Consider the following 96,067-nt stretch of genomic DNA (forward strand, 5'->3'; position numbering starts at 1 on the left):
AGTTTGGCCTCAGGTTTCGACAAACCATGCTCAATACAGAAATCATAGGCTTCTCCTTCACCAATCACCGAGTGATCGCCGCCGCGCCCTTTACCGATATCATGAAAAATCGCCGCAAGGATCAAGAGCTCTTTCTTTTGAATTCGTGGGTAGATTTCACAGCAAATCGGATGCTTGTCGTGATTTTGCGCAAAGCTAAAGGTGTGAATGTGTTTCAGCAAGCGCATGCTGTGCTCATCGACGGTGTAGACATGGAATAAGTCGAACTGCATCTGACCGACAATTTGACTCCATTGCGGTAAATAGGCGGCTAATACTCCGAGTTTGTGCATCAGTGTAAAGGCGCGAGTGAGGGCGTTCGGGTGTCGGCACAGATCCATAAACTTTTCACGCGCTGCTGGGATAGTGTGAAGAAACTTGTTCAAACGGCGTCGTGCGGTGCGAAGTTGGCGCATAGTGGAGGGCGCGACGCCATCAATGGTGGAGTCGTTGGCGATATGTAAAAACATATCCAGAATGGTTTCAGGACGCGCTTGGAACAATGCAGGTTTACGCGCTTCTATTAGGTGTCCTCTGCGCTGAAAATCCTCACTGAGAATGATAGGCTCGGCCTCAATCCCATTGTCCAGAATCGCTTGGTCGAACAACTTAAGCAGCATTTTGTTGAGTTCAGCCACACGGCGCAGCGTGCGGTAGAACTCTTTCATCATTTTCTCCACACCTCGATTACCCTCACCTTGAAAACCGAGCAGCTCGGCAACTTGGGCTTGGTGGGCAAAGGTGAGGCGGTTGTCGTAGCGCTTTAACTGTAGATGCAGGGCAAAACGCACGCGCCAAAGGAAATCTTGGCATTCGACCAACTCACGATATTCCGCGTCAGTGAGAAAGCCATATTTACTCATCTCTAACAAAGAAGTGGCCCCGAAATGGCGCCTTGCGACCCAGCTTAAGGTGTGAATATCCCGCAGTCCGCCTGGAGTTGACTTAATATCGGGCTCCAGATTGTAGGTGGTGTCGTGATAGCGCGCATGGCGCTCACGTTGCTCTTGTACTTTCGCTTGATAGAAGATTTCGCTTGGCCAGAAGCTCTCTGAATGGATTTCCATCTTCAGCTTGTGGAAGGTCTCTTCACAGCCACACAACAAGCGGGCTTCTTGTAAGTTGGTGGCAACGGTTAGGTCTTCTCGGCCGATTTGCGCGCATTGCTCAACCGTACGCACGGCGTGACCAATCTCCAGGCGCAAATCCCACAGCAGGGTAATAAATTCGCTGACTTTGGCGGCCAACGCTTCCGGTAAGGTATGGCGAGAGACAATCAGGATATCAATATCCGAGAGCGGGTGTAGCTCACCGCGGCCATAACCGCCTACCGCAACTAAGCTGATGTTGGGTAAGTTGGCGAAACCGAAATGTTGCCACAGTCGATTTAATAGCAAATCAATGTAGTCAGAGCGACCTAGGACAAGGTCAGTCACTGGGTGATGGTTGAGAAATTCATTCTTTTGATGTTCAGCAAACTGTTCCAGTTGCTGTTTAAGCTCGGCGACGGAGAGTTGCGACTCGTCGAGCGCTAAAGGGGTTTGAAAGGGCATACAGCGAATCCATGCAGCAAAAAATCCTAATTAGGAATCTAGCAAAGTTAGTCAGATAAAAAAATATCCCCGTAAGCGGGGATATTCCATTCAATCGTTAATCGTTGTTCATCAGGCGTGGGATGGTGTCATCGCTTCTTAGTGTCAGCACTTCACAGCCGTTGCTCGTTACTACTATGGTGTGCTCATACTGAGCGGATTTTTTGCCATCGCCAGTGTAGACCGTCCAGTCATCTTCGGCGTCGACGCTGACACCAAATTTACCGGCGTTAATCATAGGCTCGATGGTAAAGCACATGCCTTCTTTCAACACACGTCGGTCATTGTTCTTGTAGTGAACAATTTGTGGCTCTTCATGGAATTCGTTGCCGATACCATGACCACAGAAGTCTTTGACAATAGAAAACTTATTACGTGGGTTTTTCTTGTTGTTCTCTTTGATGTATTTCTCGATGGCACTGCCAATATCGCCAACCGTAGCACCCGGTTTGACTTTACGCATCCCAACGTACAGGGCTTCTTGTGTCACCATACACAAGCGCTTGTCGGCAGGGGAGACCTCACCCACTAAGAACATCTTCGAAGTATCGCCATGGTAGCCTGCTGGGCGCACGGAAAGATCGGCGTTTTCATCATCGGGAACAATCACTGTGATGTCGATGTTGATGATGTCGCCATCTTTTAACACCGCCGGTTTCATCTGACCGTTGCTACCCATTTCATCTTGGTTGGCAGGAATGCCGTGACACACAATGTGGTTGATCGAAGTACAGATAGATTTCGGGAAACCATGATAATCGAGTGGCGCAGAGTACGCACCTTTGCTGGTGGCGTAGTCGTGACAAATCTGGTTGAGCTCATCGGTCGTTACGCCGACTTGGACGTGCGGCTCGATCATCTCTAGGATTTCAGCGGCCAATGCGCCAGCTATGCGCATGCGTTCAATTTCTTGTGCGGTTTTGATCTTAATTGACATCGGCTTTCTCTATCTAACACTGTCAGCACGCTCTGGTGCGAATGGCCGCATTCTAACAGGAAGAGGGGCGAAAGTGTAATCTCGATAAATCCTTAAGATGACTAGGGTTGCTGTGACGGTCGGTGATTTCGCGGGGTTTGGACGCGGTGAAAGTGGTTTTTTTTCTAGCCAAACAACACAAAAATATGATATAAAGCGCGCCGGAATTGCGGTCTGTTCTCTTCACCTTGATGCGTTGAGGTGGCGAAGCGGGCAACATCCAAACACATTTATCTTTAAATCACACACATTCCGACACATATTCCGGGGTGCTGGGCAGAAGCCTAGTCGGAGTTATGGGGAATGTGGAGGCCTAACCCCATAGAGGATTTTAAAATGGCAACTGTATCAATGCGCGATATGCTGAAAGCTGGTGTTCACTTCGGTCACCAAACTCGTTACTGGAACCCAAAAATGAAGCCATTCATCTTTGGTGCTCGTAACCGCGTTCACATCATCAACCTAGAAAAAACTGTACCAATGTTCAACGAAGCGCTTGCTGAGCTAGCGAAAGTTGGCGAGAAAAAAGGTAAAGTTCTTTTCGTAGGTACTAAGCGCGCTGCATCTGAAGCTGTTAAAGAAGCTGCTATTGCTAGCAACCAGTACTTCGTTAACAACCGCTGGTTGGGCGGTATGCTAACTAACTACAAAACTGTTCGTCAGTCTATCAAGCGTCTAAAAGACCTAGAAGCTCAGTCTCAAGACGGTACTTTTGACAAGCTAACTAAGAAAGAAGCTCTAATGCGTACTCGCGAAATGGAGAAGCTAGAGAAATCTCTTGGTGGTATCAAAGATATGGGCGGCCTACCTGACGCTCTATTCGTTATCGACGCTGATCACGAGCACATCGCAGTTAAAGAAGCAAACAACCTAGGTATCCCAGTTTACGCTGTTGTTGATACTAACTCTAACCCAGACGGCGTTGACTTCGTTATCCCAGGTAACGATGACGCAATCCGTGCAGTACAGCTATACCTAAACGCTGCTGCTCAAGCGGTTACAGAAGGTCGTAACAAAGACGTAGCTGCAGCTGCTGAAAAAGACGGTTTCGTAGAAGCTGAATAATAGCGGCTCCGTGTCACACTTGGTTTATGTGCAATCTTGTTGTCGCATAAACTGAGTTATAGTTATCAATAGGGGCCGAACGTGTGTAGGCCCCTGTTTTTTACCCAATCCAGAATCAACTGAGGAATAGAGAATGGCTGTTACTGCTGCTCTAGTTAAAGAACTGCGCGAACGTACTGGCGCAGGTATGATGGAATGTAAGAAAGCGCTTGTTGAAGCAAACGCTGACATCGAACTAGCAATCGAGAACATGCGTAAATCAGGCGCTGCGAAAGCTGCTAAGAAAGCAGGTAACGTAGCAGCTGAAGGCGCAATCATCATCAAAGAAGAAGGCGGTGTTGCTGTTCTTCTTGAAGTTAACTGCCAAACTGACTTCGTTGCTAAAGATGGCAACTTCACTGCATTCGCAGAGAAAGTAGCAGCAGACGCGCTAGCGTCTAAAGCATCTGCTGAAGAGCTTGTTGCTAAATTCGAAGAAGAGCGTGTTGCTCTAGTTGCTAAGATCGGTGAAAACATTAACATCCGTCGCGTTCAGTACGTTGAAGGTGCTGCAATCGCTTCTTACCGTCACGGTGAGAAAATCGGTGTTGTGGTAGCGGGTGAAGGCGATGCTGAAACTCTTAAGCACGTTGCAATGCACGTTGCTGCGTCTAAGCCAGAGTACGTTAACCCAGAAGACGTACCAGCTGACGTAGTGGCTAAAGAGAAAGAAGTTCAAGTTGAAATCGCTATGAACGAAGGCAAGCCACAAGAGATCGCTGAGAAGATGGTTATCGGCCGCATGAAGAAATTCACTGGCGAAATCTCTCTAACAGGTCAAGCGTTCATCATGGAGCCTAAGAAATCTGTAGGCGAAATGCTGAAAGAGAAAGGCGCTTCTGTTGCTACGTTCGTTCGTCTAGAAGTTGGCGAAGGTATCGAGAAAGGCGCAGAAATGAGCTTTGCTGAAGAAGTAGCAGCAGCTCAAAAAGGTTAATCCTTAGTGTAGCGCTTACTATTTAGACCGTAGCCAAGGCTGCGGTCTTTTTATGACTAGCGGGCAAACGATTAGCCGTGATGAATAGGGGTGATAGTGACTCGGTGCGAGTTCCTAGGTGCCTAGTGCCGAGTTCCTAGAGTCTAGAGTGGATTTCTTCTCTAGGAACTAGGGTCTATGAACTTTATTTTTACCTCTATCCATGACTGTTAATCAACCACACTCTTTATTGGAAGGTAGACTCCATGACGACAAACCCTAAACCAGCATATCAACGTATTCTGTTAAAACTGAGCGGTGAAGCTCTACAAGGCGAAGAAGGTTTTGGTATCGACCCTACGATCCTTGATCGTATGGCTCAAGAGGTAAAAGAGCTCGTTGAACTGGGCGTTCAAGTGGGTGTTGTTATCGGCGGTGGTAACTTGTTCCGTGGTGCCGGTCTTGCTGAAGCAGGTATGAACCGAGTTGTCGGTGACCACATGGGCATGCTAGCAACAGTAATGAATGGTCTTGCGATGCGTGATGCGCTGCACCGAGCGTACGTGAACGCGCGCGTGATGTCCGCTATCCCTCTAAAAGGTGTGTGTGATGATTACAACTGGGCCGATGCTATCAGCCAGCTGCGCCAAGGTCGCGTTGTGATCTTCTCTGCCGGTACAGGTAACCCATTCTTCACAACAGATTCAGCAGCGTGTCTGCGTGGTATTGAGATTGAAGCTGACGTGGTTCTCAAAGCGACAAAAGTGGACGGGGTATTTACTGCAGACCCAGTAGCCAACCCAGACGCGGAGCTGTATGATAAGCTATCTTACGCTGAAGTTCTTGATAAAGAACTGAAAGTAATGGACTTAGCCGCATTTACTCTGGCTCGTGACCACAAAATGCCAATTCGTGTGTTCAACATGAACAAACCTGGCGCACTGCGCCGCGTGGTTATGGGTGAAGCTGAAGGCACACTGATTAGCTCTGCAAACTAATTGAATTCAACCGTAGCGAGCATTGTGTTGGCTACGGTATTGCCTTTCGAAGGTCGTCATCCCATTAGTGGGGAGACTTCGATAAGAATGACACATCAAGGTGATATTGTGATTAACGAAATCAAAAAAGACGCTCAAGAGCGCATGGAAAAAAGCGTTGAAGCGCTAAAAAACAACCTATCTAAAGTACGTACTGGTCGTGCTCACCCAAGCCTTCTTTCTGGTATTTCAGTAGAGTACTACGGCGCACCAACACCGCTAAACCAAGTCGCGAACGTTGTTGCGGAAGATGCGCGTACACTGGCGATCACGGTATTCGACAAAGAGCTGACTCAGAAAGTAGAAAAAGCGATCATGATGTCTGATTTGGGCCTAAACCCAATGTCTGCGGGCACCATCATCCGCGTTCCTCTGCCACCACTAACAGAAGAGCGTCGTAAAGACCTCGTTAAGATCGTTCGCGGTGAAGCAGAAGGTGCTCGCGTGGCGATTCGTAACATTCGTCGCGATGCCAATGGCGACCTTAAAGCGCTATTGAAAGACAAAGAGATCTCTGAAGACGAAGATCGCAAAGCACAAGATGAAATTCAGAAACTGACTGACGCAGCGGTTAAGAAAGTTGACGAAGTGCTAGCAGCAAAAGAAAAAGAGTTGATGGAAGTTTAATAGTCATTAAACTGCCCATGAGTAAAAACGCTGGGCGAACAGCACAGCGTTTTTTTATTGCATCTCTTCGACCCTGCTGGAAACCCAATCCCTCTTATGCAAAACATTCAACTCTCACCTGACGTACTCCCTAAACACATCGCAATCATCATGGACGGCAATGGCCGTTGGGCGAAAGCACAAGGTAAACCGCGTGTCTTTGGCCATAAAAATGGGGTGGCAGCGGTACGTAAGGCGATTTCGACTTCCGCTAAACTCGGCATCAAGGCCATCACCTTGTTTGCTTTCAGTAGCGAGAATTGGCGTAGACCAGAAGAAGAAGTCGGCGTGTTGATGGAGTTGTTTATTTCTGTGCTGTCATCAGAAGTAAAGAAACTGCATAAGAATAACCTCAAGCTTCGGATCATTGGTGACAAGTCCCGTTTTAATGAACGCTTGCAAGAGAAAATTGCCGCTGCAGAAGCCTTAACGGCGAACAATAGCGGAATGGTGATCAATATTGCGGCGAATTACGGCGGCAAATGGGACATTGTGGAAGCGACCAAAGCGATTGCCAGCAAAGTGGCTCGCGGTGAACTTGCACCAGAAGAGATTACTGAATCATTAATGACCGATCATTTGTCGATGAACGACATTCCTGAGGTCGATTTGATGATTCGAACCAGTGGAGAGTGTAGAATTAGCAACTTCATGCTATGGCAGATGGCGTATGCTGAGCTCTACTTTACGCCGATCTACTGGCCAGAATTTGACGAGAATAGTCTTGTCGAAGCAGTGACTTGGTTTGTTAATCGCGAACGACGGTTCGGGTGTACAGGTGAACAAATCAAGGCATTGATGAAAAGCGAATAAAGGATTTAAGTTTGAAGCAAAGAATAATAACGGCACTTATCCTTGCTCCGTTAGTCATTTTAGGCATCTTTCAACTGTCTTTACCTACGTTTATGGCGGCGCTGGCCGTGGTCACTATGATAGGTTTTTGGGAGTGGACTCAATTTGTCGAGGCCAAATCCCGCTACTTAGCACTTGTCCCTGCAGCGATACTGTTTGCGGTCAGTGCGTTCTTTGTCCCATTTGATGCGTACAGCTTAAATGAGATTTCCTTATCCCACCTTACTTTACTAGGCTTAGGTTGTGGTTGGTGGCTTTTTGCCAGCGTGCTAGCGATTACCTATCCCAAATCCGCCACACTGTGGCAGGGTTCTACGCTGCTCAGACACCTTTTCGGAATCTTAACGCTATTGCCCTTTTTCTGGAGCGTGGTGATGCTACGTGCGCAGGACCTCTATAGCGATCCTTTCCACGGCGCGCGTTTGGTTCTGTTTGTCTGTTTGATTGTTTGGGCGGCGGACAGTGGTGCCTACTTTGTCGGTAAAAGCATCGGTAAACATAAAATGGCACCTAAAGTGAGCCCGAATAAAACCATTGAAGGGTTAGTGGGCGGAATGGTGACCGCCAGTTTAGTTGCTTGGGGCTTTTCACATTGGTTTGAGATTCCCTTTACCAACGCATTTGTGATGGTCGGGATTACCTTAGCGACGGTGATTATCTCAGTATTGGGCGATCTGGTAGAGAGCATGTTTAAGCGCGTCTCTGGCATTAAAGACAGCAGTAACATCATTCCTGGTCATGGCGGTGTATTGGATCGCATTGACAGTTTGACGGCTGCCTTTCCCGTGTTTGCGCTGCTCTACTTCATTTTCTAATTCTAAGGCAAGCGGGCGCTTGCCTTTACCTTCTTGGTTGTAACTACTATGCGTAAGTTGACAATACTCGGCGCGACAGGTTCGATTGGTGACAGTACGTTTAAGGTGCTCGAACAGAATCGTGAACACTACTCGGTCGTTGCTTTAGTCGCGGGACACAATGTCGAGAAAATGCGCCAGTTGTGCCTTAAGTGGAAACCCCAGTATGCGGTCATGGCGAGCGATGATGCTGCGCGCGCGCTCAAGTTAGCGTTAGCCGGAGAGTCGCTCACCATTGATGTCTTATCTGGTGTGGATGCGATGTGCCAAATGGCAGCGCTGGAGGATGTAGATACCGTGATGGCGGCTATTGTCGGCGCGGCCGGTTTGTTACCGACCATGGCGGCGGTGAAAGCCGGTAAGCGAGTGCTGCTTGCCAACAAAGAAGCGTTGGTGATGTCTGGGCAACTTTTTATCGACGCGGTTGCCAAGTATGGCGCGGAGTTAATGCCTGTCGACAGTGAGCACAATGCCATCTTCCAATGTTTGCCCGTCGAGGCGCAAACGGAGCTAGGGCGCTGCGATCTTGAAAAGCAGGGTATTAGCCATATTCTCTTGACCGGTTCTGGCGGGCCGTTTCGCTACAGCGACATTGCGAGTCTAGAGCAGGTGACCCCAGAACAAGCGATTGCTCATCCTAACTGGTCCATGGGGCCAAAAATCTCGGTGGATTCGGCCACCATGATGAATAAAGGGCTTGAGTTTATTGAAGCAAAATGGCTGTTCAATGCTCGCCGCGAGCAACTCAAAGTTCTGATCCACCCTCAATCTGTGATCCACTCAATGGTGCAATATCGTGACGGCTCCGTCTTGGCTCAGATGGGCGAGCCGGATATGGCAACGCCGATTGCGCTGACACTCTCATACCCTGAGCGTATTGCTGCTGGTGTGGCACCGTTAGATTTTACTCAAGTGGGCGAACTGACCTTTTTACAGCCGGATTACCAACGTTACCCCTGCTTGAAATTGGCCATCGATGCCTGTTTTGAAGGCCAGCATGCGACCACAGCGCTCAATGCGGCCAACGAAGTTGCAGTGCAGGCTTTTCTTGATCGTAAACTGGCGTTCACTGACATCGCTCGCATCAATGAGCAGGTCACTAATCGGATCTGTGCTAGCCGTGGTCAGGGGCAATGTGATAGTTTGGATAGCATTCTAGAGCTCGATAGTATGGCACGTGCATTCGCCATAGAAACCATGAACGGACGGACACTATGACCGGTATTTTGTGGAACTTTATCTCATTTATCATTGCATTAGGCATTTTGGTCGCCGTGCATGAGTTTGGCCATTTTTGGGTGGCGCGCCGCTGTGGCGTAAAAGTCGAAAAATTCTCTATCGGTTTTGGTAAATCCATATGGAGTAAAGTCGGCAAAGATGGCACCGAGTACTCTATTTCTTTGATCCCTCTCGGTGGCTACGTGAAAATGCTCGATGGCCGAGTGGATGATGTGCCCGCGGATCAGCAAGCGTTCGCCTTTGACCGTAAACCTTTGTGGAAGCGAAGCGCCATTGTCGCGGCAGGCCCAGCATTCAACTTCCTGTTTGCTATTTTTGCCTATTGGCTGGTGTTCATCATTGGTGTCCCTGCGGTGAAACCGGTCGTGGGACAAGTCACACCGTACTCGATTGCGGCGCAAGCCGGTCTTGAACCTGGCATGGAACTTAAAGCGGTTTCCGGCGTCAAAACCGCAGATTGGGAGTCGGTCAATATGGGGCTTATCCGCCATATTGGCGACAGTCAATTGACCCTGACCGTCGCACCGGCGGACGGTGTGGGGGTCGAAGAAACCAAAGTGCTCTATTTAGATGAATGGAACTTTGACCCTGAGACGCAGTCTGCTATGTCAGCGCTTGGATTTATTCCCTTTACGCCAGAGATTTCCGCTCGTTTGACCAATGTCGGCGAGGGAAGTGCCGGTGAACGTGCTGGCCTGCTTGTCGGTGATACGTTAGTGAGTATCGATGGACGGGCTGTCGAGAGTTGGCAGCAGGTCGTCGAGACCATTCAAGCAAGCCCTAATCGCGCGCTTGCACTCAAGGTGGAGCGTGATGGCCAGTCTGTGGACGTGTCTTTAACGCCAGACAGCCGAGCGCTTTCAGACCAGCGAGTGATTGGTTTTGCGGGAATTGCTCCAGAAGTCGCAGAATGGCCGCAAAGCTATCGCTTCGACCTGCAATTTGGTGTATTTGAATCAGTCGGTAAAGCGATTGAAAAATCCGGGCAAGTGATCACCTTGACCATCAGTATGCTGAAAAAACTGATTGTCGGTGATGTTGGATTGAACAACCTAAGTGGACCGATTTCGATCGCGAAAGGGGCAGGAACGACCGCCGATTATGGCTTGGTCTATTTTCTCGGTTTCCTTGCGCTTATCAGCGTGAACTTAGGCATTATAAACCTCGTTCCACTGCCGATGCTCGACGGTGGACATTTATTGTTTTTTGCTATTGAAGCCATAATCAGACGCCCTGTGCCTGAAAAAGTCCAGGAAATGGGTTACCGTATCGGCGGTGCGATTATCTTCTCTCTCATGGCAGTGGCGATTTTCAATGATTTTGCTCGTCTTTAAACGGGGCGAAGGGTGTAGAAAGGAATAACTAAAACAAATATGGCGATGAAAAATATTCTGTTTGCGACGCTTCTCGCGACGAGTGTGAGCGCAAACGGTGCCGAGAGCTTCGTGGTTGAAGACATACAGATCGAAGGGTTGCAGCGTGTGGCTCTCGGTGCGGCGCTTTTGAAAATGCCTGTCCGTGTCGGTGACACTGTCGATGGGCAAGACGTTTCTGAGATCATTCGTGCACTCTACGATTCAGGTAACTTTGAGAACATCAAAGTGCTTCGCGATGGCGATGTGTTGTTGGTGCAAGTCAAAGAGCGCCCAACGATTGCCAGCATCTCTTTCTCTGGGAATAAGGCGATCAAAGAAGAGCAGTTGCAGCAAAACCTTGACGCCTCTGGAATGCGCGTCGGTGAAGCGCTGGATCGCACTACCCTATCCAATATTGAGAAAGGGTTGGAAGATTTCTACTACAGCGTGGGTAAATACAACGCGTCAGTCAAAGCAGTCGTGACGCCGCTGCCGCGTAACCGTAGTGATGTCAAATTCGTCTTCTCTGAAGGTGTCTCTGCGAAAATCCAACAAATCAACTTTATCGGCAATGAAGTCTTCGAAGATGAAGAGCTGCTGAGCCGTTTCAATCTTAATGTGGATGTTGCATGGTGGAACTTCCTCGCCGATGATAAATATCAAAAGCAAGTCTTAGCGGGCGACATTGAAGCTTTAAGATCGTACTACCTGGATCGTGGTTACTTAAAATTCCAAGTGGATTCGACGCAAGTCGCGATTTCACCCGATAAAAAAGGGGTGTACATCACGCTGGGGTTATCAGAAGGCTTGCCGTACACCGTCAAAGATGTCCAATTCCGTGGTGAACTGATCGGTAAAGAGCAAGAGCTGCAAGATTTGGTCACGTTCGAAAACGGCGAAATCTATAATGGCTCTGCCGTGACCTCTCTTGAAGAGAACATCAAGCGCGTACTGGGTGAAGCCGGTTATGCCTATCCACAAGTGACTACCATTCCTGAATTTGATGATGAAAATCAGCAGGTCTCTCTGATTGTCAATGTCGAGGCGGGCAATCGTATCTACGTTCGTGATATTCGCTTTGTCGGCAACAACGCGACCAAAGACGAAGTGCTGCGCCGTGAAATGCGTCAGATGGAAGGCAGTTGGCTTAACTCGCGCGCGATCGAAACAGGTAAAAACCGTTTGAGCCGTTTGGGCTTCTTCGAAACCGTCGATGTCCAGACGGTACGAGTCCCGGGCAGTGATGACCAGGTCGACTTAGTCTACAACGTCAAAGAAGCCAACTCAGGCAGCATTAACTTTGGTGTTGGCTACGGCACTGAGTCGGGGGTCAGTTTCCAGGTCGGTTTGCAACAAGATAACTTTGCGGGCTCTGGAGATCGCGTCGGTATCAGTGCAATGATGAACGACTACCAGAAGAACGTCAGCCTTGAGTATCGTGATCCGTACTGGAACCTCGATGGTGTCAGTATGGGCGGTAAGATTTTCTACAACGAATTTGAAGCCTCAGAAGCGGGGATCATCGACTACACCAACGAAAGTTATGGTACTAGTGTGACTTGGGGGTTCCCGTTTGATGAACTCAACCGTTTCGAATTCGGGGTAGGCTACACCCATAACAACATCGGTAACGTGCCCACCTACGATCAGGCGCAGCAGTTTGCTGCCAGTATTGGTCAAGGTGAAAGCGATAACATCATCACTCAAGATTTTGACGTGAATGTCTCTTGGACGCGTAACAACCTCAACAAGGGCTACTTCCCAACAGCAGGTAACTACCAACGTGCGTTCGCCAAGGCCACCGTGCCTAGCTCAGACGCACAGTACTTTAAGCTGCAGTACGACGTGAGACAGTATGTGCCATTGACTAAAAAGCACGAGTTTACCTTGTTGATGCGTGGTCGCTTGGGTTACGGTAACGGTTACGGTCAAACGGATGGCAACGATAACCTGTTCCCATTCTATGAGAACTACTACGCGGGTGGTTTCACCACATTACGTGGCTTTGGTTCTAACTCAGCAGGTCCAAGGGCGGTTTACAACTCCAGCAACTCGAGCGTCTGTCCTCCAAGCAGTGGAAACGACGGCTGTGTGGTGGCAACGGACGACTCGGTTGGTGGTAATGCTATCGCGCTGGCCAGTATGGAGCTGATTGTACCGACGCCATTTGCGTCTGATGAAGTGCGCAGCCAAATCCGAACCAGTGTGTTCGTCGACGCGGCAAGTGTGTGGGATACCGAGTTTAACTACGATGCGAGTTATGCGGGCACTCAATACTATGAGGATTACTCAGATCCAACCAACTATCGCGCATCATACGGTGCGGCGTTGCAATGGATGTCTCCGATGGGACCATTGGTCTTCTCGGTCGCGAAACCTATTAAGAAATACGAAGGTGATGACGAAGAATTCTTCACTTTCACAATCGGCAGAACCTTCTAAAGGGGAATTTTACAGTGAACAAAACTATCAAAGCGGCGGGCCTTGGCCTTGTTATTATGACGTCTTCTCTTTTTGCTCATGCAGCAGAAGCGGCGCAAAAAATTGGTTACATCAATACCGCCATGGTGTTTCAGGCTCTGCCCCAACGTGAAGTCGCTCTGCAGAAAATGCAGGAAGACTTTAAAGACAAAGCGGACGAGCTAAAAGCGATTGAAGCGAAAGCGCGTACCAAAGTGGAGAAGCTCAAGCGTGATGCTGAGCTGATGAGCCAAGAAGACGTCGAAAAAGCGCGTATTGAAATTGCGCAGCTCGAAAATGAATTCCGCATTAAAGGTCAATCTCTTGAGCAAGCGTCTGCTCGTCGTGAAGCACAAGAGAAGCAGAAACTGTTTAAAGTGATTCAAGACGCGGTGAACAAAATTGCTGAAAAAGAAGGCTACGATCTCGTGATCGATATTACTGCATTGCAATACGGTAAGCCTGAATTCGATATTTCTGAAGATGTGATCAAAGCACTTAAATAATCGTTTATGAAAACTCTGACTCTTGCCGAACTGGCAACGATTACCTCGGGTCAATTGTATGGCGACGCAACGGCGACCGTCACTATGGTTGCCCCGATGGACAAGGCCCAAACGGGCCACGTCACTTTTCTTTCTAACCCAAAGTACGCCAAGCACTTAGAACAGTGCCAAGCCACTGTGGTGATGGTCAAAGAGGCCCAGCGAGAGCAATGCCACGGCAACGTGCTTGTTGTCAACGACCCTTACGTGGCATTCGCCAAAGTGGCGCAAGCGCTAGACACTACGCCTATGCCGGCGGCTGAAATCGCGCCAAGTGCCGTTATCGCCGCGGATGCGACACTGGGCAGCAATGTCTCGATTGGTGCGAATGCGGTGGTCGAGTCAGGCGCAACACTGGGTGATAATGTCTCGATTGGCGCGGGCTGCTTTATTGGCAAAAACGCCTCAATTGGTGCAGGCACCAAGCTATGGCCGAATGTGAGCATTTATCATCAAGTCTCTCTTGGTGAAGACTGTCTAGTGCAAGCCAACACTGTGATTGGCTCAGACGGCTTTGGCTATGCCAATGAGAAAGGTGAGTGGGTTAAAATTCCTCAGCTTGGTAGCGTTCGTATTGGTAACCGAGTTGAAATCGGTTCATGTACCACGATTGACCGTGGCGCGCTTGACGATACGGTGATTGAAGATAACGTCATTCTTGATAACCAACTGCAAATCGCGCACAACGTACACATCGGATATGGTACCGCGATGGCGGGTGGTACGATTGTTGCTGGCAGTACCACCATTGGCAAGTACTGTATCATTGGTGGCGGCAGCGTGATCAATGGTCATATTGAGATTGCCGATGGCGTTACCATTACCGGTATGGGCATGGTGATGCGTGGTATTGAAGAGAAAGGCATGTATTCGTCAGGTATTCCTCTGCAGACCAATCGTGAATGGCGTAAAACCGCCGCTCGTGTTCATCGCATTGATGAGATGAACAAGCGTTTGAAAGCGGTCGAAAAGCAGTTGGAAAACCAACAGCCTGACTAACAGGGTGTGCCACAGGCACTCGCGCGTTGAGCGCTGCTATGTCTATCTGGCGGCTCATGCGTTTTTGTCAGCGAAGGCTCGCGATTTGCGAGCCTTTTTCGTCTATAATGCGCCACAACTTAAAAGAATTTAGCATTCAACATAGGAATATGACTTTGACTACTGAAAATAAAACGATGAACATTACTGAAATTCAGGAATTGTTGCCTCATCGCTACCCATTCTTGCTCATTGACCGTGTGACGGATTTCCAAGAAGCGCAGTACCTCACGGCGATCAAAAATGTTTCAGTCAATGAACCTCAGTTTACGGGTCATTTTCCGCAACTCCCAGTGTTCCCTGGCGTACTGATTTTGGAAGCGATGGCACAAGCGACCGGTCTTCTGGCGTTTAAATCGTTTGGTGCGCCTTCTGAGAACGAGTTGTACTACTTTGCCAGTGTCGACGGAGCCAAGTTCCGTAAACCGGTCACTCCAGGCGATCAACTGGTGATCAAAGTAGAATTTTTGAAAGAGCGCCGCGGCATTGCTGCATTCAATGGTGTAGCAACGGTTGATGGCGAAGTGGTTTGTTCAGCAGAGCTTAAATGTGCTCGTCGAGAGTTCTAATATGATTCATGAGACGGCTCAAATTCACCCTTCTGCGGTCATCGAAGGTGACGTATCCATCGCTGCGAATGTGACCGTTGGGCCTTTCACTTACATCTCCGGCCAAGTGGAGATTGGTGAGGGCACAGAAATCATGTCCCATGTCGTGATCAAAGGTCATACGACGATAGGCAAAGAGAACCGTATCTTCCCGCACGCGGTCATTGGTGAAGAGAACCAAGATAAGAAATACGGCGGCGAAGAGACAACGGTGGTGATTGGCGATCGCAACGTCATTCGTGAAGCGGTGCAGATCCACCGTGGCACGGTGCAAGACAAAGCGACGACGGTCATTGGTAACGACAACCTATTGTGTGTTAACGCACACATCGCACACGACGTGATTGTTGGTGACCATACACACATCGGAAACAACGCGATTTTAGGTGGTCATGTCACCTTGGAAGATTACGCGGGTGTGATGGCACTATCAGCGATTCACCCTTTCTGTACGGTGGGGGCTTACGCGTATATTGGTGGCTGTTCTGCGGTCGTCCAAGATGTGCCTGCCTATGTCTTAGCGCAAGGTAACCACGCCACTCCATTTGGTTTGAATTTGGTTGGCCTTAAGCGCAATGGGTTTGAAAAAGCGGAGATTCGCGCCCTACAAAAAGCGTACAAAGAAATCTACCGCTCAGGCAAAACCATGGAAGAGGTGAAACCTATCTTGGCGGAAATGGCGAAAGAGTTTGCCTCTGTCGGCCGCTTCTCGCACATGCTGGAAAATACAGAACGCGGCATTATTCGTTAATCGCGGCCTGCGCTCGATGTCTAAAAGGCTGTCTAGGAAATCAGACGGCCTTTTTTATTTTGCATTTAATTGGACCGATACATCATGACAATGGAAAAGCCACTGAGAATTGGTATCGTCGCGGGAGAACTCTCTGGTGATACCTTAGGCGAGGGCTTTATCAAAGCGATAAAAGCGCGCTACCCCAATGCGGAATTTGTCGGTATTGGTGGCCCTAAGATGATCGCTCAGGGCTGCGAATCTCTGTTCGATATGGAAGAACTGGCCGTGATGGGGCTGGTCGAAGTTCTGGGTCGATTGCCGAGACTGCTCAAAGTCAAAGCCTCTTTGGTCGATTACTTTACTCACAATCCGCCCGATGTGTTTGTCGGTATCGACGCGCCTGATTTCAACTTACGGCTTGAGCTCAGTTTAAAGCAAGCGGGCATTAAAACCGTCCATTATGTCAGCCCGTCGGTTTGGGCGTGGCGACAAAAACGTATCGTTAAGATTGAAGCGGCGACGAATCTGGTGCTTGCATTTTTGCCGTTTGAAAAAGCCTTCTATGACCGCCACCAAGTGCCGTGTGAGTTTATCGGCCATACCCTTGCTGATGCGATTCCTATGGTCTCGGAAAAAGCGCCCGCGCGTGAGCTGCTCGGTTTGGACCCTAATAAACGCTGGTTAGCAGTGCTGCCAGGCAGTCGCGGCAGTGAGCTTAACATGCTCTCCCAACCTTTCCTTGAAACCTGCCAACGCCTGCATCAAACCCATCCCGATTTAGGCTTTGTGGTGGCGTTGGTTAACCCTAAGCGTCGTGAGCAATTTGAGCAAGCTTGGCAAACTTATGCACCAGAGCTTGAGTTCACCTTAGTGGATGATACCGCGCGTAATGTCATTACGGCGTCCGATGCGGTCCTGCTGGCCTCTGGCACCGTGGCGTTAGAGTGTATGCTCATTAAGCGCCCTATGGTGGTGGGGTATAAAGTGAACGCCATTACTGCGTTTATCGCGCGTCGCTTAGTCAAAACGCCGTTTGTCTCTTTACCCAATATTTTGGCAGACAAAGAGATCGTTAAAGAGTACTTACTCGAAGCGTGCACACCAGAAAATCTCAGTGCGGAGATAGAAAGGCTCTTAGCTGGTGAAGGGGAGGCGATGGTCGAGAAATTCACCGAGATGCATCATTGGATTCGTAAAGGCGCTGATGAACAAGCGGCCAACGCCGTATTATCATTAATAGGTAAAGCATAAATGGCAAAACAAGCTACCCCCTTAGCCCCGTTTGAGTACCCAACGGGCTATCAATGGATTGCCGGTGTCGATGAAGTGGGGCGTGGTCCTTTAGTCGGCGATGTCGTGACCGCAGCGGTGATTCTCGATCCGAACAATCCGATCGAAGGGCTAAATGATTCAAAAAAACTCTCTGAGAAAAAGCGCTTAGCCTTGCTACCGGAAATCAAAGAGAAAGCGTTGGCTTGGTCTATTGGTCGATGCTCTCCTGCTGAAATTGATGAGTGGAATATTCTTCAAGCGACAATGGTTGCGATGCAGCGTGCTATTGCGGGTTTATCGCTAACGCCCGATCTTGCTCTGATTGATGGCAACCGAGTCCCAGAGCTGCCTATGGATGCGATGGCGGTCGTCAAAGGTGATTTGCGTGTCGCGCAAATCAGTGCAGCGTCAATCATCGCAAAAGTGGTGCGCGATCAAGAGATGGAAGCGCTCGATAAGCGTTATCCGCAATTTGGTTTTGCGCAACACAAAGGTTACCCGACCAAAGCGCATTTTGCGGCGATTGAAGCGCACGGCGTGATTGATGAGCATCGCAAAAGCTTTAAGCCGGTGAAACGCGTGCTCGGCATCGAGTAGCCTTGCGAATTGAGCGAGTGGGGGCGATAACGTAGAATAGCCCCCAACTGATGTTACCTATTTGTACCCTAAGTGATTCACAACCTATGAACGACCCTAAGTTTATCCACCTTCGAGTTCACAGTGATTTCTCCATGATTGACGGCCTGTCGAAAGTGCCGCCCTTGGTGAAGAAAGTGGCTGAACTAGGTATGCCTGCCGTTGCGCTCACCGATTTTACCAACCTGTGTGGCTTGGTGAAGTTTTACAGCACTGCGCACAACTGTGGTGTAAAACCCATCATAGGAGCGGATTTTGTCATGCAATCGCCGGAGTTTGGCGATGAGCTGACGAAGCTAACCGTGCTTGCGGCGGACAATACTGGTTACAACAATCTCACCTTATTGATTTCTAAAGCCTACTTGAGAGGCCATGTTCAACACCAGCCTGTGATTGACAAGGCGTGGTTGGCTGAGCTTTCTGAAGGCTTGATTGTGTTGTCCGGTGGTCGAAGCGGTGAAATCGGTCGTGCGCTACTCAAAGGCAACCAAGGGATTGCCGAGCAGTGCGCCGCGTTTTATCAGCAACATTTTGCCGACCGTTTCTACCTCGAACTCACTCGAACCGGGCGTAACGACGAAGAGAGTTACCTACACTTCGCGCTCGAATTTGCCGAGCAGCAGCAACTGCCCGTGGTGGCGACCAATGAGGTGGTGTTTCTCGAGCCCTCGCTGTTTGATGCTCATGAAATTCGCGTCGCGATTCATGATGGCTACACCTTAGAAGACCCGCGCCGCCCCAAAAATTACAGCCCTCAGCAATATTTACGCACCGAAGAAGAGATGTGCGAGCTATTCGCCGACATCCCTGAGGCCCTCGAGAACAGTGTAGAAATTGCTAAGCGTTGTAACGTAACCGTGAGACTGGGTGAGTACTTCCTGCCGGCCTTCCCAACCGATGGCATGTTGGAAACCGAGTTCTTGGTGAAAAAGTCACAAGAAGGTCTCGAAGAGCGACTGGAGTTCCTGTTCCCTGACCCGCAAGTGCGTGCCGAAAGACGGCCAGAATACGATGAGCGCTTGCAAGTCGAGTTGGAAGTGATCAACAACATGGGCTTCCCGGGTTACTTCTTGATCGTAATGGAGTTTATCCAGTGGTCCAAAGACAATGATATTCCTGTAGGCCCTGGCCGAGGTTCGGGTGCCGGCTCCTTAGTGGCGTACGCGCTAAAGATCACCGATCTGGATCCGCTTGAGTACGATTTGCTGTTCGAGCGATTCTTGAACCCAGAACGTGTTTCGATGCCCGATTTTGACGTCGACTTTTGTATGGACAAGCGTGATCAGGTGATCGATCACGTGGCGGAAATGTATGGTCGTGATGCGGTATCGCAGATCATTACCTTCGGTACCATGGCGGCCAAAGCGGTTATCCGAGATGTCGGCCGAGTGCTGGGCCATCCGTTTGGATTTGTTGACCGCATCTCTAAATTGGTGCCACCCGATCCGGGTATGACGCTCGAAAAAGCGTTCAAGGCCGAACCTGCATTACCTGAGCTGTATGAAGCCGACGAAGATGTCAAAGAGCTGATCGACATGTGTCGCATCCTTGAAGGGTGTACACGAAACGCTGGTAAGCATGCGGGGGGCGTGGTTATCTCACCCACGACCATCACCGACTTTGCTCCGATTTATGCCGATGCGGAAGGACACTTCCCTGTCACTCAGTTTGATAAGAACGATGTGGAAACCGCCGGTCTGGTGAAGTTCGACTTCTTGGGTCTGCGTACCCTGACCATTATCGATTGGGCTTTGGGGCTGATTAACCCTCGCCTTGAGCGCGAGGGCAAAGCGCCGGTGAGAATCGAATCGATCCCACTCGATGACGCGCCATCATTCCGCTTACTGCAAAACTCCGAGACCACAGCGGTATTCCAGCTCGAATCGCGCGGAATGAAAGAGCTGATCAAGCGACTTCAGCCAGACTGTTTTGAAGACATCATCGCACTGGTGGCCTTATTTCGACCGGGCCCGCTGCAATCGGGGATGGTGGATAACTTCATCGACCGTAAGCACGGCCGCGAAGCGATTTCCTACCCAGATGAAACCTGGCAACACGAATCGCTCAAAGAGACCCTCGACCCGACCTACGGCATCATTCTCTACCAAGAGCAGGTGATGCAGATTGCCCAGATCCTCGCGGGCTATACGCTCGGTGGCGCGGATATGTTGCGCCGAGCTATGGGTAAGAAAAAACCTGAGGAGATGGCCAAGCAGCGCGCCATCTTCGAAGAGGGGGCGATTAAAAACGGCGTCGACGGCGAGTTGGCGATGAAGATTTTTGACTTGGTGGAAAAATTCGCCGGTTATGGTTTTAACAAATCGCACTCCGCTGCCTATGCCTTGGTGTCGTACCAAACGCTGTGGTTAAAAACACACTATCCTGCGGAGTTCATGGCCGCGGTGATGACCGCCGATATGGATAACACCGAGAAAGTGGTTGGGCTGGTGGACGAATGCTTGCGCATGAAGCTCAAGGTGCTACCACCGGACATCAACTCTGGTTTGTATCGTTTCAATGTCGATGACGATGGCGCCATTGTATACGGTATTGGTGCGATCAAAGGTGTCGGTGAGGGGCCGATTGATGCCATCTTGCAAGCGAGGCAAGAGGGCGGCCACTTTAAAGACCTGTTTGATTTCTGCGCACGAATCGATCTGAAAAAGGTCAATAAACGTGTGATTGAAAAACTGATTTACGCCGGTGCGCTTGATAGATTGGGACCACATCGAGCGGCGATGATGGCGTCACTCAATGATGCAGTCAAAGCGGCCAGCCAGCATCACCAAGCCGAAGCCTTTGGTCAAACGGATCTGTTTGGCGTCTTGACTGAAGCGCCTGAGGAAGTTGAGCACAAATACACCAAGGTGCCACCTTGGCCAGAGAAAGTGTGGCTAGAAGGGGAGCGTGATACCTTAGGTCTCTATTTGACGGGGCATCCGATCAACGCGTACCTTAAAGAGTTAGATAAATACACCAGTTGCCGCTTAGCCGATGCGACGCCGACTCGGCGCGATCAAAGTGTCACGGTGGCGGGGTTGGTGGTCGCAGCACGGGTGATGACCACCAAGCGAGGTTCACGTATTGGCATTATGACCTTGGACGATCGCAGTGGCCGCATGGAAGTGATGTTGTTCTCCGATGCGCTGGATCGCTACGCCGAATTGCTTGAAAAAGATCGAATTCTCGTGGTTTCTGGACAGGTCAGCTTTGATGATTTCAATGGGGGACTTAAAATGTCGGCCCGTGAAGTCATGGATCTTGGATCAGCGCGAGAAAAATACGCGCGTGGTTTGTCGCTCTCCATCGATCACAATCAAATTGATGGGCAGTTTTTTGAGCGCTTTAGTCAAATACTAGAGCCTTATCGGGCAGGGACAGTCCCTGTCCATGTATACTACCAGCGTAGCGATGCACGAGCGCGTTTAACGCTAGGGACCCAGTGGCGAGTAACGCCAAGCGACGAACTGTTAGACAATTTAAAACAACTGCTTGGTGCTAGCCAAGTGGAACTCGAATTTAACTAAGTTTGGTGAACGCCAAACCCACAAGGATCGATAGATGAGCCTGAATTTTTTAGAGTTTGAAAAACCAATCGCAGAGCTAGAAGCAAAAATCGAAGCGCTACGTGATGTGTCTCGTCATGGTGGTGATTCTGGCGTCGATCTCGCGAAAGAGATCGAACAGCTAGAGAAAAAGAGTTTAGAACTGAAAAAGAAGACCTTCAGTGATCTTGGTGCGTGGGAAACCGCTCAACTGGCCCGCCACCCACAACGTCCTTACACGCTGGACTACATCCAGCATATGTTTACCGAGTTTGAAGAGCTGGCCGGTGACCGAGCGTACGCGGATGACAAAGCGATTGTCGGTGGTATGGCACGCCTTGATGGCCGACCTGTGATGATCATTGGTCATCAAAAAGGACGTGAGACGCGTGACAAAGTGAAACGCAACTTCGGCATGCCTAAGCCAGAAGGTTACCGTAAGGCTAAGCGTCTGATGGAAATGGCTGAGCGTTTTAACATGCCGATCATTACCTTCATTGATACTGCCGGTGCTTACCCAGGTGTTGGCGCGGAAGAGCGCGGTCAGTCAGAAGCGATTGCGACCAACTTGAAAGTTATGTCGGGCTTGAAAGTGCCTGTGATTTGTAACGTCGTCGGTGAAGGCGGCTCTGGCGGTGCATTGGCGATCGGTGTTGGTGATTACGTCAACATGCTGCAATACTCGACCTACTCGGTGATTTCACCGGAAGGTTGTGCGTCTATCTTGTGGCGTGATTCAGACAAAGCGCCGCAAGCGGCAGAGGCGATGGGTCTGATTGCCCCTCGTCTTAAAGAGCTTGAGCTGATTGATGAAATCATCGAAGAGCCACTAGGTGGTGCGCATCGTGATCATGTTCAGATGGCGGAAAATATGAAAGCGACGCTACTCAAGCAGCTTGATGACCTAGCCTCGCTCGACAACGATACGCTTCTTGAGCGTCGTTACCAGCGTTTGATGAGCTACGGTTACTGTTAATTGACCGTCTCTATCTTTCAAGGCCGAACTCTGTTTCGGCCTTTTTGCGTTGTGGCGCTCGCTTTTTGCGCTTGAGCAGCATAGCTCCCTCCAAGTGGCAGTGATACACTTTGGCCAATGAGTCTAACCTTGATGCCTTATGACTGATCTCTATTCACACTTTAGCCAAGCCTTGTCGAGGTATCTCGACGCATCCAAACAGAGCCAGCCACGTGTGGTGTTGGCGCTCAGTGGTGGCGTTGATTCGCGTGTTTTACTGCATCTACTTCATCAATATCGTGCCACGCAGCGCTCGGAACTCGATGTCTGCGCGGTTCACGTTCATCATGGTTTAAGTCCAAATGCGGACCATTGGGCTGAGCGGTGTGAGCAATGGGCCGCGTCGGCGCAGATGGAGTGCCATGTAGAGAAAGTGACGCTCGATTGCGGCAGTGAAAGCCTTGAAGCGAAGGCGCGCCAGGCGCGTTATCAAGCCCTCGAACACTATCTCAGCCAAGGTGATGTGCTGTTAACTGGGCATCATAGCGATGACCAAGTCGAGACGTTTCTACTCGCGTTAAAACGCGGCAGCGGGCCGAAAGGGCTCTCTGCGATGGGGAAGCAAAAACCTTTGCGCGAAGGGACGTTGCTGCGCCCTTTACTCGATGTGAGCCGAGAAGCGATCGTCGCTTTCGCGCGAGAACATCAGCTCGATTGGATAGAGGATGAAAGCAACCAAGATGCCCGCTTTGATCGCAACTTTATTCGCCATCATGTCTCCCCCGTGCTGACCGAGCGCTGGCCCCACTTACCCACTGCGATTGCGCGCAGTGCGCAGCTGTGCGCCGAGCAAGAGTTACTACTTGATGAACTGCTTGAGGACAAGTTCGCCGCAGTTCTGCTTGCCGATGCGAGCTTATCGATTGAAGCGTTAAGCACGTGCAGTGAGGTGATGCGTGCAAGATTGATGCGTATGTGGTTTGCCGAGCACCAACTCGCCATGCCAAGCGTCAATCAGCTCGCATTGATATGGCAACAAGTGGCACTGGCGCGCTGTGATGCGAACCCTAGGTTTGTTGTGGATGGTCAGCAAGAGGTTCGTCGTTATCAGCAGCGACTCTACTTGGTGGACGATCACGCCAGTCTTGAAGATTGGCAGCATGAGATTGCTATCGATCAGAGCATCGAACTTCCCGCCAATTTGGGGCACCTCGCGCTGCGCACTTCTTCTCAAGGGAGCCTGTCTTTAGCCGCGCTTGGAGCACAGCCCCTGCGTATTACTTTTGATCCGCAAGGTTTTACCGCTCATCCTTCTGAACGAGGTCATCGCCGGTCGATGAAAAAACTGTTTCAGGAGTACGGCGTACCCAGCTGGTTGAGACGCCGAACGCCGATTTTAATGTGTGGTGACCAAGTTGCAGCAGTGGCGCATCTCTTTGTTGATAAAGCCTTTATTGGTCAAGATTGTGAACTTACCTGGAACAAGTAAACCAGAGTTGTGCCACAATCGTAAAAATAATACCCCTAGCCTTATTAGGGAGTGGCGATACCCATCGTCATCAAACAAAAAAAGACAATGGATAAGGAAGAGCAATGAAGACAATCGCAATCACAGTGATGATGAGCCTAGGATTAGTGAGTGGACATGCATTAGCGGCGGGCGATGCTGCGGCAGGGCAAGCGAAGGCCGCCGTGTGCGCGGCGTGTCATGGCGCTGATGGTATTGCCGTGATCCCTGGCTATCCAAACTTAAAGGGTCAAAATGAGCAGTACTTGATCTCCTCTATCAAGGCGTACAAAAACAAAGAGCGCAATGGCGGCTTGGCAGCAGTAATGCAGGCGCAAGCGTCGATGCTCAGTGATACGGATATCGAAAACTTAGCCGCTTATTACGCGAGCTTAAAATAATTTACGCAAGCTTAAAATAACGCCATTCTTCATCAGTCTCGTCAGCGCTTTGCGACAGTGGGATTGGTCAAAGGACCCGAGTCATAACCATGGTGAGTGATAAACTGGTGGTGAGTGTTGGCTCGGGCTTTTTATTGCATGATGTTCGTGTGATAATCGGGAAAATATGTTGCGCAAGTTTAAGGGATGAACATGAAAAAAATCGAAGCCATCATCAAGCCATTTAAATTAGATGACGTACGTGAAGCGTTGGCAGAAGTCGGCATCACAGGTATGACGGTCTCTGAAGTGAAAGGCTTTGGTCGTCAGAAAGGTCACACAGAGCTCTACCGCGGCGCGGAGTACATGGTCGACTTTCTGCCAAAAGTGAAGCTTGAGATTGTGGTCAACGAAGAGGTGGCTGAGCAGTGTGTCGACACCATCATCGAAACCGCACAAACCGGTAAAATTGGCGACGGTAAAATCTTTATTACTGATGTGGAGCGCGTGGTACGCATCCGTACGGGTGAAGAAGACGAAGAAGCGATTTAACGCCGAATCCGAATGAGAACAAAAGAGCCCAATGGCTCTTTTGTTTTATCTAAGACCGCTTTCCTTACCACACGTTTTACTCTATGTTTTTTTCTAGCTATGCCTTTTCTCACTACCCGCTTTCCAACTCTCCCTTTTCCAAATAGGGTCGCGAAATGAAACAACGCCTTACCATAACGCTGGTCACCATAAGTGCGCTTACGCTAATGGGGCTCACGCTCTTTCATACCATTTTTATCTTGCCTGCCGACCGTCAGGTCTACTCGCTGTCCAATCAAGAGAGTCAGGTATCCCTGCATTGCTACCAGAATCCACAGGCGCCTGCGCTGGATAAAGAGGGGCAACTGAATATCTTGGTGTGGAATATCTACAAGCAAAATCGTCCCTCTTGGCAATCAGCGCTGCGCGAGCTCAGTGACAACAAGCAGTTGGTGCTGCTGCAAGAGGCGAGCATGGGGGAGGCGTTCAAGCAATACATTGAACAAGCGCGTTGGTTTGGCACCCAAGTGGATGCGTTTAAAGTGTTTGATACCAGTGCCGGAGTGCTCAATTTGACACTCGGTGCCCCGCGTCTGGCTTGCGCTTACACTGAATTGGAACCTTGGCTGCGTTTACCCAAATCGGCGCTCTATGCTCGTTATCCGTTGAGTGATGGCCGTGAGCTTGCCGTGGTCAACATTCATGCGGTTAATTTCACTTATGGCACTCAAGAGTACCTGCGCCAAATTGACACCTTGGTGACGGAGCTCAGAAAGCATCAGGGGCCAATGCTGGTGGCGGGGGACTTTAACAGTTGGAGTGAAGAGCGCATGACGGTGATGCGTCAAGCGTTGTCGGGCTTAGCGCTCAACGCGGTAATTTTTACGCCTGATAACCGCACTCAGTTTCTGACGGGCCTGCAGCTGGATCATATCTTCTATCGTGGATTGACGCTGAAAACAGCAGAGGCACCACACAGTGACGCCTCCGATCATAATCCAATGTTAGCCAGTTTTGAGCTTAAAAAATAACAATATAGAGAGCCCAAATCAGGTAGTAAGCGACCCAAGGGAGAGCGGCGATGGCTAACGCTTGGCCTCGCTCAAACTCTGTCCAAGTGCCGACCGCCGCATATCCCAGCGCGATGTACCAAGGCAGCAGCAAAGGAAATGAGCTGGCAAATTGCGACCATGAGTGAGTCAGCGGCAATTTGAGTAAGCCATTCAAACTATTGAGATCGGCAGCGTAGACCATCACTTGACCGTGTTTTAACAGCACACTGATGTAGCTCGCCAAATCGCCAATGATCGCTGGGAAGGTGATCACCGCGCTCGCAGCAAACCAACGCCAAAATCCATGTTGATGCTGACTCGGCTTAGTGGCCAAATTAAACCAAAACGCTAACATCACAATCGTCAGTGTGCGTCCGGCGACATCACTGATGATCTCACTGGCCATTAAGGTATTGGCATCCAGTAGAGCGAGCTGCTCAGGATTGGTGATAGCCAATTGCGCTTCCAGTGTCTCTTGTAGCCAGGCGACATTGACCATGTCAAAGTAGGCGCCCCAGAATAAAAATGGCGACAGAATCAGAAACAAGTAGGGTTGCCATCCCCACATACCGCGCTGGTACAAGGCGAGAAAGCAAGCGCTGGGCGAACGGAAAATATCCACCAGCATGATCAAAGGGTTACTTGACGGGTTCATACACTCACCTTAGTGACATCGACATACAACTTGAGTTTTTGACCGGGCTTGAGGTATTTCTGATTGCTCAGGTCATTCCATTTGACGATGTCGCGGCTTTTCACTTTGAACTTGCTCGCGATACCACTGAGGGTATCTCCGGAGCGGACATCATAAAAGACAGTACGAATGATCGCGCCTTCTTTGTTCTCTTTCCAAATCACCAGTGATTGGCCAACGCGCAAGGTGTCTCTTGGGCTCATGCCATTCCATTTTGCCAAGGATTGGTGCGATACGTTGTTGGCGGAGGCAATGCTCCAGAGACTCTCTCCTGACTTCACCGTATGCGTCAGTTTATAGGTGCCACGCGCTTGAGACTGGGTTTGTGCCAATCGGTTGGATGCGCTCAAGGTGTACGCTTTGTCGTCACGGGTCGAGGTCGGAATCATCAGGTACTGACCCGCGCGAATCGTGTTGCCTTTGAGGTTATTGGCGGTGCGAATCACCTTAGTGGTTGTGTTGTGCTTGTTGGCAATCACACTCAGGCTATCGCCCGATTTCACCTTGTAACGCACCACTTTTAGACCTTGACCACGGTTGGCTTCAACGGCTTGGCGAAATGGTGCGACCGAATTGACGGGCAGCAATAACTGATGGGGGCCATCGGGTGCGGTGGCCCACTGATTGTAAGCTGGGTTTAAGCTTTGCAGCTCTTTTACCGTTAGGCCAGCGTAGTTGGCTGCAATCGCCAGATCTAACTGCTCTTTAGGATCAACCAGCTCAACCACAGGTTGGTTGGCGATGGCAGGAATATCGATACCGTATTTTTCTTGGTTGGCCACCACATCCGCTAGGGCGAGCAGTTTAGGAACATAACCACTGGTCTCTTTAGGGAGGTCAAGCGAGAAAAAATCGGTTGGTTTACCCAGCTTTTTGTTTTTACGAATCGCACTAGAGACACGACCGCCACCGCTGTTGTAGGCTGCGATGGCATGTTGCCAATCGCCATCGAAGCGGCGGTTTAACTGAGTGAGGTAGTCAAGCGCGGCATCGGTCGCGGCATCGACATCTCGACGTCCGTCATACCAGTAGTTCTGTTTTAAGCCAAAGGATTTACCGGTCGCAGGTACAAACTGCCACAAGCCAGCGGCGCTACCGTGCGAGTAGGCAAAGGCATCAAATGAGCTCTCTACGACAGGAAGCAGGGCCAATTCTAGCGGAAGGCCACGCTGCTCGATTTTCTCCGTGATTAGGTAGAGAAATGGCTGTGCGCGCTCGGAGACGGTTTTGAGATGGTTAGGGTGTTTGAGATACCAAGTGCGGTAGTAATCCACGGTTTTGTGCTCCGGGATTGGCATCTCAAGTTGCATCGCAATTCGCTGCCACACATCTTCTTGAGACTCTGGGGTCACAACGGGCGCGGGTTTGGTGGCTTTTGTCTTGGTCGCGGGCTTCGCAGCTACTGATGTTTGCTGCAAAGCCGTGTTAGGAGTATTGGTGTCAGGGCTTTCGCCTTCACCGGTATGGTCAGACTGAGTCAGTTGACACCCTGTCAGCAGGAGAGCCAAAGCCCAGCTATGTTTCAATCGCATTATCCAGCCCTTTTAATCTTTGGCTGCTGATAATACTTTCGTCACTTAGGCAGTGACAAGCACCAAAGTGCTAAAATTCGTTCTTCCACTCACGTAATGCGCTAAATATCGAGAGTGCGTCTGTCTCTTGGGTCCGATTGGCGACCGAGCGCATGACACTGGGTTCACCGGTACGCAGGAAAGGGTTGATGCGTTTTTCTCTCCCAAGCGTGCTTGGGAGGGTGGGTTGATTTTGCGCACGCAGCCGATTCACTTCATCACGATATTGCTGAAGTTGGACGTTATCGGGCTCGACCGCCAATGCAAACGCGACATTGCTCGCGGTATATTCATGAGCGCAATAGACCTCGGTCTCATCAGGCAGAGCCGCCAGTTTGCACAATGAGGTATGCATCTGTTCCATTGTGCCTTCAAACACGCGCCCACAGCCGGCAGAAAACAGCACATCGCCGCAGAACAGTTTGCCATCACCGACGTAGCCGATATGACCTAATGTATGTCCTTCAAGGCCGATGACACGGAACACTTCACCAAACAGCTCAATTTGATCGCCAGTAGAGACAGAGTGGGATAAGGTTGGAATCGGCTCGCTTGCAGGCCCCACCACATTGATGGTCGGGAATTGGCGCACTAGCTCGGCGACGCCGCCAATGTGATCATTGTGATGGTGGGTAATTAAAATCGCTTCCAAACTCAATTCGTGCTGTTTGAGATACGCCAGGACTGGAGCCGCATCACCGGGGTCAACAACCGCACAACGCTTATCTCGATTTTCGATAAGCCAGATGTAATTGTCGTTAAATGCAGGTATGCTTTTGATCTCTAACATGGAAGTCTCTCCAGTGACACTGTCGTCATCGACTCTTGAGTGAAGCAGGTTAAGTATGAAGCCAGCCCGCAGTAAGAAGAAGCTAGAACAACCCCATTCGTGGACGCAATTAAAAAACGGCCAGTGGGTGAGTGAGTCTATCCAAACTCGCGTCGATGAATGGTGTCCGAAGCTGTTTGGTTATCACCTGCTCAAACTAGGTGGCTTGAGCTGTGAGTTAACCAGTTTTAGTTGCAACATTCAACATCAAGTCCAGCTCGACATAAAAAATCCTTTGCATAACGTCATCGCTGACGGTTATCAACTGCCGTTTCTGGAAAAGAGCTTTGACGCCATCGTGATGGCGCACCAACTCGACTATTGTAATGATCCCCACCGCTTATTGCGTGAGGTTGACCGAGTGATGATGGATGATGGCTATCTGATTTTGACCGGTTTTAACCCACTGAGTTTGACCGGCTTGGCAAGCCTGATGCCGTGGCGCAAACACAACTTGCCTTGGAGTGGCCGGATGTTTACCCCCAATCGCATTAAAGATTGGCTGGGCGTACTCAATTATGAAGTGATTGAGTGCGATCGCTACGCTCTGTTTCCGATGCAAAGCTATCGAACGTTTTGGACTTGGATGGAAAATAGCCTAGGGGAGTGGGCGCGGCCGATGGGTAGCCTCTATTTTATCGTGGCAAGAAAGCGGACTTACCCGCTCAAGCCGATAAAACCTCACTGGAAGCTTAAACGAAAATTGACGCCACTGGGCGTCAATTACAAAATTTCCCTCAACCCTAAGCAATACTGAGCAATAGCTGCGGTATTGAAGAATAAGGCACCGTTAGCTCGGCTGATAGCCTGTATCTTCTTCGGTTGGGTTTTCTGCGGCGGCCCTGGCTAGCTCATCGCACATCTCGTTTTCTCTGTGCCCGGCATGGCCTTTCACCCAGTGCCACTCGACGTTGTGACGTGCCGTTTCGGCATCTAACGCTTGCCATAAATCGGCATTTTTGACCGGTTTTTTGTCGGCGGTTTTCCAGCCACGCTTCTTCCAGTTGTGAATCCATTGCGTGATGCCTTGGCGAACGTACTGGCTATCGGTGGTGAGGATGACATGACAAGGCTCTTTGAGCGCCTTGAGAGCGACGATGGTAGCCATCATTTCCATGCGATTATTGGTGGTGAGGGTATAGCCTTTGGCTAAGGTTTTTTCCGTCTGTTTGTAACGCAGGACAACGCCATAACCACCGGGTCCAGGGTTACCAAGGCAAGAACCGTCTGTGAAAATTTCCACCTGTTTCGTCATGTTTTGGTACTATTGGTTTAATCACTTAGAGACATAGTCTGACATAGATATTGTTATGAACACCAGCAGCAATTCGCAATACGGCCGCATCGTTGTACTCGATACCGAAACCACAGGTATGAACCGAGAAGGCGGCGCGCCGCATATTGGTCACCGCATTATTGAAATCGGTGCCGTTGAGATCATTAATCGTAAGCTGACAGGACGACACTTTCACGTCTACATTAAGCCCGATCGCGAGATTCAACCAGACGCGATAGAAGTACACGGTATTACAGATGAGTTTTTGGTTGATAAGCCCGAGTATCACGCTATCCACCAAGAGTTTCTTGAGTTCATCAAAGGGGCCGAATTGGTGGCACACAACGCGCCCTTCGATACCGGCTTTATGGACAATGAGTTTGCCTTATTAGACCCAAATATTGGTAAAACAGAAGACTACTGCAAAGTCACCGATACGCTGGCGATGGCGAAGAAAATCTTCCCTGGTAAGCGCAACAACTTGGACATCTTGTGTGAGCGATACGGCATAGATAACTCACACCGTACCTTGCACGGCGCTTTGCTCGATGCGGAGATTCTCGCCGACGTTTACCTGTTGATGACCGGTGGGCAGACCTCTTTGCAATTTAATCCCGGTAGCGCCAGTGACGGCGATGTGGGAGGTGAGTCAATAAAACGCGTCGCCAGTGGTCGAAAAGCGCTAAAGGTAATTAAAGCAACGGCCGATGAACTAGAAGCACACAATAAAAGATTAGATATCGTCGAGAAGAGCGCAAGCAGCCTCTGGCGTCAGTAGGAGAAGGGATGTTGAGGAGTTGGATTGCCCTAGTGGGCATGGTATTCAGTTGTCTAGGATTTGCAGCGCAAGAGTCCTCAATGTCTCTGCTCGATAACCGTTTTCGAGTCGACCCCACCATCAAGCAAATCACCTTTGTTATCTACCGCGCGCAAAACTCCCAACCTGTGGTGTTAGTGCGCCCTGATGGTAAGAAATATTACGCCTGGCGCAGCCCAGATAATGTGCGTTGGTATCAAGAGTCGGCGATGGACATCATTTCGATTGATAACCCAATGCCCGGTCCTTGGCAGGCGATCGGTAAAGTCACGCCTAAGAACAAAATTACTCTGATTTCTCATCTTGAACTGGCCACTGACGTACTGCCCAACCGCCTCTATCAAGGGGAAGAGCTGAAGTTCACCGCTCGCTTGACGGCGGATAAAAAACCATTAGTTTTGCGTGATTTTTTGGACCGTGTCCAACTGAAAGTGACCTTCACCAAGTATGTTGAGAATGAAGATCAGTTAGTCAAAGAAGCGCGTCCGGTGCCAGAAGAGATCGGTGTGTTTGCTGATGATGGTCAAGGGCTCGACGAAGTGGCGGGCGATGGTGTGTTTACGGTGTCGCTGCCCATCACCAGCGCGCCGGGCAAGTATCGCGTGCGCATTACCTCCGGCAATGGTGTGTTCCTGCGTGCTCAAGAGCAAGAGGTGTTGGTTTATCCCACCCCACTGGAAACGACCTTCATTCAATCACGAGTCGCTGGTGAGCCTCATCGCGTGTTGTTCTCCGGTGAGATGGGGATGATCATGCCAGGCAGTCTCGCTGGGTTTGTCGACCATACTGATCCGAAGGGCAATGTGGTTAGCGTGCAAGGGGCTTCGGAGCCAGAAAGCAGCACCTTTGAGCTTGAAGTGCCGTATGACGGTACGCTAGGCAATTACCAATGGTCTTCAAAGACCTTCGCCACCGAGTTGGGCTCGCAACGTCCTCTGATCTTTGCCAAGAATCAACACACCTACAGTGTGGTCGAAGATATCGATATTGCTGAGACCCGTCGTCTGCAAGAAGAGGAACGTCTCAAGCAGCAGAAAATCATGGAAGAGATGCAGTTGGCTGAGTTCAGAAAAGCCCAGCGAACTAAGAGTATGATCATTATCGGTGTCGGCAACCTAATTGCGATTTTATTGGGGCTGGTGGTGTGGTTTGTGATGCGTAAGCTCAAAGCCAAGAAAGAAGCGATGCCGGAAATGCAGCTTGAGATGCCGAAGAAGTAATCCGTAAGAGCTGTTGCGGCAGCGCTATGCAGGCAAGCATCGATGGAGAGTGTTTAAGAGTGATGCTCTCTATCAATCTAACATCAACCTTAGTGACGATAACTCGTCGGCTTAGCGAAGGTTTCTATTTACCAGTAAGCATAGTTACCAGTAAGGATAGCGAGATAAAGCAAAGGGCAGCGAGGCTGCCCTTTGTCGTTTTTATACGCTTAGTATGCGCGCGTTAGGCGACTTCGACGATTTTGGGCTTACTCTTTCGAACCGGTTTGGTCGCCAGTTCTTTGGGCTCGAAATCATCGACGTTGATCACATAGAGGCGGTGCTCTTCGGCACTGCGTAGCAGTTCAGCCTCTTTTGTGTCGATGATGCCTTTCTCTAGGCCAATATCGGCGATGAGATCTAGGCGCAAGAAAGGCTTACGCTCATTGAGCGCTTTACATACTTTCTTAAACACAGGCTCTGCTTCTAAAATCACCGTCAAGGCTTGCTCAATTTTACCCGCAGGATTGAACTCACTCGCTTCGAAGTATTGATGACGACCTAAGCGAGCACGTGTGGCGCTTGGCGTTTGCAGAATTTGCGCGACTTTGCTGTCGAGTTTGTCATTCGGCGCTCGGCGAACGCGGCCAAAAGGCAGGATCAGAGCGCGCAGGATTTTACCCAACCAAGGATTTGGGAAGTTAGCGAGAAACTCATCAATCGCCAGCTCGGTTTGCTTCAAGCTGTCTTGCAATCCCCAGTGAACCAATGGCAAGTCATCACTAATGCGGCCATCATTCTCAAAGCGTTTCAGCGTGGCTGAACTTAAGTACAATTGACTCAAAATGTCGCCCAAGCGAGCCGACAAGCGCTCTTTACGTTTCAACGAACCACCCAGTACTGCCATCGAAATATCGGCCAAGAAGGCAATGTTAGCACTGTAGCGGTTGAGCTGCTGGTAGTAACGTTTCGTGCTGTCTTGAACCGGTGCACTGGAGAAACGGCCATCGGTAACACCCAGCCAGACACTGCGCACAAGGTTGCTCAGGGTAAAGCTGACGTGACCGGCGAGCGCGCTATCAAACTTATCAAGCGCATCGGAGGCGTCTGAGTAAGCCGCATTCATCTCTTCCAGAACAAACGGATGGCAACGAATCGCCCCTTGGCCAAAGATGATCATGGAGCGGGTGAGGATGTTGGCCCCTTCTACCGTGATGGCAATCGGGGAACCTTGGTAGCCGCGCGCGAGGAAGTTCTTCGGTCCAAGACAAATGCCCTTACCACCGACAATGTCCATCGCATCGATGATGCTTTGCTGACCGCGGTGGGTGCAGTGATACTTCACGATCGCTGAGATGACCGAGGGCTTTTCACCCAAATCAATCCCCGCGACAGTCAGGTTGCTGGCCGCGTCCATCACATACGCGTTACCACCTAGACGTGCTAATGGCTCTTCGACGCCTTCCATCTGGCCAATCGGTTGTTTAAATTGACGGCGAATACGCGCGTACGCACCAGTTGCCAAAGCCGCCGTCTTAATGCCACCGGTTGAGTTCGACGGTAAGGTGATCCCGCGACCTACAGATAAACATTCGACCAGCATACGCCAACCTTGACCGGCCATTGATGGGCCACCAATGATGAAATCTAAAGGTACAAACAGATCATTGGCTCGTGTCGGGCCGTTTTGGAAAGGCACGTTGAGCGGGAAGTGGCGATTGCCTATTTCCACCCCTTTTAGGTGTGTGGGAATCAGCGCACAGGTGATGCCAAGTTCTTCCGTCTCGCCGAGTAAGCCGTCTGGATCGCGCAATTTAAAGGCGAGGCCGAGAACGGTGGCGACTGGGGCGAGCGTGATGTAGCGCTTGTTCCAAGTTAGGCGCATACCGAGGACTTCTTTGCCCTCCCATTCGCCTTTACAGACAATACCGAAGTCTGGAATGGATCCCGCGTCTGAGCCTGCTTCTGGGCTGGTCAGTGCAAAACAAGGGATCTCTTTACCTTCGGCTAAGCGTGGCAAATAGTAGTTTTTCTGTTCGTCGGTGCCGTAGTGTTGTAGCAGTTCCCCCGGGCCCAATGAGTTAGGCACCCCAACGGTAGAAGAGAGTACGCCTGAGACGCCAGTGAGCTTTTGCAATACCAGCGACTGAGCGTAGGCAGAGAACTCAAGTCCGCCGTACTGCTTCTTGATGATCATCGCGAAGAACTTATTGTCTTTTAGGTACTGCCACACTTGCGGTGGTAGATCGGCCAACTCGTGGGTGACCTGATAGTCGTTCACCATCGCACACACTTCATTGACGGGGCCATCGAGGAAAGCTTGCTCCTCGGCACTTAACGTCGGCGCTTTAATGTCGTGCAGCTTGTTCCAGTCTGGTTTGCCTTTGAAAAGCTCAGCTTCCCACCAAACCGTACCAGCATCCAACGCCTCTTTTTCGGTTTGAGACATGGCGGGCAGCACTTTCTTAAAGAGAGAAAGGGCTTTTTTACTGATCAGAGACTGACGAATCGATGGAACAGCCAATACCGCAGTGGCGGCGATGTACAGTATCCAACTCAACGATCCTGCGCTGCCCCAGATGGAGAGCACGACCATCGTCAGTGTTAACGCAAACAGTGAAAGGATTAAGGAGTTGCGGTGGTACAAGCAGGTCGCCAGTACCACCGTAAAGCCTAATATTGAGAGCAAGATGTCCATGTGTATTTCCTTCTTCGACGCCCCAAAATGTAGGGTTAAGGGTTATACGTCGTTTATCTTATAAGAGGTCTAACCAGTTAGAGTGTAAACAACTCATTAATGAAATGTAAAACCCAATCGTGCTTAAAAAGTGATCTAAGTAGAGTGAAAATTCTAAAATTGTCGGTCCGTGCTGAATTTGTGGGCGAAGTAGGGGGAGGAATTGGCATTAGTTGACGCGCAGCTATCGACACTCTGGATGGTTCGAGTAAACTCGTAAACAATGGTATTTAGCTTTGTGGCTAAATTTCCCCATCGAAGATAACAATGAGAGAATTCCCTATGTACCACGATCTGATCAAAAGTGAATTAACTGAAGCGGCGAACGTCTTGAATGCCTTTTTAAGTGATGAGCACAACATTGCTCAAATTGAAGCCGCAGCGAAACTCATTGCCGATTCATTCAAGCAAGGGGGTAAAGTGCTCTCGTGCGGTAACGGCGGCTCACACTGCGATGCGATGCATTTCGCCGAAGAGCTCACTGGGCGCTATCGTGAAAATCGTCCGGGTTACCCTGGGATTGCCATTTCAGATCCAAGTCACCTCTCTTGTGTTAGCAACGATTTTGGCTATGACTTTGTTTTCTCTCGTTATGTTGAAGCGGTTGGTTCGGCTGGGGATGTTCTGTTTGGCCTCTCAACCTCGGGCAACTCAGGGAACATTCTTAAGGCGATAGAAGCGGCAAAAGCGAAAGGCATGAAAACCATCGCTCTGACGGGTAAAGACGGTGGCAAAATGGCCGGGGTAGCGGATATCGAGATTCGTGTTCCTCATTTCGGCTACGCGGATCGCATTCAAGAGATCCACATCAAAATCATCCACATTGTGATCCAATTGATTGAAAAGGAGATGGCGTAATTACGCCATCACGTTGACAGGGAGTGGTTTGAAGCATGTGTGAATTGCTCGGTATGAGTGCCAACGTTCCGACCGATATTTGTTTCAGTTTCACTGGCTTAATGCAGCGTGGGGGCAAAACTGGCCCGCACAGTGATGGCTGGGGGATCACCTTCTATGAGGGGAAAGGTTTTCGTAATTTCAAAGACCCTAACCCTAGCTGTCAGTCGAAAATTGCCGAGTTAGTGCAAAACTATCCGATTAAGAGCCGCGCGGTCATCAGCCATATTCGCCAAGCCAACCGTGGTGGTGTCAATCTGGAAAATACCCATCCGTTTACCCGCGAGCTCTGGGGGCGTTACTGGACTTTTGCCCACAATGGCCAGTTGACGGACTACCAACAGATGGATACAGGTCGGCATCGTCCGGTGGGGCAAACTGACAGTGAGATGGCGTTTTGTTGGCTGCTCAAGCAGATGGAAGATCGTTACCCACAACCACCGCACGATATGGTGGGAGTATTTCGTTTTGTGGCCATGTGTTGTGACATGCTCAAAGAGAAAGGGGTCTTCAATATGTTGCTCTCTGACGGAGAGTATGTGATGACGTATTGCACCAATCATCTGTATTGGATCACTCGCCGTGCGCCTTTTGGGCAAGCGACATTGATTGATGAAGATGTCACCATCAACTTTCAAGAAGAGACGACGCCCAACGATATTGTTTCAGTGATTGCGACTCAACCGCTGACGGACAATGAAACCTGGCATCGGATGAAGCCCGGTGAGTTTGGTATTTTTCACTTTGGTGAGCTGATTGATGGCAATGCGGATGCGCTTGTAGATGTGGCTTATGCCGAGAAGAAGGTCGCCAGTCAAGCACCGACAGAACCTTTAGAGTAGCGTCGCCATTGAGCAAACGTCCAAAATAGAAAAGGTTGACGCTTTCACGTCAACCCTTTTTGTTTGTATCGCTTAAGCGGTATTAGCTAAGTTGTGCCTTGAGGTGCTCAATCACGTCAGCGATAGCGACTGGCGTCTTCTCTCCCGAGCGGCGGTTCTTGTACTCGAAGTTGCCTTCTTTCATTGAACGGTCACCAATCACGATAGTGTGAGGAATACCGATCAGTTCCATATCAGAGAACATAACGCCTGGGCGCTCTTTACGGTCATCGAATAGGACTTCGATACCCATAGCCGTCAGTTCAGCGTACAGCTTCTCAGCTGCTTCTTTCACTTCTTCAGACTTGTGCATGTTCATTGGTACGATCGCTACTTGGAACGGCGCTAGAGCGTCTGGCCAGATGATGCCGTATTTGTCGTGGTTTTGTTCAATCGCTGAAGCCACAACGCGTGACACACCGATACCGTAACAACCCATCTCCAGGATGACGTTCTTACCGTCAGGGCCCAGCACGCCACAGTTCATCGCTTGTGAGTAAACGTTGCCAAGCTGGAAGATGTGACCCACTTCGATACCACGCTTAAGCATTAGGGTACCTTTGCCACATGGGCTTGGATCGCCTTCGACAACATTACGCAGATCTTCAACTTGGCCAAGCTCAACGTCACGACCCCAGTTGATACCGAAGTAGTGCTTGCCGTCAATGTTCGCACCCGCACCGAAGTCGCTCATTACGGCAACGGTACGGTCAACGATGAATGGCAACTCAAGACCAACAGGACCAAGAGAGCCAGGGCCAGCGCCGATCAGTGCGCGAATCTCTTCTTCGGTTGCCATCTCAAGAGGGGCAGCAACTTGAGGCAAGTTCTCCGCTTTCACTTCGTTCAGTTCGTGGTCGCCACGGATGATTAGCGCGATGATGTCTGCGTCTACTTCGTCAGAGGCTTTTACGAAAAGCGTTTTCACTGTCTTCTCGATAGGTAGACCGTGTTGCTCTACAAGCTCTGCGATGGTTTTCGCGTTTGGCGTATCCACCAGCGTCATCTCTTGAGTTGGCTCAGCGCGCTCACCAGCAGGTGCGGCCGCTTCGGCTTTTTCGATGTTCGCTGCGTAATCAGACTCAGTCGAGAAGGCGATGAGGTCTTCACCACTTTCCGCAAGTACGTGGAACTCTTGAGAACCACTACCACCAATAGCGCCAGAGTCAGCCAGTACTGGGCGGTACTCAAGACCCATGCGATCGAAGGCTTTACAGTACGCATCGTGCATTGCTTGGTAAGATTTCTCTAGACCTTCTTTGTCGATGTCAAAGCTGTATGCGTCCATCATGCAGAATTCTCGTGCACGCATTACGCCAAAACGTGGGCGACGCTCATCGCGGAATTTGGTTTGGATTTGGTACAGGTTGAGCGGCAGCTGTTTGTAAGAGCTCACTTCGTTGCGCACTAGGCTAGTGATCACTTCTTCTGCAGTTGGGCTTAGAACAAACGGACGCGTATGACGGTCAGTAAAGCGAAGGAGCTCAGGGCCCATCTTCTCGCTGCGGCCTGTCTCTTCCCATAGTTCAAACGGCTGAACAACGGGCATCAAGGTTTCGACGGCGCCTGCATTGTCGATTTCTTGACGAACGATGTTTTCGACTTTACGCAGCACACGCAGACCAGTAGGCAGCCAGGTGTATAGACCTGAAGCCAGCTTACGGATCATACCTGCGCGGAGCATGAGCTGGTGGCTCACGACCTCTGCGTCGTTTGGAGTCTCCTTAAGAGTAGAAAGAAGATAGTTACTGGTACGCATTCAATTTATCCGTTTAGTAAAGTTAGATACTCAAGCCAACAGGCTGAAGTATGAAGATCCCACAAAGGGAAAACAGTTAGCCGCTTATAATATCAGCCAAAGAGTGTTGTCAAAAGCTTTCAATCGCAGTAACTGTTATGAAGTTGTCGTTGACGGTGAACTTGACGTTCAGATCGAACAAATTTACCGCATATTCCTTGTCGTCGGGCTTATTCTTTTTGTAGGCCGGACGAGGGTCTTGCGCCAGTACTTGTTCGATAACGGTTTTGACATACTCCGCATCTTGGTGCTTGTCGAGCGAGGCTAGCGCAGTCGAGGAGAAGTGGACTTGAGAGGTTTCAGGCTCTGCTTCCGCATAGCCTCCTTTGGCCTCAGCCACTGAATCTGAGTAGGGGATATAGGGCTTGATGTCGATAATCGGGGTGCCGTCGACCAAGTCAACGTTGCCCAGATCCAGATAGATCTGATCGCCTTGCTTGCTCACCCCTTTAACTTCGACTGCCGACATGCCGATACCGTTAGGTCTGAATGTCGAGCGCGAGGCAAACACACCAATGCGCTCATTGCCGCCCAAACGAGGCGGGCGCACAGTGGGCTTCCATCCCGCTTGCAGATTCTGATCAAACAAAAACAGCAACCACACGTGAGAAAACTGCTCTATTCCACGCACGGCTTCTGGGCTATTGGCCGTCCCTTGCAGTTTGACGCGTGATCGCGCAGCAGGGACCAAGCGAGGTTGACGAGGAACGGCGAATTTCTCTTTGTAAGGGCTTTCGATAATGCCAATCGGTTCTATGGAATACATGGCTAAGGTCTTCAGTACGGATTGATACGGCAAAGTATCACAAATTTTGCTTGCTTTTCTTATTGATAATGATTATTAATTGATATGTTATAACATAACAATTGATGGAGAATTAAGAGATGAAAGTCGTGAAATCATTAAAGAGTGCAAAAAGCCGTCATCCTGATTGCCAAATCGTTAAGCGAAGAGGGCGCTTATACGTGATCTGCAAAACCAATCCTCGCTTTAAGGCGGTGCAAAAGTAACAAATGATTGATGGTGTTTATTTTATTTGTGGTTTTTTATGTTGATATTGATCGTTTAATTAGTGATATTTTTCATTATAAGCTAAGTTTTTTGGTTAATTATTCTTCTATTTGATACGTTTTGTAACATTTAGGATTTCTAATTGACCTTCTTGTCGAGTACTCTGCCCAAGCTTTTGTGACAGCCCTGTCACAAAAGCGTAGGAAAAACGACAAGGAGGGAACAGATGAGTTCATCTGCTTCAATGAAACAAAGCTCGCCGAAAAAGCCTATTTTTACCCGCTTTCTTGACTCGGTAGAGTATTTGGGGAACCTATTACCCCACCCAATCACACTATTTGCTATTTTCTGTCTCGCGATTCTCGTGCTATCTGGCGTTGCTGGGTACTTCGAAGTGTCAGTCATCGATCCTCGTCCGGAAGGGGCAAGCGGTCGTGCCGCAGATGGAATGATTCATGTGGTCAGCTTACTGAACGCTGAAGGCCTTCAACTGATCGTGACCAACCTGGTGAAGAACTTCGTTGGTTTTGCGCCGCTCGGGACGGTATTGGTCGCCATGTTAGGTGTTGCGATCGCTGAACACTCGGGTCTACTTTCTGCCGCGATGCGCGGTATGGTGATGGGCGCGTCTAAGCGCATGGTTACTGTGACCGTGGTTTTTGCTGGTATCATTTCTAACACCGCATCTGAGCTAGGCTATGTGGTTCTGATCCCACTGGCAGCGATGCTATTCCACTCTTTGGGGCGTCATCCCTTGGCGGGCTTGGCGGCGGCGTTTGCCGGTGTATCCGGTGGCTACTCGGCGAACTTGCTTATTGGTACGGTGGATCCACTGCTGTCTGGTATTACCGAGACAGCCGCTCAGATGATCGACCCAACTTACACCGTCGGTCCTGAGGTAAACTGGTACTTTATGTTCGTCTCCACCTTCTTTATCGCCATTACCGGTGCCTTCGTGACTGAGAAAATCGTTGAGCCAAAACTGGGTAAATACAATGACGAAGAAGCGGCGGAAGATCTGTCTCAAGACAAAATGGGTAGCCTGACGGCTATCGAAAAGAAAGGCTTGAAGTTGGCAGGTATTGCGATCCTAGTGGTATCGGCGCTGCTGGCTTGGACGATCGTTCCAGAAGATGGCGTATTGCGCTCAAGTACAGGTACTGTCGCGGGTTCTCCGTTCCTTAAGAGCATCGTGGCGTTTATCTTTGTCTTCTTCGCGATTCCTGGCTTTGTTTACGGCCGCGTAGTGGGCACGATGAACAATGACCGTGACGTGATTGATGCGATGTCTAAATCCATGTCATCAATGGGCATGTACATTGTCTTAGTCTTCTTTGCTGCGCAGTTTGTTGCATTTTTCAAATGGACGAACTTTGGTCAAGTGTTTGCCGTAGCCGGTGCCGGTTTCTTGCAAAATATTGGTCTTACTGGCCCAATGCTGTTCTTCGCCTTTATCTTGATGTGCGGCTTCATCAACTTGATGATCGGTTCAGCGTCAGCGCAGTGGGCGGTCACCGCACCGATTTTCGTGCCTATGTTGATGCTGGTTGGCTACGCACCAGAAACGATTCAAGCGGCTTACCGTATTGGTGACTCAACGACCAACATCATCACACCTATGATGAGTTACTTTGGTCTGATCCTCGCTGTGGCAACTCGCTACATGAAGAATCTCGGTATCGGTACTCTCATCGCGACGATGCTGCCGTACTCAATCTGCTTTATCGTTGGCTGGAGTTTACTCTTCTACGTATGGGTCTTCATCCTTGGTCTACCTGTTGGTCCAGGCGCGGCGACCTACTACACGCCGTAGTCGATAGATTCACACTTTCCCTGAGCCGAAGCGTTTGCTTCGGCTTTTTTTTCGCCTGCTCTTTACGTTTTTTGCTCTTTACGTTTTTTTACTTAGAAGTCTCTGGATTGATGGCTAGGGTGACCAGATAATAGACAGCATACTTTTAATAAGAGAGCGTCATCATGAGCAATCCACATTCTAAACCCACCCTCTTTTTTCACTGGTTAACGGGCCTTGGTTTTATTGGCGTGTTAGGCCTTGGCTTGTATCTTGAGCAAATGGAGCGAAGCCCAGCCAAAGGCGAGTTAATGGGGATTCACAAATCCCTTGGCGTGATTATTTTGCTGATCGCTGTGTTGCGCGTGGCGTGGCGACTCAAAGAAGGGCCGATTGAAAGCTCGGCGGTGTTGACCCGAGTACAAGAGATTCTAGCCAAGTCGATTCATGGCATTTTGATGCTGGCGACACTACTGATGCCTATCTCAGGCATCGCCATGAGCGTCGGCGGCGGGCGAGCTCTGGAGGTGTTTGGCGTCGAGATCCTTGCTGCAGGGGAAAAAATAGAGTGGCTGCAATCTCTAGGGGGGGCAGTGCATGGGTTTGCCCCTAAGATCATCATTGCTGCCTTGGTGCTCCACATTGCGGCGGCGCTTAAGCATCAATGGGTCGATAAGGATGGTACTTTGAGTCGTATGTTGGGGCGTAAATAATCCACAATGACAGGCTGATGGGAATGCATTTCGATCAGAGAATACCAAGATAGAAAAAGGGTCGACATGAACGTCGACCCTTTTTGGTATTTACTGTGTTATTGAGCGTTTAGGTCAGATTACCAACCTTTAACGACACCACCTTGGAAGATGTCTGAGGCAGCGTTGTACACTTCGTCAGTTTGGTAAGCTTTTACGAAGTTTTGTACATTCTCTGCTGAGACGTTGTTTTCACGCGCAACGATAAGGTTCACGTATGGTGACTCTTTATCTTCAACAAACACACCGTCTTTCTCTGGCGTCAGGTTGATAGAGCTTGCGTAAGTGGTGTTGATGACAGACAGCGCAACATCATCAAGAGAGCGTGGCAGCTGGGCAGCGTCTAGCTCAAGAATTGAGATGTTTTTTGGATTTTCAACGATGTCGCGTACCGTTGCCAGTAGACCAACGCCTTCACGCAGTGTGATCAGACCTTGCTGCTCTAGTAGAATCAATGAGCGACCTAGGTTAGTTGGATCGTTAGGAACGGCGATACGTGCACCCTCTTCGATCTCTTCCACAGAGGTCACTTGCTTAGAGTAACCCGCGATTGGGTAAACGAAAGTGTTACCTGCGATAGCCAGCTTGTAACTACGGTCAGCAATTTGCTGATCTAGGTATGGTTTGTGCTGGAACGCGTTGATGTCGATTGAACCGTCATCCAAGGCTGCATTAGGAGTAACGTAATCCGTGAATGTCACCAATTCTACATCCAGACCGAACTGCTCTTTCGCCACTTTTGCTGCTACTTCAGCAACTTGTGCTTCTGCACCCGCCATCACGCCGACTTTGATTTTGCTGTTGTCCGCTTCTTTTTCGCCACAACCAGACAGAACCAATGCAGATGCCGCAGCGGCAATCGCCAAAAGACCTTTAAGATTAAATTTCATGACCTTCTCCTTGTGAAATTCTTAATGTTTATCTGTGATCCACGCGGCGTACAATCGCATCGCCGATAGATTGAATAATTTGAACCAGTACGATGAGCATCACCACTGTCACAGCCATGATGACTACATCGTAGCGGTGAAATCCGTAACGTATCGCGACATCACCTAGACCGCCGCCGCCCACTGTACCCGCCATTGCTGAGTAGCTCACCAATGTCACCAAAGTGATGGTGACGGAGTTGACGATGGTCGGCATCGCTTCAGGAAGCAATACTTTACTGATGATTTGCATTGGCGTCGCACCCATAGATTGCGCAGCCTCGACCAAACCGCTTGGCACTTCCAGTAGTGCGCCTTCAATCAGGCGAGCGACGAATGGAATCGCACCAATCGTGAGCGGCACGATGGCGGCGGTGGTACCGATAAAAGTGCCCACCAACAGTTTCGTCACAGGGATGATGGCAACCATCAACACCAAAAACGGCACGGAGCGACCAATATTGACGATTGCGCCCAACACACCATTTAATTTGGTGTTTTCTAGTAGGCCACCTTTTTTGGTCGTGTGTAAGATAACGCCGAGAGGGATACCGACAGCAAAGCCCACGATACCCGCGACGGCGACCATGTAGAGGGTTTCCCACGTCGCGCCAATCAATAGCTTACTGTTAAGCTCGAGCCACTGTGAAATCGTGTTAAAGGACATAGCCAAGCACCTCTACCTTTACATTGTGTTCACGCAGAAATTCGATTGCTGCGTTGTCGTCTTGCTCATTACCAAATAGCTCGGCGACCATCATGCCGAATTTTACGCCACCGGCGTAATCTAAGTCTGAACTCAGAATGCTGACATCGATATTGAATTTACGCGCAATTTGGCTCATCAGCGGTGCATCGACGGTTGCGCCAGTGAATTCAAGGCGTACCAGAGGGTAGCTGCCTTCAACGCGGCTGCTTTGCAAGCGAGCCTCGTAATCTTCTGGGATCGACAAGTCGAGCGTAGAGCGGATAAATTGGTGCGCCAGCTCGGTTTTCGGGTGAGCAAAAATATCACCAACCGTGCCTTTCTCCACCAATTCACCACCACCGATGATCGCCACCTGGTGACAAATGCTTTTGACCACGTCCATCTCGTGAGTGATCAAAAGCATAGTAATGTTCAGCTTGCGGTTGATCTCTTTTAACAGCTCAAGAATCGATTGAGTGGTCGCGGGATCGAGCGCGCTGGTCGCTTCATCACACAGCAGCACTTTAGGATCTGATGCGAGCGCACGAGCGATCGCAACGCGTTGTTTCTGACCACCACTGAGGTTTGACGGGTAGCTTTCATGCTTATCAGCAAGGCCGACCAGTTTCAGTAGTTCGGTTACCTTAGTGGTGATGGCGTTTTTGTCTTTGCCCGCCAGTTCAAGTGGCAGTGCGACATTATCAAACACAGTGCGGGATGAAAGCAGATTAAAGTGCTGGAAAATCATACCGATATTGCGGCGTGCTTGGCTCAGCTGTGATTTAGACAGTGTCGTCAAATCAACACCATCAACCTTGATTGAACCTGAGGTGGGCGCTTCCAACATGTTCACGCAGCGAATCAGTGTACTTTTCCCTGCTCCAGAAGAGCCAATAACACCGAAAATCGTTCCTTGAGGAACCGTAAGGTTAATGTCTTTCAGCGCATGGATTTCCTTGCTGCCCTGATAAAACACCTTGTTGACTTGATTAATTTCAATCATCAGTTAACCCGCTTGCAAATAACTTGGTGAGAAGTCGATTATTTTGAACTACCTCTCATTTGGTAGACGATGCTATGGGTTTGCAGGTTTAGTGTCAATAGATATTTTTACGGCTAGACGTCCAAACGCCTTTTTTAACTCTCTTGTGCGGAGATTGTTTCGTCATGAGATAGATAAGAAAGAAATAACGCGGGCAAATGGCCTTATTCACCGGCGCTAAAGCGATAGTGCTCGCCTTGCTGCAATTCGCTCGTTTTAAGGTATAATTCGAGCCAAACACAGCAGACAGAGACACATATTTTGGCAAAACCAGCAGTCTTTCTAGATAGAGATGGCGTCATCAACGTTGACCACGGTTACGTGCATGATGAGCATGATTTCGAGTTTATCGATGGCGTATTTGAGGCGACGAAGCAACTCAAGCAGATGGGCTACCTATTGGTGCTGGTGACCAATCAGTCGGGTATAGCCCGTGGCAAGTTTAGCGAAGATCGCTTCTTGTCTCTGACGCAATGGATGGATTGGAACTTTGTCGATCACGGTGTCGAGTTTGATGGCTTCTATTACTGTCCGCATCACCCTGATTATGGCGACGATCGGGATTGCGAATGTCGTAAGCCAAAGCCGGGGATGTTCCAGTCAGCGCAGCGCTTTCTCGATATCGATATGGCCAAATCGGTCATGGTCGGTGATAAGGCGCAAGATTTGATGGCGGCAGAGGCTGCTGGGGTAGGGCAGAAGATTTTGGTCCGCTCAGGCAAACCGGTGACCGAACAAGGTGAAGCGCTAGCAAGCGTGGTGCTTGATAGTCTTGCCGATGTGCCGCACTATCTAACAAATACCGTTAACTAGCAAATACCGTTAACCAATAAAACCATTGACGGACAACAAGCAGTCATAGGCACAAACACTCAAGGAGTCGAGTATGAACAAGCATTTAGCCTTCTGGGCAGTCGCGGGATTGATGTTGGGCTGCGCGCAAAGCGAGCAGGCGAGCGCGCCAGTAAAGTTCCATACCTACCAGTGTGATGAGGGCAAGCAGTTTTCAGCCGCTTACCTTTCTGGTGAAGAGGCCGCACTGGTTAAAGTAGAGGGCAAATCGCTGCGTCTAACCCAGCTACCCTCAGGTTCGGGCAGCCGCTACGCGCTAATGGACGATGGTCAAGAAGTGACGCCGGCTGTCAATTTGGCCATCAAAGGCAACGAAGCGCGTTTGAACTATCAAGATCAGCGCTTTACCCAATGTGTCACTGATTAAATCCAAGTTACTGCACCTCAATAGCCAAGGCCTTCGCCTTGGCATGGCTTTTAATGACGTAGGAACATGAGCAAAAAACTCACCATTGTTGATATTGCCAAGCTGTCTGGCGTCGGAAAGTCGACCGTCTCACGTGTGCTGACCAATGACCCGAAAGTCAAACCGGAAACCCGCGCCAAAGTGGAGCGAGTGATTCAGGAGTCGGGTTATGTGCCGTCCAAATCGGCGCAATCGATGCGTGGTGGGCGACAAAAAGTCGTTGGGGTGATCATCTCTCGTCTTGACTCCCCTTCAGAAAACAGGGCAGTGAGCAGTATGCTTGCCGTCTTGTATCAACAAGGCTACGACGTGGTGATCATGGAGAGCCAGTTTGATCGCCAGATGACCAATGAACACTTAGAGGTGTTGAAAAGACGCAATGTGGATGGCGTTATCGTCTTTGGTTTTAGTGATTTGGACGTCGCGCGTCTAGCGCAGTGGCAGGCGCGCTGTGTGGTGATCGCGATGGAGACGGACGCTGTCTCTTCGATCAACTACGACAACCAAGGCGTCATCACGCACGCGCTCAATCACCTCCATCAACGTGCGTGCCGAAATATCGCGTTTATCGGCGTCGATCCCAGTGATAAAACCACAGGTAAACTGCGGTTGGACGCCTACTTGAGCTGGTGTAAGCACAACCAGATCGCCCCTTGCTATCAAACCGGTCAGCTCAGTCATGACAGTGCTTACGCGTTGGTGGATAAGGTGTTGTCTGAGCGCACCGACGCGATTGTGTGTGCCAGTGACACCTTGGCACTTGGCGTCATCAAGCGTTTGCAAGAGCTCGGTCGTGATTCTGTCAACGTGACAGGCGTAGGCGGCAGCGAGCTGCTCTCTTTCCTATTTCCGAATGTCTTTAGTATCGACCCTGGTTACGCTCAAGCGGGTGAAAAAGCGGCTAACGTATTGATCAATAAGATCAATGGTAGTTCTGATCAGGTGCACATCACTCAACAACCCATCCAAATTTAACTATCTGAATCCGTTGGCAATTTCTTATTTAGTGTGATCATTTTCAATTTATGGGACTGTTCCCATTTTAATGTCATGCGCTTTTTGGGATTATAATGTCGAATTTATGGGAATGTTCCCATTAATATAATAACAATCAAACAGAGTCAGTTTGAATGTCTGCAATCGCAGACTAATATCAATAGAATCCAATTAGGGTGGACATGGAAATGAGTAAGATAGCCAAGCAAGACGTCGAACGTCTGATTGAGCGAGTCGGTGGACGTGACAATATCGTCAGTGTAAGTCACTGTTTGACGCGGCTACGCTTTGTGTTAAACGACACCGGTAAAGCCGATGAAAAAGCCCTTGAAGCGTTGCCAATGGTAAAAGGTTGCTTCACCAATGCCGGGCAGTTTCAGGTGGTGATTGGCACGGAAGTCGATGAAGTCTACAAAGTGTTGATTGAGCTATCCGGTCAATCTGCTGCGTCGAAAGAGGAAGCCAAACTCGCGGCAAGACAGAACATGAACCTGCTTGAGCGTGGTATTTCCCATCTTGCGGAAATCTTTGTTCCGCTGTTGCCTGCGATCATCACCGGTGGTCTGATTTTAGGTTTCCGCAATGTGATTGGCGACATCCGGATGTTTGATGGCCAAACATTGACGCAAATCAGCCAGTTTTGGGCCACGGTGCACAGTTTCCTGTGGTTGATTGGCGAAGCGATTTTCTTCTTCCTACCGGTGGGTGTGTGTTGGTCAACGGTGAAAAAACTGGGTGGTACGCCGATTCTGGGCATCACGCTCGGGGTAACCTTAGTCTCACCTCAGCTCATGAACGCGTATTTGATCGGTAAGCAAGTGCCCGAAGCGTGGGATTTTGGCCTGTTTGTGATTGAAAAGGTCGGGTATCAAGCGCAGGTGATCCCCGCGATGTTGGCTGGTGTCGCCTTGGCGTTGATTGAGACCAACTTAAAGCGCATTGTACCCTCTTACCTCTACCTTGTTGTGGTGCCGTTTGTCTCCATTATTCTCTCTGTCGTGTTGGCGCACTCCCTGATTGGTCCATTTGGCCGCGTGTTGGGTAACGGTGTTGCGTTTGCTGCTAAGGCTGCCATGACCGGCGACTTTGCGGTGATTGGCTCGATGATATTCGGCTTCTTGTACGCGCCTTTGGTGATCACCGGTATCCACCACACCACCAATGCGGTTGACCTGCAACTGATGCAAGAATTAGGTGGCACACCGATTTGGCCGCTGATTGCACTATCGAATATCGCTCAAGCATCAGCGGTAGTGGGCATCATCCTGATCAGCAAAAAACACGGAGAGCGTGACATCTCTGTACCTGCTGCCATTTCTGCTTATCTAGGGGTGACTGAGCCAGCAATGTACGGCATCAACTTAAAGTACAAGTTCCCTATGCTAAGCGCGATGATTGGCAGTGCGGTCGCGGCGGCGATTTGTGGCAGTGCTGGCGTCATGGCGAACGGTATTGGGGTCGGCGGCTTGCCGGGTATTCTCTCTATCCAGCCCCAGTATTGGAGTGTTTACGCGATGGCGATGCTGGTGGCCATAGCTCTGCCTGCCATGCTGACACTCTTCTTCTATAAACGTGCGCAGTCTAAAGGCGAACTTGAGCCTGCGAACGCATAACGCTGACGGAGCGGCCTTGGTCGCTCTCTATTCTCAGCGCCCCTTCTTTGTTACTGAAATTTTAGGCGTGATATGACACGAACAACTCAAGAGGCCAATTGGTGGAAAACTGCCACCATTTATCAAATCTATCCAAAAAGTTTTTGTGATAGCGGGGCGAAAGGCACCGGTGATCTCCAAGGGATCATCGCTAAGCTGGATTACCTCAAACACCTTGGGGTTGACGCCATCTGGTTAACACCGGTTTATCAATCACCTATGGTCGACAATGGTTACGATATTTCTGACTACTACGCGATCAATCCCGAGTTTGGCACCATGGCGGACTTTGATGCGCTGCTCGCGCAGGCACATCAGCGTGGGATTCGAATCATCATGGATATTGTTGTGAACCACACGTCAACAGAGCATGCGTGGTTTCAATCTGCCCTTGGCGATAAACACAGCCCATATCGAGACTACTATATCTGGAAAGATCCGGTTGACGGACAAGCGCCTAATAACTGGCAATCCAAATTTGGCGGCAGCGCATGGGAGTTAGATAAGCCAACAGGGCAGTATTACCTGCACCTCTTTGCGAAAGAGCAGGCGGATCTCAACTGGGAAAACCCGCAAGTGCGCGCTGAAGTGAAAGAGATCATCAGCTTTTGGGCCCAAAAAGGGGTCGATGGTTTCCGTTTGGATGTGATTAATTTGATTTCCAAGCAGCAAGACTTCCCCAATGATGAGTGTGGCGATGGCCGCCGCTTTTACACCGATGGTCCGAAAGTACACACCTATTTGCAAGAGATCAGCGACGCCGTCTTTCAGCAATATGGCAGTGTGACGGTGGGGGAGATGTCGTCCACCACACTGGAACATTGTCAGCAGTACTCGTCACTCGATGGCCGTGAGTTGTCGATGGTGTTTAATTTCCATCATCTCAAAGTGGACTACCCCAATGGTGAGAAGTGGAGTCATGCACCGTTTGATTTTCTCGCTCTAAAACAAATATTCAACCACTGGCAAACCGGGCTGAATGGCCAAGGGTGGGGCGCGCTCTTTTGGTGTAATCATGATCAGCCGCGTATCGTGAGCCGCTTGGGCGACGATCGCCGCTATCGAGTCGAGTCGGCAAAGATGTTGGCGGCCTCCATCCATATGATGCAGGGTACCCCTTACATATACCAAGGGGAAGAGATTGGCATGACCAATCCCAACTATGACTCGATCTCTCAGTATCGAGATGTGGAGAGCATCAACATGTACGACATCATGGTCAACCAACAAGGACTGAGCGAGCAAGCCATGTTAGCCATCTTGGCGCAAAAATCGCGTGACAACTCTCGCACGCCAATGCAATGGAATGGTGAGCGTAATGCAGGATTTTCCAAGGGCCAGCCTTGGCTCGATATCGCCAGCAACTACCAAGAAATTAACGCCGAGCAAGCTGTCGCCGACAAAAACTCTGTGTTTTATTTCTATCAGCGCTTGATTCAACTGCGTAAAGCGATCGCGGTGATCACCGACGGGGATTACCTTGACCTCTATCCTACCCACACTTCCGTGTTTGGTTATCAACGCCGTAATGGCAATCAAACGCTGATTTGTCTGAACAACTACTATGGTGAAGAAACGCAGTGCGAGTTACCCGATGCATTTGAGCTCGACAAGGCGCGTTATCTTCTTGGCAATTATGCCGATCATTCAGCCGATTGCTCACAGCCCGTCAATCGTCATCAGGTATTAAGGCCATACGAAACGCGGATTATTCTCAGCGAAGTGTAGAGCGAGAGATAACCCAAACCGAGCGTTACCCCCGCTTTTGGCCCTGCTTGTCAGGGCATTTTTCTATCGGCTAAATGCGAATTGAGAAAAAAGCAGCGGTGTTTGGAAAGGAACGCGACAGTATAGAAACGAAGAAGTATAGGAGCGCAGAAGTATAGATGCAAAAAAGCCAGCTCAATGAGCTGGCTTTCGTCAATATGGTGGAGGGGGACGGATTCGAACCATCGAAGGCAGTGCCGGCAGATTTACAGTCTGCTCCCTTTGGCCACTCGGGAACCCCTCCAGGGTGTTTTTATCCTTAACCGATGATTTCCCAACTCATCAATCAAGCGTGCTCGTTAGAGCGAATATGGTGGAGGGGGACGGATTCGAACCATCGAAGGCAGTGCCGGCAGATTTACAGTCTGCTCCCTTTGGCCACTCGGGAACCCCTCCAGGGTATTTTTATCCTTAACTGATGATTTCCCAACTCATCAATCAAGCGGGCTCGTTAGAGCGAATATGGTGGAGGGGGACGGATTCGAACCATCGAAGGCAGTGCCGGCAGATTTACAGTCTGCTCCCTTTGGCCACTCGGGAACCCCTCCGGGGTATTTTTATCCTTAACCGATGATTTCCCAACTCATCAATCAAGCGTGCTCGTTAGAGCGAATATGGTGGAGGGGGACGGATTCGAACCATCGAAGGCAGTGCCGGCAGATTTACAGTCTGCTCCCTTTGGCCACTCGGGAACCCCTCCAGGAATTTTTATACTTAACGGATGATTTCCCAACCCATCAATCAAGTGCGGAGCGAATCATAGCAAACTCGCCCAAGCTGTAAAGCCTTTTCTTAGCATTTTGAACTGAATGGTGCCTTTTTGGGCAAAGACGGGATTTATTCACCATAAAGGACACAAAAGTCGCGCTTCTCTTACTGTTTATTTCTCACTCTTTACATTACTTGACGTTGTATCTACGTATAAAGCGCTAGAATAAGTTGGGTTTAATTGGACTGAACTATCATCATGAAAAAGAAAATTTTTGTAAGTCTGTTGTCATTATCGATGTTGGCCAACACATCCGTCGCGTTCGCGCGTGGTCCGAGTATCAGTGTGATCACAGAATCTGTGGATATTCATCAAGTATCGCAATCTCTTTCTTTGGTCGGCAAACTGAAAGCGGATCAATCGGTCACTATCGCCTCAGAAGTGGCCGGTAAAGTGGACACCATTGCGGTACTGGCGAATCAAGAAGTTCAGCAAGGGCAACTGCTCGTGAAACTTGATGACGATAAAGCACGCGCTGCGGTGGTGGAAGCGCAGGCTTACCTCAAAGATGAGCAGCGTAAACTCAAAGAATTTGAGCGTTTGGTGTCACGTAACGCCATTACGCAAACCGAAATCGACGCGCAAAAAGCGAGCGTCGATATTGCCAAAGCGCGCCTCGACGCCGCCAATGCCAATCTGAATGACCTCCATATTAGTGCCCCTTTTTCCGGTACGGTTGGCTTTATTGATTTCAGTCGCGGCAAATTGGTCAGCGTTGGCTCAGAACTGCTGACGCTCGACGACCTCACCGTGATGCAGTTAGACCTTCAAGTGCCAGAGCGCTATTTATCGCAGATTTCACGAGGTATGAAGGTCAAAGCGACCAACGCGGCATGGCAAGGTCGCGTGTTTGAAGGCGAGGTGATCGGCATCGATTCACGCATCAATGCGGAAACCTTGAACCTGCGTGTACGTATTCACTTTGATAACCCAGACAACCTGCTCAAACCCGGCATGCTGGTTTCCGCAGAGATGGACTTTCCAGCGATCGAAGCGCCCATTATTCCAGTACAAGCGCTTGAATATTCGGGCACGAAGCGTTTTGTCTACGTCATCGATGAGCAGGGTAAGGCCACCCGAACCGAAGTTTTACTCGGCGCGCGCATCGGCAACCAAGTGGTGATTGAGCAAGGACTCGATATCGGTGAGAAGATCGTAGTGCAGGGCATTGTTAATATGCGTGATGGCGTGACCGTAAGTGAGCTTGGGCCGGATGGTAAGCCGCTCAAAAGCCAGGTTGAGCGTGCAGCACGAGAAGGGGCGAACTGATGCTGTTATCCGATGTATCGGTTAAAAGACCGGTTGCCGCCATCGTACTGAGCTTGCTGCTGTGTGTGTTTGGCATTGTGTCGTTTAGCAAACTGGCGGTGCGTGAAATGCCTGACATCGAAAACCCTGTGGTATCGATCAGCACTCGCTACAGTGGCGCGTCCGCCACCATCATAGAAAGCCAGATTACCTCAGTGTTGGAAGATCAGCTCTCGGGTATCAGCGGTATTGATGAGATCTCCTCGACCACACGCAACGGGATGTCGCGCATTACTATCACGTTCGAGTTGGGGTATGACCTCAACACCGGGGTGAGTGATGTGCGTGATGCGGTGGCGCGCGCCCAGCGCTCTTTGCCGGACGAAGCCGACGATCCTGTGGTGTTTAAGAACAATGGTTCCGGTGAAGCGTCACTTTACATCAACTTAAGCTCGTCCGAGATGGATCGCACCCAGTTGACGGACTACGTTGAGCGGGTATTGCTCGACCGTTTCAGCTTGATCACAGGGGTAAGTTCGGTCGATATTTCTGGCGGCTTGTACAAAGTGATGTACGTTAAGCTCAAGCCAGAGCTTATGGCCGGACGCGGCGTAACGACATCGGACATTACCTCGGCGCTGCGCAGTGAAAACATTGAAAGCCCCGGCGGCGAGGTACGTAACGATCAGATCGTCATGTCAGTGCGTACCGCGCGCAGCTACAATCAGGCCGAGGATTTTGAATACCTGGTGGTCAAACGCGCCAGCGACAATACGCCCATCTATCTAAAAGATGTCGCCGATGTCTTTATTGGTGCCGAGAATGAAAACTCGACCTTTAAAAGCGACGGTGTGGTTAACGTCAGCATGGGCATTGTGCCGCAGTCGGATGCGAACCCCTTGGATGTGGCGACTTTGGTCCACAAAGAGGTCGACAATATTCAGCAGTTTTTACCTGCGGGCACTCGTTTGGCGATTGACTACGACTCAACAGTCTTTATTGAACGTTCAATCTCCGAGGTTTACAACACGCTGTTTATCACGGGCGGTTTGGTGATCTTGGTGTTGTACATCTTTATCGGCCAAGCGAGAGCGACCTTGATCCCGGCCGTCACTGTGCCCGTTTCACTGATTTCTTCGTTTATCGCTGCTTACTATTTTGGTTTTTCCATCAACTTGATCACGCTGATGGCGCTGATTTTGTCAATTGGTCTGGTGGTGGATGATGCCATCGTGGTGGTGGAAAACATCTTCCACCATATCGAGCAAGGTGAGAAGCCACTGCTTGCGGCGTATAAAGGCACGCGTGAGGTCGGCTTTGCGGTCATTGCCACCACCTTGGTATTGGTGATGGTGTTTTTGCCGATCTCCTTTATGGACGGCATGGTAGGGCTGCTGTTTACCGAGTTCTCCGTGTTGCTGGCGATGTCAGTGATCTTCTCGTCACTGGTGGCATTAACACTGACTCCGGTGCTTGGTAGTCATTTATTGAAAGCCAACGTCAAACCGAATCGTTTCAATCTGTTTGTTGATCGCATGTTTGCCCGCCTCGAATCGACGTACCGTGCTCTGCTGCGTGGCGCATTGAAGTGGAAATGGGCCGCACCTCTGGTGATCATGGCTTGTATCGGCGGCAGTTGGGGCTTGATGCAACAAGTGCCCGCACAGCTCACCCCTTCAGAAGACCGCGGAGTTATTTTTGCTTTTGCGCGTGGCGCGGATGCGACCAGTTACAACCGCATGGCGGCGAACATGGACATCATCGAAAAGCGTTTGATTCCTCTGCTTGGCCAAGGTTTCTTGAAGTCGTTCAGTATTCAATCGCCAGCGTTTGGCGGCAATGCCGGCGACCAAACCGGTTTTGTTATCATGATTTTGGAAGATTGGAATGACCGTGACATCACCGCACAAGAGGCGCTGGGTGAGGTGCGTAAAGCCCTATCAGGAATCGCCGATGTGCGCGTATTCCCGTTTATGCCAGGCTTTAGAGGCGGTTCGAGCGAGCCGGTGCAATTTGTACTAGGTGGATCGGATTACTCTGAACTAAAAACGTGGGCGGAAAAACTTGAAGCGATCGCCGAAGCGTCCCCGTATATGGAAGGGGCAGACATTAACTACTCTGAGCGTACACCAGAGTTGGTCGTCTCGGTTGACCGTCAACGCGCAGCAGAGCTTGGGATCAGCGTTCAGGATATCTCAGACACTCTTGAGATTATGCTGGGCGGCAAAAGCGAAACCACCTTTGTGGAACGCGGTGAAGAGTACGACGTCTATTTACGCGGTGATGAAAACAGCTTCAACAATGCCGCGGATTTGAGCCAAATCTACATGCGTACCTCGGGCGGTGAGCTAGTGACGCTCGATGCCTTGACTAAGATTGAAGAGGTGGCGTCATCCACACGCCTGTCTCACTACAACAAGCAAAAAGCAATCACCATCACTGCCAACCTCTCGGACGGCTACACCTTAGGTGAGGCGCTGGACTTTCTTGATCAGCAAGCGGTGGAGCTGCTGCCTGGGGATATTTCGGTCAGCTACTCGGGTGAGTCAAAAGACTACAAAGAGAATCAGTCGAGCATATTGATGGTGTTTGGTTTGGCTTTGCTGGTGGCGTATTTGGTGTTGGCGGCGCAGTTTGAAAGCTTCATCAACCCGTTGGTTGTGATGTTTACCGTACCGATGGGCGTGTTTGGTGGCTTCCTAGGTCTGGTGATTATGGGCGAGGGTATGAACATCTACAGCCAGATTGGCATGATAATGTTGATAGGTATGGTGACCAAAAACGGCATTTTGATCGTCGAGTTTGCGAACCAGCTTCGAGACCGCGGGTTTGAATTTGAGCAAGCGATTGTTGATGCGGCGGCGCGTCGTCTACGTCCGATTATGATGACGGCGTTCACCACGCTAGCGGGCGCTATCCCATTGATACTCTCGACTGGTGCTGGCTATGAAAGTCGCGTTGCGGTCGGTACGGTGATCTTCTTTGGTATGGCGTTTGCCACCTTAGTGACCTTGTTTGTCATTCCGGCGATGTACCGATTGATCTCGGCCAACACGCGATCACCGGGCCATGTTGAAGCGGAGCTCAACAAAGAGCTCAGCCAAGACGTCACGGTGCGTAAAGCGCATTAATGATTCAGCCCGCACGTTCGCGGGCTGTTTTTTAGAGGTATTTTTTTAACGGTATTGAACGGTGTAGCGCGTCGGTTTGTGGTTCATAGCGAGCACGAGGTTGAGCAAAAAAGCGCCCAGAATCGATAAGCCAATGATGTAAGGCGTCACAAAGAAGAACGAAGCGACTAAAATCAGCACATCAATCGCCAACTGAGTTTTACCCACTGAGATGGCGAAGCGATCTTGAATCCATAAACAGAGCACGTTGAAACCGCCAAGGCTTGAGCGGTGACGAAATAGGATCAGCATCCCGAGCCCCATCAGCAAGCCACCTGCCAGCGCACAGTAAATCTCATTAATGGTCTCCAGTTTTATCACTAAATAGAGGTGGTCAGCAAAAATGGAGACCAGAGCACCTGAAATAGCACTATTGACCGCAAACCGAGCGCCAAACCGCTGCCAAGCGAGCGCGTAAAATGGCAGGTTCATGGCAAAGTAGAGTGTACCGAATGACCAAGTGCTGAATTGGCTGACCAACAGAGCGAGACCTGTTGTACCGCCAGTGAGTAGCTGAGCGGATTGGAGAAAGAATACCCCTTGAGCGACAAGAAATGTCCCGGTGAGAATCGCGATCCAATCTTCTTTACGTGAGTGTTTTTCCATCAATTTGAAACTTTCATCGGAAATAATGGCGCGCATACTAGTGAAAAAATTAGGTTTTCGGTAGCTTGAGAAGGAAATTTAAGGTAAACCTATGTAATCACTGTTTTACGGGGTGTAAAGGAGAAAATTGACACTCATGATCGACGTTAACTGGGTTGAGCATCGGTGGCTGAGATCTCTGTTTATTGTGCAAGCAGAGTAGGATTCAGACAAAGTGATTGATTGACGTTATGTCGCGTATGAGAATCTTCGTAAAACATTATGAAAAAACTGCATGAGAAAAAGTGTATTTTTCTCTTTATGACCCAGATCAAATTATGTAGAATGCGCGTCATTAACCCGATGCAAACGTTTGCGTCAGCGTAAAAACGTTATTCTCAGGGTCGTAAGTCGGTTTTTTTGCCAATTTAAGTCTTAATCTGAGTCAGGAGATACAGATGCTAAAGCGTGATATGAACATCGCAGATTACGATGCGGAACTGTTCGCAGCTATCCAAGAAGAAACTCTTCGCCAGGAAGAGCACATTGAACTGATTGCTTCAGAAAACTACACGAGCCCACGTGTAATGGAAGCTCAGGGCTCTCAGCTCACCAACAAATATGCAGAAGGCTACCCAGGCAAGCGTTACTACGGTGGTTGTGAGTACGTCGATAAAGCAGAAGCGCTAGCGATTGATCGTGCTTGTCAGCTATTTGGTTGTGAATACGCGAACGTACAGCCTCACTCAGGTTCACAAGCCAACAGTGCTGTTTACATGGCGCTACTTAACCCAGGCGATACGGTCTTGGGCATGAGCTTGGCACACGGTGGTCACCTAACGCACGGTTCTCCAGTTAACTTCTCTGGTAAGCACTACAACGTCATTCCTTACGGCATTGATGAAGCGGGCCAAATCAACTACGACGAAATGGAAGCGCTAGCACTTGAGCACAAGCCTAAGATGATCATTGGCGGTTTCTCTGCGTACTCTCAAATCGTTGATTGGAAACGCATGCGTGACATCGCAGACAAAGTGGACGCGTACCTATTTGTCGACATGGCGCACGTAGCGGGTCTGATTGCCGCGGGCGAATACCCAACGCCAGTGCCTCACGCGCACGTTGTGACGACCACGACACACAAAACCCTAGCGGGTCCACGCGGTGGCCTTATCCTGTCTAACGCTGGCGAGGAGATGTACAAGAAGCTGAATTCAGCGGTCTTCCCTGGTGGTCAAGGTGGTCCTCTAATGCACGTTATCGCGGGTAAAGCGGTGGCGTTTAAAGAAGCGATGGAGCCTGAATTTAAAGCGTACCAAGGTCGTGTGGTGAAAAATGCCAAAGCGATGGTGGCTCAGTTCCAAGAGCGCGGTTACAAAATCGTGTCTAACGGTACAGAGAACCACCTGTTCTTGGTCGACTTGATTGACAAAGACATCACAGGTAAAGATGCGGATGCGGCACTAGGCGCAGCCAACATCACCGTCAACAAAAACTCAGTTCCGAATGACCCTCGCAGCCCGTTTGTGACCTCGGGTATTCGTGTGGGTACACCAGCGATCACTCGCCGCGGTTTCAGTGAAGAAGATGCGAAAGCGCTCGCTAACTGGATGTGTGACGTGCTGGATAACATCGGTAACGAAGAAGTGATTGACGCGACGAAAGCGAAGGTGCTAGAGATCTGTAAGCGTCTACCTGTTTACGCGTAATCTCACCGTTCGATGTCGAGCCTGTTTTGCAGAGCGACGGCTCAGCGAAACAAAGAAAACGCCCTTTATGTGAATACATAAAGGGCGTTTTTGCGTTTAAGGGTTATTTAGAGATGCTGAGCAGGGTGCCAGATTTACACTTGAAGGAGTAATACTTGCTGCTTTCGCTGAACTTGCCGAGCCCTTCACCGTCGCAGTAATCAATGTTGATGTCGCGCATGGTTTCCAGCGTGTTCTCGCTGTCTAACGCAAATTTAGACCCGTCGGAACAAATAATACGTACACGGCCGTCATCGCTGACTGAATAGAGATCGACTTCGGTATTGCACAGCTCAAAGGAGGCTTCACGAAAGTTATCTTGTTTTGTATTGGAGGCGCAGCCAGAGGTGATTGTGACAACGGCAATCGCGGCCATGCTAAGTGCAGTCAGTTTCATCGTATTCCCTTTGATTCATAATCTTTTCATTAGCTTAGAGAATCTCTCTAAGGCATTCAAGCTTTGGGGTGATTATTTGAGGCAATAAGTTGGACTAATAAAAAGGCTGACCTATCGGCCAGCCTAGATAAATTCGATGGGTTTTACGCTTTGTTAGCTGACTTCAATGCCTTGCGCTTGAAGGTCGGCATGGTAGGAAGAGCGAACAAAAGGACCACACGCTGCGTGAGTAAAGCCAAGCTCTAGAGCGATCTCTTTCAACTCATCAAACTCTGATGGTGGGACGTAACGTTCCACTGGTAAGTGGTGGCGGCTTGGTGCAAGGTACTGACCTAGCGTGAGCATGGTCACGCCGTGCGCACGTAAATCTTTAAGTACTTCGACGATCTCTTCTTTGGTTTCACCCAGTCCCATCATCAAACCTGATTTAGTCGGGACATCTGGATGCTGCTCTTTAAACTTGCGTAGCAGCTCAAGTGACCACTTGTAATTCGCACCCGGGCGCGCTTTACGGTACAGACGTGGCGCGGTTTCAAGGTTATGGTTGAAAACATCGGGTGGATTGTCTTTGAGTAGATCCAGCGCGACATCCATGCGGCCACGGAAATCCGGCACTAAGGTTTCAATACGAATGTGCGGATTGAGTGCGCGAATCTCGCGGTTACAATCGGCAAAGTGCTGAGCACCACCATCACGCAGATCATCGCGATCCACCGAGGTGATTACCACGTATTTGAGTTTCATGTCGGCGATGGTTTTCGCCAATTTTTTCGGTTCTTCGGCTTCTGGCGCAAGAGGGCGGCCGTGGGCCACATCGCAGAATGGACAGCGGCGAGTACAAATCGCGCCAAGAATCATAAAGGTAGCGGTGCCGTGGTTAAAACACTCGGCCAGGTTTGGACACGAGGCTTCTTCACAAACGGAGTGCAGGTTGTTTTTGCGCATCGCTGACTTGATGTCTTGAATTCGTTGACTGTCTGAAGGCAGCTTGATCTTCATCCACTCAGGCTTACGCAGGACTTCCTTCTGCTCAGTCGGCATGTTCTTGACAGGGATCAGGGCCATTTTGTCAGCGTCGCGATACTTAACGCCTTTTTCCATTTGAATCGGTTTACTCATGCTTCTCTTTACTTCTCTTTACTTTTTATGGCGTTACTCGTGTGGTGCTAAATTCAACTTGATCATAACCAAGTAAAGTAACGAGCTCTTTTATCAGCGACTCTTCAACGTCAGGGAGAGAGGCCGCTGTGTTTAGCTGACGAACCTGCACCATTTCCATTCCGGCATAGCCACAGGGGTTAATGCGCAGGAAAGGCGACAAATCCATATCGACATTGAGCGCTAGGCCATGAAACGAGCAGCCTTTGCGGATTCGCAGTCCCAACGAACAGATTTTACGTCCGTCGACATACACGCCAGGTGCATCAGGGCGCGCATTGGATTCAATGTTGTACGCTTTGAGCGTTTGGATAACGAGGTTTTCGATATGTGTGACCAAATCACGCACGCCGAGTTTTTTGCGCCGTAGGTTAATCAGAAAATACGCCACTAACTGACCAGGGCCATGGTAGGTCACTTGCCCGCCACGATCGCTTTGCACCACAGGAATATCACCGGTACTGAGCAAGTGCTCTGCTTTTCCCGCTTGTCCTTGAGTAAACACAGGATTGTGTTCAACCAGCCACACTTCATCTTGGGTGTCGTCATTTCGGCTGTCAGTGAAGTCATGCATTGCGCGCCAAATCGGCTCGTAATCTTGTCTTCCTAGTCGTCTGACCACCAACTGGTTGTGCATAGCTGTGCCCGTTATCCATTAATAAAGTTGAAAGATTATAAACTGCTTCTGCTAAAGGCACTACAACCTAGCCACACATTTTTAACCTATCAGTTTGGTTAGAATAATTATCTATTTGATATCTAAAAAGAAAGCAGCTTACGCTGCTTTCAAAAAAATTTTAATAAATCAAAAATAATTACAGAACCATGCGAACAATGTCGATCTCACCCAGTTCTTTGTACAGGGTTTCGACCTGTTCAATTGAGGTGGCGGTGATGTTGACGGAAACCGAGTGGTAGTTGCCTTTGGCGCTCGGTTTTACACTTGGGCTATAGTCACCAGGAGCATGACGCTGGATGACTTCCAGTACTTTTTCTGGTAGCTCAGGTTTAGCGTGGCCCATGACTTTGTAGGTAAATGAGCAAGGGAACTCGAGTAAATCCTTTAGCTTTGCATCCGAATTAATAGTCAGCATATTGTTACTCCAAACTGGACTGTCGATTTTTGCAGCGGTGCATAGTACTGCGAAAATCATCAAACCTCAACCGAGCCTAATTGGCGGCCACGTTAGGCGGTTGGCGTACCGACCAAGGGCGTATTAGGCTGCAGTGATAAAAATAGAAAAGCCGCCCTTGGCGGCTTTAAGCATGACAGCAGGGTTAGCCTTTATAGGAAGCTTTTAAAAAGCATCACTATGTAGTCCCACATGCGGCTGAACAAACTGCCTTGCTCGACACTTTCCAGTGCCAGAAGTGGGTATTCAGCCACATCTTCGCCTTCAAGTTGATAGTATAGCTTACCAACGACGTCACCCTTGTTAATGGGGGCTTCAAGCTCTTTTTCAAGGACAAAGCTGGCTTTGAGCTCTTTCGCTTGACCACGAGGTAGAGTCACAAAGGTGTCTTGATCGAGACCGAGCTTCACGGTGTCTTTGTCGCCCATCCAAATCTTCTCTTCGACAAAGGTTTCCCCAGCTTGGTGCGGTGCGACGGTTTCAAAGAAGCGGAAACCGTAACTCAACAGCTTTTTGCTTTCCGACTTACGTGCATTGGCGCTCTGTGTGCCCATCACGACAGCGACAAGTCGCATTTTTCCTTCGGTCGCAGAGCTCACGAGGCTGTAGCCTGCGTTGCTGGTATGGCCGGTTTTAATGCCGTCCACGCTCATACTTTTATCCCACAGCAAGCCGTTTCGGTTGTACTGAGTAATGCCGTTGTAGGTGTAGCTCTTCTCTGAGTAGATGCGGTACTCTTCCGGAACATCACGGATTAGGGCTTGGCCCAATAGCGCCATGTCATACGGTGTGGAGTAGAGGTTTGGGTTATCGAGGCCGTGAACGTTAGCGAAATGCGTGTTGTCCATGCCCAGTGAGTTTGCCCAAGCGTTCATCAAGTCTACAAATGCATCCTCAGAACCTGCAATGTGCTCGGCCATCGCGACACAGGCGTCGTTGCCCGATTGAATAATGATGCCACGGTTCAGGTCTTCCACTTTGACTGTGGTGCCGACTTCGATGAACATTTTTGATGACTCAGGGAAGTTCTTCGCCCAGGCGTTTTCGCTGATGGTGACGTCATCATTGAGGTTGATGTTGCCACGTTCAAGTTCTTGACCAATCACATAGCTGGTCATCATCTTGGTCAGGCTTGCCGGTGAAAGCTTGGTATTCATCTCTTTCTCAGCAAGGATTTTGCCTGAATGGTAATCCATCAACACGTAGCCCTTAGCGGCAATTTGCGGCGCGTCAGGCACAACAATCGGGGAGGCAATCGCTGAATTCGCGAGGGTTGCACAAAGTGCAACGGAAGAGACAAAAACAGATTGAGTTAGCGTTGTTTTTTTCATATCAAAGTCAGAATTATTTTTCACTGTCCATATGTTAACAGAAACAATCACTCAAACCAGTGCAAGGACGACCACACACTGGGTTGAGGACTACTGGTTGCGAATAAAGGCGCTGGAGTAACCCAGCTCTTTCACTTGTTCTAATGTTTGCTCTGTGAGCAAGTAGTCTTTAAAAGGACCTAAAAAGACACGGTGAATTTTATGGCCCGAGGTGACGTGGCTTTTCACCGACAGTTTTTGACTCAGATCTTGCGCTAAAGTTCGCACGCGATCTTCATGTTGTGAAGAGGCGACCTGGACAACATAACTGGGCTGACTTTTTTTCTTCAGCTCTGAGTCCGGCTTTTCTGAAGTGATCACTTCGATCTCCACATTGGCCACACCCGTTTTCACCACGTCTAGTTTGACCGCCGCCGCGTAACTGAGGTCGATAATTCGTCCCTGATGGAACGGCCCACGGTCATTGACGCGGACGATGGTGGTTTTGCCATTGTCTAAATTGGTCACTTTGACGTAGCTCGGCAGAGGCAAGGTTTTATGGGCCGCGGTCATCGAGTACATATCGTACACCTCACCATTGGAGGTGAGATGGCCATGAAACTTTTTGCCGTACCAAGAGGCTTGTCCCTTTTGCTTAAAGCCTTCGGGCTCTTTGATGATCGAATAACTTTGGCCGCGCAGGGTATAACTTTTATTGCCGCCTAAGCTGTAGGGCTCATATTGCGGGTGTGCATCCTCAATATGGTCAACAGAAATTGGTTTCGATGGCGCGACGTCATCCTCTATGCTGTAGCGTTTGGAGGATGAACAGCCTGCAAGCACCAGGAGCGATGCCAACATGACGAAAATAGGGTGCGTAATGGCCATGATTAGGTTGCCTTTGAAAATGCTTTTCTATGGGTATGGATCGACATCAATATGCCAAAACCCGCCATGAGCGTCACCATCGAGGTGCCACCATAGCTGATTAACGGTAACGGCACGCCAACCACGGGCAAAATGCCACTCACCATACCAATATTGACAAATACATAGACGAAGAAGCTTAAAACGATACTGCCTGCCATCATACGACCAAAGGCGGTTTGGGCTTTACTCGCTAAAAACAGACCTCGACCAATAATAAACAGATAGAGACTGAGCAGCACTAAGATGCCGATCAATCCCCACTCTTCGGCGATCACCGCAAAAATAAAGTCGGTGTGGCGCTCGGGTAAGAACTCTAGCTGAGATTGAGTACCTTGTAACCATCCTTTACCGTTAATTCCGCCTGAGCCGATGGCTATTTTACTTTGGATGATGTGATAGCCCGCGCCAAGTGGATCGGATTCTGGATTGAATAGGGTGCGCACGCGAACTTTCTGATACTCGCGCATGAGGAAAAACCACAAGATCGGTAAAAAACCACCAACGGCGCACAGCGCGGCGAAAATAATGCGCCAACTGATCCCGGCAAGGAAAATGACGAAAATCCCCGATGCTGCGATGAGAATCGAGGTGCCAAGGTCGGGCTGTTTAGCGATCAAAATCGTCGGGACGAACACCATTACCAGTGACGCAACCAAGGTTTGAAAACTCGGTGGCAGCGCACGTTTACCGATATAGCGCGCCACCATCAGCGGCACCGCCAATTTCAGTAACTCTGAGGGCTGAAAACGCACAAAGCCCAAGTTGAGCCAGCGCTGCGCGCCTTTAGAGGCCTCACCAAAAAACAGTACGCCAAACAACAAGATAACGCCACCGATAAACATGACAGGCGCTAAGGCTTCATAGGTCCTGGGCGGCACTTGGGCGAGCAACAACATCACACCCAGTGACAGCGCCATGCGCATCGCTTGGCGGTCCATCATCGCCAGGCTTTGACCACTGGCGCTGTACATCACCACTAAGCCAAAGCCCATCAGGACGAGTAGACCAAGTAGCAAAGGCAGATCGAGGTGAAAGCGCTCAAAAAGCGCTCGGTTCTGACCGGTGGCTGGATTGAAATCCATTACTGTGCCGCCTCCTGTTTTTTCTCAACGAGAACATGATCAAATACGCTACGGACCACAGGTCCCCCTTGTGATGAGCCGCCGCCGGCATTCTCTAGCACTATGGTGACAATCACTTCAGGATCCTCCAGTGGTGCAAAGCCAGTGAACAAGGCGTGATCTCGTAGGTGCTCGGCCAGCTCTTCTGCGTTGTACTCTTGATCTTCTGCAAGCCCAAACACCTGCGCGGTACCGGATTTACCCCCACTGACGTATTCTGTGTTGGTAAAGGCGCGTCGCGCGGTGCCTTTCTTACCGTGGTTTACCAAACGCATCCCTTCAATCGACATCTCCCAAAACTTGTCTTTCACGCCGGTGATAGGTGGGTAGGTGTCGATGTCGGCCAGTTGATGTTTCGTAAACTCTTCACCGTTGTCAATGGTGGCGCGCAATAGATGCGGGGCGATGACTTTTCCTCGGTTAACCAGCACAGACGTCGCCTTGGCAATTTGCATAGGCGTTGCGGTCCAGTAGCCTTGACCGATACCAACAGGAATCGTATCACCTTGATACCAAGGCACGCGATGCCTTGCCATTTTCCATTCTCTGGTTGGCATGTTCGCTTTGCTCTCTTCGTGAATATCGATGCCGGTATAGTCGCCAAAGCCAAACATCATCATCCATTGAGAGATGCGATCTATACCCATGTCGTAAGCGATTTGGTAGAAGAAGGTATCGACGGATTCTTCAATCGATTGCACGATGTTCACGCGGCCATGCCCCCAACGCAACCAGTCACGAAAAGGCTTCGTCTTCGAATTGGGGATCTTCCAATAGCCTGGATCGTTGCGCGTGGTGTAGGGGGTGACGACACCCTCTTGCAGCGCCGCGACAGCCATAAATGGCTTGATGGTTGATGCTGGTGGGTAGATACCCAGCGTCGCACGGTTAACCAATGGACGATTCTTATCGGTCAATAGCGCGTTGTAATCTTTGCCTGAAATACCATGCACGAAGGCATTAGGATCGTAACTTGGGCTTGAGACCATGGCGAGCACGCCATTGTCGTGTGGGTCAAGTACCACGGCACTGCCGCGTCGGTTGGCGAGTAACTCATGGATGTAGAGCTGCAAGTCGATATCAAGGTTGAGCACGATGTCTTTGCCGGGCTCAGGTGGTACGTATTTCAAAGTACGAATTACGCGCCCACGGCTGTTGACTTCCACCTCTTGGTAGCCCGCAATACCATGCAGTACGTCCTCATAGTAGCGCTCGATGCCGAGTTTACCGATGTCACGAGTGGCTTGGTAATTGGCGTCTTTCTCTTCACGTATCAAACGCTGCATATCACGATCGTTGATTCGAGAGACGTAGCCAATCACGTGAGTGAGGACTTCACCATAAGGGTAGTGACGCTTGAGCGCCGCGTTCACGGCGACACCAGGAAACTTGTGCTGATGCACGGAAAACTTAGCCACTTGCTCTTGAGTGAGCTGAGTAAGAATCGGCACCGATTTGAAGCGGCGAGTTTGACGGCGCTCGCGCTCAAAGCGTTCAATCTGATCGTCTGTGATGGTGACGATGCTTTGTAATCGACTCAGGGTATCTTCCATATCGTCGATTTGCTCTGGGGTGATCTCGAGGCTAAATACTGGGCGGTTTTCTGCTAGCAGCTTGCCGTTTCTGTCATAGATCAAACCACGATTGGGTGCGATCGGCACCACTTTGATGCGGTTGTCGTTAGATCGAGTTTTGTAATCTTGGTATTGATTGATTTGGATGTTGTAGAGGTTACCAACCAGTAGCCCCATCATGACAACAATGCCTAAGAAAGCGACAATAGCACGGCCTTTGAATAGCCGCGCTTCTTCCTGATAATCCCTAATTTGGCTACGCTTTCGCAACATCTATTGGTTATTCTCGATGATATGGGTGGTTGGCGGTAATGCTCCACGCTCGGTACAGGCTTTCTGCCATCACAATGCGTACCAGAGGGTGAGGTAAAGTTAACGCGGACAGTGACCAGCTTTGATCCGCGGCGGCTTTGCACGCAGGGGCTAAGCCTTCTGGGCCACCGATCAAAATCGATACGTCACGGCCATCTAACTTCCAACTCTCCAGTTGTTCTGCAAGTTGGGGGGTGTCCCATTTTTTACCAGGAATATCGAGAGTAACAATTCGGCTGCCTTTTGGCACGGCGGCGAGCATGGCTTCGCCCTCTTTTTGCAAAATCCTTGCAATGTCGGCGTTTTTACCTCGTTTTCCTGCTGGAATTTCCACCAACTCTAAAGGCATATCGTGAGGGAAACGGCGGCGGTACTCTTGAAATCCCTCTTCTACCCATTTGGGCATTTTGGTGCCGACTGCGATGAGTTGAAGTTTCATCGATCAGCTCCAGAGTTTTTCCAGTTGGTAAAGCTCGCGCTGCTCTTCTTGCATGACGTGAACAATGGTTGAACCCATATCCAGCACCACCCATTCACCCAGATCTTGACCATCAATACCGAGTGGCACTAAGCCGGCCAGTTTGGACTCTTTTGCAACGTGATCAGCGATGGACGAGACATGACGCTTCGACGTGCCTGTGCAGACAATCATAAAATCGGTAATGCTTGATTTTCCTTGTACGTCGAGCACAGTGATGTTTTGCGCTTTCATGTCGTCGGCTTTGTCGACAAGAAACTCGTTAAGCTGTTCTAGTAGCAAGTGTTGTTCCTCTCTTGTTTGGATGAGCGTATGGCTAGCGGCGATGACAGGGCTCTGCACGGCCTACTCTGTTGGGGCCGAAGTATACCACGCATTTCAAATGTGCACTTGTGGCAAGCAAATTTCCAGACTCAGTTGATGTATTTGTGGCCAAGGGCTCTGCTCATATTGCGTTTTGGCAGTCAGTTCAATCTGGGCCAGCAGTTGCAGGAGGCGCATAAGGCGCGCAGTATCCAATCTTTGCAAAGCGCTGGAATAGAGCGGACGTTTGGAGGACCAAACTTTGTAGCGTTCCAGCACTTGCGCCAATGGCAGGGTTTGCATCAGCGATTTCATCGCCAGTAGCTGCTCAAGCTCTTTTTGAACCGTGCGGACAAGGATCACAGCCTCGACGTCTTCCGCTTCAAGCTGGCGCAAAATACGATCGGCGCGATTGGCTTTGCCTGCCAGCAGGGCATCAATCCAATGAAATGCGGTGAAGTGATTGTGACGGCTCAACGACTCTTCAAGTCGCACTAAGGTCAGCTTGCCATCCGGGTAGAGCAGAGCAAGTTTCTCTAGGCTTTGCGTCAGAGCGAAGAGGTTTCCCTCGTGCCACTGAGCAAGCATCTTGGTCGCTTCGGCATCCGGCTGTAAGCCTAGGGCGCGGCAGCGAGTTTGGACAAATTGGGGCAATCTGGCCAAATCAGGCGTGACGCAGCTGACCCAGCACCCCCGTTGGTTGAGCGTCTTAAACCACTTGGCGTTCTCTTGGGCTTTGGTCAGTTTGGTGCCAATGATGATCAACAACAGATCGCTGTGAAGAAGATCGGCAATGGCCAGTAGTTCTTTGGCCATTGCGGCATTGACACCCGACTCTGGAAGTTCCAGCTCGATCACTTGCCGGGCGCTGAATAGGCTCATCGCTTGGCACGCATCATAGACGGGCGCCCAGTCAAAGCGGCTGTCGACCGTATAGCGGTGACGCTCTTCAAAACCCGCTTCACGGGCTTTGGCGTGTATGGCTTGGCGAGACTCTTGAATCAGCAGCGGCTCGCTGCCGAATATCAAAAACAGCGGATTAAGTTGGTGGTTTAGGTGCTGAGCTAACCTATCTGCAAAAATTCTCATGCGCGATAACGAACTCGGGATTACTCAGTGACCGGAGCGGGCGCATCATCGCTGTAAAAGGTCTTGACGCGATATTGCTCTTCTTGCGCTTTGAGTTGTACTTGTTCTTCGTTCTCTAGCTCGATTTCGTTGGCTTCGATATCGGCTTTAAGGCGTGCCATTTGGCGAATGATTTGGGTGGCTGCGAGTTTGCGCATCTCATCTTCGATCATGTCGCGTTCAACCGATTTCGCTAGCGCTGACAGCGGGTTATCCAGGTAGCTACGGGTGACGCTCGTAGAGAAGGTTTTGGTGCCAAGATCGGGCACGGTAACGCGATAGGAGGCACGGAAGGTGAGCTCTTTCTCCGCCGCACGCGTGTTTTGGTAAAGCGAGAGGGTGCGCTCGCCAACGCTTTCACTGATCAGGTGCAAATTGGCGATGTTTTCCGCCGGTGGCACGATCTCGATTTCACTCATGCGTAGCTGAGCTTTCATCATGCGGGTAAAGGTGCTGTATTTGTCGTAACTGGTCAATGACATCTTATCGAGCTCCTCTGGAACCGAGTAATCACCACGTAAGTGGAAACCACAACCAGCAAGAAGCGAGGCAACCAACAGTGCGCTGGTTAGCTTAACGGATGAGATTGAAAATAGACGCATGAGTGAACGGCTCTTTGGTTAATAATAATAGTATGAACGAAAGTGTTATAGACCACAGTGGTTGGATAACTTCGGTGAGCGCTCTGTCAAAAATAAAACGCTCATCGAAGTTAAGCAGGGCACTAGGCCCTGCTTAAGACTCGAACTAATGGGATTAGTTCGCCACGATGTTGAGAAGTTTGCCCGGGACGTAAATCACTTTACGAATCGTCAAGCCTTCTGTGAACTTGGTGACGTTCTCATCACCCAAACCGAGTGCTTCCACTTCTTCTTTGCTGGCATCGGCCGCCACAGTGAGTTTGGCACGTAGTTTACCGTTGACCTGAACGACGATCAGTTTCTCGTCTTCAACCAGTGCTTTCTCGTCATGTTGTGGCCAAGCCGTGTTGTCGATGTCTGTGATGTTGAGCGCATTGCCCATTTCAAAACAGATGTGCGGAGTGATAGGGTAAAGCATTACGACCACGGCTTTCAGTGCTTCATCCAAAATCGCACGATCTTGCGCTGAGTCTTGTGGCGCTTTTGATAGTTTGTTCATCAGCTCCATGATCGCCGCAATAGCGGTATTGAAAGTTTGACGACGTGCAACATCATCGGTCACTTTCGCAATGGTTTTATGGACATCACGACGCAATGCTTTTTGGTCACCCGACAAGGAAGACGCATCCACTGCTTCAGCTGCGCCTTTTGATGTGTGCTCATTGACCAGTTTCCACACGCGTTTCAGGAAGCGGTTCGCGCCTTCTACACCAGACTCTTGCCATTCCAATGTCATATCGGCTGGCGAGGCAAACATCATAAATAGACGTACAGTGTCAGCGCCGTACTTGTCGACCATCTCTTGTGGGTCAATGCCGTTATTTTTCGATTTAGACATCTTAATCATGCCCGAGTGCGTCACATCACGGCCCGCGTTGTCTTTGGCTGAAATAATGCGACCTTTACCGTCACGTTCGACAGCCACATCGATCGGCGCTACCCACTCTTTACCACCTTTTTCGTTCTCAAAGTAGAAGGCGTCTGCCAGTACCATGCCTTGACATAGCAGTTGCTTAAACGGCTCGTCAGAGGTGACGTACCCAGCATCACGCAGGAGTTTGTGGAAGAAGCGAGAGTAGAGCAGGTGCATACACGCGTGCTCGATACCACCAATGTATTGATCAACTGGTAGCCAGTAGTTGGCTTTTTCAGGATCAAGGATGTCGTCCGCTTGTGGTGAACAGTAACGCGCGTAGTACCAAGATGATTCCATAAAGGTATCGAAGGTGTCTGTTTCACGCAGCGCAGGTTCGCCGTTGAATGTGGTCTTCGCCCACTCTTTGTCGGCTTTGATAGGGCTTGTTACGCCGTCCATGACCACGTCTTCTGGAAGAATGACTGGTAGTTGGTCAGCAGGGACAGGGTGAACTTCACCGTCTTCAGTCGTTACCATTGGGATTGGCGCCCCCCAGTAACGCTGACGAGATACACCCCAGTCACGCAGACGGAAGTTAACAGTTTTAGTCCCTTTGCCTTCTGCTTCTAGCTTGGCTGCGATTGCGTCGAATGCCGCTTGGAATTCTAGGCCATCGAATTCACCGGAATCGAACAGTACGCCTTTTTCTGTGTAGGCCGCTTCAGAGATGTCGAGCTCACTGCCATCAACGGGTTTGATAACCGGTACGATATCGAGACCGTATTTGGTCGCGAACTCATAGTCACGTTGGTCGTGCGCCGGTACCGCCATAACTGCGCCTGTACCGTAATCCATCAGGACGAAGTTCGCCACAAAGATTGGCACTTCACGACCGTTCAATGGATGAATAGCAGTAAGGCCCGTCGCCATACCTTTCTTCTCCATGGTCGCCAGTTCCGCTTCCGCGACTTTATTGTTCTTACACTCATCGATAAACGCAGCAAGCTCTGGGTTGGTTTGAGCCGCCAGAGCAGCAAGAGGGTGACCTGCCGCGATGCCCACGTACGTCACACCCATGAGTGTGTCAGGGCGTGTTGTGTAGACTTCTAGGTCTTGTTGACCCTTGACTTTAAATTTGAGTTCAACACCTTCAGAGCGACCGATCCAGTTGCGCTGCATGGTTTTCACCATTTCAGGCCAGCCGTCTAGATTGTCGAGATCGTCTAGTAGCTCTTGAGCGTATTCAGTGATCTTGATGAACCACTGTGGAATTTCTTTTTGCTCTACAGGCGTGTCACAACGCCAGCAGCAGCCATCTTCAACCTGCTCGTTGGCAAGAACGGTTTGGTCGTTTGGACACCAGTTAACAGAAGAGGTCTTCTTGTAAACGAGGCCTTTTTGATAAAGCTTAGTGAAGAACTCTTGTTCCCAACGGTAGTACTCTGGCGTACATGTCGCGAACTCACGGTTCCAGTCATAACCGAAGCCAAGAAGCTTAAGCTGGTTCTTCATGTATTCGATGTTTTCGTAAGTCCAAGGCGCTGGTGCCGTGTTGTTTTTCACCGCCGCGTTTTCAGCCGGAAGACCAAATGCATCCCAACCGATAGGCTGCATGACGTTTTTGCCTTGCAGACGTTGGAAACGAGAGACCACATCACCGATGGTGTAGTTACGCACGTGACCCATGTGTAGACGACCACTTGGGTAAGGGAACATAGACAGACAGTAGAATTTTTCTTTATTTGGGTCTTCACTTACAACAAAGGTCTTGTTGTCATCCCAGTGCTTTTGAACTTTCTGTTCAATATCTTGCGGGTTGTATTGCTCTTGCATCGATGATATCCGGTTATCTTGGAAATTGTGAGTTCAGTTCGAACAGACATAAATAGATCGTCATAGAATACCTAAAGGAGAGGTGCACAACAATAGCGGAAATTCTGGATTATTCCTAAGGAGGTCACCATGGCAAAACAGAAAGCCGGTTATGAGGAGATGTTTGAGGATGTTCTCGAAGCCCTCAAACATAGCCCGGAAGAAGTCAACCATGTGCTAGAGACATCAGGTAAGGTGGTCGAGGCGGCGAACGATTTAACTAAAGACGAATTGGCGCTGGTTTCCGCCTATGTCAAATCAGACTTGAAGGAGTTTGCCGACAACTATGACCGCTCGAAAAGCAGCCCTTTCTATCTGATGATTGCAGACTCGATTTGGCAAGGCTTGCTTGAGATAACCGATCGAACCAAAGTGGAGTGGGTGGAGCTATTTACAGACTTGGAGCACCAAGGACTTTATCAGGCCGGTGAAGTGATAGGGCTTGGGGTGTTGGTCTGTGACGATTGTGGCCACAAAACCGAATACAACCACCCCACTACTATCATTGCTTGTACTAAATGCGGTTGCAAAGGCTTTACGCGGCAAGCGCTACAACCTTAACCGCGTGGTTGTTTTACTGAGTGATGGGGCGTTCGCCCCGTCTTGAAGACAGAAACGCCCCCAACAGACTCAATGCAGCCCAACAATACAATGGCCACGTACCCCATTGATGGTACGGCGTTTGCCCTGTGGTGGAGACCACTTGTGCAGTGAGCACTGCGGTTTCAAACTGCGGGATTTGCGCGGTGATCTTTCCTTGATAGTCTGTTACCGCCGTGACGCCATTATTGGTCGAACGAATCACAGGCTTACCCAGTTCTAACGCACGCATTCGTGCGATTTCCATGTGTTGCAGCGGGCCAATCGAGTGACCAAACCACGCGTCATTGGAGAGAGTCAAAATGAAGTCGGTCTCATCGTTAACGTTTTGCCTTACTTGGTCGTTAAAGATGATCTCATAACAGAGCGCGGGCGCGAAATGGCGACCGTTGGCGTACACGTTGGGTTGGATAAACGCGCCGCTACTGAAAGAAGACATCGGCAGATTAAAGAAAGGAGCCAGCGGGCGTAATATCTCCTCAAAAGGCACGAACTCACCAAAGGGTAGAAGATGATGCTTGTGGTAGCGCTCGCTCAGATCATAACGGTACTCATCACGCCCAGACTTACCTAAGGTCAAGATGCTATTGAAGAACTGACGCTGCTCACCCATATTGACGACGCCGGTGATCACGGCGCTGTCGTTCATCTTCGCCGCTGAGTCTAAGTTGGAAAGGAAAGAGGCGATTTCAAATTCAAACGCAGGAATCGCCGCTTCTGGCCAGATGATGATATCGGCATTCCAGTTTTCACGGGTCAAATCGGTGTACTTCATCATGGTCGGCCAACGCTGACTCGGCACCCATTTGATTGCTTGGTCAATGTTGCCCTGAATCAACGCAAAACGAGTACTGCTGTCAGGGTTTGGTGTTACCCACTGTGCACTGCGCAGACCGAAGCCTGTTGCGAGAATGACAAGGGGAACCCACAGGATTGACCATTGGCGGCGAAGCCACGCAAAGGCTAGGGCACTCGCGCTTAACACACACAAAAGGGTAATCAGCTCAACGCCACCTAGCGGGGCGAACTGGGCAAGCGGGCTATCGATTTGACTGTAGCCGAGCCACAACCATGGAAAGCCAGTCATTACCCAGCCTCGTAACCAATCCATGATCAGCCAAAGAGCCGGAAAGGCAAGGAAATAGCGGCGCCTTGAGAGTGCAGGAAACCACTTATTTATCAGGTAACAGGCGAGTGCCGAATAGAGTGCGAGATAGCCGACTAACAGCACCATTAAAAACAGACTGGCGATTTTGGGCATGCCGCCGAAGGTATCAATACTGACATGCACCCAGCTGATGCCGGTGGCAAATTGACCAAGTCCCCAAGCATAACCAATCGCAAAACTGCGTTTACTCGACTGCTGGTGGATGAGAAGCAGCAGCAGTGCAGGGCTGATAATCGCTAAGGGCCACAGTTGATAAGGTGCAAAAGCAAACGTGGTTGCGGCGCCAACAAAAACGGCCGCGAACGGCCGTTTTAGGCGATGAATGAGGGGATTCATCATGGATGTGATCTCTAATACTACTCTTGAGTAGGCTCAGGTTGAGCGTCTTCTTCTGGGATCGTCACTTGAAGTTGCAGTACGCGGCGGTTGTCCGCGGCGGTGACTTTAAAGCTGTAGTTGTCGATTTCCAGCACTTCCCCTCGTGAAGGCAAGTGACCGAACGCCGTCATGACTAAGCCGCCTACAGTATCGACTTCCTCATCGCTGAAAGAAGTACCGAATGTGGTGTTAAAGGTTTCGATCGTTGTCAGCGCCTTCACCGCAAAGGTGTGTTTGCTCAACTTGCGGATATCGATCTCTTCCTCATCGTCGAATTCGTCTTCGATTTCACCGACGATCTCTTCCAAGATGTCTTCGATCGTCACCAATCCAGACACACCACCGAATTCGTCGACGACAATCGCCATGTGGTAACGCTCTTCACGAAACTCTTTAAGGAGTCGGTCAACGCGTTTACTTTCAGGAACAACCACCGCAGGGCGGATCACTTCCTCAATGTTAAATGGCGAGCTATCAGAGCCTAAGTATTTTAATAAGTCCTTCGCTAGTAGGATGCCTTCAACGTGGTCTTTGTCTTCACTAATGACAGGGTAGCGAGAGTGCTGTGCATCGGTAATCAGCATCACTAGCGCATCCAAATCGTCATTGCGGTCAATAGTGACCATCTGAGAGCGAGGCAGCATGATATCACGCACTCGCATCTCGGAAATCTCCATGACACCTTCGAGCATGTCGCGGGTGTCATGGTCAATTACGTCGTTTACTTCCGAGTCGCGGAATACTTCCACTAACTCTTGGCGATCTTTTGGGTCGCCCTGGAAGATTTGGCCCAGGCGTCCGAAGAAGGACTTTCTACTCGGACCTTCAGATTTTTCTTTCTTACCTTCTAAGGCAGAGGGAGAATTGTCGTCGTTCATTGTTTCTCATTTTAGTTACGCTACCAAAGTGTGGTAGCTCACATGGCACTCGCGCTCATGGAGGTGATTGAGCGTCGAGTGACGATGCTGAGTGCCGAAAGCCGACACTCAATCTTCCGTTTCGTAAGGATTGGCGATGCCCATTTTGTCTAGAATCTCGATTTCGAGAGACTCCATTTCTTCGGCTTCGTCATCCTCAATATGATCATAACCTAGCAGATGCAAGCTACCATGTACAACCATATGCGCCCAATGTGCCATCAAGGGTTTACCTTGTTCATTGGCTTCTTGTTCAACCACTTGGCGGCAGATGATCAGGTCGCCCAGCAAATCCATCTCGATGCCCGGTGGTGCTTCGAAAGGAAAAGACAACACATTGGTTGGCTTATTTTTGCCGCGATATTCGTGATTGAGCTGTTGGCTCTCTTCACGATCTACGATGCGAATCGTCACTTCCGCATCCGGTTGAAAAAGGGTGACCGCGGCGTTTAGCCATTGGCTAAACTGCTCGAATGTCGGTAGATCCGTTTCTTGTTCGACCGCGAGTTGCAGATCGAGTTCGATACTCATGACTCTTTACTCTCAGTCGAAGGGGTAACGTGAGCCTGTGGCGCAGACGCGACCTGAGTGTCGAGCAGTTTCGCTTCACGCTCTTCACGGCGACGCTTTTCATACTCTTTGCGCTCTTTTTGATCTTGCGCTTCCCACTTTTCATAGGCGTTGACGATACGAGCGACGACAGGGTGGCGAACAACGTCATCAGACTGGAAGAAGTTAAAGCTGATCTCCTCAACGTCACTGAGCACTTCAATCGCATGACGCAGGCCAGACTTCGCGCCGCGTGGTAAGTCGATTTGCGTGACATCACCGGTGATCACAGCACGTGAGTTAAAGCCGATACGAGTCAAAAACATTTTCATCTGTTCGACGGTGGTGTTCTGGCTCTCGTCGAGAATGATAAACGCATCATTCAAGGTTCGGCCGCGCATGTACGCAAGCGGCGCCACTTCAATGACATTACGTTCAATCAGTTTCTCGACCTTCTCAAAACCGAGCATCTCAAACAGCGCATCGTAAAGTGGGCGCAGATAAGGGTCGACTTTTTGGCTCAAATCACCTGGCAGGAAACCGAGCTTTTCACCGGCTTCGACCGCAGGACGCGTGAGTAGAATACGGCGAATTTCTTGGCGCTCTAATGCGTCGACTGCAGCGGCGACCGCAAGGTAGGTTTTACCCGTACCGGCAGGGCCAATACCAAAGCTGATGTCATGCGTCACCATGTTGACGAGATACTGGGCTTGGTTTGGCGTACGTGGTTTGATGACGCCCTTCTTCGTTTTGATGAAGACTTCTTTGCCATGCTCAATATTCGACTCAAGATTTTGCTCAAGGACGCCCGTTTCTTTGATCGCAAGATGGATTTCGTCAGGCTCAATATCAGGAATGGTGCCACGTACTGGCGCCGTGTTGACGTAGAGTGTTTTGACGATTTCAAGCGCTGCCGCGGCAGTATGAGGCTTACCTACGATGGTAAAAAAGTTGCCTCGGTAGCTGATCTCTACCCCTAAACGTCGCTCAAGGTGTTTGATGTTGTCATCGAATGGACCGCATAGACTGGCGAGTCGGCGGTTATCAGAAGGTTCTAGATCGATTTCTAGCGTAACGATTTTATTGCTCAAAGTTGCCTCACATAATTGGCCATTTAAGAAAGCCCGATTGAGACCGGGCTTCCAATGGCGACAGTTCCTATTACTAAGATGGCTACTTAGTTAGGCATTTTCAAGACTAAGGCGTAAAGGTTGCTACACCTAGCTCATCTTCGCGTTTGGTTTTTGCCATCATCTGTGTCGGTGAAATGACGCTGCGCAGATCCATCTCTTTCTCTGTGCGGATGATTTCACCACGTAGCGAGTTGGCAAACACGTCAGTGATCTTAACATCAACAAACTGACCGATCAGTTCGGCGTTGCCTTCGAAGTTCACCACTCGGTTGTTCTCTGTACGAGCGCGAAGCTCCATTAGATTCTTTTTCGATGGCCCTTCAACCAGCACACGTTGCTCAGTGCCAAGCATCAAACGTGAATAGCGCATCGCTTGACTGTTGATCACTTGCTGCAATTCGTAGAGGCGCTCTTTCTTCTCTTGCTCGGAAACATCACACGGGTAGTCCGCCGCTGGTGTACCAGGACGTGGTGAGAAGATAAAGCTAAAGCTCATGTCGAAGTCGACATCTTTAATTAACTTCATGGTGTCTTGGAAGTCTTTGTCTGTTTCACCTGGGAAGCCGACAATGAAATCTGAACTGATTTGAATGTCAGGACGCGCTTTACGTAGCTTGCGAATGATCGATTTGTACTCGATAGCAGTGTGCGGGCGCTTCATCATCGTCAAGATACGATCGCTGCCGCTTTGCACAGGTAGGTGCAAGAAGCTAACAAGCTCTGGCGTGTCTTCATAAACCGCGATAATGTCATCGGTGAACTCGAGCGGGTGGCTGGTTGTAAAGCGGATGCGATCAATGCCATCGATCGACGCGACCAGACGGAGCAATTCAGCGAAGCTGCAAATCTCACCATCATGAGTAGGGCCACGATAGGCGTTCACGTTTTGGCCAAGCAAGTTGACTTCACGTACGCCTTGCTCCGCTAACTGGGCGATTTCAAACAGCACGTCATCCATAGGACGGCTGACTTCTTCACCACGGGTGTATGGCACCACGCAGTAGGTACAGTATTTCGAGCAACCTTCCATGATAGAGACGAACGCCGTTGCCCCTTCAGCGCGAGGCTCAGGCAGACGGTCAAATTTCTCTATTTCTGGGAAGGAGATATCCATCACTGGCGCGTCATCGGATTGCGACTGTTTGATCATCTCTGGCAAGCGATGCAGAGTTTGCGGGCCAAAAATGACGTCAACGTAAGGAGCACGCTCACGGATGTGGTCGCCTTCTTGAGTGGCAACACAGCCACCAACGCCAATCACCACATCTGGCTTTTTATCTTTCAACGTTTTCCAACGGCCGAGCTGGTGGAAGACCTTTTCTTGCGCCTTCTCACGGATAGAACAGGTGTTCAGTAGCAACACGTCTGCTTCGTCTGGTTCTTCTGTGAGTTCATAGCCGTTTGCGGCATTCAGGAGATCGGCCATTTTTGATGAATCGTACTCGTTCATCTGACAGCCCCAGGTTTTTATTAGCAGTTTCTTACTCATGTTGTTCGCTCGATCGTTAGTTTAAATTAAGGGAGCAAATCGCCCATTGGTTCCAGTTGGCCAAGGTATTGAGTGACTCAATTGGCCGATTTTTCACCGCCTGTGCGGCGTTAAGCGGCGTATTGTACTGCTTTCAATGGCGAGTGACCAGAAGCAATTCTAGCCTTGTGGTTACAAGGGTTTGCCCGTATCCCCATCAAGGTTTTTAGTTACAAATTGGCACTCAAACCGTACAATCGAAAATAGCCTTTGAATCAATACGATGAAGTACAAAATATGAACAAGTATGATGTGGCCGTGATTGGCGGAGGAATGGTAGGCGCAGCTGTCGCGCTCGGGTTTGCGGAGCAAGGTCGACGTGTCGTGGTGATCGAAGGGAAGGCGCCGACGCCGTACGCACCGCAACAAGCGATGGATGTCCGCGTCTCCGCGATATCGAATCATTCGGTTGCCCTGCTTGAATCGCTAGGGGCATGGCAAGCCATTCAGTCGATGCGCGCCTGTCCTTACAAACGTCTAGAAACGTGGGAACATCCCGAATGTCGAACCCGCTTTCACAGTGACGATGTCGCTTGTGATCAATTGGGCTACATCGTTGAGAACCGCATTATTCAACTGGGGCTCTGGTCGCAGTTCTCGGCATGGCCGAATCTGGCGTTGCGTTGCCCAGTGACGGTCGAGCACATCGAATATGGCCCAGTGAATCAAGTGACGCTATCAGACGGTGAGGTTATCGAAGCCGGGCTGATTGTCGGGGCCGATGGTGCTCATTCTCGCGTCAGACAGAGTGCAGGTATTGGCATCACCGCTTGGGACTATAGGCAGCATTGCATGCTGATTAATGTCAAAACCGATCTCCCTCAACAAGACATCACTTGGCAGCAATTTACGCCGTCGGGACCACGATCATTTCTACCTCTATGTGGTCATCAAGGCTCTCTGGTCTGGTACGACACGCCAAAGCGTATTCGTCAGTTAAAGGCGATGACGCCGCTTCAACTTGCCAGCGAAATAAAGACTCATTTTCCCGCTGAGCTTGGCGGTATTGAGGTGATCCAGTCTGGCTCATTCCCGTTAACTCGCCGCCATGCGCAGCGCTACTATACGCCCCACTGCGTCCTGGTTGGGGATGCCGCGCACACCATCAATCCACTGGCAGGGCAGGGGGTGAATCTCGGCTTTAAAGATGTGGAGGCTTTGCTGAACGTGACGCGCGATCATGAAGAGATCCTTTTGTCGGACTTAGCGCAATATGAACGTCGTCGTCGACCTGATAATTTGCTGATGCAAACCGGGATGGATCTGTTTTATAAAGGGTTTAGCAATGACAAGGTACCGCTTAAGTGGATAAGAAATGCGGCGCTGAAAGTGGCAGAACACTCTGGTCCCATCAAACATCAAGTATTGCGTTATGCGTTGGGTATGGACGCTTCACTCTAGCACAGAAAACAAAAAACGCAGCGTAAGCTGCGTTTTGTCATTCTCGTGACGCTAATTACTTAGTCACACGTAGAACAGGTGTTTCACCAACAGTGACAGAACCAGACAGTTTGTTCAACTCTTTGATTTCATCCATGTTAGAAATAACAACAGGTGTTAGCGTTGATTTTGCTTTTTCTTCTAGAAGTGCTAGATCGAACTCAATGATAGTGTCGCCAGCTTTCACTGTTTGACCTTCTTCAGCGATACGCTTGAAGCCTTCGCCTTTCAGTTCAACGGTATCGATACCGAAGTGAACAAAAAGCTCAACACCGTCGTCAGATTCGATAGAAAACGCGTGGTTTGTTTCGAAGATCTTACCGATAGTACCGTTTACAGGAGCAACCATTTTGTCGCCTGCTGGTTTGATTGCAATACCGTCGCCAACGATTTTCTCAGCGAAAACCACATCAGGCACGTCTTCGATATTTACGATTTCACCAGAAAGTGGCGCGATGATCTCGATTGCACCAGCGTCAGCGCTGTCATCTGATACTAGCTTCTTAAGTTTGTCAAACAGACCCATTGTGTCATGCTCCTAACGTTTAATTTAATTCTGTCGAATTATAGTATACCAATCTCACGAGATAGACGACTATTTTTAGTCGTCTATCTCCTTCTTACCTAAACAGATTTGTTCATTACAAACGCCTGATTAGGCAACAAGGCTCCCCCCAGATCGGAGATTGGTATTAGCCGGTTATAGTGATTTTTCAGCGATGAACTTTTCAACTACCGCTTCAATTTCAGCCGCCGTTGGTAGAGACAGTGCCTCTTCCGCCATTGCTTTCACTTCCGCGTAGTTTGAGTTACGAATCACTTTCTTCACTTTAGGAATAGAGATGCCGCTCATTGAGAACTCATCCAGCCCCATACCTAATAATAGTAGCGTTGCGCGCTCATCGCCCGCTAGCTCACCACACATACCTGTCCATTTGCCTTCCGCGTGCGATGCATCAATGACTTGTTTGATGACCGTAAGAACCGCTGGTGACAGTGGGTTGTATAGGTGAGAAATCATTTCGTTACCACGGTCTACCGCGAGTGTGTACTGGGTAAGATCGTTAGTACCGATTGAGAAGAAGGCCACTTCTTTTGCAAGGTGTGGTGCAATCGCTGCCGCTGCTGGTGTTTCCACCATGACACCGATTTCGATCTCTTCATCAAATGCCAGACCTTCTGCACGAAGCTCTGCTTTGTATTCTTCAATCGCCGCTTTCAGTTCACGAATCTCTTCTACAGAGATGATCATTGGGAACATGATGCGCAGCTTACCGTGTGCAGAGGCACGTAGGATGCCACGCAGCTGGTCGCGCAGGATTTCACGACGGTCTAGGCTGATACGTACAGCGCGCCAACCCAAGAATGGGTTCATCTCTTGTGGGAGATCCATGTACGGTAGGTCTTTGTCGCCACCGATATCCATAGTACGGATGATAACGGCTTCACCGTTCATCGCTTCTGCCACTTCTTTGTACGCTTGGTACTGCTCTTCTTCTGTTGGTAGCGCATCGCGGTCCATGAACAAGAACTCAGTACGGTACAGACCAACGCCTTCACCGCCATTGCGCAGTACGCCATCACAGTCTTTCACTGTACCGATGTTGCCGCACACTTCGACGCGGTGACCATCTAGAGTTTCAGCGTGAAGATCTTTCAGTTTTGCCAGTTCTTCTTTTTCAGCGAGGAATGCGGCTTTAACGGCTTTCGCTTCTTCTAGCTCAGCGTCAGATGGGTTGACGACAATCTTGTTGTTCATTGCGTCAAGAATCAGCATGTCGCCGTTCTTCACTTTCTTGGTAATGTCGTTGGTGCCCACGATCGCTGGCAATTCAAGTGAACGTGCCATGATTGACGTGTGAGAAGTGCGACCACCGATATCACAAGCAAAACCCAGTACGTAGTTAAGGTTGATCTGTGCCGTTTCTGATGGAGTCAGATCGTACGCAACTAGGATGACTTCTTGGTCAATATCGCTAAGAGAGACAATATTGATGCCCAGCGCGTTTTTCACAAAACGTGTACCGATATCACGGATATCTGTCGCACGCTCTTTGAGGTATTCGTCGTCTAAAGATTCAAGTGCTGCAGCTTGCTCTTCAATCACAGTGTGAATGGCATTGTCTGCATGCATCTTGTCATTTTTGATCAGCGCTAGGATTTCTTCTTCTAGCTCTTCGTCTTCAAGAAGCATGATGTGACCTTCAAAGATCGCTTCTTTTTCTTCACCGAAGGTTTCTAGTGCTTTCTGCTTGATGGTTTCAAGCTGAGCCGCTGATTTGTCACGTGCTTCAAAGAAACGTTTTACTTCAGCGTCGACTTGATCGTCAGAAATAGTGTGAGTGTTTAGGACAATTTCATCTTCTTGAAGGAGTAGTGCTTTACCGATAGCAATACCTGGAGATGCTAGGATGCCTGAAATCATAGCCTTACCTTAAATTGGTCAACTTTTAAACGGGAGAAATGGGTGCGCTAACGTTTATGTGTAGCTTAATCTGGGTGCTATTTCCAATATGATGGGATAGTTCGGCGCAAACGAGGTGGCCTGTTCATCGACCGGATCAAATTGGTATAAAGCCATTTTGCGTTGGCAAAATGGCTTTAATCAATAGCAGACCGATTAGTGTAGTTGGTCCATTAGAGCAACTAGGTGGTCAACTGCTTTCTGAGCCTGTGGGCCTTCAGCAGAGATAGTGACTACAGTACCTTTCACTAGGCCTAGAGTTTGTAGCTTAAATAGGCTCTTAGCGCTTGCACTTTTACCGTTAGAAGTCACAGTGATGTCCGCGTCAAATGCTTTTGCTTCTTTCACGAACTGTGCAGCTGGACGAGTGTGAAGACCGTTTTCTGCTGTGATTTCTACTTGCTTCTCGTACATGTTGTATACCCCAATTGATTTATTTTTAGATAGTTTATTAATTAGAAACAGCTTAACTCGGATTAAACGGATGCGCTAGGCGACAGACGTTGTTTTCGTGTCAGAACTGATACTAATTGTATACTAGGTGCCGCGTGGTCAGTCTTTGCTGTTTTTCGCCGCAACTATAAAATCGTTTTAATGTTTTATTTTGATGCTAGAAATAAAACATCCCGATATTACCAAAGGTGGAGCCAGGATCAACAAAAAAGCCCCTGAACGGGGCTTTTTTAGACGAAAAATTGATTTCACCACATATTACTGTTGGTTCTCTTTCTCGGTAAAGATGCCTGCAAATAGCGCTGAGCTTAGGTAACGCTCGCCCGAGCTTGGCAATACAGTAACGATAGTTTTGCCTTCAAATTCAGGAAGTTGAGCAAGGCGGTTTGCTGCAACCACAGCCGCGCCTGATGAGATGCCCGCAAGGATACCTTCCTCTTCCATAAGACGACGAGCCATCTCAATTGCTTCTTCAGAAGTCACGGCTTCCACGCGGTCAATCAACTCTAAATCGAGGTTGCCTGGAATAAAGCCAGCGCCAATACCTTGGATTTTGTGTGGTGCTGGTTTGATTTCTTCACCCGCGAGCGCTTGTGCAATCACAGGCGATTCCGCTGGCTCTACCGCTACGGAAACAATGTTTTTACCTTTTTCGCCTTTGATGTAGCGGCTTGTACCTGTGATGGTACCGCCGGTACCGACGCCTGCAACGAACACATCGATTTCACCGTCTGTCGCGTCCCAGATTTCTGGACCAGTGGTTTTTTCGTGAATCTGTGGGTTAGCTGGGTTGTTGAACTGCTGAAGAAGCAGGTACTTGTCAGGGTTGCTCGCCACAATCTCTTCAGCTTTGTTGATTGCACCTTTCATGCCTTTCGCTGCTTCAGTTAGCTCTAGGTTCGCACCTAGGGCTTTCAGCAGTTTACGACGCTCTAGGCTCATCGACTCAGGCATCGTCAGGGTTAATTTGTAACCACGCGCCGCCGCGACGAAGGCAAGAGCAACACCGGTATTACCACTGGTTGGCTCAACAAGTTCAACGCCCGGCTTTAGCTTGCCTGCTTTCTCAGCTTCCCAAATCATGTTCGCGCCGATACGACACTTAACACTGAAGCTTGGGTTACGGGCTTCGATTTTAGCCAAGACTTTGCCGTTGCTCACTTTGTTAAGGCGAACAAGAGGGGTATTACCAATAGTCAGTGAATTATCTTCGTAGATTTTGCTCATGATGTAGTCCTTCATCGAAATATTGGCAGCGTGTTTCTCACGCCACCAATCATGTTCTATTTAAGTTTGACCCGATAGAGATTAGGTCAGGGTAAAAAACTAGAAAAGGATTAAAAAGTTATATGATATGAACTTGATAAACTCAGCGTCTTGCTTTGAACTCGGTCACCCACATCGATGTCGCACCGCACACCGCGACAGGCATAACGATCAGGTTCAAAATAGGAATGGTGGTGAACACGGAGACCAGCGCACCAAAGGTATAGGCTTTGCTTTGTTTTTGTTTCAAATTGTGTCGCATGTCATTAAACGGCACCTTGTGATTATCGAACGGATAATCGCAGTACTGAATCGCCAACATCCAAGCGGTAAACACAAACCACAGAATGGGGCCGAGCGTCTGACCTAAGGCTGGAATGAGCAGCAAAATAAACAATCCAATGGCTTTGGGCAGAACGTAGAGCAGTTTGCGCCATTCTCGTGCCAACACACGCGGCACATCTTTGATAACGCTGAGCATGCCATCGTCACTGATCTTTTGCCCCGTTAGGTGCTCTTCCACCTTTTCCGAGAGCAGGCCATTGAACGGCGCTGCGATAAAGTTGGCTAAGGTGCTAAAGAAGTAGGAGAAGGTCGCCAAAATCGTGAGTACCAGCAACGGCCACAGAAGATAACTCAACCAAGAGAGGAAATCGGGCAATTGGCCAATCCACTCCGCAATCCAACTATCCAGATGAGAAAAGAGATAAAAGAGCGCGCTTCCGACCAAAATAATGTTGGCGAGGAGAGGTAAAAGGACAAACTGACGAATGCCGGGTTGCAGAGTGAGTTGCAAACCGTGGAAAAAATAACCAAATCCGGTTTTTGACTGTTGAGTGTTGTTCATGAAAATGTGCCTAACAGGGTTTTTATGGTGTGTTAACAAGGAAAAGCGTGTTCAAAATCACATCATTATGGGAACTTCTAACATTAAGTTGTTCTAAAACCTATGAGAGTTTTGGTAGAGTAACTCAAATCAGATTATTTGAAACCAGTTTGGCTGATTTAGCAGCTGAATGATTGAGAGTGAAAGATGCAGGAATTGCGATTTGTACTGATCATTGTGGGCGCTTTGGCCATTGCCGCGCTGTTGTTCCACGGATTATGGACAAGCAAAAAAGAAGGCAAAACAAAATTTGGCAACAAGCCAATTGGAAAACTGGCGACGCCAGAGCAAGACGAATCCGTACCCGAGCGCTCTTTTGCTCCCGAAGATGATTTTGAGATTGTGCGTGTGACTAAGACCAGTCGCAACACCAGCAATAAATTTGCTTCAGACTCCGGTGAGACAATGGATGATCCTCTGCTAAGTGACCCGCTTCTCGACGCATCCATCAGTGACTCAACGTTTTCAAGCGATGCCACTCGAGATGAGCCAACCTTTAGTGAGTGGAAAGACGATTTGGTAGAGGAGTCTCAAACCACTCCGCTGCAAGATACTCCCCGTCAAGCGCCAGCGGAAGAGCTAGACATTCCCTCTATGTCTGCAAAGCCTCAAGAGCCCCGTGATGTGAGCTCTGTCCCCACCACAGAATCCGCGCCGACCGAGATTGATGATGACGAAGATGAGATGCAGGTGATTGTCATCAATGTGCATTGCGCTGGAGAGACGCCATTTGTGGGCACCAAGCTGTTTGATAGCATGCAGCAAAATGGGCTGATTTACGGTGAAATGGACATTTTCCATCGTCATGCGGATCTTTCTGGCACTGGCAAAGTCCTGTTTAGCGTTGCGAACATGATGCACCCTGGCACACTCAAGCATGATGATCCTGCAACATTCACCACTAAAGGGATCTCATTCTTTATGACATTGCCGTGCTACGGTGATGGTGAACAAAACTTCAAGTTGATGCTGAAAACCGCGCAGCAAATTGCCGATGATTTAGGCGCCAACGTGCTGGATGATGCGCGTAATCTCATGACGCCGAACCGACTTGATGCGTATCGCGCTCAAATCAAGGCGTTTAAGCTCGCACAGCAACCCTAGTCAGCAAAACAAAGCGTGCTACCATAAAGGCTCCTGATGCGGAGCCTTTTTCGTTTTACCTTATTCGCTTTAGAGTCACTGATTCATATTGGATTAAGATCAAAGGCAAAGGCCCTGTAAGTGGCCAAGATATAGAGCAGAGAGACTGATGTCCCAAGAAATCGAACAGAAAATTGAGGCCCTTCGTAGTGCGCTTCATCATCATGGCATTAAGTACTACGTGGAAGATAGCCCGGAAATCCCCGATGCAGAATACGATCGTATGATGCGTGAGCTTATAGAGCTAGAGCAACAGCACCCTCATTTGCGAACACCCGATTCGCCGAGCGCTCGGGTCGGGGGCATGGCCTTATCTCAGTTTGAGCCTGTGACTCACGAGATCCCAATGTTGTCGCTCGACAATGCGTTTGATGACAGCGAGTTAGATAGTTTCTACAAACGCATGACAGATAGACTGGTGGGCCAAAGCGTGGCTGCGTTTTGCTGTGAACCAAAATTGGATGGCTTAGCGGTCAGTTTGCTGTATGAAAATGGCGTGCTAACCCAAGCGGCGACGCGGGGTGACGGCGCGACGGGGGAGAACATTACCGACAACGTTCGAACCATCAAAGCGATTCCACTTAAACTGCGTGGTGAAGGTTGGCCTGCACGTATTGAAGTTCGTGGTGAGGTGTTCATGCCCACCGCTGGTTTTGAACAGTTCAATGAGCAGGCGAAAGCCAAAGGGGAGAAAGTGTTTGTCAACCCGCGTAACGCGGCGGCAGGCAGTTTACGCCAGTTGGACTCTAAAATCACCGCGACTCGCCCTCTTGGTTTCTATGCCTACAGTGTCGGTGTGGTGCAAGGTGCGACCCTGTCTTCAAGTCACTACCAGCGCTTTATTCAACTCAAGGAGTGGGGTCTACCCATGTGCCCTGAGGTGCGTTTGGTAGAGAGCATGGAAGAGGTGAAAGCTTACTATCAGGACATTCTCACTCGCCGCCAAACCTTGCCGTATGAAATCGACGGTGTGGTGATCAAGGTCGATGATGTGGCGCTTCAGCAGCAACTCGGTTTTGTCGCACGTGCGCCGCGCTGGGCGATCGCCTACAAGTTCCCGGCGCAAGAAGAGATCACTGTGCTTAATGACGTTGAGTTCCAAGTCGGGCGAACGGGCGCGATAACACCCGTCGCAAAGCTTGAACCTGTATTTGTTGGTGGCGTGACGGTGAGCAACGCTACTTTGCACAATGCCGATGAGATCGCGCGTCTTGGTGTCATGATTGGTGATCAGGTGGTGGTTCGCCGCGCTGGTGATGTGATTCCACAAATCGTCTCCGTGGTCGAAGCTAGCCGCCCTCTTGATGCAAAAGTGATCGAGTTTCCGAGTGCTTGCCCTGTGTGTCACTCCCATGTTGAGCGCGTGGAAGGCGAAGCGGTAACGCGCTGTAGTGGCGGATTGGTATGCCAGGCGCAGCGCAAAGAAGCCTTGAAGCATTTTGTCTCACGTAAGGCTTTGGACGTCGATGGACTTGGCGTCAAGGTGATTGAGCAGTTGGTTGACAAAGAGATGGTGACAACGCCTGCTGATCTGTTCAAGCTCTCTGCTGGTGTACTGACAGTGCTGGATCGCATGGGGCCTAAATCAGCGCAAAACGTGGTCGACGCACTGCAGAAATCGAAATCCACCACATTACCAAGATTCCTCTATTCACTGGGGATTAGAGAAGTGGGGGAAGCGACGGCTGCGAACCTAGCGATGCATTTTAAAACGCTACCCGCGATCAGCGAAGCCACCTTGGAACAGCTGATAGAAGTCCCAGATATTGGCCATATTGTCGCGAGTCACATCTTGGCGTTCTTCTCTGAGGAGAAAAATCAGCAAGTGGTCGAGGATTTGTTGGCGCAAGGGATACATTGGCCGGATATCGCTGAACGTGACGAGGATGCGCCCGCGCCTCTGGCCGGTAAAACGGTTGTGCTAACTGGATCACTTTCTCAGTTGACACGCAGTGATGCAAAAGCGGCACTGCAAACGTTAGGAGCCAAAGTGACCGGCAGTGTGTCCAAAAATACCGACATTCTGTTTGCGGGTGAAAACGCAGGATCTAAGCTCGCCAAAGCACAAGATTTAGGTATCGAGATCAAAACAGAACAAGACTTACTTGATTTGATGAAATAACCTCGCACAGCCAAGCCCCTTTCTATTGAAGCCCTTAGTGATTTTGCTAAGGGCTTTTTATTTGTCTCGTATTATCTACCTTCCGCCGACTTCAATAATCGCAATAATTAGTCAGTGATCTTGTTCATAGTCTTATGTTCGAATCTTACAATGAAGATAATTTGCGAGTGATCTCACGCCTATTGATGTTGTTTTTTATTTAAGTTTTTGATTTTGTTTGTTTTGATTGGTTTCGCCTGAAAAAGCAAAAAATGAGAGGTAGATCTTGTCTATTAATGGAACTTTGCTATTGCTCATATTTTTTTAGAAAAAAATTAAGTTCTATTTGGATATTTTTAGTCGCGAAGTTAGCCTGAGTTCATGGATACACAGTGTGTATGCAGGAATAGAAAATCGGATGCGAAAGGTTTGCAGAGGGTTTTCAACATAGGAAATGATTTCTCCCTTCGGCGGCCAACTTAAGGTGAGAAAACAAAAGACAGCTATATCCATTTTTAGGAGTTTTTCCATGGACAAAATGTTTAAACGTTCACTCGTAGGTGCTGCAGTTGCTGCTGTAGCGATGTCAGGATCTGTACTTGCAAAACCAGCTACAGACAGCGTGGACCTGTACGGTCAAGTTGCACTGTCTATCTGGCAGTTCGGTGAAGATAAAATCGCATCAGGAGACCAACCTCTACAGTTTGAAAATGAATCACGCTTCGGTCTTCGTGGTACCAAAGAGCTTGCTCGCGGTCCTAAACTGATTTGGCAAATGGAAGGTGGTAACGTTGGAGATGCTGGCGCAAATAGCGGTCTAGGTGTTCGCGATACCTTCGTTGGTTTTGAATTTGACGATGGCGGCAAACTTCGCGCGGGTCGTTTGTTGACACCGTTGTACGAGATTGTCGACTGGCCATACTCAGGTCAGCGTGCGGGTGCTGTGTTTGACTGGGGCGGCGATGTGGTTGGTGGCGCGCGTTACGACCGTCAATCGAACATGCTTCGTTACGACTCAGCAAGTTTCGGTGGCTTTAAATTTAACCTAGCTGCTGGTCGCGGTACTGAGTCAGACAAAGATTCTAACTTCTACGGTGTGGGTGCACACTTTACAACGGGTGGATTCACTGTTCACGGTGGCTTAGAAGTTGGTGAGAACCGCAGTGTCAGTGACTTCAATACTGCTGTTAACCGTTACCTAAATCAAAACCCTGGCAGCCGTCCAGATCTAGATTTGGGGGAAGATGGCAAGTCAAGTGCTATCTCTGATACATTTGCAGCAATCATTGGTTTTGAATACTACATCAACGACTTTGGCGTATACGGCGCTTATAAGATGGAAGAAGCTGAATACTCAAATGTTGTCGTTAAAGATGTTGCTGCTCCAGAGCTGAACGGTGCTGAAATTGAGCAAGACAGTTATTCGTTTGGCGTCGTTTATAGTGGTGTTGAAAACTGGAACTTCAAAATGAACTACGCGGCAAACCTAAATGCTGACCTTAATAGTTCTGAAGTGAAAGGAAGTAAAGATTACATCATTTCAGCTCAAGCGATGTACTTCTTAGATGATTCAGCATTGACTTACTTCCGTCCTTACATGATCTCGAAAGACGATTCTGATGCAGAGTTTGGTTGGGGTCTAGGTCTAGAGTACTACTTCTAAGTAGAACTAAATTTCATTGCCTTATAAAAAATAGCCAGCATTTGCTGGCTATTATCTTTTGGGTCATAAGAGCGTAATAAAAAACACCGTAGTTACGGTGTTTTTTATTAGTAAAAATTGTTATCGGGTAAACTTATTCTAAGTTGCTAATTGCCCAAGTTAAAAATTTCTTTTTATCTTCTTTGGACGCATTATTATAAGCATTCTTTAATGTTTCATAGCTTGTACTTGAGGCGGTATTTTCCAGCTTACTCTCAGAAATAGAAACGTGAGAGAAGTTTTTTAAGCTCGCTACTTCGGTACTCATGTTGTACTTTTCTACTTCTTGTACCATATCGGGCATAAGCTTAAACCCAATTGATATTTTGTCTTTCTTGATTTTATTTGGTTCATTGTTGTTGCTATCTATCAGTTGAAAGGTCGGATTAGCATTGAAGTCCATACCTTGATCAAATGTCTGAATCTTAGGGATAACAAGCTTGAAGCGTGCATTTGCGTCATCAAATGTTGCCACCAAAGGTTCTGATTTGAATTTGGTTTTTTCAGAACCAGACTCTCTGACTAGATGGGCAAGTCTAAAGACGATTTGATTAACACCGTCTTCAAGAACTAAATTATCTTTATAATCAAATCCCATACTTGAGTATCCGGCATCCTCGCCATTTACTGTGAGTAATTGAACCCCTCTTGGAATATCAATGCTTACTTCCGCTAAGGCTAATGTTGGAACCATTAGTATAGAGGGTAACAAGGTGTGAACTAATTTCATAATCGCTCCATCAACTGTGATTCTGACCTAAATAATGAAGGTAGAGAGAAGAATATAATAGTTATTTTTTGATGCAAAAAATACTAAATAATTACAACAATGAGATCTGGATGGAGTGTTGAAAGAGTCGATTTTTGCCGTGCAGAACGTCGTTGGAGGAGAGGGACGTTCTGCACTATCGGTGTTTAATACAACACCGAATACAATTGGCGGCGGTACTGACTGGCGATGGCGTTTCCTTGGCCTAATGCCGACAGGATATCCATAAAGATCTTTTTCAGATCACCGCCTTCGGTGTTGAGGTCTTTCTTAAGAAATGTCCAAAGTAGTGCAAGGGCTTCTTCATCGCGCTTAACTTGGTGGTAGCAAAGTGCCAATTCGGATGCCAATTTTGCGTTGCCTGGGTCATTCGCTAAGTCAGCTTTGAGAGATTGAATCTCTGGGCTGTTGGCGGATTGCTCATGCAACTCTAATTTCGCGACCAAGCCTTTGTAGTAGTTATCCTGGTACTCAAGCGGAATATGGCTCAGCATGGCTTTTGCCTCGTCAAACGCTTGGGTCTCGAGTAAGCAGTCTGCGATGGCGAGTTTCACGTCACCTTTTTGTTGCCACTCTTCTCCAAGACTTTGAAGAATCGGCAGTGCTTGAGTGTACTGCTTTTGCTCAATCAGAGTCAGCGCTTCACTGAGCGCCAGCTCTTCTTGGCTTGGCAGGTGCTTGCTCAGCATGGCTTGAATCGCTTCAATACCCTGCGGGCCACCTAAGCCGTCGACGGCTTGACCATTCATAAACAGGGCAATGGTCGGGAGCGCTTGCACGCCAAATTGCGAGGCGATCATTTGCTCTTGTTCACAATTGAGGAGCGCTAAGGTAAAGGCGCCGTTGTACTCCTGGGTTAGCGACTGAAGTTGCGGAATGATTTGCGCACTCTCTTGGCTCATCGGTGCCCAAAAGTGAATTAACACCGGCGTTTGCATTGAGCCTTCCAATACTTGTCGAAAGTTCTGCTCATTTAATTCAACGATATAGGGTGATTGCATGTGATCATTCCTTGCTGGTAGATGATGTTCGTAGTCACGATGTCTATAGGCAACATATGGGCGAAAGCCAAAGAGTTCAAGCACGCAACGCGATTCTGTGCTCTTTATGCCTTTGAATGGCAAACATTGCGCTTATTTCCAGCAGCTAGCGGGTGAGCGCAGGCCCAACTGATTGAGTGTCAGCGCGGTGTAAGTCGCACCGCCACACGCATCGCTCGCTTGTGCGCCACTGGGCGTTGCCGTAATCGTATAGGAGGCGGCGCTCGCGACAATGCTGAGTGAGTAACGTGCTGTGTCGGACTCGCACACCGTACAGCTCGACCCTGACATAATCGATGATGCCAAGGTGAGGTAGCTGCCATCGTAACCTTTCTCAAGCGCGAGTTGGATGCGGCTCAAATCGGCTAATGCTGTAGTGCGATGCGCTTTTAAGGCGTAGCTCTGCATCGCGGGATAGGCAATCATGGCCAATATCGTCACGATCGCAACTGCGATGAGTAATTCGAGCAATGTCATGCCATGTAAGTAATTTTTTCGGTTGTTGCAGCGATTTTTTCGAATCATTTCTAATGCTTCCTCTTTGATTTATAAACTATTTTTATGGGCTGATAGCATGTGCGCAAGATAAAAATGGCATATGCGATGGTTTACATAATGAAATGGGAAATGACTCGCGGCTTTACCTTGCTTGAGCTGCTCTGCACGATAGTGGTGCTCGGAATTGTGCTTACGGTGGCCGCGCCGAGTTTTCAAACCATGAGTGCAAGCAATCAAATGAAGCGCGTCGCGGGTGAGCTAGAGCACTTTCTTGTTCAAGCGAAGTCGGAAGCGGTGTGGCGCAACCAAGATCTGTGGGCTCACATTGAATCCTCTGTCACGCCAAGTTTGCCCGGTCAGTGGAGACTGCTACTGACAGACTCCGACACCTCGGGAGGAACGCCCATTCTTTACCTTGATGGCGCAAGCTTTCGAGATGTGGTGATCCTCTCTAACTATACCTCTGATCAAATCAAATTCGATGGTGTGCGTGGCAAAGTGAAAGATGGCAATTTGGAGTTTTATATTGCCAATACCACCAATCAGAACTTGAAACTGAAGAGTGCTTATGGTGCGAGCCGAGTGATGATATGCGCAGTAGGAGGCAGTCATTATGGCTATGCGCAATGCTAAACCGAGAGGCCATTTTCAGCGCGGTGCGTCATTGGTCGAGTTGCTGATTGCATCGGCCCTTGGATTGATTGCCATCATGCTGGTGGGCAGCGTGTTTATTCGCAGCCAAGCGGTGGCAACCGAGCGAGGCAAAGCGTTGCTGTTAGCCCAAAACCTATCGACTGCGATGGCACAAATGAAAGAGGACATGCAGCGCGCAGGCTATGACGGCCTTACGGATACCTATCACCAGTTGTCAGGCGCTTCGGGTGTCATTCATACCCAGTCTTCACCGGAGTTAGTGGGGTATGTGTACCGCGTTGCCTCGTCTGGCGCGAGTGCGTTTCGTAATGTGGTCTACAAGCGTGAGCCAAGTTCATCCGGGACGCTCGGTCACTCGCTCAAAATCTGTGAGAAACACACGCCAGCGCCACTTTCTGTCAGTGACGCAACTGACTCTGGACTGCATGGAAACTGTTACAACGTTTTTGATCCAAAACAGATTTCCCTTACCGCGTTAACCGTCAACACAGAGACGATTCGAGGAGGTTCGACACACAGCCAACAGGTCAATGTCACGTTGCGCGCTCAGTTGGTGAGTGACACGAGCGTGACGTTCGACACTTCTTCGGTGACTTTGCAGAGGAATTGGCAATGAGTAGGAACAAACAGCGTGGGGTGGTGACTCTATTCGTCACATCGATTTTGTTGGTGATCGCACTGGTGATGGTGTTGGCTTCTTATCGACATGTCTTTTACCAGATCAAGCGCTCACACAATGAAGTCAAAGCTAGACAAGCTCATTGGCGAGCAGAAGGTGGCATCGAGTGCGTCTATGCCTATTTAAAAGGAAGCCCCAACCTCGTTCCCGATTTGACGACGCCAGGGCATGGATTGCTCGATTCAATTTGTAAAGAGACGTTAGCGCTCGATGACTTGTACCTGCGCGCTTTAACCGCGTCCGATTATGTGATTGAGTCACAAGGCACAACTCACGAACTTAAAAAGTCGTTTTATTGGGGTAGCATGACGGGGCTTGGCGCGATTCAAACCACTGCAGATCTGCGTATCCGTGGCAGTGCGGCGATCGCAGCCGATGCGCCTAAAAAGCCGAATGGAGAAGGCGAATATGAGTGCGTTGCGATTCGCTATAAACACCGTGTGACGTTTGAGTCACCCACAGGTGCTTCATTGAGCACCGAAGACCCTATGCCAAATGGCCCTTATCCTGGGTTCTCCGGTGACTGTGCCAGTAGCCACAAAACCTCGACCACTGAAGGGGGCAATACCACCGATGACCCAGACCTCTTTGCGCAGGATTATCTCAAAGACGACGATCTTGACCCGTTTTATAACTATTTTGGTGTCACCAAAACGACGTCAAACATCTCAAATATTAAAGCGGATTACTACTTAATCACGAATCCCGAAGTCTCGGACGGTCAGACTTGCCATCAACAACTGGCGGATGCTTTTGCCAGTTATGACAAAGTGTGGGTAGAAGGCCACTGCGTCCTCAGTGCGCCGCTCACTGTCACAGGGCCGCGTTCACTGGTCGTCGCCAATGGCATATTTGCCTCGACAGGTTCAACCAGTTACTCAGGCTCATTTTTTCATATGGTGGATCGTACCAGTCCCGCTTTTAGCGATGAGAATTTGGCGAACTATTGGTCTGAAGTCAGCTTTTTTAGCGCGATAGAAAGTCTGCTCTCAACCCACACTGTCTACTTGGACAATGGCGCGTTTCACCCCAAAGGGGGGATGCATTTCGATTCACCCAATGGTGAAGTGGTGCTCAATGGCTCGTACGACCTCGACTACTCGTCAGCCAATAGTCTCTACCAACGGCCGAAAACCCTAATGTGGAACAATGGAGGTTGGTATGCAAAATAGCCAGCGTGGTTTTAGTTTGGTGGAAGTAATGATTGCGTTTATTTTGATTGGTGTCGCCTCGTTGTCACTGATCAAGCTCCAAGCATACGTTGAGCAGCGCTCCGATTTTGCCGTCAAGAGTATTCAAGCACTCAATATCGCAGAAAGTCAGTTGGAGTGGTTTCGCAGTCGCGGCGCATCAGCGGCGTTGTCTAGCATACCTCCCGCCGATTTTACGAGCATAACCAGTGGCAGTGACGCGACCACATACGCTCCATTTACCGTGCGTTGGCAAACCAGTGAGCCGACTGCAACCTTATCCAACGCATTGAAAACCATCACAGTGACAACCGAATGGCGAGATAGGTTGGATGCCGCTCAAACCCTATCCGTGACCACTATGATGTCAAGCTACAGTGAGTTTACTAATGACTAAATAGCCCTCATGGATAGGTGGTGTTAATTGATAGGTAATCCAAATAAATTTCTAATTGGTGAACGAGTTGTGAGGTATTTGGTGGGTTTTTTGTGGTGTTTGTGTTGCACGTCTTTGACGTTTTTGCAAAACATGTCTCCAATTATGGAAAAAACCTTAGAATCTTGTGCTTTTTGTAAGCGGGTTTTATAGAATGCTTGGCTGATAATAGACCGTCAAAAAATATAACAAGGTCTAGGGCAACAACATCAAACTATGGAGTTACCATGAGTAACCAAGCAATCAATTCAGCGCCATCTGCTAAGCCGAGTGGGATGGATCGCTTTTTAAACTTTATCGAGCGCGCAGGCAACAAAATTCCTGATCCGGCGATCTTATTCTTTTGGGCATTGGTGATCACTTGGGTAGCATCAGCGCTGTTGTCTAATGTGTCATTTGATCTGATCAATCCTCGTACAGGTGAGGCATTGGCGATCAACAACCTGTTGACGGGGGAGGCATTAGCCAGTTTCCTCGCGAATATGGTGACGACTTTCACCGGATTCGCACCTTTAGGTATCGTGCTTGTGGCGATGTTGGGTGTGGGTGTGGCTGACTCTTCTGGTTTCATCACCACAGGTCTTAAGAAGATGCTGAACTTCACGCCAGCAAAACTTCTGACGCCAATGCTGATTCTGGTTGCCATCGTGTCGCATACGGCGGCAGACGCGGGTTATGTTTTGGTTATTCCTCTCGGTGGTATTATTTTCCATGCCGCTGGCCGTCACCCACTTGCGGGTATCGCTGCTGCTTTTGCGGGTGTGTCAGGTGGTTTCTCTGCTAACTTTATCCCTTCTGGTATTGACCCTCTGTTAGCGGGTTTCACTCAAACTGCCGCACAGGTGCTTGATCCTAAATACGTCGTCAACCCACTGGCCAACATCTTCTTCACTGGGCTTTCATCAGTGATCATTGTTGCGATTGGTTGGTACGTGACAGAGAAAATCATCGAGCCTCGCCTAGCAAAAACACCGATTGATGACGATGCGGAGAAAGCCCCGGATCTCGGTTCATTTACAGAGTTGGAATCGAAAGCGTTTCGTTATGCCGGTTGGTCGATGATGGCGGGTATTGCACTGCTGATTGCAGCGATTATTCCGGAGTCTTCTGCACTGCGCTCACCAGAGGGTGAAATTACTGCGTTCTCAGCGCCGCTGATGAAGTCTATCGTGCCACTGATCTTTATTTTGTTTATCATCCCTGGGTACGTTTACGGTAAGGTTGCCGGTACGTTTAAGACCAGTAACGACGTTATTAAAGCGATGTCCGACACCATGGCGACCATGGGCGCGTACATTGTGATGTCGTTCTTCTGTGCTCAATTCCTTTCTGCTTTCGCACAATCGAACATCGGTACTATGTTGGCGTTGTACGGTGCAGAAGGCCTGAAAGCGATGAACCTACCGGGTGAAGCGACCATTATTGGTATGATTCTACTGACAGCCGCTGTGAACTTGTTGATTGGCTCTGCGTCGGCGAAATGGGCATTGATTGGTCCAATTCTTGTGCCAATGTTGATGGCTGTAGGCATCTCTCCTGAGCTGTCTCAAGCGGCGTACCGTGTTGGTGACTCAGTGTCAAACATCATTTCACCGTTGATGGTCTTCTTCCCATTGGTGGTGGTGTACTGTCAACGCTACGTGAAGTCGACGGGTATCGGTACTCTAGCATCGTTGATGATGCCATTCTCAATTGCGATGCTGATTGGCTGGTCTATCTTCTTGCTAGCGTACTGGGCGGTTGGCATCCCACTTGGTATTCAAGCGCCTTACACTTACGTGATGTAAGCGCGGCGTCTTGGTTTCACTATGAGCCAAGTCTCCTAAATTAAATATTTACGCCAGCGATCCCGCTGGCGTAT

The 96,067-nt window shown here is 49.5% G+C and carries 86 protein-coding genes and 4 tRNA genes (1 of these 90 cut by a window edge); 47 read left to right on the plus strand and 43 right to left on the minus strand.

The window, feature by feature from the left end:
• Together glnD and map are read right to left on the minus strand one after the other, a co-directional pair.
• Positions 1-1,592, minus strand: the 5' portion of a protein-coding gene (gene glnD, locus AC6R0R_RS09815; RefSeq protein WP_500626549.1) for a bifunctional uridylyltransferase/uridylyl-removing protein GlnD. 1,030 nt of this gene lie to the left of the window's left edge; only the first 1,592 of its 2,622 coding nucleotides appear in the window; its start codon is at positions 1,590-1,592; its stop codon lies off the left edge, out of view.
• A gap of 97 nt (positions 1,593-1,689) precedes the next feature.
• Positions 1,690-2,568 carry a type I methionyl aminopeptidase gene (map, locus tag AC6R0R_RS09820; RefSeq protein ID WP_487901279.1) on the minus strand — a complete coding sequence of 293 codons (879 nt, stop codon included), beginning with the start codon at positions 2,566-2,568 and terminating at the stop codon, positions 1,690-1,692.
• Between the two features lie 375 nt (positions 2,569-2,943).
• Here map and rpsB point away from each other — a divergent pair, with 375 nt between their 5' ends.
• The 21 genes from rpsB (at position 2,944) to AC6R0R_RS09925 (ending at position 25,871) form a co-directional block, all read left to right on the plus strand.
• The gene (gene rpsB, locus AC6R0R_RS09825; protein ID WP_334554457.1) at positions 2,944-3,672 is read left to right on the plus strand and encodes a 30S ribosomal protein S2; all 729 of its coding nucleotides are present in this window, start codon (positions 2,944-2,946) and stop codon (positions 3,670-3,672) included.
• A gap of 133 nt (positions 3,673-3,805) precedes the next feature.
• A complete protein-coding gene (gene tsf / locus AC6R0R_RS09830) occupies positions 3,806-4,648 on the plus strand; it encodes a translation elongation factor Ts (protein ID WP_334554459.1) in 843 nt (280 codons plus the stop codon).
• A gap of 245 nt (positions 4,649-4,893) precedes the next feature.
• Positions 4,894-5,625 carry a UMP kinase gene (gene pyrH / locus AC6R0R_RS09835; RefSeq protein ID WP_334554461.1) on the plus strand — a complete coding sequence of 244 codons (732 nt, stop codon included), beginning with the start codon at positions 4,894-4,896 and terminating at the stop codon, positions 5,623-5,625.
• 108 nt (positions 5,626-5,733) lie between these two features.
• Entirely contained in the window at positions 5,734-6,291 is a 558-nt protein-coding gene (gene frr, locus AC6R0R_RS09840; protein ID WP_334554544.1) for a ribosome recycling factor, read from the plus strand.
• A 96-nt stretch (positions 6,292-6,387) separates the two neighbouring features.
• Positions 6,388-7,143 (plus strand): polyprenyl diphosphate synthase, encoded by a 756-nt coding sequence (gene uppS, locus AC6R0R_RS09845; RefSeq protein ID WP_334554463.1) that lies wholly within the window; start codon positions 6,388-6,390, stop codon positions 7,141-7,143.
• Positions 7,144-7,154: 11 nt separating this feature from the next.
• On the plus strand, positions 7,155-7,997 hold the full coding sequence (locus AC6R0R_RS09850) for a phosphatidate cytidylyltransferase (RefSeq protein ID WP_487901278.1): 843 nt from the start codon (positions 7,155-7,157) through the stop codon (positions 7,995-7,997).
• A 48-nt stretch (positions 7,998-8,045) separates the two neighbouring features.
• The gene (gene ispC / locus AC6R0R_RS09855) at positions 8,046-9,254 is read left to right on the plus strand and encodes a 1-deoxy-D-xylulose-5-phosphate reductoisomerase (RefSeq protein WP_500626550.1); all 1,209 of its coding nucleotides are present in this window, start codon (positions 8,046-8,048) and stop codon (positions 9,252-9,254) included.
• Positions 9,251-10,609, plus strand: a complete 1,359-nt coding sequence (rseP, locus tag AC6R0R_RS09860) for a sigma E protease regulator RseP (RefSeq protein WP_500626551.1) — start codon at positions 9,251-9,253, stop codon at positions 10,607-10,609. The genes ispC and rseP overlap by 4 nt, the downstream gene beginning before the upstream one ends.
• Before the next feature lie 39 nt (positions 10,610-10,648).
• Entirely contained in the window at positions 10,649-13,072 is a 2,424-nt protein-coding gene (gene bamA, locus AC6R0R_RS09865) for an outer membrane protein assembly factor BamA (RefSeq protein ID WP_500626552.1), read from the plus strand.
• Between the two features lie 14 nt (positions 13,073-13,086).
• Complete coding sequence (locus AC6R0R_RS09870) at positions 13,087-13,596, plus strand: OmpH/Skp family outer membrane protein (RefSeq protein WP_334554472.1); 510 nt, start codon at positions 13,087-13,089, stop codon at positions 13,594-13,596.
• A 6-nt stretch (positions 13,597-13,602) separates the two neighbouring features.
• Positions 13,603-14,634, plus strand: coding sequence for a UDP-3-O-(3-hydroxymyristoyl)glucosamine N-acyltransferase (gene lpxD / locus AC6R0R_RS09875; RefSeq protein ID WP_487901274.1), 1,032 nt, complete (start codon positions 13,603-13,605; stop codon positions 14,632-14,634).
• A 155-nt stretch (positions 14,635-14,789) separates the two neighbouring features.
• A complete protein-coding gene (gene fabZ, locus AC6R0R_RS09880; protein WP_334554476.1) occupies positions 14,790-15,242 on the plus strand; it encodes a 3-hydroxyacyl-ACP dehydratase FabZ in 453 nt (150 codons plus the stop codon).
• 1 nt (position 15,243) lies between these two features.
• Positions 15,244-16,032: an acyl-ACP--UDP-N-acetylglucosamine O-acyltransferase gene (gene lpxA, locus AC6R0R_RS09885; protein ID WP_334554546.1), complete on the plus strand. Its 789-nt coding sequence runs from the start codon at positions 15,244-15,246 to the stop codon at positions 16,030-16,032.
• Positions 16,033-16,122: 90 nt separating this feature from the next.
• Positions 16,123-17,265, plus strand: coding sequence for a lipid-A-disaccharide synthase (lpxB, locus tag AC6R0R_RS09890; RefSeq protein ID WP_500626602.1), 1,143 nt, complete (start codon positions 16,123-16,125; stop codon positions 17,263-17,265).
• Positions 17,266-17,883 (plus strand): ribonuclease HII, encoded by a 618-nt coding sequence (gene rnhB, locus AC6R0R_RS09895; RefSeq protein WP_500626553.1) that lies wholly within the window; start codon positions 17,266-17,268, stop codon positions 17,881-17,883.
• Between the two features lie 86 nt (positions 17,884-17,969).
• Entirely contained in the window at positions 17,970-21,449 is a 3,480-nt protein-coding gene (dnaE, locus tag AC6R0R_RS09900) for a DNA polymerase III subunit alpha (RefSeq protein WP_500626554.1), read from the plus strand.
• Between the two features lie 34 nt (positions 21,450-21,483).
• On the plus strand, positions 21,484-22,443 hold the full coding sequence (accA, locus tag AC6R0R_RS09905) for an acetyl-CoA carboxylase carboxyl transferase subunit alpha (protein WP_500626555.1): 960 nt from the start codon (positions 21,484-21,486) through the stop codon (positions 22,441-22,443).
• A gap of 139 nt (positions 22,444-22,582) precedes the next feature.
• Positions 22,583-23,911, plus strand: coding sequence for a tRNA lysidine(34) synthetase TilS (gene tilS, locus AC6R0R_RS09910; protein ID WP_500626556.1), 1,329 nt, complete (start codon positions 22,583-22,585; stop codon positions 23,909-23,911).
• Positions 23,912-24,015: 104 nt separating this feature from the next.
• Positions 24,016-24,330 carry a c-type cytochrome gene (locus AC6R0R_RS09915; protein WP_500626557.1) on the plus strand — a complete coding sequence of 105 codons (315 nt, stop codon included), beginning with the start codon at positions 24,016-24,018 and terminating at the stop codon, positions 24,328-24,330.
• A 192-nt stretch (positions 24,331-24,522) separates the two neighbouring features.
• Positions 24,523-24,861: a nitrogen regulatory protein P-II gene (glnB, locus tag AC6R0R_RS09920; protein WP_334554486.1), complete on the plus strand. Its 339-nt coding sequence runs from the start codon at positions 24,523-24,525 to the stop codon at positions 24,859-24,861.
• A 155-nt stretch (positions 24,862-25,016) separates the two neighbouring features.
• On the plus strand, positions 25,017-25,871 hold the full coding sequence (locus AC6R0R_RS09925) for an endonuclease/exonuclease/phosphatase family protein (RefSeq protein ID WP_500626558.1): 855 nt from the start codon (positions 25,017-25,019) through the stop codon (positions 25,869-25,871).
• Here the strand turns inward: AC6R0R_RS09925 and AC6R0R_RS09930 are convergent.
• The 3 genes from AC6R0R_RS09930 to gloB all read right to left on the minus strand — a co-directional run bounded on the left by AC6R0R_RS09930 (position 25,861) and on the right by gloB (position 28,947).
• Positions 25,861-26,547: a YIP1 family protein gene (locus tag AC6R0R_RS09930; protein ID WP_487901269.1), complete on the minus strand. Its 687-nt coding sequence runs from the start codon at positions 26,545-26,547 to the stop codon at positions 25,861-25,863. The genes AC6R0R_RS09925 and AC6R0R_RS09930 overlap by 11 nt on opposite strands.
• Entirely contained in the window at positions 26,544-28,118 is a 1,575-nt protein-coding gene (locus AC6R0R_RS09935) for a LysM peptidoglycan-binding domain-containing protein (protein WP_500626559.1), read from the minus strand. Before AC6R0R_RS09935 ends, AC6R0R_RS09930 begins: the two co-directional genes overlap by 4 nt.
• A gap of 70 nt (positions 28,119-28,188) precedes the next feature.
• Positions 28,189-28,947, minus strand: a complete 759-nt coding sequence (gene gloB, locus AC6R0R_RS09940; protein ID WP_500626560.1) for a hydroxyacylglutathione hydrolase — start codon at positions 28,945-28,947, stop codon at positions 28,189-28,191.
• 55 nt (positions 28,948-29,002) lie between these two features.
• Between gloB and AC6R0R_RS09945 the strand changes: the two genes are divergently transcribed.
• The gene (locus AC6R0R_RS09945; protein WP_500626561.1) at positions 29,003-29,743 is read left to right on the plus strand and encodes a class I SAM-dependent methyltransferase; all 741 of its coding nucleotides are present in this window, start codon (positions 29,003-29,005) and stop codon (positions 29,741-29,743) included.
• Between the two features lie 33 nt (positions 29,744-29,776).
• Here the strand turns inward: AC6R0R_RS09945 and rnhA are convergent, their stop codons facing one another.
• Positions 29,777-30,241, minus strand: a complete 465-nt coding sequence (rnhA, locus tag AC6R0R_RS09950) for a ribonuclease HI (RefSeq protein WP_487901265.1) — start codon at positions 30,239-30,241, stop codon at positions 29,777-29,779.
• Positions 30,242-30,296: 55 nt separating this feature from the next.
• Between rnhA and dnaQ the strand changes: the two genes are divergently transcribed.
• Entirely contained in the window at positions 30,297-31,040 is a 744-nt protein-coding gene (dnaQ, locus tag AC6R0R_RS09955; RefSeq protein ID WP_500626562.1) for a DNA polymerase III subunit epsilon, read from the plus strand.
• 8 nt (positions 31,041-31,048) lie between these two features.
• Positions 31,049-32,299 (plus strand): TIGR03503 family protein, encoded by a 1,251-nt coding sequence (locus AC6R0R_RS09960; protein ID WP_500626563.1) that lies wholly within the window; start codon positions 31,049-31,051, stop codon positions 32,297-32,299.
• A gap of 223 nt (positions 32,300-32,522) precedes the next feature.
• Here AC6R0R_RS09960 and fadE read toward each other — a convergent pair whose 3' ends face one another.
• Entirely contained in the window at positions 32,523-34,976 is a 2,454-nt protein-coding gene (gene fadE / locus AC6R0R_RS09965; protein ID WP_500626564.1) for an acyl-CoA dehydrogenase FadE, read from the minus strand.
• A 321-nt stretch (positions 34,977-35,297) separates the two neighbouring features.
• Here fadE and lpcA point away from each other — a divergent pair, with 321 nt between their 5' ends.
• A complete protein-coding gene (lpcA, locus tag AC6R0R_RS09970; protein WP_334554503.1) occupies positions 35,298-35,873 on the plus strand; it encodes a D-sedoheptulose 7-phosphate isomerase in 576 nt (191 codons plus the stop codon).
• 35 nt (positions 35,874-35,908) lie between these two features.
• A complete protein-coding gene (locus AC6R0R_RS09975) occupies positions 35,909-36,754 on the plus strand; it encodes a class II glutamine amidotransferase (protein WP_500626565.1) in 846 nt (281 codons plus the stop codon).
• Positions 36,755-36,836: 82 nt separating this feature from the next.
• Here the strand turns inward: AC6R0R_RS09975 and AC6R0R_RS09980 are convergent, their stop codons facing one another.
• Together AC6R0R_RS09980 and tsaA are read right to left on the minus strand one after the other, a co-directional pair.
• Positions 36,837-38,552 carry a proline--tRNA ligase gene (locus tag AC6R0R_RS09980; RefSeq protein WP_500626566.1) on the minus strand — a complete coding sequence of 572 codons (1,716 nt, stop codon included), beginning with the start codon at positions 38,550-38,552 and terminating at the stop codon, positions 36,837-36,839.
• A gap of 109 nt (positions 38,553-38,661) precedes the next feature.
• On the minus strand, positions 38,662-39,357 hold the full coding sequence (tsaA, locus tag AC6R0R_RS09985; protein ID WP_500626567.1) for a tRNA (N6-threonylcarbamoyladenosine(37)-N6)-methyltransferase TrmO: 696 nt from the start codon (positions 39,355-39,357) through the stop codon (positions 38,662-38,664).
• 119 nt (positions 39,358-39,476) lie between these two features.
• Between tsaA and ykgO the strand changes: the two genes are divergently transcribed.
• The 3 genes from ykgO (at position 39,477) to AC6R0R_RS10000 (ending at position 42,108) form a co-directional block, all read left to right on the plus strand.
• Positions 39,477-39,602 (plus strand): type B 50S ribosomal protein L36, encoded by a 126-nt coding sequence (gene ykgO, locus AC6R0R_RS09990; RefSeq protein ID WP_005380299.1) that lies wholly within the window; start codon positions 39,477-39,479, stop codon positions 39,600-39,602.
• A gap of 227 nt (positions 39,603-39,829) precedes the next feature.
• Complete coding sequence (locus AC6R0R_RS09995; protein WP_500626568.1) at positions 39,830-41,416, plus strand: AbgT family transporter; 1,587 nt, start codon at positions 39,830-39,832, stop codon at positions 41,414-41,416.
• Positions 41,417-41,580: 164 nt separating this feature from the next.
• The gene (locus AC6R0R_RS10000) at positions 41,581-42,108 is read left to right on the plus strand and encodes a cytochrome b (protein WP_487901257.1); all 528 of its coding nucleotides are present in this window, start codon (positions 41,581-41,583) and stop codon (positions 42,106-42,108) included.
• 119 nt (positions 42,109-42,227) lie between these two features.
• Here the strand turns inward: AC6R0R_RS10000 and AC6R0R_RS10005 are convergent, their stop codons facing one another.
• Genes AC6R0R_RS10005 through metN form a run of 3 tightly spaced genes read right to left on the minus strand, consistent with a single transcriptional unit; the run spans position 42,228 to position 44,767 of the window.
• Positions 42,228-43,037, minus strand: coding sequence for a MetQ/NlpA family lipoprotein (locus AC6R0R_RS10005; RefSeq protein ID WP_487901256.1), 810 nt, complete (start codon positions 43,035-43,037; stop codon positions 42,228-42,230).
• A gap of 28 nt (positions 43,038-43,065) precedes the next feature.
• On the minus strand, positions 43,066-43,743 hold the full coding sequence (locus tag AC6R0R_RS10010; RefSeq protein ID WP_334554517.1) for a methionine ABC transporter permease: 678 nt from the start codon (positions 43,741-43,743) through the stop codon (positions 43,066-43,068).
• Positions 43,733-44,767 (minus strand): methionine ABC transporter ATP-binding protein MetN, encoded by a 1,035-nt coding sequence (gene metN, locus AC6R0R_RS10015; RefSeq protein ID WP_334554519.1) that lies wholly within the window; start codon positions 44,765-44,767, stop codon positions 43,733-43,735. The genes AC6R0R_RS10010 and metN overlap by 11 nt, the downstream gene beginning before the upstream one ends.
• Positions 44,768-45,067: 300 nt before the next feature.
• On the opposite strand from metN, the gene gmhB reads away from it, so the two are divergent.
• The 5 genes from gmhB to treC all read left to right on the plus strand — a co-directional run bounded on the left by gmhB (position 45,068) and on the right by treC (position 50,440).
• Positions 45,068-45,619, plus strand: coding sequence for a D-glycero-beta-D-manno-heptose 1,7-bisphosphate 7-phosphatase (gene gmhB / locus AC6R0R_RS10020; RefSeq protein WP_500626569.1), 552 nt, complete (start codon positions 45,068-45,070; stop codon positions 45,617-45,619).
• Positions 45,620-45,692: 73 nt separating this feature from the next.
• The gene (locus AC6R0R_RS10025) at positions 45,693-46,025 is read left to right on the plus strand and encodes an MliC family protein (protein WP_500626570.1); all 333 of its coding nucleotides are present in this window, start codon (positions 45,693-45,695) and stop codon (positions 46,023-46,025) included.
• A gap of 66 nt (positions 46,026-46,091) precedes the next feature.
• Positions 46,092-47,039, plus strand: coding sequence for a trehalose operon repressor TreR (gene treR / locus AC6R0R_RS10030; protein ID WP_500626571.1), 948 nt, complete (start codon positions 46,092-46,094; stop codon positions 47,037-47,039).
• A gap of 209 nt (positions 47,040-47,248) precedes the next feature.
• Positions 47,249-48,673 carry a PTS trehalose transporter subunit IIBC gene (gene treB, locus AC6R0R_RS10035; protein ID WP_500626572.1) on the plus strand — a complete coding sequence of 475 codons (1,425 nt, stop codon included), beginning with the start codon at positions 47,249-47,251 and terminating at the stop codon, positions 48,671-48,673.
• A 72-nt stretch (positions 48,674-48,745) separates the two neighbouring features.
• Entirely contained in the window at positions 48,746-50,440 is a 1,695-nt protein-coding gene (gene treC, locus AC6R0R_RS10040) for an alpha,alpha-phosphotrehalase (protein WP_500626573.1), read from the plus strand.
• A 198-nt stretch (positions 50,441-50,638) separates the two neighbouring features.
• On the opposite strand, the gene AC6R0R_RS10045 is transcribed toward treC, so the two are convergent.
• From AC6R0R_RS10045 to AC6R0R_RS10060, 4 genes are all read right to left on the minus strand, one after another.
• Positions 50,639-50,723: transfer RNA gene (locus AC6R0R_RS10045), tRNA-Tyr, on the minus strand.
• A gap of 67 nt (positions 50,724-50,790) precedes the next feature.
• Positions 50,791-50,875 (minus strand) — tRNA-Tyr (locus tag AC6R0R_RS10050).
• Positions 50,876-50,942: 67 nt separating this feature from the next.
• A tRNA-Tyr gene (locus AC6R0R_RS10055) sits at positions 50,943-51,027 on the minus strand.
• A gap of 67 nt (positions 51,028-51,094) precedes the next feature.
• A tRNA-Tyr gene (locus AC6R0R_RS10060) sits at positions 51,095-51,179 on the minus strand.
• 267 nt (positions 51,180-51,446) lie between these two features.
• Here AC6R0R_RS10060 and AC6R0R_RS10065 point away from each other — a divergent pair.
• Both AC6R0R_RS10065 and vexH read left to right on the plus strand, forming a co-directional pair.
• Positions 51,447-52,517, plus strand: coding sequence for an efflux RND transporter periplasmic adaptor subunit (locus tag AC6R0R_RS10065; RefSeq protein WP_500626574.1), 1,071 nt, complete (start codon positions 51,447-51,449; stop codon positions 52,515-52,517).
• Positions 52,517-55,627, plus strand: a complete 3,111-nt coding sequence (vexH, locus tag AC6R0R_RS10070; protein ID WP_500626575.1) for a vibriobactin export RND transporter permease subunit VexH — start codon at positions 52,517-52,519, stop codon at positions 55,625-55,627. The genes AC6R0R_RS10065 and vexH overlap by 1 nt, the downstream gene beginning before the upstream one ends.
• 45 nt (positions 55,628-55,672) lie before the next feature.
• On the opposite strand, the gene AC6R0R_RS10075 is transcribed toward vexH, so the two are convergent.
• The gene (locus AC6R0R_RS10075; RefSeq protein ID WP_487903187.1) at positions 55,673-56,272 is read right to left on the minus strand and encodes a DUF6198 family protein; all 600 of its coding nucleotides are present in this window, start codon (positions 56,270-56,272) and stop codon (positions 55,673-55,675) included.
• A 437-nt stretch (positions 56,273-56,709) separates the two neighbouring features.
• Between AC6R0R_RS10075 and glyA the strand changes: the two genes are divergently transcribed.
• Positions 56,710-57,960, plus strand: coding sequence for a serine hydroxymethyltransferase (gene glyA / locus AC6R0R_RS10080; RefSeq protein WP_500626576.1), 1,251 nt, complete (start codon positions 56,710-56,712; stop codon positions 57,958-57,960).
• Between the two features lie 103 nt (positions 57,961-58,063).
• Here the strand turns inward: glyA and AC6R0R_RS10085 are convergent, their stop codons facing one another.
• The 13 genes from AC6R0R_RS10085 to leuS all read right to left on the minus strand — a co-directional run bounded on the left by AC6R0R_RS10085 (position 58,064) and on the right by leuS (position 71,173).
• Complete coding sequence (locus AC6R0R_RS10085) at positions 58,064-58,375, minus strand: hypothetical protein (protein WP_487903210.1); 312 nt, start codon at positions 58,373-58,375, stop codon at positions 58,064-58,066.
• 174 nt (positions 58,376-58,549) lie between these two features.
• Positions 58,550-59,515: a lipoyl synthase gene (lipA, locus tag AC6R0R_RS10090; protein WP_334555136.1), complete on the minus strand. Its 966-nt coding sequence runs from the start codon at positions 59,513-59,515 to the stop codon at positions 58,550-58,552.
• Positions 59,516-59,540: 25 nt separating this feature from the next.
• On the minus strand, positions 59,541-60,191 hold the full coding sequence (gene lipB, locus AC6R0R_RS10095; protein ID WP_334555137.1) for a lipoyl(octanoyl) transferase LipB: 651 nt from the start codon (positions 60,189-60,191) through the stop codon (positions 59,541-59,543).
• 178 nt (positions 60,192-60,369) lie between these two features.
• Positions 60,370-60,648 (minus strand): DUF493 family protein YbeD, encoded by a 279-nt coding sequence (gene ybeD / locus AC6R0R_RS10100; protein WP_334555138.1) that lies wholly within the window; start codon positions 60,646-60,648, stop codon positions 60,370-60,372.
• Between the two features lie 191 nt (positions 60,649-60,839).
• Positions 60,840-62,018, minus strand: a complete 1,179-nt coding sequence (locus tag AC6R0R_RS10105; protein WP_500626577.1) for a serine hydrolase — start codon at positions 62,016-62,018, stop codon at positions 60,840-60,842.
• A gap of 90 nt (positions 62,019-62,108) precedes the next feature.
• Positions 62,109-62,885: a septal ring lytic transglycosylase RlpA family protein gene (locus AC6R0R_RS10110; RefSeq protein WP_500626578.1), complete on the minus strand. Its 777-nt coding sequence runs from the start codon at positions 62,883-62,885 to the stop codon at positions 62,109-62,111.
• A 2-nt stretch (positions 62,886-62,887) separates the two neighbouring features.
• Positions 62,888-64,009 carry a rod shape-determining protein RodA gene (rodA, locus tag AC6R0R_RS10115; RefSeq protein WP_487903190.1) on the minus strand — a complete coding sequence of 374 codons (1,122 nt, stop codon included), beginning with the start codon at positions 64,007-64,009 and terminating at the stop codon, positions 62,888-62,890.
• The gene (gene mrdA / locus AC6R0R_RS10120) at positions 64,009-65,895 is read right to left on the minus strand and encodes a penicillin-binding protein 2 (RefSeq protein ID WP_500626579.1); all 1,887 of its coding nucleotides are present in this window, start codon (positions 65,893-65,895) and stop codon (positions 64,009-64,011) included. Before mrdA ends, rodA begins: the two co-directional genes overlap by 1 nt.
• Before the next feature lie 7 nt (positions 65,896-65,902).
• Positions 65,903-66,373: a 23S rRNA (pseudouridine(1915)-N(3))-methyltransferase RlmH gene (gene rlmH, locus AC6R0R_RS10125; RefSeq protein ID WP_334555143.1), complete on the minus strand. Its 471-nt coding sequence runs from the start codon at positions 66,371-66,373 to the stop codon at positions 65,903-65,905.
• Between the two features lie 3 nt (positions 66,374-66,376).
• Positions 66,377-66,694 carry a ribosome silencing factor gene (gene rsfS, locus AC6R0R_RS10130; protein WP_500626580.1) on the minus strand — a complete coding sequence of 106 codons (318 nt, stop codon included), beginning with the start codon at positions 66,692-66,694 and terminating at the stop codon, positions 66,377-66,379.
• Positions 66,695-66,790: 96 nt separating this feature from the next.
• Positions 66,791-67,804 carry a DNA polymerase III subunit delta gene (gene holA, locus AC6R0R_RS10135; protein ID WP_500626581.1) on the minus strand — a complete coding sequence of 338 codons (1,014 nt, stop codon included), beginning with the start codon at positions 67,802-67,804 and terminating at the stop codon, positions 66,791-66,793.
• A 20-nt stretch (positions 67,805-67,824) separates the two neighbouring features.
• Positions 67,825-68,445: an LPS-assembly lipoprotein LptE gene (locus tag AC6R0R_RS10140; protein ID WP_500626582.1), complete on the minus strand. Its 621-nt coding sequence runs from the start codon at positions 68,443-68,445 to the stop codon at positions 67,825-67,827.
• Between the two features lie 154 nt (positions 68,446-68,599).
• Entirely contained in the window at positions 68,600-71,173 is a 2,574-nt protein-coding gene (gene leuS, locus AC6R0R_RS10145; RefSeq protein WP_500626583.1) for a leucine--tRNA ligase, read from the minus strand.
• A gap of 129 nt (positions 71,174-71,302) precedes the next feature.
• Here leuS and AC6R0R_RS10150 point away from each other — a divergent pair, with 129 nt between their 5' ends.
• Complete coding sequence (locus tag AC6R0R_RS10150; RefSeq protein WP_487903195.1) at positions 71,303-71,773, plus strand: zinc ribbon-containing protein; 471 nt, start codon at positions 71,303-71,305, stop codon at positions 71,771-71,773.
• A gap of 13 nt (positions 71,774-71,786) precedes the next feature.
• Here AC6R0R_RS10150 and lnt read toward each other — a convergent pair whose 3' ends face one another.
• The 5 genes from lnt to miaB all read right to left on the minus strand — a co-directional run bounded on the left by lnt (position 71,787) and on the right by miaB (position 77,446).
• The gene (gene lnt, locus AC6R0R_RS10155) at positions 71,787-73,319 is read right to left on the minus strand and encodes an apolipoprotein N-acyltransferase (RefSeq protein ID WP_500626584.1); all 1,533 of its coding nucleotides are present in this window, start codon (positions 73,317-73,319) and stop codon (positions 71,787-71,789) included.
• 17 nt (positions 73,320-73,336) lie between these two features.
• On the minus strand, positions 73,337-74,236 hold the full coding sequence (corC, locus tag AC6R0R_RS10160; protein WP_334555150.1) for a CNNM family magnesium/cobalt transport protein CorC: 900 nt from the start codon (positions 74,234-74,236) through the stop codon (positions 73,337-73,339).
• Positions 74,237-74,344: 108 nt separating this feature from the next.
• Positions 74,345-74,806 carry an rRNA maturation RNase YbeY gene (ybeY, locus tag AC6R0R_RS10165; protein ID WP_500626585.1) on the minus strand — a complete coding sequence of 154 codons (462 nt, stop codon included), beginning with the start codon at positions 74,804-74,806 and terminating at the stop codon, positions 74,345-74,347.
• Positions 74,803-75,915: a PhoH family protein gene (locus tag AC6R0R_RS10170; protein WP_500626586.1), complete on the minus strand. Its 1,113-nt coding sequence runs from the start codon at positions 75,913-75,915 to the stop codon at positions 74,803-74,805. The genes ybeY and AC6R0R_RS10170 overlap by 4 nt, the downstream gene beginning before the upstream one ends.
• A 106-nt stretch (positions 75,916-76,021) precedes the next feature.
• Positions 76,022-77,446, minus strand: a complete 1,425-nt coding sequence (gene miaB, locus AC6R0R_RS10175) for a tRNA (N6-isopentenyl adenosine(37)-C2)-methylthiotransferase MiaB (protein WP_334555153.1) — start codon at positions 77,444-77,446, stop codon at positions 76,022-76,024.
• Positions 77,447-77,722: 276 nt separating this feature from the next.
• On the opposite strand from miaB, the gene AC6R0R_RS10180 reads away from it, so the two are divergent.
• Positions 77,723-78,886, plus strand: a complete 1,164-nt coding sequence (locus tag AC6R0R_RS10180) for a 2-octaprenyl-3-methyl-6-methoxy-1,4-benzoquinol hydroxylase (protein WP_500626587.1) — start codon at positions 77,723-77,725, stop codon at positions 78,884-78,886.
• Between the two features lie 55 nt (positions 78,887-78,941).
• On the opposite strand, the gene crr is transcribed toward AC6R0R_RS10180, so the two are convergent.
• From crr to cysZ, 5 genes are all read right to left on the minus strand, one after another.
• Positions 78,942-79,451, minus strand: a complete 510-nt coding sequence (gene crr / locus AC6R0R_RS10185) for a PTS glucose transporter subunit IIA (RefSeq protein WP_334555155.1) — start codon at positions 79,449-79,451, stop codon at positions 78,942-78,944.
• A 174-nt stretch (positions 79,452-79,625) separates the two neighbouring features.
• Positions 79,626-81,350 (minus strand): phosphoenolpyruvate-protein phosphotransferase PtsI, encoded by a 1,725-nt coding sequence (gene ptsI / locus AC6R0R_RS10190; protein ID WP_334555156.1) that lies wholly within the window; start codon positions 81,348-81,350, stop codon positions 79,626-79,628.
• 195 nt (positions 81,351-81,545) lie between these two features.
• Positions 81,546-81,803: an HPr family phosphocarrier protein gene (locus AC6R0R_RS10195; RefSeq protein WP_334555157.1), complete on the minus strand. Its 258-nt coding sequence runs from the start codon at positions 81,801-81,803 to the stop codon at positions 81,546-81,548.
• A gap of 297 nt (positions 81,804-82,100) precedes the next feature.
• The gene (gene cysK, locus AC6R0R_RS10200; RefSeq protein WP_334555158.1) at positions 82,101-83,069 is read right to left on the minus strand and encodes a cysteine synthase A; all 969 of its coding nucleotides are present in this window, start codon (positions 83,067-83,069) and stop codon (positions 82,101-82,103) included.
• Between the two features lie 142 nt (positions 83,070-83,211).
• Complete coding sequence (gene cysZ, locus AC6R0R_RS10205) at positions 83,212-83,955, minus strand: sulfate transporter CysZ (RefSeq protein ID WP_500626588.1); 744 nt, start codon at positions 83,953-83,955, stop codon at positions 83,212-83,214.
• A 186-nt stretch (positions 83,956-84,141) separates the two neighbouring features.
• On the opposite strand from cysZ, the gene zipA reads away from it, so the two are divergent.
• The 3 genes from zipA to AC6R0R_RS10220 all read left to right on the plus strand — a co-directional run bounded on the left by zipA (position 84,142) and on the right by AC6R0R_RS10220 (position 88,901).
• Positions 84,142-85,098 (plus strand): cell division protein ZipA, encoded by a 957-nt coding sequence (gene zipA, locus AC6R0R_RS10210; RefSeq protein ID WP_500626589.1) that lies wholly within the window; start codon positions 84,142-84,144, stop codon positions 85,096-85,098.
• Between the two features lie 148 nt (positions 85,099-85,246).
• Positions 85,247-87,259, plus strand: coding sequence for an NAD-dependent DNA ligase LigA (gene ligA, locus AC6R0R_RS10215; RefSeq protein ID WP_500626590.1), 2,013 nt, complete (start codon positions 85,247-85,249; stop codon positions 87,257-87,259).
• Positions 87,260-87,767: 508 nt separating this feature from the next.
• Entirely contained in the window at positions 87,768-88,901 is a 1,134-nt protein-coding gene (locus AC6R0R_RS10220) for a porin (protein ID WP_500626591.1), read from the plus strand.
• A 133-nt stretch (positions 88,902-89,034) separates the two neighbouring features.
• On the opposite strand, the gene AC6R0R_RS10225 is transcribed toward AC6R0R_RS10220, so the two are convergent.
• The 3 genes from AC6R0R_RS10225 to AC6R0R_RS10235 all read right to left on the minus strand — a co-directional run bounded on the left by AC6R0R_RS10225 (position 89,035) and on the right by AC6R0R_RS10235 (position 91,274).
• Positions 89,035-89,670, minus strand: a complete 636-nt coding sequence (locus tag AC6R0R_RS10225; protein WP_487903204.1) for a YccT family protein — start codon at positions 89,668-89,670, stop codon at positions 89,035-89,037.
• A gap of 185 nt (positions 89,671-89,855) precedes the next feature.
• Entirely contained in the window at positions 89,856-90,710 is an 855-nt protein-coding gene (locus AC6R0R_RS10230) for a co-chaperone YbbN (RefSeq protein WP_500626592.1), read from the minus strand.
• 132 nt (positions 90,711-90,842) lie between these two features.
• Positions 90,843-91,274 (minus strand): type IV pilin protein, encoded by a 432-nt coding sequence (locus tag AC6R0R_RS10235; protein ID WP_500626593.1) that lies wholly within the window; start codon positions 91,272-91,274, stop codon positions 90,843-90,845.
• 102 nt (positions 91,275-91,376) lie between these two features.
• Between AC6R0R_RS10235 and AC6R0R_RS10240 the strand changes: the two genes are divergently transcribed.
• The 5 genes from AC6R0R_RS10240 to AC6R0R_RS10260 all read left to right on the plus strand — a co-directional run bounded on the left by AC6R0R_RS10240 (position 91,377) and on the right by AC6R0R_RS10260 (position 95,993).
• On the plus strand, positions 91,377-91,880 hold the full coding sequence (locus AC6R0R_RS10240) for a GspH/FimT family pseudopilin (protein ID WP_500626603.1): 504 nt from the start codon (positions 91,377-91,379) through the stop codon (positions 91,878-91,880).
• The gene (locus AC6R0R_RS10245) at positions 91,861-92,517 is read left to right on the plus strand and encodes a PilW family protein (RefSeq protein ID WP_500626594.1); all 657 of its coding nucleotides are present in this window, start codon (positions 91,861-91,863) and stop codon (positions 92,515-92,517) included. Before AC6R0R_RS10240 ends, AC6R0R_RS10245 begins: the two co-directional genes overlap by 20 nt.
• Entirely contained in the window at positions 92,514-93,752 is a 1,239-nt protein-coding gene (locus AC6R0R_RS10250; protein WP_500626595.1) for a hypothetical protein, read from the plus strand. The genes AC6R0R_RS10245 and AC6R0R_RS10250 overlap by 4 nt, the downstream gene beginning before the upstream one ends.
• Positions 93,742-94,167, plus strand: coding sequence for a type IV pilus modification PilV family protein (locus AC6R0R_RS10255; RefSeq protein ID WP_500626596.1), 426 nt, complete (start codon positions 93,742-93,744; stop codon positions 94,165-94,167). The genes AC6R0R_RS10250 and AC6R0R_RS10255 overlap by 11 nt, the downstream gene beginning before the upstream one ends.
• A gap of 266 nt (positions 94,168-94,433) precedes the next feature.
• Positions 94,434-95,993, plus strand: coding sequence for an AbgT family transporter (locus AC6R0R_RS10260; protein WP_500626597.1), 1,560 nt, complete (start codon positions 94,434-94,436; stop codon positions 95,991-95,993).
• The last annotated feature ends 74 nt before the right edge of the window (positions 95,994-96,067 follow it).

It is taken from the genome of Vibrio sp. R12-SW3-ISO1 (assembly GCF_059834005.1).

Coding starts and splice junctions, on each gene's coding strand:
- map (WP_487901279.1), bottom strand. CDS start 2,568: ATGTCAATTAAGATCAAAACCGCACAAGAAATTGAACGCATGCGCATA.
- rpsB (WP_334554457.1), top strand. CDS start 2,944: ATGGCAACTGTATCAATGCGCGATATGCTGAAAGCTGGTGTTCACTTC.
- tsf (WP_334554459.1), top strand. CDS start 3,806: ATGGCTGTTACTGCTGCTCTAGTTAAAGAACTGCGCGAACGTACTGGC.
- pyrH (WP_334554461.1), top strand. CDS start 4,894: ATGACGACAAACCCTAAACCAGCATATCAACGTATTCTGTTAAAACTG.
- uppS (WP_334554463.1), top strand. CDS start 6,388: ATGCAAAACATTCAACTCTCACCTGACGTACTCCCTAAACACATCGCA.
- ispC (WP_500626550.1), top strand. CDS start 8,046: ATGCGTAAGTTGACAATACTCGGCGCGACAGGTTCGATTGGTGACAGT.
- rseP (WP_500626551.1), top strand. CDS start 9,251: ATGACCGGTATTTTGTGGAACTTTATCTCATTTATCATTGCATTAGGC.
- bamA (WP_500626552.1), top strand. CDS start 10,649: ATGGCGATGAAAAATATTCTGTTTGCGACGCTTCTCGCGACGAGTGTG.
- lpxD (WP_487901274.1), top strand. CDS start 13,603: ATGAAAACTCTGACTCTTGCCGAACTGGCAACGATTACCTCGGGTCAA.
- lpxA (WP_334554546.1), top strand. CDS start 15,244: ATGATTCATGAGACGGCTCAAATTCACCCTTCTGCGGTCATCGAAGGT.
- lpxB (WP_500626602.1), top strand. CDS start 16,123: ATGGAAAAGCCACTGAGAATTGGTATCGTCGCGGGAGAACTCTCTGGT.
- rnhB (WP_500626553.1), top strand. CDS start 17,266: ATGGCAAAACAAGCTACCCCCTTAGCCCCGTTTGAGTACCCAACGGGC.
- dnaE (WP_500626554.1), top strand. CDS start 17,970: ATGAACGACCCTAAGTTTATCCACCTTCGAGTTCACAGTGATTTCTCC.
- accA (WP_500626555.1), top strand. CDS start 21,484: ATGAGCCTGAATTTTTTAGAGTTTGAAAAACCAATCGCAGAGCTAGAA.
- tilS (WP_500626556.1), top strand. CDS start 22,583: ATGACTGATCTCTATTCACACTTTAGCCAAGCCTTGTCGAGGTATCTC.
- AC6R0R_RS09915 (WP_500626557.1), top strand. CDS start 24,016: ATGAAGACAATCGCAATCACAGTGATGATGAGCCTAGGATTAGTGAGT.
- glnB (WP_334554486.1), top strand. CDS start 24,523: ATGAAAAAAATCGAAGCCATCATCAAGCCATTTAAATTAGATGACGTA.
- AC6R0R_RS09925 (WP_500626558.1), top strand. CDS start 25,017: ATGAAACAACGCCTTACCATAACGCTGGTCACCATAAGTGCGCTTACG.
- AC6R0R_RS09930 (WP_487901269.1), bottom strand. CDS start 26,547: ATGAACCCGTCAAGTAACCCTTTGATCATGCTGGTGGATATTTTCCGT.
- AC6R0R_RS09935 (WP_500626559.1), bottom strand. CDS start 28,118: ATGCGATTGAAACATAGCTGGGCTTTGGCTCTCCTGCTGACAGGGTGT.
- gloB (WP_500626560.1), bottom strand. CDS start 28,947: ATGTTAGAGATCAAAAGCATACCTGCATTTAACGACAATTACATCTGG.
- AC6R0R_RS09945 (WP_500626561.1), top strand. CDS start 29,003: ATGAAGCCAGCCCGCAGTAAGAAGAAGCTAGAACAACCCCATTCGTGG.
- rnhA (WP_487901265.1), bottom strand. CDS start 30,241: ATGACGAAACAGGTGGAAATTTTCACAGACGGTTCTTGCCTTGGTAAC.
- dnaQ (WP_500626562.1), top strand. CDS start 30,297: ATGAACACCAGCAGCAATTCGCAATACGGCCGCATCGTTGTACTCGAT.
- AC6R0R_RS09960 (WP_500626563.1), top strand. CDS start 31,049: ATGTTGAGGAGTTGGATTGCCCTAGTGGGCATGGTATTCAGTTGTCTA.
- fadE (WP_500626564.1), bottom strand. CDS start 34,976: ATGGACATCTTGCTCTCAATATTAGGCTTTACGGTGGTACTGGCGACC.
- lpcA (WP_334554503.1), top strand. CDS start 35,298: ATGTACCACGATCTGATCAAAAGTGAATTAACTGAAGCGGCGAACGTC.
- AC6R0R_RS09975 (WP_500626565.1), top strand. CDS start 35,909: ATGTGTGAATTGCTCGGTATGAGTGCCAACGTTCCGACCGATATTTGT.
- AC6R0R_RS09980 (WP_500626566.1), bottom strand. CDS start 38,552: ATGCGTACCAGTAACTATCTTCTTTCTACTCTTAAGGAGACTCCAAAC.
- tsaA (WP_500626567.1), bottom strand. CDS start 39,357: ATGTATTCCATAGAACCGATTGGCATTATCGAAAGCCCTTACAAAGAG.
- ykgO (WP_005380299.1), top strand. CDS start 39,477: ATGAAAGTCGTGAAATCATTAAAGAGTGCAAAAAGCCGTCATCCTGAT.
- AC6R0R_RS09995 (WP_500626568.1), top strand. CDS start 39,830: ATGAGTTCATCTGCTTCAATGAAACAAAGCTCGCCGAAAAAGCCTATT.
- AC6R0R_RS10000 (WP_487901257.1), top strand. CDS start 41,581: ATGAGCAATCCACATTCTAAACCCACCCTCTTTTTTCACTGGTTAACG.
- AC6R0R_RS10005 (WP_487901256.1), bottom strand. CDS start 43,037: ATGAAATTTAATCTTAAAGGTCTTTTGGCGATTGCCGCTGCGGCATCT.
- AC6R0R_RS10010 (WP_334554517.1), bottom strand. CDS start 43,743: ATGTCCTTTAACACGATTTCACAGTGGCTCGAGCTTAACAGTAAGCTA.
- metN (WP_334554519.1), bottom strand. CDS start 44,767: ATGATTGAAATTAATCAAGTCAACAAGGTGTTTTATCAGGGCAGCAAG.
- AC6R0R_RS10025 (WP_500626570.1), top strand. CDS start 45,693: ATGAACAAGCATTTAGCCTTCTGGGCAGTCGCGGGATTGATGTTGGGC.
- treR (WP_500626571.1), top strand. CDS start 46,092: ATGAGCAAAAAACTCACCATTGTTGATATTGCCAAGCTGTCTGGCGTC.
- treB (WP_500626572.1), top strand. CDS start 47,249: ATGAGTAAGATAGCCAAGCAAGACGTCGAACGTCTGATTGAGCGAGTC.
- treC (WP_500626573.1), top strand. CDS start 48,746: ATGACACGAACAACTCAAGAGGCCAATTGGTGGAAAACTGCCACCATT.
- AC6R0R_RS10065 (WP_500626574.1), top strand. CDS start 51,447: ATGAAAAAGAAAATTTTTGTAAGTCTGTTGTCATTATCGATGTTGGCC.
- vexH (WP_500626575.1), top strand. CDS start 52,517: ATGCTGTTATCCGATGTATCGGTTAAAAGACCGGTTGCCGCCATCGTA.
- AC6R0R_RS10075 (WP_487903187.1), bottom strand. CDS start 56,272: ATGGAAAAACACTCACGTAAAGAAGATTGGATCGCGATTCTCACCGGG.
- glyA (WP_500626576.1), top strand. CDS start 56,710: ATGCTAAAGCGTGATATGAACATCGCAGATTACGATGCGGAACTGTTC.
- AC6R0R_RS10085 (WP_487903210.1), bottom strand. CDS start 58,375: ATGGCCGCGATTGCCGTTGTCACAATCACCTCTGGCTGCGCCTCCAAT.
- lipA (WP_334555136.1), bottom strand. CDS start 59,515: ATGAGTAAACCGATTCAAATGGAAAAAGGCGTTAAGTATCGCGACGCT.
- lipB (WP_334555137.1), bottom strand. CDS start 60,191: ATGCACAACCAGTTGGTGGTCAGACGACTAGGAAGACAAGATTACGAG.
- ybeD (WP_334555138.1), bottom strand. CDS start 60,648: ATGCTGACTATTAATTCGGATGCAAAGCTAAAGGATTTACTCGAGTTC.
- AC6R0R_RS10105 (WP_500626577.1), bottom strand. CDS start 62,018: ATGAAAAAAACAACGCTAACTCAATCTGTTTTTGTCTCTTCCGTTGCA.
- AC6R0R_RS10110 (WP_500626578.1), bottom strand. CDS start 62,885: ATGGCCATTACGCACCCTATTTTCGTCATGTTGGCATCGCTCCTGGTG.
- rodA (WP_487903190.1), bottom strand. CDS start 64,009: ATGGATTTCAATCCAGCCACCGGTCAGAACCGAGCGCTTTTTGAGCGC.
- mrdA (WP_500626579.1), bottom strand. CDS start 65,895: ATGTTGCGAAAGCGTAGCCAAATTAGGGATTATCAGGAAGAAGCGCGG.
- rlmH (WP_334555143.1), bottom strand. CDS start 66,373: ATGAAACTTCAACTCATCGCAGTCGGCACCAAAATGCCCAAATGGGTA.
- holA (WP_500626581.1), bottom strand. CDS start 67,804: ATGAGAATTTTTGCAGATAGGTTAGCTCAGCACCTAAACCACCAACTT.
- AC6R0R_RS10140 (WP_500626582.1), bottom strand. CDS start 68,445: ATGCGTCTATTTTCAATCTCATCCGTTAAGCTAACCAGCGCACTGTTG.
- leuS (WP_500626583.1), bottom strand. CDS start 71,173: ATGCAAGAGCAATACAACCCGCAAGATATTGAACAGAAAGTTCAAAAG.
- AC6R0R_RS10150 (WP_487903195.1), top strand. CDS start 71,303: ATGGCAAAACAGAAAGCCGGTTATGAGGAGATGTTTGAGGATGTTCTC.
- lnt (WP_500626584.1), bottom strand. CDS start 73,319: ATGATGAATCCCCTCATTCATCGCCTAAAACGGCCGTTCGCGGCCGTT.
- corC (WP_334555150.1), bottom strand. CDS start 74,236: ATGAACGACGACAATTCTCCCTCTGCCTTAGAAGGTAAGAAAGAAAAA.
- ybeY (WP_500626585.1), bottom strand. CDS start 74,806: ATGAGTATCGAACTCGATCTGCAACTCGCGGTCGAACAAGAAACGGAT.
- miaB (WP_334555153.1), bottom strand. CDS start 77,446: ATGAGTAAGAAACTGCTAATAAAAACCTGGGGCTGTCAGATGAACGAG.
- AC6R0R_RS10180 (WP_500626587.1), top strand. CDS start 77,723: ATGAACAAGTATGATGTGGCCGTGATTGGCGGAGGAATGGTAGGCGCA.
- crr (WP_334555155.1), bottom strand. CDS start 79,451: ATGGGTCTGTTTGACAAACTTAAGAAGCTAGTATCAGATGACAGCGCT.
- ptsI (WP_334555156.1), bottom strand. CDS start 81,350: ATGATTTCAGGCATCCTAGCATCTCCAGGTATTGCTATCGGTAAAGCA.
- AC6R0R_RS10195 (WP_334555157.1), bottom strand. CDS start 81,803: ATGTACGAGAAGCAAGTAGAAATCACAGCAGAAAACGGTCTTCACACT.
- cysK (WP_334555158.1), bottom strand. CDS start 83,069: ATGAGCAAAATCTACGAAGATAATTCACTGACTATTGGTAATACCCCT.
- cysZ (WP_500626588.1), bottom strand. CDS start 83,955: ATGAACAACACTCAACAGTCAAAAACCGGATTTGGTTATTTTTTCCAC.
- zipA (WP_500626589.1), top strand. CDS start 84,142: ATGCAGGAATTGCGATTTGTACTGATCATTGTGGGCGCTTTGGCCATT.
- ligA (WP_500626590.1), top strand. CDS start 85,247: ATGTCCCAAGAAATCGAACAGAAAATTGAGGCCCTTCGTAGTGCGCTT.
- AC6R0R_RS10220 (WP_500626591.1), top strand. CDS start 87,768: ATGGACAAAATGTTTAAACGTTCACTCGTAGGTGCTGCAGTTGCTGCT.
- AC6R0R_RS10225 (WP_487903204.1), bottom strand. CDS start 89,670: ATGAAATTAGTTCACACCTTGTTACCCTCTATACTAATGGTTCCAACA.
- AC6R0R_RS10230 (WP_500626592.1), bottom strand. CDS start 90,710: ATGCAATCACCCTATATCGTTGAATTAAATGAGCAGAACTTTCGACAA.
- AC6R0R_RS10235 (WP_500626593.1), bottom strand. CDS start 91,274: ATGATTCGAAAAAATCGCTGCAACAACCGAAAAAATTACTTACATGGC.
- AC6R0R_RS10240 (WP_500626603.1), top strand. CDS start 91,377: ATGACTCGCGGCTTTACCTTGCTTGAGCTGCTCTGCACGATAGTGGTG.
- AC6R0R_RS10245 (WP_500626594.1), top strand. CDS start 91,861: ATGGCTATGCGCAATGCTAAACCGAGAGGCCATTTTCAGCGCGGTGCG.
- AC6R0R_RS10250 (WP_500626595.1), top strand. CDS start 92,514: ATGAGTAGGAACAAACAGCGTGGGGTGGTGACTCTATTCGTCACATCG.
- AC6R0R_RS10255 (WP_500626596.1), top strand. CDS start 93,742: ATGCAAAATAGCCAGCGTGGTTTTAGTTTGGTGGAAGTAATGATTGCG.
- AC6R0R_RS10260 (WP_500626597.1), top strand. CDS start 94,434: ATGAGTAACCAAGCAATCAATTCAGCGCCATCTGCTAAGCCGAGTGGG.